The 115,343-nt window shown below is 58.7% G+C and carries 94 protein-coding genes, 18 tRNA genes, 3 rRNA genes, 5 pseudogenes and 2 riboswitches (2 of these 122 only partly in view); of the genes and pseudogenes, 35 read left to right on the plus strand and 85 right to left on the minus strand.

The window, feature by feature from the left end; translation table 11 throughout:
• From AC06G8_RS18570 to gcvH, 7 genes and pseudogenes are all read right to left on the minus strand, one after another.
• Positions 1 to 1,647: the 5' portion of an ABC transporter ATP-binding protein gene (locus AC06G8_RS18570; protein ID WP_480283529.1), read on the minus strand. It extends 381 nt beyond the left edge of the window; the window shows 1,647 of its 2,028 coding nt (coding positions 1-1,647); it begins with the start codon at positions 1,645 to 1,647; its stop codon lies off the left edge, out of view.
• Between the two features lie 21 nt (positions 1,648 to 1,668).
• Complete coding sequence (locus AC06G8_RS18575) at positions 1,669 to 3,414, minus strand: ABC transporter ATP-binding protein (RefSeq protein WP_447665411.1); 1,746 nt, start codon at positions 3,412 to 3,414, stop codon at positions 1,669 to 1,671.
• A 731-nt stretch (positions 3,415 to 4,145) separates the two neighbouring features.
• A complete protein-coding gene (locus AC06G8_RS18580; protein ID WP_447665410.1) occupies positions 4,146 to 4,655 on the minus strand; it encodes a DUF4188 domain-containing protein in 510 nt (169 codons plus the stop codon).
• 144 nt (positions 4,656 to 4,799) lie between these two features.
• On the minus strand, positions 4,800 to 5,336 hold the full coding sequence (locus AC06G8_RS18585) for a TetR/AcrR family transcriptional regulator (RefSeq protein ID WP_447665409.1): 537 nt from the start codon (positions 5,334 to 5,336) through the stop codon (positions 4,800 to 4,802).
• Positions 5,337 to 5,511: 175 nt separating this feature from the next.
• Positions 5,512 to 6,982: pseudogene (locus AC06G8_RS18590) on the minus strand (DHA2 family efflux MFS transporter permease subunit).
• 58 nt (positions 6,983 to 7,040) lie between these two features.
• Positions 7,041 to 7,181 (minus strand): hypothetical protein, encoded by a 141-nt coding sequence (locus AC06G8_RS18595; protein WP_480283530.1) that lies wholly within the window; start codon positions 7,179 to 7,181, stop codon positions 7,041 to 7,043.
• A 128-nt stretch (positions 7,182 to 7,309) separates the two neighbouring features.
• Positions 7,310 to 7,699, minus strand: a complete 390-nt coding sequence (gcvH, locus tag AC06G8_RS18600; RefSeq protein WP_447665408.1) for a glycine cleavage system protein GcvH — start codon at positions 7,697 to 7,699, stop codon at positions 7,310 to 7,312.
• 167 nt (positions 7,700 to 7,866) lie between these two features.
• Positions 7,867 to 7,966: riboswitch (glycine riboswitch) on the plus strand.
• 3 nt (positions 7,967 to 7,969) lie between these two features.
• Positions 7,970 to 8,076, plus strand: a riboswitch (glycine riboswitch).
• Between the two features lie 211 nt (positions 8,077 to 8,287).
• Between gcvH and gcvT the strand changes: the two genes are divergently transcribed.
• From gcvT to AC06G8_RS18620, 4 genes are all read left to right on the plus strand, one after another.
• Positions 8,288 to 9,412: a glycine cleavage system aminomethyltransferase GcvT gene (gene gcvT, locus AC06G8_RS18605; RefSeq protein WP_480283531.1), complete on the plus strand. Its 1,125-nt coding sequence runs from the start codon at positions 8,288 to 8,290 to the stop codon at positions 9,410 to 9,412.
• Positions 9,413 to 9,422: 10 nt separating this feature from the next.
• Positions 9,423 to 10,802: an aminomethyl-transferring glycine dehydrogenase subunit GcvPA gene (gene gcvPA / locus AC06G8_RS18610; RefSeq protein ID WP_480283532.1), complete on the plus strand. Its 1,380-nt coding sequence runs from the start codon at positions 9,423 to 9,425 to the stop codon at positions 10,800 to 10,802.
• A gap of 38 nt (positions 10,803 to 10,840) precedes the next feature.
• Positions 10,841 to 12,298 carry an aminomethyl-transferring glycine dehydrogenase subunit GcvPB gene (gcvPB, locus tag AC06G8_RS18615; protein WP_447665414.1) on the plus strand — a complete coding sequence of 486 codons (1,458 nt, stop codon included), beginning with the start codon at positions 10,841 to 10,843 and terminating at the stop codon, positions 12,296 to 12,298.
• Between the two features lie 297 nt (positions 12,299 to 12,595).
• A complete protein-coding gene (locus tag AC06G8_RS18620) occupies positions 12,596 to 13,429 on the plus strand; it encodes a lipoate--protein ligase family protein (protein ID WP_447665405.1) in 834 nt (277 codons plus the stop codon).
• Between the two features lies 1 nt (position 13,430).
• On the opposite strand, the gene AC06G8_RS18625 is transcribed toward AC06G8_RS18620, so the two are convergent.
• Both AC06G8_RS18625 and AC06G8_RS18630 read right to left on the minus strand, forming a co-directional pair.
• Positions 13,431 to 13,889 (minus strand): hypothetical protein, encoded by a 459-nt coding sequence (locus AC06G8_RS18625; RefSeq protein ID WP_480283533.1) that lies wholly within the window; start codon positions 13,887 to 13,889, stop codon positions 13,431 to 13,433.
• Positions 13,890 to 14,018: 129 nt separating this feature from the next.
• Positions 14,019 to 14,144: a hypothetical protein gene (locus tag AC06G8_RS18630; RefSeq protein ID WP_447665403.1), complete on the minus strand. Its 126-nt coding sequence runs from the start codon at positions 14,142 to 14,144 to the stop codon at positions 14,019 to 14,021.
• Between the two features lie 282 nt (positions 14,145 to 14,426).
• Here AC06G8_RS18630 and AC06G8_RS18635 point away from each other — a divergent pair, with 282 nt between their 5' ends.
• Both AC06G8_RS18635 and AC06G8_RS18640 read left to right on the plus strand, forming a co-directional pair.
• On the plus strand, positions 14,427 to 15,782 hold the full coding sequence (locus AC06G8_RS18635) for a dipeptidase (protein WP_480283534.1): 1,356 nt from the start codon (positions 14,427 to 14,429) through the stop codon (positions 15,780 to 15,782).
• Positions 15,783 to 16,081: 299 nt separating this feature from the next.
• Positions 16,082 to 17,149, plus strand: a complete 1,068-nt coding sequence (locus AC06G8_RS18640) for a YheC/YheD family endospore coat-associated protein (protein ID WP_480283535.1) — start codon at positions 16,082 to 16,084, stop codon at positions 17,147 to 17,149.
• A gap of 2 nt (positions 17,150 to 17,151) precedes the next feature.
• Here AC06G8_RS18640 and AC06G8_RS18645 read toward each other — a convergent pair whose 3' ends face one another.
• The 22 genes from AC06G8_RS18645 to AC06G8_RS18750 all read right to left on the minus strand — a co-directional run bounded on the left by AC06G8_RS18645 (position 17,152) and on the right by AC06G8_RS18750 (position 24,970).
• A complete protein-coding gene (locus AC06G8_RS18645; RefSeq protein WP_480283536.1) occupies positions 17,152 to 17,922 on the minus strand; it encodes a YheC/YheD family protein in 771 nt (256 codons plus the stop codon).
• A 324-nt stretch (positions 17,923 to 18,246) separates the two neighbouring features.
• Positions 18,247 to 18,320, minus strand: a tRNA-Gly gene (locus tag AC06G8_RS18650).
• A 15-nt stretch (positions 18,321 to 18,335) separates the two neighbouring features.
• Positions 18,336 to 18,412 (minus strand) — tRNA-Pro (locus AC06G8_RS18655).
• Positions 18,413 to 18,421: 9 nt separating this feature from the next.
• Positions 18,422 to 18,498: transfer RNA gene (locus AC06G8_RS18660), tRNA-Arg, on the minus strand.
• Between the two features lie 7 nt (positions 18,499 to 18,505).
• Positions 18,506 to 18,580: transfer RNA gene (locus AC06G8_RS18665), tRNA-Gly, on the minus strand.
• A gap of 3 nt (positions 18,581 to 18,583) precedes the next feature.
• Positions 18,584 to 18,670, minus strand: a tRNA-Leu gene (locus tag AC06G8_RS18670).
• A 51-nt stretch (positions 18,671 to 18,721) separates the two neighbouring features.
• Positions 18,722 to 18,807 (minus strand) — tRNA-Leu (locus tag AC06G8_RS18675).
• Between the two features lie 20 nt (positions 18,808 to 18,827).
• Positions 18,828 to 18,900: transfer RNA gene (locus AC06G8_RS18680), tRNA-Lys, on the minus strand.
• Positions 18,901 to 18,904: 4 nt separating this feature from the next.
• Positions 18,905 to 18,979: transfer RNA gene (locus tag AC06G8_RS18685), tRNA-Gln, on the minus strand.
• Between the two features lie 11 nt (positions 18,980 to 18,990).
• A tRNA-His gene (locus tag AC06G8_RS18690) sits at positions 18,991 to 19,066 on the minus strand.
• 18 nt (positions 19,067 to 19,084) lie between these two features.
• Positions 19,085 to 19,157: transfer RNA gene (locus AC06G8_RS18695), tRNA-Thr, on the minus strand.
• A 14-nt stretch (positions 19,158 to 19,171) separates the two neighbouring features.
• Positions 19,172 to 19,248: transfer RNA gene (locus AC06G8_RS18700), tRNA-Asp, on the minus strand.
• Between the two features lie 4 nt (positions 19,249 to 19,252).
• Positions 19,253 to 19,329 (minus strand) — tRNA-Met (locus AC06G8_RS18705).
• A gap of 9 nt (positions 19,330 to 19,338) precedes the next feature.
• Positions 19,339 to 19,414 (minus strand) — tRNA-Val (locus AC06G8_RS18710).
• A gap of 4 nt (positions 19,415 to 19,418) precedes the next feature.
• Positions 19,419 to 19,493, minus strand: a tRNA-Glu gene (locus tag AC06G8_RS18715).
• A gap of 14 nt (positions 19,494 to 19,507) precedes the next feature.
• Positions 19,508 to 19,595 (minus strand) — tRNA-Ser (locus AC06G8_RS18720).
• A gap of 18 nt (positions 19,596 to 19,613) precedes the next feature.
• Positions 19,614 to 19,701 (minus strand) — tRNA-Ser (locus AC06G8_RS18725).
• A gap of 3 nt (positions 19,702 to 19,704) precedes the next feature.
• Positions 19,705 to 19,780, minus strand: a tRNA-Asn gene (locus tag AC06G8_RS18730).
• Between the two features lie 7 nt (positions 19,781 to 19,787).
• Positions 19,788 to 19,863: transfer RNA gene (locus AC06G8_RS18735), tRNA-Ala, on the minus strand.
• A 201-nt stretch (positions 19,864 to 20,064) separates the two neighbouring features.
• A 23S ribosomal RNA gene (locus AC06G8_RS18740) occupies positions 20,065 to 22,992 on the minus strand.
• Positions 22,993 to 23,136: 144 nt separating this feature from the next.
• Positions 23,137 to 23,253: ribosomal RNA gene (gene rrf, locus AC06G8_RS18745) — 5S ribosomal RNA — on the minus strand.
• Positions 23,254 to 23,424: 171 nt separating this feature from the next.
• Positions 23,425 to 24,970: ribosomal RNA gene (locus AC06G8_RS18750) — 16S ribosomal RNA — on the minus strand.
• The 16S, 23S and 5S rRNA genes sit together here with 18 tRNA genes alongside, the layout of an rRNA operon.
• 614 nt (positions 24,971 to 25,584) lie before the next feature.
• Between AC06G8_RS18750 and AC06G8_RS18755 the strand changes: the two genes are divergently transcribed.
• The 4 genes from AC06G8_RS18755 (at position 25,585) to AC06G8_RS18770 (ending at position 28,630) form a co-directional block, all read left to right on the plus strand.
• The gene (locus AC06G8_RS18755; protein ID WP_447664405.1) at positions 25,585 to 26,865 is read left to right on the plus strand and encodes an MFS transporter; all 1,281 of its coding nucleotides are present in this window, start codon (positions 25,585 to 25,587) and stop codon (positions 26,863 to 26,865) included.
• Positions 26,866 to 26,902: 37 nt separating this feature from the next.
• On the plus strand, positions 26,903 to 27,481 hold the full coding sequence (locus AC06G8_RS18760; protein WP_480283537.1) for a helix-turn-helix domain-containing protein: 579 nt from the start codon (positions 26,903 to 26,905) through the stop codon (positions 27,479 to 27,481).
• A gap of 93 nt (positions 27,482 to 27,574) precedes the next feature.
• Positions 27,575 to 27,748 carry a hypothetical protein gene (locus tag AC06G8_RS18765; RefSeq protein ID WP_480283538.1) on the plus strand — a complete coding sequence of 58 codons (174 nt, stop codon included), beginning with the start codon at positions 27,575 to 27,577 and terminating at the stop codon, positions 27,746 to 27,748.
• A gap of 366 nt (positions 27,749 to 28,114) precedes the next feature.
• Positions 28,115 to 28,630, plus strand: coding sequence for a metallophosphoesterase (locus tag AC06G8_RS18770; RefSeq protein WP_447664402.1), 516 nt, complete (start codon positions 28,115 to 28,117; stop codon positions 28,628 to 28,630).
• Between the two features lie 129 nt (positions 28,631 to 28,759).
• Here AC06G8_RS18770 and AC06G8_RS18775 read toward each other — a convergent pair whose 3' ends face one another.
• On the minus strand, positions 28,760 to 35,809 hold the full coding sequence (locus AC06G8_RS18775; protein ID WP_480283539.1) for a glycoside hydrolase family 3 N-terminal domain-containing protein: 7,050 nt from the start codon (positions 35,807 to 35,809) through the stop codon (positions 28,760 to 28,762).
• A 583-nt stretch (positions 35,810 to 36,392) separates the two neighbouring features.
• On the minus strand, positions 36,393 to 37,535 hold the full coding sequence (locus AC06G8_RS18780) for a hypothetical protein (RefSeq protein WP_480283540.1): 1,143 nt from the start codon (positions 37,533 to 37,535) through the stop codon (positions 36,393 to 36,395).
• Between the two features lie 206 nt (positions 37,536 to 37,741).
• Between AC06G8_RS18780 and AC06G8_RS18785 the strand changes: the two genes are divergently transcribed.
• Positions 37,742 to 38,734, plus strand: coding sequence for a phosphotransferase family protein (locus AC06G8_RS18785; RefSeq protein WP_480283541.1), 993 nt, complete (start codon positions 37,742 to 37,744; stop codon positions 38,732 to 38,734).
• 107 nt (positions 38,735 to 38,841) lie between these two features.
• On the opposite strand, the pseudogene AC06G8_RS18790 reads toward AC06G8_RS18785, so the two are convergent.
• Positions 38,842 to 38,970, minus strand: a pseudogene (locus AC06G8_RS18790) (aldo/keto reductase); the annotation flags it as partial.
• 4 nt (positions 38,971 to 38,974) lie between these two features.
• Positions 38,975 to 40,198 carry an MFS transporter gene (locus tag AC06G8_RS18795; RefSeq protein ID WP_480283542.1) on the minus strand — a complete coding sequence of 408 codons (1,224 nt, stop codon included), beginning with the start codon at positions 40,196 to 40,198 and terminating at the stop codon, positions 38,975 to 38,977.
• Positions 40,199 to 40,339: 141 nt separating this feature from the next.
• Between AC06G8_RS18795 and AC06G8_RS18800 the strand changes: the two genes are divergently transcribed.
• Positions 40,340 to 40,699 (plus strand): winged helix-turn-helix transcriptional regulator, encoded by a 360-nt coding sequence (locus AC06G8_RS18800; protein ID WP_447664397.1) that lies wholly within the window; start codon positions 40,340 to 40,342, stop codon positions 40,697 to 40,699.
• A 94-nt stretch (positions 40,700 to 40,793) separates the two neighbouring features.
• Here the strand turns inward: AC06G8_RS18800 and AC06G8_RS18805 are convergent, their stop codons facing one another.
• From AC06G8_RS18805 to AC06G8_RS18820, 4 genes are read right to left on the minus strand one after another with little or no spacing between them, the layout of a single operon-like run.
• Positions 40,794 to 41,345, minus strand: a complete 552-nt coding sequence (locus tag AC06G8_RS18805) for an SLOG family protein (protein WP_480285467.1) — start codon at positions 41,343 to 41,345, stop codon at positions 40,794 to 40,796.
• Positions 41,346 to 41,361: 16 nt separating this feature from the next.
• Complete coding sequence (locus tag AC06G8_RS18810) at positions 41,362 to 42,669, minus strand: DNA recombination protein RmuC (RefSeq protein ID WP_480283543.1); 1,308 nt, start codon at positions 42,667 to 42,669, stop codon at positions 41,362 to 41,364.
• A gap of 17 nt (positions 42,670 to 42,686) precedes the next feature.
• Entirely contained in the window at positions 42,687 to 43,820 is a 1,134-nt protein-coding gene (locus AC06G8_RS18815) for an N-acetylmuramoyl-L-alanine amidase (protein ID WP_480283544.1), read from the minus strand.
• A 28-nt stretch (positions 43,821 to 43,848) separates the two neighbouring features.
• Entirely contained in the window at positions 43,849 to 44,136 is a 288-nt protein-coding gene (locus AC06G8_RS18820) for a HesB/YadR/YfhF family protein (RefSeq protein WP_447664394.1), read from the minus strand.
• 269 nt (positions 44,137 to 44,405) lie between these two features.
• Between AC06G8_RS18820 and AC06G8_RS18825 the strand changes: the two genes are divergently transcribed.
• Complete coding sequence (locus AC06G8_RS18825) at positions 44,406 to 44,972, plus strand: sigma-70 family RNA polymerase sigma factor (RefSeq protein ID WP_480283545.1); 567 nt, start codon at positions 44,406 to 44,408, stop codon at positions 44,970 to 44,972.
• A complete protein-coding gene (locus AC06G8_RS18830) occupies positions 44,962 to 46,488 on the plus strand; it encodes a DUF4179 domain-containing protein (RefSeq protein WP_480283546.1) in 1,527 nt (508 codons plus the stop codon). Before AC06G8_RS18825 ends, AC06G8_RS18830 begins: the two co-directional genes overlap by 11 nt.
• Before the next feature lie 107 nt (positions 46,489 to 46,595).
• Here AC06G8_RS18830 and AC06G8_RS18835 read toward each other — a convergent pair whose 3' ends face one another.
• The 14 genes from AC06G8_RS18835 to AC06G8_RS18900 all read right to left on the minus strand — a co-directional run bounded on the left by AC06G8_RS18835 (position 46,596) and on the right by AC06G8_RS18900 (position 62,845).
• Complete coding sequence (locus AC06G8_RS18835; protein ID WP_447664393.1) at positions 46,596 to 47,609, minus strand: C40 family peptidase; 1,014 nt, start codon at positions 47,607 to 47,609, stop codon at positions 46,596 to 46,598.
• On the minus strand, positions 47,606 to 48,712 hold the full coding sequence (locus AC06G8_RS18840) for a dipeptide epimerase (RefSeq protein WP_447664392.1): 1,107 nt from the start codon (positions 48,710 to 48,712) through the stop codon (positions 47,606 to 47,608). Before AC06G8_RS18840 ends, AC06G8_RS18835 begins: the two co-directional genes overlap by 4 nt.
• Positions 48,713 to 48,747: 35 nt before the next feature.
• Complete coding sequence (locus AC06G8_RS18845; RefSeq protein ID WP_480283547.1) at positions 48,748 to 49,731, minus strand: S66 peptidase family protein; 984 nt, start codon at positions 49,729 to 49,731, stop codon at positions 48,748 to 48,750.
• A complete protein-coding gene (locus AC06G8_RS18850; RefSeq protein WP_447664413.1) occupies positions 49,728 to 51,341 on the minus strand; it encodes a peptide ABC transporter substrate-binding protein in 1,614 nt (537 codons plus the stop codon). The genes AC06G8_RS18845 and AC06G8_RS18850 overlap by 4 nt, the downstream gene beginning before the upstream one ends.
• Positions 51,342 to 51,645: 304 nt before the next feature.
• The gene (locus AC06G8_RS18855) at positions 51,646 to 52,662 is read right to left on the minus strand and encodes an ABC transporter ATP-binding protein (protein ID WP_480285468.1); all 1,017 of its coding nucleotides are present in this window, start codon (positions 52,660 to 52,662) and stop codon (positions 51,646 to 51,648) included.
• Between the two features lie 203 nt (positions 52,663 to 52,865).
• Positions 52,866 to 53,786 (minus strand): ABC transporter permease, encoded by a 921-nt coding sequence (locus AC06G8_RS18860; protein ID WP_480283548.1) that lies wholly within the window; start codon positions 53,784 to 53,786, stop codon positions 52,866 to 52,868.
• A 2-nt stretch (positions 53,787 to 53,788) separates the two neighbouring features.
• The gene (locus AC06G8_RS18865; RefSeq protein ID WP_076359292.1) at positions 53,789 to 54,721 is read right to left on the minus strand and encodes an ABC transporter permease; all 933 of its coding nucleotides are present in this window, start codon (positions 54,719 to 54,721) and stop codon (positions 53,789 to 53,791) included.
• A 37-nt stretch (positions 54,722 to 54,758) separates the two neighbouring features.
• A complete protein-coding gene (locus tag AC06G8_RS18870) occupies positions 54,759 to 55,583 on the minus strand; it encodes a M55 family metallopeptidase (RefSeq protein ID WP_447664389.1) in 825 nt (274 codons plus the stop codon).
• A 195-nt stretch (positions 55,584 to 55,778) separates the two neighbouring features.
• A complete protein-coding gene (locus tag AC06G8_RS18875; RefSeq protein ID WP_447664388.1) occupies positions 55,779 to 56,099 on the minus strand; it encodes a DUF3870 domain-containing protein in 321 nt (106 codons plus the stop codon).
• Positions 56,100 to 56,363: 264 nt separating this feature from the next.
• Positions 56,364 to 57,536, minus strand: a complete 1,173-nt coding sequence (locus tag AC06G8_RS18880; RefSeq protein WP_480283549.1) for a serine hydrolase domain-containing protein — start codon at positions 57,534 to 57,536, stop codon at positions 56,364 to 56,366.
• Between the two features lie 158 nt (positions 57,537 to 57,694).
• The gene (locus AC06G8_RS18885; protein WP_447664386.1) at positions 57,695 to 58,918 is read right to left on the minus strand and encodes a bifunctional diguanylate cyclase/phosphohydrolase; all 1,224 of its coding nucleotides are present in this window, start codon (positions 58,916 to 58,918) and stop codon (positions 57,695 to 57,697) included.
• A gap of 865 nt (positions 58,919 to 59,783) precedes the next feature.
• Positions 59,784 to 60,371, minus strand: a complete 588-nt coding sequence (locus tag AC06G8_RS18890) for a DUF5317 domain-containing protein (RefSeq protein WP_480283550.1) — start codon at positions 60,369 to 60,371, stop codon at positions 59,784 to 59,786.
• Positions 60,372 to 60,991: 620 nt separating this feature from the next.
• Positions 60,992 to 62,197: an MGDG synthase family glycosyltransferase gene (locus AC06G8_RS18895; protein WP_480283551.1), complete on the minus strand. Its 1,206-nt coding sequence runs from the start codon at positions 62,195 to 62,197 to the stop codon at positions 60,992 to 60,994.
• 183 nt (positions 62,198 to 62,380) lie between these two features.
• Positions 62,381 to 62,845, minus strand: coding sequence for an acyl-CoA thioesterase (locus tag AC06G8_RS18900; RefSeq protein ID WP_447664383.1), 465 nt, complete (start codon positions 62,843 to 62,845; stop codon positions 62,381 to 62,383).
• Between the two features lie 202 nt (positions 62,846 to 63,047).
• Here AC06G8_RS18900 and AC06G8_RS18905 point away from each other — a divergent pair, with 202 nt between their 5' ends.
• The 3 genes from AC06G8_RS18905 to AC06G8_RS18915 all read left to right on the plus strand — a co-directional run bounded on the left by AC06G8_RS18905 (position 63,048) and on the right by AC06G8_RS18915 (position 65,343).
• Complete coding sequence (locus AC06G8_RS18905; protein WP_480283552.1) at positions 63,048 to 63,641, plus strand: DUF1989 domain-containing protein; 594 nt, start codon at positions 63,048 to 63,050, stop codon at positions 63,639 to 63,641.
• A 242-nt stretch (positions 63,642 to 63,883) separates the two neighbouring features.
• On the plus strand, positions 63,884 to 64,507 hold the full coding sequence (locus tag AC06G8_RS18910) for a LysE family transporter (RefSeq protein WP_447664381.1): 624 nt from the start codon (positions 63,884 to 63,886) through the stop codon (positions 64,505 to 64,507).
• Between the two features lie 77 nt (positions 64,508 to 64,584).
• Positions 64,585 to 65,343 (plus strand): YqcI/YcgG family protein, encoded by a 759-nt coding sequence (locus AC06G8_RS18915; protein ID WP_480283553.1) that lies wholly within the window; start codon positions 64,585 to 64,587, stop codon positions 65,341 to 65,343.
• Between the two features lie 21 nt (positions 65,344 to 65,364).
• Here the strand turns inward: AC06G8_RS18915 and AC06G8_RS18920 are convergent, their stop codons facing one another.
• From AC06G8_RS18920 to AC06G8_RS18950, 7 genes are all read right to left on the minus strand, one after another.
• Complete coding sequence (locus AC06G8_RS18920) at positions 65,365 to 66,780, minus strand: amino acid permease (protein WP_480283554.1); 1,416 nt, start codon at positions 66,778 to 66,780, stop codon at positions 65,365 to 65,367.
• A 218-nt stretch (positions 66,781 to 66,998) separates the two neighbouring features.
• Positions 66,999 to 67,802 (minus strand): AAC(3) family N-acetyltransferase, encoded by an 804-nt coding sequence (locus AC06G8_RS18925; protein ID WP_447664378.1) that lies wholly within the window; start codon positions 67,800 to 67,802, stop codon positions 66,999 to 67,001.
• Between the two features lie 301 nt (positions 67,803 to 68,103).
• Positions 68,104 to 69,165 (minus strand): BtaManbiosPhlase, encoded by a 1,062-nt coding sequence (locus tag AC06G8_RS18930; protein ID WP_447664377.1) that lies wholly within the window; start codon positions 69,163 to 69,165, stop codon positions 68,104 to 68,106.
• Between the two features lie 44 nt (positions 69,166 to 69,209).
• Positions 69,210 to 70,148: an MTP-1 family protein gene (locus tag AC06G8_RS18935; RefSeq protein WP_447664376.1), complete on the minus strand. Its 939-nt coding sequence runs from the start codon at positions 70,146 to 70,148 to the stop codon at positions 69,210 to 69,212.
• A 27-nt stretch (positions 70,149 to 70,175) separates the two neighbouring features.
• Positions 70,176 to 71,015 (minus strand): carbohydrate ABC transporter permease, encoded by an 840-nt coding sequence (locus AC06G8_RS18940; RefSeq protein WP_447664375.1) that lies wholly within the window; start codon positions 71,013 to 71,015, stop codon positions 70,176 to 70,178.
• On the minus strand, positions 71,002 to 71,877 hold the full coding sequence (locus tag AC06G8_RS18945) for a carbohydrate ABC transporter permease (protein WP_447664374.1): 876 nt from the start codon (positions 71,875 to 71,877) through the stop codon (positions 71,002 to 71,004). The genes AC06G8_RS18940 and AC06G8_RS18945 overlap by 14 nt, the downstream gene beginning before the upstream one ends.
• A 16-nt stretch (positions 71,878 to 71,893) precedes the next feature.
• Positions 71,894 to 73,222 carry an ABC transporter substrate-binding protein gene (locus tag AC06G8_RS18950; protein ID WP_447664373.1) on the minus strand — a complete coding sequence of 443 codons (1,329 nt, stop codon included), beginning with the start codon at positions 73,220 to 73,222 and terminating at the stop codon, positions 71,894 to 71,896.
• Positions 73,223 to 73,562: 340 nt separating this feature from the next.
• On the opposite strand from AC06G8_RS18950, the gene AC06G8_RS18955 reads away from it, so the two are divergent.
• Positions 73,563 to 74,588 carry a LacI family DNA-binding transcriptional regulator gene (locus tag AC06G8_RS18955; protein ID WP_447664372.1) on the plus strand — a complete coding sequence of 342 codons (1,026 nt, stop codon included), beginning with the start codon at positions 73,563 to 73,565 and terminating at the stop codon, positions 74,586 to 74,588.
• Positions 74,589 to 74,667: 79 nt separating this feature from the next.
• Here AC06G8_RS18955 and AC06G8_RS18960 read toward each other — a convergent pair whose 3' ends face one another.
• The 8 genes from AC06G8_RS18960 to AC06G8_RS18995 form a co-directional block, all read right to left on the minus strand.
• The gene (locus tag AC06G8_RS18960) at positions 74,668 to 75,261 is read right to left on the minus strand and encodes a spore coat protein (RefSeq protein WP_447664411.1); all 594 of its coding nucleotides are present in this window, start codon (positions 75,259 to 75,261) and stop codon (positions 74,668 to 74,670) included.
• A 346-nt stretch (positions 75,262 to 75,607) separates the two neighbouring features.
• Positions 75,608 to 75,811: a CLC_0170 family protein gene (locus tag AC06G8_RS18965; RefSeq protein ID WP_447664371.1), complete on the minus strand. Its 204-nt coding sequence runs from the start codon at positions 75,809 to 75,811 to the stop codon at positions 75,608 to 75,610.
• Positions 75,812 to 75,836: 25 nt separating this feature from the next.
• Positions 75,837 to 77,057, minus strand: a complete 1,221-nt coding sequence (locus AC06G8_RS18970) for a Ger(x)C family spore germination protein (RefSeq protein WP_447664370.1) — start codon at positions 77,055 to 77,057, stop codon at positions 75,837 to 75,839.
• Positions 77,050 to 78,141, minus strand: coding sequence for a GerAB/ArcD/ProY family transporter (locus AC06G8_RS18975; RefSeq protein WP_447664369.1), 1,092 nt, complete (start codon positions 78,139 to 78,141; stop codon positions 77,050 to 77,052). The genes AC06G8_RS18970 and AC06G8_RS18975 overlap by 8 nt, the downstream gene beginning before the upstream one ends.
• Positions 78,138 to 79,763, minus strand: a complete 1,626-nt coding sequence (locus tag AC06G8_RS18980; protein ID WP_447664368.1) for a spore germination protein — start codon at positions 79,761 to 79,763, stop codon at positions 78,138 to 78,140. Before AC06G8_RS18980 ends, AC06G8_RS18975 begins: the two co-directional genes overlap by 4 nt.
• 154 nt (positions 79,764 to 79,917) lie before the next feature.
• A complete protein-coding gene (locus AC06G8_RS18985; protein ID WP_447664367.1) occupies positions 79,918 to 80,526 on the minus strand; it encodes a DUF2087 domain-containing protein in 609 nt (202 codons plus the stop codon).
• A 170-nt stretch (positions 80,527 to 80,696) separates the two neighbouring features.
• Complete coding sequence (locus AC06G8_RS18990) at positions 80,697 to 82,304, minus strand: phospholipase D-like domain-containing protein (RefSeq protein WP_447664366.1); 1,608 nt, start codon at positions 82,302 to 82,304, stop codon at positions 80,697 to 80,699.
• Positions 82,305 to 82,474: 170 nt separating this feature from the next.
• Positions 82,475 to 84,487, minus strand: a complete 2,013-nt coding sequence (locus AC06G8_RS18995; RefSeq protein WP_447664365.1) for a YhgE/Pip family protein — start codon at positions 84,485 to 84,487, stop codon at positions 82,475 to 82,477.
• A 136-nt stretch (positions 84,488 to 84,623) separates the two neighbouring features.
• On the opposite strand from AC06G8_RS18995, the gene AC06G8_RS19000 reads away from it, so the two are divergent.
• The 3 genes and pseudogenes from AC06G8_RS19000 to AC06G8_RS19010 all read left to right on the plus strand — a co-directional run.
• Complete coding sequence (locus AC06G8_RS19000; RefSeq protein ID WP_447664364.1) at positions 84,624 to 85,529, plus strand: LysR family transcriptional regulator; 906 nt, start codon at positions 84,624 to 84,626, stop codon at positions 85,527 to 85,529.
• 292 nt (positions 85,530 to 85,821) lie between these two features.
• Positions 85,822 to 86,076 (plus strand): TIR domain-containing protein, encoded by a 255-nt coding sequence (locus AC06G8_RS19005; protein ID WP_480285469.1) that lies wholly within the window; start codon positions 85,822 to 85,824, stop codon positions 86,074 to 86,076.
• A pseudogene (locus AC06G8_RS19010) lies at positions 86,072 to 86,337 on the plus strand (transposase); the annotation flags it as partial. The gene AC06G8_RS19005 and the pseudogene AC06G8_RS19010, both read left to right, overlap by 5 nt.
• Positions 86,338 to 86,746: 409 nt before the next feature.
• Here AC06G8_RS19010 and AC06G8_RS19015 read toward each other — a convergent pair.
• The gene (locus tag AC06G8_RS19015) at positions 86,747 to 86,983 is read right to left on the minus strand and encodes a hypothetical protein (RefSeq protein WP_447664362.1); all 237 of its coding nucleotides are present in this window, start codon (positions 86,981 to 86,983) and stop codon (positions 86,747 to 86,749) included.
• Positions 86,984 to 87,159: 176 nt separating this feature from the next.
• Positions 87,160 to 87,222, minus strand: coding sequence for a YjcZ family sporulation protein (locus AC06G8_RS19020; protein WP_447664410.1), 63 nt, complete (start codon positions 87,220 to 87,222; stop codon positions 87,160 to 87,162).
• A gap of 51 nt (positions 87,223 to 87,273) precedes the next feature.
• Between AC06G8_RS19020 and AC06G8_RS19025 the strand changes: the two are divergent.
• Positions 87,274 to 87,436 (plus strand): annotated as a pseudogene (locus AC06G8_RS19025) (IS256 family transposase); the annotation flags it as partial.
• Between the two features lie 176 nt (positions 87,437 to 87,612).
• On the opposite strand, the gene AC06G8_RS19030 reads toward AC06G8_RS19025, so the two are convergent.
• Positions 87,613 to 87,951, minus strand: a complete 339-nt coding sequence (locus AC06G8_RS19030) for a hypothetical protein (protein WP_447664360.1) — start codon at positions 87,949 to 87,951, stop codon at positions 87,613 to 87,615.
• 87 nt (positions 87,952 to 88,038) lie between these two features.
• The gene (locus AC06G8_RS19035; RefSeq protein ID WP_480283555.1) at positions 88,039 to 88,161 is read right to left on the minus strand and encodes a hypothetical protein; all 123 of its coding nucleotides are present in this window, start codon (positions 88,159 to 88,161) and stop codon (positions 88,039 to 88,041) included.
• Between the two features lie 325 nt (positions 88,162 to 88,486).
• Here AC06G8_RS19035 and nikA point away from each other — a divergent pair, with 325 nt between their 5' ends.
• From nikA to AC06G8_RS19070, 7 genes are all read left to right on the plus strand, one after another.
• Entirely contained in the window at positions 88,487 to 90,025 is a 1,539-nt protein-coding gene (gene nikA, locus AC06G8_RS19040) for a nickel ABC transporter substrate-binding protein (protein ID WP_480283556.1), read from the plus strand.
• 1 nt (position 90,026) lies between these two features.
• Positions 90,027 to 90,971 carry a nickel ABC transporter permease gene (nikB, locus tag AC06G8_RS19045; RefSeq protein WP_480283557.1) on the plus strand — a complete coding sequence of 315 codons (945 nt, stop codon included), beginning with the start codon at positions 90,027 to 90,029 and terminating at the stop codon, positions 90,969 to 90,971.
• Positions 90,968 to 91,783, plus strand: coding sequence for a nickel transporter permease (gene nikC / locus AC06G8_RS19050; RefSeq protein ID WP_447664357.1), 816 nt, complete (start codon positions 90,968 to 90,970; stop codon positions 91,781 to 91,783). The genes nikB and nikC overlap by 4 nt, the downstream gene beginning before the upstream one ends.
• Positions 91,783 to 92,613 carry an ATP-binding cassette domain-containing protein gene (locus tag AC06G8_RS19055; protein ID WP_480283558.1) on the plus strand — a complete coding sequence of 277 codons (831 nt, stop codon included), beginning with the start codon at positions 91,783 to 91,785 and terminating at the stop codon, positions 92,611 to 92,613. The genes nikC and AC06G8_RS19055 overlap by 1 nt, the downstream gene beginning before the upstream one ends.
• Positions 92,597 to 93,379, plus strand: a complete 783-nt coding sequence (locus AC06G8_RS19060; RefSeq protein WP_480283559.1) for an ABC transporter ATP-binding protein — start codon at positions 92,597 to 92,599, stop codon at positions 93,377 to 93,379. The genes AC06G8_RS19055 and AC06G8_RS19060 overlap by 17 nt, the downstream gene beginning before the upstream one ends.
• Positions 93,376 to 94,698, plus strand: a complete 1,323-nt coding sequence (locus AC06G8_RS19065; protein ID WP_480283560.1) for an MATE family efflux transporter — start codon at positions 93,376 to 93,378, stop codon at positions 94,696 to 94,698. The genes AC06G8_RS19060 and AC06G8_RS19065 overlap by 4 nt, the downstream gene beginning before the upstream one ends.
• A gap of 136 nt (positions 94,699 to 94,834) precedes the next feature.
• Positions 94,835 to 95,293, plus strand: coding sequence for a hypothetical protein (locus tag AC06G8_RS19070; protein WP_480283561.1), 459 nt, complete (start codon positions 94,835 to 94,837; stop codon positions 95,291 to 95,293).
• Between the two features lie 265 nt (positions 95,294 to 95,558).
• Here the strand turns inward: AC06G8_RS19070 and AC06G8_RS19075 are convergent, their stop codons facing one another.
• From AC06G8_RS19075 to AC06G8_RS19090, 4 genes are all read right to left on the minus strand, one after another.
• A complete protein-coding gene (locus tag AC06G8_RS19075; RefSeq protein WP_480283562.1) occupies positions 95,559 to 96,185 on the minus strand; it encodes a LysE family translocator in 627 nt (208 codons plus the stop codon).
• A 531-nt stretch (positions 96,186 to 96,716) separates the two neighbouring features.
• Positions 96,717 to 98,216 (minus strand): ABC transporter substrate-binding protein, encoded by a 1,500-nt coding sequence (locus AC06G8_RS19080; RefSeq protein ID WP_480283563.1) that lies wholly within the window; start codon positions 98,214 to 98,216, stop codon positions 96,717 to 96,719.
• 876 nt (positions 98,217 to 99,092) lie between these two features.
• Entirely contained in the window at positions 99,093 to 100,055 is a 963-nt protein-coding gene (locus tag AC06G8_RS19085) for a carbohydrate ABC transporter permease (protein WP_480283564.1), read from the minus strand.
• Positions 100,055 to 100,996 carry an ABC transporter permease gene (locus AC06G8_RS19090; RefSeq protein ID WP_048746705.1) on the minus strand — a complete coding sequence of 314 codons (942 nt, stop codon included), beginning with the start codon at positions 100,994 to 100,996 and terminating at the stop codon, positions 100,055 to 100,057. Before AC06G8_RS19090 ends, AC06G8_RS19085 begins: the two co-directional genes overlap by 1 nt.
• Positions 100,997 to 101,212: 216 nt before the next feature.
• Here AC06G8_RS19090 and AC06G8_RS19095 point away from each other — a divergent pair, with 216 nt between their 5' ends.
• From AC06G8_RS19095 to AC06G8_RS19120, 6 genes are all read left to right on the plus strand, one after another.
• The gene (locus AC06G8_RS19095; protein WP_480283565.1) at positions 101,213 to 103,132 is read left to right on the plus strand and encodes a sensor histidine kinase; all 1,920 of its coding nucleotides are present in this window, start codon (positions 101,213 to 101,215) and stop codon (positions 103,130 to 103,132) included.
• A complete protein-coding gene (locus tag AC06G8_RS19100) occupies positions 103,104 to 104,810 on the plus strand; it encodes a response regulator transcription factor (RefSeq protein WP_480283566.1) in 1,707 nt (568 codons plus the stop codon). The genes AC06G8_RS19095 and AC06G8_RS19100 overlap by 29 nt, the downstream gene beginning before the upstream one ends.
• Before the next feature lie 335 nt (positions 104,811 to 105,145).
• A complete protein-coding gene (locus tag AC06G8_RS19105; RefSeq protein WP_480283567.1) occupies positions 105,146 to 105,691 on the plus strand; it encodes a GNAT family N-acetyltransferase in 546 nt (181 codons plus the stop codon).
• Positions 105,688 to 105,894, plus strand: coding sequence for a hypothetical protein (locus AC06G8_RS19110; protein WP_480283568.1), 207 nt, complete (start codon positions 105,688 to 105,690; stop codon positions 105,892 to 105,894). Before AC06G8_RS19105 ends, AC06G8_RS19110 begins: the two co-directional genes overlap by 4 nt.
• A gap of 77 nt (positions 105,895 to 105,971) precedes the next feature.
• Positions 105,972 to 106,304, plus strand: a complete 333-nt coding sequence (csaA, locus tag AC06G8_RS19115; protein ID WP_480283569.1) for a chaperone CsaA — start codon at positions 105,972 to 105,974, stop codon at positions 106,302 to 106,304.
• A gap of 221 nt (positions 106,305 to 106,525) precedes the next feature.
• On the plus strand, positions 106,526 to 107,167 hold the full coding sequence (locus AC06G8_RS19120) for an HAD family hydrolase (protein ID WP_480283570.1): 642 nt from the start codon (positions 106,526 to 106,528) through the stop codon (positions 107,165 to 107,167).
• Positions 107,168 to 107,565: 398 nt separating this feature from the next.
• Here AC06G8_RS19120 and AC06G8_RS19125 read toward each other — a convergent pair whose 3' ends face one another.
• The 9 genes and pseudogenes from AC06G8_RS19125 to AC06G8_RS19165 all read right to left on the minus strand — a co-directional run.
• Complete coding sequence (locus tag AC06G8_RS19125) at positions 107,566 to 108,372, minus strand: arylamine N-acetyltransferase family protein (protein ID WP_480283571.1); 807 nt, start codon at positions 108,370 to 108,372, stop codon at positions 107,566 to 107,568.
• Between the two features lie 82 nt (positions 108,373 to 108,454).
• Positions 108,455 to 109,522, minus strand: a pseudogene (locus tag AC06G8_RS19130) (acyltransferase family protein); the annotation flags it as partial.
• A gap of 606 nt (positions 109,523 to 110,128) precedes the next feature.
• A complete protein-coding gene (locus AC06G8_RS19135; protein ID WP_447664339.1) occupies positions 110,129 to 110,863 on the minus strand; it encodes a bactofilin in 735 nt (244 codons plus the stop codon).
• Between the two features lie 21 nt (positions 110,864 to 110,884).
• The gene (locus AC06G8_RS19140; RefSeq protein WP_447664338.1) at positions 110,885 to 111,556 is read right to left on the minus strand and encodes a polymer-forming cytoskeletal protein; all 672 of its coding nucleotides are present in this window, start codon (positions 111,554 to 111,556) and stop codon (positions 110,885 to 110,887) included.
• Entirely contained in the window at positions 111,540 to 112,205 is a 666-nt protein-coding gene (locus AC06G8_RS19145) for a YhbD family protein (RefSeq protein ID WP_447664337.1), read from the minus strand. Before AC06G8_RS19145 ends, AC06G8_RS19140 begins: the two co-directional genes overlap by 17 nt.
• A gap of 272 nt (positions 112,206 to 112,477) precedes the next feature.
• Positions 112,478 to 113,362 (minus strand): TolB family protein, encoded by an 885-nt coding sequence (locus AC06G8_RS19150; RefSeq protein ID WP_447664336.1) that lies wholly within the window; start codon positions 113,360 to 113,362, stop codon positions 112,478 to 112,480.
• Between the two features lie 31 nt (positions 113,363 to 113,393).
• On the minus strand, positions 113,394 to 114,092 hold the full coding sequence (locus AC06G8_RS19155; RefSeq protein WP_480283572.1) for an SDR family NAD(P)-dependent oxidoreductase: 699 nt from the start codon (positions 114,090 to 114,092) through the stop codon (positions 113,394 to 113,396).
• 133 nt (positions 114,093 to 114,225) lie between these two features.
• The gene (locus AC06G8_RS19160; protein WP_447664333.1) at positions 114,226 to 114,675 is read right to left on the minus strand and encodes a VOC family protein; all 450 of its coding nucleotides are present in this window, start codon (positions 114,673 to 114,675) and stop codon (positions 114,226 to 114,228) included.
• A 69-nt stretch (positions 114,676 to 114,744) separates the two neighbouring features.
• A protein-coding gene (locus AC06G8_RS19165) for a LacI family DNA-binding transcriptional regulator (protein ID WP_447664332.1) crosses the window boundary here: on the minus strand, positions 114,745 to 115,343 show its 3' portion. The gene runs 472 nt beyond the window's last position; 599 of the gene's 1,071 nt are visible here — the last part of the coding sequence; the start codon falls outside the window, past its right edge — the gene reads right to left on this strand; its stop codon occupies positions 114,745 to 114,747.

Here is a 115,343-nt window from a genome sequence, read left to right on the forward strand (position 1 = left end):
GAACATCTCGTACGCGCCTACGTCGCGCAGCGCCTGCACGACCTGCTCCCGCGTAATATCCGGGTTGCCCAGGCTGACATTGGATGCGATCGTACCCGTGAAGAGGAACGGATCCTGCAGCACGATGCCCATATGCTGGCGCAGCTGCTGCTTCGGAACGTCGCGGACGTCCATTCCGTCGATCGTAATCCGGCCATGCTCGATGTCATAGAACCGGAACAGCAGGTTGAGGATGGAGCTTTTGCCGGAGCCGGTATGCCCGACGAGGGCGACCGTCTGTCCCTGCGCGGCGGCAAAGGAAATGTTGCGCAGAACGTTCTCTTCTTTCTTGTAAGCGAAGGTCACGTTCTCGAAAGCGACTTCTCCTCGATAGCGAGGCATCGTGCCGGAGGAAACCTCCGTTCCCGGTTCGTCCATCAGCTCGAACACCCGTCCGGCCGATATCCTTGCCGTCTCCAGGTTGGTGAGCTGGTTCACGATGCCCACGATCGGCTGGAACATGCGGTTCATGTAATCGATGAAGGCGTACATGATGCCCACGGTTACGGCCGCTCCGAGATCCCCTCCCCAGAACATCCAGATGACGGCCAGGAAGATCAGGTTCCGCACGACGTTCACAAGGTTGTGGGAAGTCCACGAATTGAGCTTGAGCAGCTTGATCTGGAAGGAGTAGAACTCATCGTTCATTTCCTTGAACTCCTGCGCCGTGCTGCGCTCGCGGCGGAAGACTCGGATGATGCTCATCCCCTGGATCGATTCGTTGATCATGGCGTTGATATCGCTGAGCTTCGCGCGGATGACGCTGTTGTAGCGGCCGGCCAGGCGGCGATAGAAGACGATCCAGACGAAGAGGATCGGAAATACGGGTATGGCGAACCAGGCTACCGTAGGGCTGAGAATGAACAGGGCGCCCAGAATCGCCGCCATATATACGATGCCCGAGAAGAAGTTGGCCAGCACGGCGACGAACAGCTCCCGGATCGATTCCGTATCGTTCGTAATCCGCGATACGACCTTGCCCGCGGGCAGATTGTCGAAATACTGGACCGGAAGACGCTGCGTATGGGCGAATACATCCTCGCGCATGCGCTGCACGATGCGGTTCGCAGTCGTCTGCAGCAGCAGCTTTTGGCCGTAGGTGAAGATGGCTGCGATGACCAGCAGGCCGAAGTATGCGGCAGCAAGCACGAGGAGCGGATTCAGCTCCGGCTTGTAGAACGCATAGACTTCATCGCGGGACATGCTGGCGGCGGGATAAGCCTGCTTGCTGCCGTCTGCCGAAGTCAGCAGGAGCTCGCCGTTTTGAACCTTGCGCTTACCTTCCGGCAGCGTACCTTCGATCGCGTAGAACTTGCTGCCTTCCTGCACGATATTCAGCTGCGGGCCGCTGCTCTTCAGGCTATCCGTACGGTCGGAGCGGACGTACAGGTTCCCGTTGTAGGGGACGCTCCCGTCTGCCGCCGAATCCACGGAAATCCAAGGCTTCTCGATGCCGAGGATATTGTTGTCGATCATCCGCTTCGCGAGCAGCGGACCGACCATTTCGGCGCAGACCGCGAAGGTGAGCAGAATAAGGGCTAACACGATCTGTTTTTTAAATAGGAGAGCGTACTGCAGCAGCCGCTTGCCTGTTTTCGGTTGATTCACTTGTTTTCACCTTCTTTGCGATTAAGATTGAACGAATGCTTCGAGCTGCTGCCGGTCGTATTGCTCCCGGTACCAGCCGCCTTGCTGCAGAAGCTGCTCATGGGTGCCTTCCTCCACGATCCTGCCGTCCTCCATGACGAGAATCAGATCGGCGTGCTGGACAGCCGACAGCCTGTGCGTCGTAATGATTGTCGTTTTGCCTGCCCGCTCCGTGCGGATGCCCTCGATGATTTCGGCCTCCGTCTTCGCATCGACGGCCGACAAGGCGTCGTCAAGCAGCAGAATCTCCGGATCGGCGATGAGCGCCCGCGCAATGCTGACGCGCTGCTTCTGCCCTCCGGAGAGAGCGACGCCCTTCTCGCCGACGAGCGTTTCCAGGCCATCGGGAAGGAACAGCACATCCTTGGCAAAGGAAGCTCGGACGAGCGCGCGCTCCAAATCCTCCTCCGTCGCCCCATGGGCACCGAATAGGATATTCTCGCGGATCGTTCGGGAGAACAGGATCGGCTGCTGCGGCACATAGCCGAACCAGCCCAGAAGGCGGTCGAGCGGTATTCGATCGATGGAAACTCCGCTCACGGCAACGTCTCCTCTGCCTGCCGGATATTCCCGGATGAGCTGCTTCAGTATCGTCGTTTTGCCGCTTCCCGTGCGCCCGACGATGCCCAGCGTCCCGCCGCGAGGCAGCCGGAAGCTGACATTCGAGAGGTTATCCTCCTTGGAGGAAGGATAGCGGAATGTGACGTCGGAAAACATGATTTCGCCCGGCTGCTCCACTTGTACGAGCTCGCCTTTGTCCTCGACGTCCGCAGGCGTGTGCAGCGTTTCCTCCACGCGGTCGAGCGAGGCGCTGCCGCGCTGCATGACGTTGATCAGCTCGCCGATGGCGAACATCGGCCAGATCAGCATGCCGAGGAAGATATTGAAGGAAATGAGATCGCCAAGCGTGATTTCACCCTGGAATACGAGTACTCCGCCATAAACCAGGCCGATAATGTAGCTCAGTCCGACCAGGATCTTGTTCACCGGCTCGAACAGCGCGTCGACGCGAGCGACCGCGATGTTGCGGCGGAGCACTTCGTTCGTCTTGGCATGGAACCGGTCCCGGTCCGCTTCCTCCTGCACATAGGCGCGGACGACGCGTACGCCGGATACGGATTCAAGCACTTCGTCATTGAGCTCCCCGAAGGCGTCCTGCGCCTTGATGAAGCGGTCATGGATCATGCGGCCGAAGACAGCCATCAGCAGCGCGATGATCGGCAGCGGCAGCAGAGCTGCCAGCGTCAGCTTCCAGCTGATCAGGAATATCATCATGCCGAGCAGCGTCAGCATCCACACCGTGGAATCCACCAGCGTCAGAATGCCGAAGCCGGCCGTCATCGAGATCGCCCACAGATCGTTCGTCGAGCGGGCCATGAGGTCTCCCGTCCGGTTGCGCTCGTAGAAAGTCGGGGTCATTCTCATGAACTGGCCCATCAGCTTGCCCCGAAGCAGCCGCTCCAGCACGTTGGCTCCGCCGAACAGGCGGGACATCCAGCCGTACGTGATGAGATAGCTGGATACCGTGATGGCCAGCCAGCCTGCCACGATCCAGTAAAAAGTAGAATCCGCAAGCCTTCCCTGGCTGATTCCATCAATGGTGTAACCGAGCAGACGCGGAGGAATCACCTCCAGAAAGCCGACGAAGATCAACAAGCCGACAGCCAGAGAGTAGCGCCGCCACTCCATCTTGAAATACCAGCCCAGCTTGCCTATTACACTAAACATTGGACACCTCCCCAATCCTTTGAGCCGTTACGGCTGCTTGAGGTTCGAGCCGCTATGCGCTCTTTCCCGCGCTGCCTGAACAGCTCTGTCATTTTCTCTCTCCAGCGTGATGCAAAGTGCCCGATGCCCATTAAGAAAGGCGCGCCGCCTGTAAGCGGTGCGCCCTGCATTTCGCCGACGGATGCCCGCAGGCAAGGAGGTAAGGAATCCTTGCCGCGGCGGCCATTCCGGTCGCGGAACGTATAGAGGCGCACGATTACAGGAACGTAACCGTGCGCCTGATGATTAACGGATCATCAGCGAGGCATCGGATTACGCTTGGTGCGAGCATCGTCAGGTTTGATCATTGCTAGTGCCATGCTTCGCATCCGTAATCCTCCTCGAAGGGCGTTCAGCCCCATCCTTTTGCTCCGGTCCATACCCGAACCGAAGAGCACTTTGCCAATGTATCATCGCCCCGCCAAAAAAGTCAATGGACTGGAGCCGGTTAGTTTGACTATAGGCGATTTCAACCTGCGCTCACATCGCCGGCGTACAGATCGCCGGAAGGACTGCGCTCATTGTTGGATGCGTTTGCCTGCGTCCGTCGAGCCTTCCTCCGCTGGGGTCGGCCTTCTTCCTCAATCATCATCCTTCCTCTTGCGGGATGACTATATCTTTGAAAATAGCGGTCGGCCGGGCAAGCGCTGGGCCCATTCCAGCACCGGCCGCAGAAATTTCCCCCTGCCCCTTCAGGCATGAGGGTTGGGCGGGGACGGCACGGCTGGAGCAGAATCCCCGCCCATTCTGCGGCGCGACGTCTCCTTGCGGCCGGTTGCGGGGACATGCCTGCCCGCTTTGGCGAGTCCCATGACCGGCATGTTTCCGTAGACCGCCTCATGGTTTCCGGGCTGGATCACATACGTTTCATGGAAGATGCCGACCGACCCGTCCGTTCCAACGGAACGGTTGAACTTCTTCCATGCCTCCAGATGAATGCCGCCCCGCGCATATCGCTCCAGCTGTTCGTAGGATCTCCAGTACTGCAGCAGCACAGGGCCGCGCGCGCCCAAGTACATCTCATGGCTGATGAAGCCCGTATCCGCATTGGCGTACAGCTCCCGCAACATCGGCCCCATCGAGCGGACTACCGGCAGCCACTTGCGCACGGCCAGCAGCTTGTTGATCCTCATCCCGATGACGAACACAACGAACGGGCCATCCATTTCCGCAGTAAACCTTCCTGATATCGCTTTAGCCATTCCTTTCACTCTCCTTTTATTTATCAGTCAATAAATTATCAGGGATAAAAAGAACCGCTGGTTAAGCGGCGCTCCTCATTCCCGGAAACAACTCGTTGAACTCTTCTTCCATGCTCAACCAGCTTCGAAGGCAGCGGCCAAGCTTCAGCAATCCAAGCTCTCCTCCCAAGGCAGCAGCTGTTTCAGTCCTGTCAGCTCGGACAGGGCGATGGCTAGCCCGAGACCGATGAACTGGGTCGCGCGGAAGCCCGGGAACTCCAGGCCTGCCCGTTCGAAACGGACCTTCAAGCTGGCATGAATGACGGCAAACTCTTCCCGTACATATTGGCGGATGCCCGGCTCCGGTATGGAGTGGGCCGTCATGCAGAGCAGCACTTCGCTGCGGAAGCCTCCCTCCAGCAGCTCCTGGAACGCATGGCCCATCGCCTGCTCGAGCTCGCCGGGAGGCGCCTGAACCGCCTCGAACGCTCCGCGGATCTGCTGCGCCGCCCTCTGCAGGACGGACATGTAGAGAGCTTCCTTCGTCCGGAAAAAATGAAAGACGTACGGCTGGGTAACGCCGACCGCGGAAGCCACATCCGCCGTCGTTGTTTTGTAATACCCTTTCTCGGCAAACAGCGCGGCGGCAGCGCTCAAAATCTGCTCCTTGCGTCCTGCCGCCTGTTCCTCTCTCGGTGTCATGAGTTACTTTACCTTCCCTGTTCTGTACAATTTATTGATCAATAAATAAGATATCCTCTTCCTGCAAATCTGTCAATCCATCCAGCCAAAAAAAAATCCTCCGCTCCAAGGAACGCAGGATAACACTCGCGCGTCTCCGCGCGAGGTGCATGGCATGCCGGGCGTGTCGGTGGGCTCAATGTCCGGCGTGATGGACTTGCTCCTGCTTCTCGACTTTCACCCGCTTGATGAACAAGGAACAAACGAAACCTAACACGGCAAAGATCATGACGAACAGAAAAGCATTTTGAACTCCCTGGGTCATGGCCGCAGGAACGGTCGACAGATCGGCAGGCGAATGCTTGCCGTCTGCATAATAAGCCTTGCTGCCCGCCGTCATGATGCTGATGGCGAGCGCCGTGCCGATCGCACCCGCAACCTGCTGCAAGGTGTTCATGATCGCTGTTCCGTCCGGATAGAGCTCCCGCGGCAGCTGGTTCAGCCCGTTGGTCTGGGCCGGCATCATGATCATGGATATGCCGATCATCAGAAGGCTGTGCAGGAGGATGATCTCGCCCTTGGACGTGCCCGTATTGATGCCCGTCAGCAGCCAAAGCACGACGAACACAAGCACCAAGCCCGGCAATACGAGCCAGCGCGGACCGTATTTATCGAACAACCTGCCCATGACCGGAGACATGATGCCGTTGATCAGTCCGCCGGGAAGCAGCAGCAGTCCCGCCGCGAGCGGCAGCAGGCCGATGCCGGCCTGCAAATACAAAGGCAGCAGAATGACGGTGGAAAGAATGATCATCATCCCGATGAAGATCATCAGCGTGCCGAGCGTGAACATCGGGAAGCGGAATGCCCGCAGATTCATCATCGGCTGCTTCATCCGCAGCTGGCGGACGGTGAACAGGATCAAGGCGACGATGCCGACGGCGATGCCGATAATGACTTTCGGGCTGCTCCAGCCATGGTCGCCTTCTCCTGCGCTGCTGAAGCCGTAGACTATGCCTCCGAAGCCGAGGCTGGAGAGCAGGATCGAGAAGATGTCAATGCGCGGACGGGCAAGCTCGGAGACGTTTTTCATGAACATCAGGCCGAACAGAAGCGCGACGACCAGAAGCGGCAGCGCCGTCCAGAAAATCGTTCTCCAGCTGGCATAAACGAGGAACAGGCCGGCTATAAGCAGGCCCGACCGCTGGCGCGAACATGATGACAAGCCCCATCATGCCCATTGCCGCTCCCCGCTTGTGCGGCGGGAATATAACCAGTACCGTATTGAACATCAGCGGAATGAGCAGGCCGGTGCCGACCGCCTGGACAAGCCTTGCAATGAACAGGAAAGCGAAGCTCGGCGCGCTCGCCGCGATCAGCGTGCCGGCAATCGAGAATACGAGCGATGCGGTGAACAGCTGGCGCGTCGTGAACCATTGGAGCAGCAGACCCGAGATCGGTACGAGAATCGCGAGCACAAGCAGAAATCCGGTCGTAAGCCACTGAATCGTGGCAGGCTCGACCTTGAACGTGCTCATCAGCTCATTCAGCGCGATATTGAGTGCCGTTTCGCTGAACATGCCGATGAATCCGGCAAGCAGCAGAGCGGTCATGATCGGAACAACCTTGAAGGAATTTCCTTCTTGAGGAGCAGCGGCTGCTCCCATTGTTTTTTCCATTCTGATTTCCCTCCTGAGACAGGTTCTCCCCGTCATTTATCTCTTTTTAGTTTCCGACCCCTCCATCGGTTCCATTCACAAGCACAGGCATGAATTCCTCCACGAGCCGGAACGGCCGGATGTCCTTGTTCGTCATCGCGAGAATGACGGCTCCGAATGAGAACGATCGGTCTAGTCTTGAAACCACAAAAAAGGCATCCGGTCAACGGACCGGATGCCTGTAGTCAATATTACCGAGCCGCGCATGGGAAAATGGACATCCGCAAGCGGCAAAAGGAGAGCGCGGCAACGCGCCCTCCTCCGCTGCATGGGAGCCTAGTCCGCCAGCTTGGCGTAAGCTTCCGCGTCAAGCAGCGCCGCTACCGCCGCTTTGGCGTCGGCGCCCGTGTCGATCTCGATCATCCAGCCGCCGGCAAAAGGATCGGTGTTGACGAGCTCCGGCGAGTCGCCCAGCTCTTCGTTGACGCGGACGACCGTTCCACTGACGGGGGAGTACAGGTCGGACACCGTTTTGACGGACTCGATGGTCCCGAGGGGCTGTCCCGCTTCAACGCTGTCTCCAGCCTGCGGCAGCTCGACGAACACGATGTCACCGAGCTGATGCTGGGCATGGTCCGTAATGCCGATCCGAACAATCGTCTCTCCTGCCGCTTCCGCCCACTCATGCTCCTCCGTATAGCCCAATCCTGCGCGAATCTCACTCACTGGACGCTCATCCTTTCCCATCATGGCCTGGTTTGGCAATCTATGCGCAAAGCGTAAACGATGACGGGCGCTGTGTCAACATAACTCACTCGGCATGTCTTTTAAGCTGAAATTCTGTTGACACAGGGTCGTCCCATCTGTAAAACTGGTTGTAACTGAATATGCGGATGAACGCAACGGGAGAGATCGCCGGTACATGAAGCGGCGCCGAAGGAGTAACCCTGCCCGGCAGGGGAATCTCTCAGGCAGAAGGACCTTTGCGGGACGCGCCTCTGGAGAGAACGGAAGCTTGCGGCCCCGCCGCTTCGCCGACGTCACCCAAGGGGAAACCTGCGGAGACGAATGCGCAGGGTAACTCTCAGGTACCAAGGACAGAGCATGGATGACACGTTAAGCATGGCTGCGAATTTTTTTGCAACCGGCGCAAGCGTTGTTTTTCCTGCGCTGTCCTTTTTGCTTTTCTCCCTTTCATTAGTGCGCCAAGGAGGGCTTCTCCTTCAGTCGGGCGTTGAATGCTTGCAAGGGGAAGATGAACAATCAGCGAACAGGCTTTACTTTCGAGTACGAGCATACAAAGGGAGGACTACCATGGCCAATCTGCGCACGACCCCGCTCCATTCCCTCTACAAGGAATACGGCGAAGCCCGCTGCATCGACTTCGGCGGCTGGGATCTGCCGGTTCAGTTCACCGGCATTCTGAAAGAGCATGAGGCTGTCCGCCAGCGTGCCGGGCTGTTCGATGTGTCCCATATGGGCGAGTTCCTCGTCACCGGCCAGTTCGCCGGCGATTTCCTGCAGCGCGTGACGACGAACGACGTGTCCAAGCTGAAAGACGGCTCCGCCCAATACACGCTCATGTGCTATCCGGACGGAGGCGTCGTCGACGATCTGCTCGTCTACCGGATCAGCGAGGACCAGTACATGCTCGTCGTCAACGCTTCCAACATCGGCAAGGATCTCGATTGGCTGCGGGAGCATCTGATCGGGGACGTGACGGTGGAGGACCGCTCCGACGATACGGCGCTGATCGCTCTGCAGGGTCCCCTTGCAGGAGAAATACTGGACCGCTGCACAGATGCCGGCTGGGGCGGGCTGAAGCCGTTCGAGTTCCTGCCGAAGGCGGCCGTATGCGGCGTCGAGCTGCTGCTCTCCCGCACCGGCTACACCGGAGAGGACGGCTTCGAGCTGTACGCGCCGGCCGCCGACGCCGCCAAGCTGTGGCGCGCGCTGATGGAAGCCGGCGCTCCGCTCGGCCTCGAGGCCGCCGGTCTCGGCGCGCGCGATACGCTGCGCTTCGAGGCGAGGCTGCCGCTGTACGGCCAGGAGCTGTCTGCGGATATATCCCCTCTGGAAGCCGGACTCGGATTTTTCGTGAAGCTGGATGCAGGCGACTTCATCGGCCGCGACGCGCTCGCTGCGCAGAAGGAAGCCGGCGTGCCCCGCAAGCTTGTCGGCATCGAGCTGCTGGAGCGAGGCATCCCGCGCTCCCATTACCAGGTCTACGCCGGAGAGCAGCTGATCGGCGAGGTGACATCGGGCACCCAGTCGCCGACGCTGAAGCGCAATCTCGGACTCGCGCTGCTCCAGGCCGAGTATGCCGCGGTCGGCACCGAGGTGGAGGTCGACATCCGCGGCAAGCGGTTGAAGGCAGCTGTCGTCAAAACCCCTTTCTACAAACGAAACGCGGCATCGCCCGCATCAGCCAAGGAGTGACAAACCCTTAATGACGACCCAGCATCGCTACATCCCCATGACCGAGCAGGACCAGCAGGAAATGCTGCAGACGATCGGCGCGGCCACCCTGGAAGACCTGTTCCGCGATATTCCGCAATCAATCCGCTACAAGGGCACGCTGCCGATGTCGGGCGCGCTCGACGAATGGGCTCTCCTCCGCCATCTGAAGGAGCTGGCCGGCCGCAACGCCGATCATGAAACGACGACGAGCTTCCTTGGCGCCGGTCTCTACGACCACCATATTCCCGTCGTCATCAACCATATGATCTCCCGCTCGGAATTCTATACCGCTTATACTCCTTATCAGCCGGAAATCAGCCAAGGCGAGCTGCAGGCGATCTTCGAGTTCCAGTCCTACATCTGCGAGCTGACCGGCATGGCTGTCGCCAACGCCAGCATGTACGACGGCGCCACCGCCTTGTCCGAGGCGGCGGCTCTTGCCTCCGCCCATACCCGCCGCAAGCGCATCGTCGTCTCCAGCGCCGTGCATCCAGAGGCGCGCGAGATTTTGCGCACAAGCGCCCACGGCCTCGGGCTTGAGCTCGTTGAAGTCGGGTTCCAAGGCGGCGTCACCGACCTGGAAGCACTCCGCTCCGCCGTCGCTGGCGGCGAGACTGCTGCGGTGCTCGTGCAGTCGCCGAACTTCTTCGGCTGCATCGAGGATCTCGCGGCGATCGAGCCGATCATCCACGAAGCCAAAGGGCTGCTCGTCGTGAGCAGCAATCCGCTCTCGCTCGGCTTGCTGGAATCCCCCGGCGCGCTAGGCGCCGACATCGTCGTCGGCGATGCCCAGCCGCTCGGCATCCCTTCCTCCCTCGGCGGACCGACCTGCGGGTTTTTCTCTGTGGCCGAGCCGCTCATGCGCCGCATGCCGGGACGCATCGTCGGCCAGACCAAGGATCTCGACGGCAAGCGCGGCTTCGTGCTGACGCTGCAAGCCCGCGAGCAGCATATCCGCCGCGAGAAGGCGACATCCAACATCTGCTCGAACCAGGCGCTGCTCGCCCTGTGCGCTTCCATCTATCTCAGCGTGATGGGCAAGCAGGGCATCCGCGAAGCCGCCGAGCTCAATATCCGCAAATCGCATTACGCCTCCAAGACGCTTGGTTCGGTGGAAGGAATCGGCCTGCCGTTCGGCTCCGCTCCTTTCTTCAATGAATTCGTGGTCTCTCTGCCGGAAGGCGTATCGGCCAAGGAGCTGAACAGCAAGCTGCTCGCCGAGGGCTTCCTCGGCGGCTTCGATCTCGGCTCCGCTTACCCGGAGCTGGAGGGCCACATGCTCGTCGCCGTAACCGAGAAGCGCACGAAGGAAGAGATCGACGCATTCGCCGCCGCGCTTGGCGGCCTGACGAAGGAGGCGCGCGCATGAGCAGCCATGAACAACTGAAGAGCGCCGGAATCATCGATGTGAAACCGGAGAAAGCGCTCATTTTCGAGATGAGCCGTGAAGGCCGCAAAGCCTATTCCCTTCCTGTCTGCGACGTGCCGGATGAGGAAGGACTCGAGGATCTGATCCCTTCCTCCCTGCTCCGCAAGCAGCCGGCTTCCCTGCCGGAAGTGTACGAGGTGGACGTCATCCGCCATTATACCGAGCTGTCCCGCCGCAACTTCGGCGTCGACAACGGCTTCTACCCGCTCGGTTCCTGCACGATGAAATACAATCCGAAAATCAACGAGGATGCGGCGCGGCTGAACGGCTTCGCCCGCATCCATCCTTACCAGCCGGAAGAGAGCATCCAAGGCGCACTGGAGCTGTTGTACGTGCTGCAAAACGATCTTGCCGCGCTTACCGGCATGGATGCCGTCACGCTGCAGCCTGCTGCCGGAGCCCACGGCGAGTGGACCGGCCTCATGATGATCCGCGCCTATCACGAGAGTCGCGGCGAGAAGCGCACGAAGGTCATCGTGCCGGACTCCTCGCACGGCACCAACCCGGCCAGCGCCACGACGGCCGGCCTGGATACGATCACGATCAAGTCCAATGAGCGCGGACTTGTCGATCTCGACGCGCTGCGAGCTGCAGTCGGCCCTGATACAGCCGCCCTCATGCTCACGAACCCGAGCACGCTCGGCCTGTTCGAGGAGCAGATCGTCGAGATCGCCGCCATCGTGCATGAAGCCGGCGGCCTGCTCTACTACGACGGAGCGAACTCCAACGCCATCATGGGCATTACTCGCCCGGGCGACATGGGCTTCGACGTCGTGCATCTCAACCTGCACAAAACCATGAGCACGCCGCATGGCGGCGGCGGTCCCGGAGCTGGTCCTGTCGGCGTAAAAGCCCATCTGACTCCGTTCCTTCCGAAGCCGGTCGTCGGCAAGCGCGATGACGGCAGCTACTTCTTCGACTTCGACCGTCCCGCTTCCATCGGCCGCGTCAAATCGTACTACGGCAACTTCGGCATATTGGTCCGCGCTTACACGTATATCCGCACTTACGGTCCGGAAGGGCTGCGACGCGTCTCGGAATGCGCCGTACTGAACGCCAACTACATGATGGCGCGCCTCTCGGAAGCCTATGAGATTCCGTACCCTGGCGTCTGCAAGCATGAGTTCGTCATGTCCGGCCGCGGACTCAAGGAATACGGCGTGCGCACGCTCGACGTCGCCAAGCGGCTGCTCGACTTCGGCTATCACCCGCCGACTATCTACTTCCCGCTCAACGTCGAGGAATGCATCATGATCGAGCCGACGGAGACCGAGAGCAAGGAAACTCTCGACGCCTTCATCGACACGATGATCCGCATCGCCCGCGAAGCGAAGGAGACGCCGGAGCTCGTGCAGAACGCTCCTTATACGACCGTCGTGCGGCGGCTGGACGAAACCCAGGCTGCCCGCAAGCCGGTGCTGAACTGCTCCTGCTAGAAGGCCTGGATACAAAAAAAGCTTTTCCCGGCACTGCCCGGGAAAAGCTTTTTTACATGGCTGCGCATGTCTGGCTCTACCTGCTTGAACCTGTGATGTCCAGCATCTCGATAAGAACGGACGGCCAATCATCCGGGTGGAACTCATGTCCGGCTCCTTCAACATAGTTGATCAGGTGCTGTTCCCGCCTTCAGATTCGTCGCCAGACATAACGGGCAACTCTTCATGAAGGAGATAGGACGAATATGTTAAAGTGTATAGAAACGATCCGGTTGTTAAGGAAGGAAAAAGATTGCCATGATACAAAAAATTTATCCCGGCCTGCTTTTGCTTGACCGCATGGATGATTGGGCGGAGCCGGACGTGCTCCACTCCTTTGCATTGGACGAGCTGCTCTGCCGCCAGACCGGTCTCGACGGCGTCCCCGTTCTTCATCTTTGGCGCCACCCTTCGGGCTTCGTCATGGGACCGCGCGACAGCCGGCTGCCGGAGGCCGCGCTTGCCTCCAAGGAACTTGAGCGCCTCGGGCTTTCCGTCGCTGTCCGCAACTCCGGCGGGGCAGCCGTGCCTCTTGATCCCGGAGTCGTGAATATTTCCCTTATCCTGCCTCTTCAAGGCAGCGCCTCGGTCCGGTTCAACGATGATTTCCAGCTGATGTACGAGCTGATTGCCGCCGCGCTGGATGGCTTCGGGGCCCGTGTCGACAAAGGTGAAATCTCGGGAGCCTACTGTCCCGGAGACTACGATCTCAGCATTGATGGCCTCAAGTTCTGCGGCATCGCGCAGCGCAGGCTCGCCCGCTCCTACATCATACAAGCTTTCGTCAATGCCGGAGGCTCGGGAGCCGAGCGCGGCCGCCTCGTACGTCAGTTCTACGATACTGCCGCCGGCAGCTCGGACACCAATCTCAGTTATCCGCTTGTGGAGGCCGGCACGATGGCAAGCTTGGAGGAGCTGGTCGACGGCCTTTGGCCGGATCCGGCCCGCCTGTTCGCCGAAGCCGCCGCAGATGCTGCCTTTGGCAGCGGCAGCCATGCCATCTTCCCTTCCGTCCGCATGCCGGCGAACTCCACCATCCGCGAGCTGGCGCATTCGCTGCGCAGCCGTTATCCGATCGGCCGTCGGCCGTAACTCAGAGGCTTTTCCCGCCACGAATGACATAAAGGGCGGGAGAAGCCTTTTCACGATTCGGCATAACCGAATCGTATAAGCCGGAATTGACAACTGCATAGTGCCGATCAGGAGAATCGCCATCTTTATGCGGCCATTTCTTGTCAAAGCTCTTCAGTTGCTCGCCTATTTGAGCACGCAGGTGAGCATTGGCAGCAGGTAAGGCAGCCGGGTGGTCCGACGTCTTTCGATTGCTCTCGTACTCATGGTCCGACGTCTTTCGATTGCTCTCGTACTCATGGTCCGACGCCTTTCGATTGCTCTCGTATTCATGGCCGGACGCTTTTCGATCGCTTTTAGTTTCGTTGCTCCATGCCTTTCTATGGCTTTCCGATTCGTGGCTCCACTCCTTTCGATCCCTTTCCGATTCTTGACCCCATTCCATGGTTGGGGCGGCATAATAATTCCAATCGTTTATCATAAGTCACCTGATTTCCTGATTTGATTTTGCTAATTAAGCGCACAAAAAAAGCCACGGACTCCGAGTCCGTGACTTCATCAATGGGCCGTGCGGGCAGCTCCGTCCTACAAGCCATGCCGCCGCATCGTCCTACTCATGGTCCGTGGAGACCTCCGGGAATGACGCTTCCCGGTACGTGACATATTCAGTTGGTGCATCGTTCCTGCCCGCAGCATTGCTAGCTGCCGTCATCGCCATTCCGTTCATGACCGTCATCTCCATCAGCCTCCCTTCAATTTGCTTTCTGTGGTCATTGTATGGCGCTCAAGCCTGTCCCGTCAATCCATATGGACGGTAGAAAATGCTTTAGGCTTTTTTAGCCTGCTTTTTTAGCCTGCTTTTTTAACTTAACGGGGAACGGCCGTACTCCCCGAACATTAGCTGCGGCAATGATCATACGGAGGTTTATTCCCTGCACCTGCTCAGGTTATAATAGAATCACACGGCTTTCATGCCGATGCTGTCCGTGACGCTACGGATTCCAGGAGGTACATATCGATGTCCTATTCCGAATATTTCGCTTCACGCCGGGAAGAACAGCTGGAGGAATTGAAGCAGTGGCTTCGCATTCCGAGCATCTCGGCTCTATCCGAGCATAAGCAAGACATCCAGTCCGCCGCCGCTTGGCTGGCCGACACGCTCAAGCGCGCAGGACTCGAAAATATCGAGATCATGCCGACGGCGGGCAATCCCGTCGTCTATGCCGATTACCTGCATGCCCCAGGCAAACCGACCATTCTGGTCTACGGCCATTACGACGTCCAGCCGGTCGATCCGCTGAACCTGTGGACGACGCCCCCATTCGAGCCGGAGATTTGCGGAGACAAGCTGTACGGCCGCGGCACGACCGACGACAAAGGCCAGACGTTCATCCATATCAAAGCGATCGAAGCGATCCTCAAGCAGGAAGGCACGCTTCCCGTCAACGTCAAGCTTTGCATTGAAGGCGAAGAAGAGATCGGAAGCATCAACCTGCCTCCATTCCTCGAGACCCACAAGGAAAAGCTCGCATGCGACGCCGTTCTCGTATCCGATACCTCCCTGCTGGAGCGGGGACGCCCTGCCATCTGTACCGGCCTTCGCGGCCTTGCCGGCATGGAGCTGACCGTATCGACGGCCAACACGGATCTTCATTCCGGCTCCTACGGCGGCGCGGTACCGAATGCCCTGCACGCGCTCGTCTCGCTGCTGGACTCCCTGCATGACGAGAAAGGCAAGGTCGCCGTGGAAGGCTTCTACGAAGGCGTTCCGGAGCTGTCCGCTCTCATGCGGGAAGAATTCGCCAAGCAAGGCCTGGACGAGAACAAGGTTCGTGAAGGACTCGGCCTGGACGCTCTGTACGGCGAAGAAGGCTATTCGTTCGTGGAACGTGTCGGCGCCCGTCCTACGCTGGAACTTAACGGCGTGTACGGCGGCTTCCAGGGCGAAGGCAGCAAAACGGTCATCCCCAAAGTCGCCCATGCGAAGATTACTTGCCGCCTTGTAGGCAAGCAGGATCCGCAGCTGACGATGGACCGCATCGAGAAGCACCTGAACGCGCATATCCAACCAGGCGCGCGCTTCGAGCTCAAGCGCAGCGAGGGTGCCTTCGCCTTCAACATCGATCCTTCCCATCCGATTCTGCAGACGGCTGCGGACGCTTACGGAGCGGTGTACGGAACCCGTGCCCTGTTCACCAAGGACGGCGGCTCCATTCCGATCATGGCAGCCTTCTCCCGCGTTCTCGAATCCCCGGTCGTACTGATGGGCTTCGGACTGGACGACGAGAACCTCCATGCTCCGAACGAGCATTTCAACCTGGAAAACTTCGACAAAGGCCTGCTGACGGTCGTCGAATTCCTGAAAACCGTATAAAATGACAACAAGCCTGCCCATCGTCAAGATGGACAGGCTCTTTTTAATTTTGGACAGGATATAGACTTTCTCCACCATCCCATCTATAGGCTTTTCTCGTTGCGGAGTTCATGTCGTATAAGTAAAAGCATGTTCCCGCGCTTCAAAGAAGGCAAATGGCAGGCTTATCCTTTTTTTATCCAACAATCCCTTTGAGCACCAATTGTCCATAGCGTAAGCACCTGCGCATGAATAAGCTAAAACAATTCAATATCTGCTTATCCAAAACCCGGGAGGCCCTTATGCTTAATATAGGAGTTATGGCAAGAAGGAAAGGGAAATCCTTTTTTGAATCCGGCTATTTCCGACATTTGCATAAAGAAGGAGAGAAGCTCGGTTTAAACGTCTACTTTTTCGGACATGAGGATGTTCATGTAACCAAACGTCTCGTAGACGGGTATGTACCGGAAAGAAATGGAGGATGGGTAAAAAAGCCGTTTCCATGGCCGGATATCGTCATCGACCGTTACCGCAGCGGATGGACGCCATCCTTCAAGAAGCTCCGTAACAGCGGACTGCTTCGCATCGCCAATCCAAAATTTACGACCAAGAACAGGGCAACGAAGCTCTTTTTGGATACGAAAAGCATGAGGAAATGGATTCCGGAAACGAGACCTTACCATGCATCTACGTTTAAAGAGATGATTAAAACTCACCCTATACTCTATTTGAAACCTGCAAATGGAACCGGCGGGGCTGGTGTCGTCCAAATAAGAAAGAGGGATTACGGCATCTCCGCCCAGTTCCGTACTCGGGCTATGAAAATTGGGAAGAACAGGTTCCCGACGATTGAGAAAGCCGCAGCCGCCATGAACCGTTGGGTAAAGAAGGAGAATATCCGTGGAGGAACATTTCTGCTGCAGCAAGGGCTTGATCTGGAGCTGGCTCAAGGCCGGTGGGCGGACATTCGGCTATTTATTCAAAAAAACGGTTCCGGCAATTGGGAAGTGACAGGAATCGGGGTACGTCAAGCGGCGGAGGGAAGTCCAAATACCAATTTGATCGCCAAGGGAAATAAAGGTTATCCGTTCCAATCCTTTATGGCAAAGCATTTCGGGGAAGAAAAAACGCGCCAAATCCGGCTTGAATGCGAAGAGCTCGCTCACGAAACAGTACGGGTTATCGAAAACCGCTTCGGAAGCATGATGGAATTCGGGATGGACATCGGAATCGATCGAAGCGGGAACGTGTGGCTGCTCGAAGTCAACCCGAAGCCCTGCAAAGATATCATGTGGAAAATCGGCGAGTACCAAAATTACCTCAAAGCGGTGCGCCGGCCCCTTCAATATGCCAAATACCTGGCAGACAATACGAGCGGCACACCGTAGGCTTAGTCATTCGCTTTCTTGATTCTCCTTTTGCTTCGGGCTAAGCGATACTCGGAAACGGTTTGTTTGATCAGCTTGAAATAAGTTCTGTCCTTCAGCCTGCTGAATAAAGCATGGGACGGGTAATCGAAATTCACTTCGATAAGCCATAGCCTCCCAGAGCGATCGGCTGCAAAATCGATCCCGATCTGATAGGAATATTTATATCTGTCAAATCGCCGGCAAATTCGCTGACTGCTGAGCACAAGCTGATCCTTGAACCGTTTCCTCTCTTCCTCATTCCAATTGAAGGCCTGTTTCAGCACATCATCCATAGCTCTTACACGGCCTCCCCGGCTCATGTTTGTTACGACGCTCCCGTCAGGGGCTACTTTTGCGAGCATTCCGCAATAACGCCACTGGTCCGATGCGTCCCGAATCATCATGACCCGAATGTCGAATGGCCTCCCGCCTATCCTCGCCAAGGGGATCGTCTTCTGCAAAACATGCTGTTTCTCTCCCGTATGGCTTCGTATGGCGTTATACAACGCTCCCGCATTCCCGTACCGCCGGATTCCGCCTTTCACAACCACGAATGAATAGACACTTCCATTTTTCCATGCCTTTATGATTCCTTTTCCCTTATGCTCCATGTTGGGTTTGATATAGACGCTGCCGTACTGTTCGAGAAACCGTTCAAATGTAGTCCGGTTGAACAGCACGGTGGGAGGCAGCAGCTTTTTGATTTGCTGATCCTTGGCGTAGAATTGATGCAGGCCCCATTTTCCCGGCATTTGAAATCTTCTCCCCTCATCAACGATTGCATTGCAGTTTATGCATGCGCTAATGCAAGTGGAAGGTTGTTTTCAAGGCAAGTAGGGAAATTGACATCTGGAAATAATGAACAGCTTTCGTCCTGAATTCAGCCTCATTGCTGCAGCACTTTGGAGAATTCACGGCTAAATTCGGATAGTTATGGCAAGAGTTGTCGGATGTGCCCCAAATATCTGAATGGCAATGAACCGACTGTACAGGACAGCCAGCAATTCGGCTTCGCAAATCTAGCTGAAAATGCAAAAAATCCCCGCCTTTCGGCAGGGATGTCTCGATCATATGTATGGAGCGGGTGATGGGAATCGAACCCACGCTATCAGCTTGGAAGGCTGAAGTTCTACCATTGAACTACACCCGCGGAGAAGATAAAAAATGGTCGGGATGACACGATTTGAACATGCGACCCCCTGGTCCCAAACCAGGTGCTCTACCAAGCTGAGCTACATCCCGATATTTAAATGGCGTGCCCGGAGAGATTCGAACTCCCGACCTTTTGATTCGTAGTCAAATGCTCTATCCAGCTGAGCTACGGGCACATAATTATGGAGCGGAAGACGGGAATCGAACCCGCGACCCTCGCCTTGGCAAGGCGATGCTCTACCGCTGAGCCACTTCCGCAGATGGTGCGGTCAAGAGGACTTGAACCTCCACGTCATTGCTGACACTAGAACCTGAATCTAGCGCGTCTGCCAATTCCGCCATGACCGCATGTTAAGAAAATATTGCTGAGTGTTTCATTCACCTGGCAGGGTGAATAATTGGTGCGGTTGAGAGGACTCGAACCTCCACGGGCTTGCGCCCACTACCCCCTCAAGATAGCGTGTCTGCCATTCCACCACAACCGCATATAAAGTTAGGAAAAAAGTGAGCCATGAAGGACTCGAACCTTCGACACCCTGATTAAAAGTCAGGTGCTCTACCAACTGAGCTAATGGCTCTTAATGGCTGGGGATTCAGGGATCGAACCTGAGAATGACGGAGTCAAAGTCCGTTGCCTTACCGCTTGGCTAATCCCCACCAAGAAGCAATGGGGCGATCGAGGGGAATTGAACCCCCGAATGCCGGAACCACAATCCGGTGCGTTAACCACTTCGCCACGATCGCCATGTAAATTTGGTCAAATGCCGCCGAGAGGACTTGAACCCCCAACCTACTGATTACAAGTCAGTTGCTCTACCAGTTGAGCTACAGCGGCAAAGTGATCAAAAATGGCGGAGCTGACGGGATTCGAACCCGCGGTCTCCTGCGTGACAGGCAGGCATGTTAGGCCTCTACACCACAGCTCCATATTGGTTGCGGGGACAGGATTTGAACCTGTGACCTTCGGGTTATGAGCCCGACGAGCTACCGGACTGCTCCACCCCGCGGTAGTTGAATGGTGGAAGCTGAGGGGATCGAACCCCCGACCCTCTGCTTGTAAGGCAGATGCTCTCCCAGCTGAGCTAAGCTTCCATGATGGTGACCCGTAGGGGATTCGAACCCCTGTTACCTCCGTGAAAGGGAGGTGTCTTAACCCCTTGACCAACGGGCCTTGATTGAAAAGAACGGAGAGAGAGGGATTCGAACCCTCGCACCACTTACGCAGTCTAACCCCTTAGCAGAGGGTCCCCTTGAGCCACTTGGGTATCTCTCCAAACGAAAAGTCTTGCTACGGAGAAGGAGGGATTCGAACCCTCGATACGCGATTAACGTATACACGATTTCCAATCGTGCTCCTTCGACCACTCGGACACTTCTCCATATGGCTCCCCGAACAGGACTCGAACCTGTGACAACTCGATTAACAGTCGAGTGCTCTACCAACTGAGCTATCAGGGAAAATACTTGGTGGAGCCAAGGAGGATCGAACTCCTGACCTCCTGCTTGCAAGGCAGGCGCTCTCCCAGCTGAGCTATGGCCCCATGTTCTATGTATTGAATCATCGAACACCAGGTATAAACAGGCTTTCAAGCTTGCGCCTTGAAAACTGGATCGAACGAATAGGATGGATGCTGAGTCCATTTGCTTTTCTTACATGGCTAGCGAATCGTATTCCGATTCATTCTCGCCATGTCTCGCTCACGGTCATCGTCTTACGACAATCTCCCGTGATGCTTGATCCATAGGATAAGCCCTCGACCGATTAGTATTCGTCAGCTGCACGCATTGCTGCGCTTCCACCTCGAACCTATCAACCTGGTCGTCTACCAGGGGTCTTACATACTGGGAAATCTCATCTTGAGGGGGGCTTCGCGCTTAGATGCTTTCAGCGCTTATCCCGTCCGTACGTAGCTACCCAGCGGTGCTCCTGGCGGAACAACTGGTACACCAGCGGTACGTCCATCCCGGTCCTCTCGTACTAAGGACAGCTCCTCTCAAATTTCCTGCGCCCACGACAGATAGGGACCGAACTGTCTCACGACGTTCTGAACCCAGCTCGCGTACCGCTTTAATGGGCGAACAGCCCAACCCTTGGGACCTACTTCAGCCCCAGGATGCGATGAGCCGACATCGAGGTGCCAAACCTCCCCGTCGATGTGGACTCTTGGGGGAGATAAGCCTGTTATCCCCAGGGTAGCTTTTATCCGTTGAGCGATGGCCCTTCCATTCGGTACCACCGGATCACTAAGCCCGACTTTCGTCCCTGCTCGACTTGTAGGTCTCGCAGTCAAGCTCCCTTATGCCTTTGCACGCTGCGAATGATTTCCAACCATTCTGAGGGAACCTTTGGGCGCCTCCGTTACATTTTAGGAGGCGACCGCCCCAGTCAAACTGCCCGCCTGACACGGTCCCTGTACCGGTTTCACGGTACCAGGTTAGAACTCCGATACGATCAGGGTGGTATCCCAACGGTGCCTCCACCGAAGCTGGCGCTCCGGCTTCCTAGGCTCCCACCTATCCTGTACAGATCGTACCAAAGTCCAATATCAAGCTGCAGTAAAGCTCCATGGGGTCTTTCCGTCTTGTCGCGGGTAACCTGCATCTTCACAGGTATTAAAATTTCACCGGATCTCTCGTTGAGACAGCGCCCAAGTCGTTACGCCATTCGTGCGGGTCAGAATTTACCTGACAAGGAATTTCGCTACCTTAGGACCGTTATAGTTACGGCCGCCGTTTACTGGGGCTTCGGTTCACAGCTTCGGGTTGCCCCTAACCGCTCCCCTTAACCTTCCAGCACCGGGCAGGCGTCAGCCCGTATACTTCGCCTTACGGCTTCGCACAGACCTGTGTTTTTGCTAAACAGTCGCTTGGGCCTTTTCACTGCGGCCCCCTCGGGCTATTCACCCTACCGAGGCACCCCTTCTCCCGAAGTTACGGGGTCATGTTGCCGAGTTCCTTAACGAGAGTTACTCCGCGCGCCTTAGCATGCTCTGCTCGCCTACCTGTGTCGGTTTGCGGTACGGGCACCTTCGCCTGGCTAGAAGCTTTTCTTGGCAGCTGGAGATCATGACCTTCGGTACTAAAATTTCCCTCCCCATCACAGCCCAGCCTTACGGTTTGCGGATTTGCCAACAAACCAGCCTCACTGCTTGGACGGACACATCCATCGGTCCGCGTCACTACCCTTCTGCGTCACTCCATTGCTCATAACGGCTTACGGTGGTACAGGAATATCAACCTGTTGTCCTTCGACTACGCCTTTCGGCCTCGCCTTAGGTCCCGACTTACCCTGAGCGGACGAACCTTCCTCAGGAACCCTTAGGCTTACGGCGGATCAGATTCTCACTGATCTTTTCGTTACTCATACCGGCATTCTCACTTGTGTACTGTCCACCAGTCCTTACGGTCTGACTTCAACCTATACACAACGCTCCCCTACCCAAGTACCATAGGTACATGCCATAGCTTCGGTGGTGTGTTTAGCCCCGTTACATTTTCGGCGCAGAGTCACTCGACCAGTGAGCTATTACGCACTCTTTAAATGGTGGCTGCTTCTAAGCCAACATCCTGGTTGTCTGGGCAACTCCACATCCTTTCCCACTTAACACACACTTGGGGACCTTAGCTGATGATCTGGGCTGTTTCCCTCTTGACGATGGATCTTAGCACTCACCGTCTGACTCCCGGTTATACATGACTGGCATTCGGAGTTTGACTGGACTTGGTAACCCTTGGCGGGCCCCGCACCCAATCAGTGCTCTACCTCCAGCATGCTCAACACCGAGGCTAGCCCTAAAGCTATTTCGGGGAGAACCAGCTATTTCCGAGTTCGATTGGAATTTCTCCGCTACCCCCACCTCATCCCCGAATTTTTCAACATTCGTGGGTTCGGGCCTCCAGTGCGTGTTACCGCACCTTCACCCTGGACAGGGGTAGATCACACGGTTTCGGGTCTACACCCACGTACTATGGCGCCCTATTCAGACTCGCTTTCGCTGCGGCTCCGTCTTCCCGACTTAACCTTGCACGTGAACGTAACTCGCCGGTTCATTCTACAAAAGGCACGCCATCACCCATATAGAGGGCTCTGACTTCTTGTAAGCGCACGGTTTCAGGTTCTATTTCACTCCGCTCCCGCGGTGCTTTTCACCTTTCCCTCACGGTACTGCTTCACTATCGGTCGCCAGAGAGTATTTAGCCTTGGCAGATGGTCCTGCCGGATTCCCACGAGGTTTCACGTGTCTCGCGGTACTCGGGATCCGTCTCGGAGGGAATGAACTTTTGGGTACAGGGCTTTTACCTCTTGTAGCGGGCCTTTCCAGACCTCTTCGCCTAACCCATTCCTTTGTAACTCCATGTGAGACGTCCCACAACCCCAGGAGGCAAGCCTCCTGGTTTGGGCTAATCCGCGTTCGCTCGCCGCTACTGACGGAATCACTATTGTTTTCTCTTCCTCAGGGTACTTAGATGTTTCAGTTCCCCTGGTATGCCTCACGCAGAGCTATGTATTCACTCTGCAGTAACTGGACATTACTCCAGCTGGGTTTCCCCATTCGGAAATCCCCGGATCAACGCTTGCTTACAGCTCCCCGAGGCCTATCGTGGTTCGCCACGTCCTTCGTCGGCTTCTGGCGCCTAGGCATCCTCCGTGCGCTCTTAGTAGCTTAACCTAAGGCTGTATAGCCTGGTTAAGAAACAGCTAAGGATGTTTCAGCATTTCATATTCGTTCGTATCCAGTTTTCAAGGAACAAGTGTCGCTGCAACCATGTCCAAGGACATAACCGCAACTATTTTTTCGGCGCAAGAATGCACCGCTTGGCGACGTCCTACTCTCCCAGGACCCTGCGGTCCAAGTACCATCGGCGCTGGAAGGCTTAACGGTCGTGTTCGGGATGGGTACGCGTGGTTCCCTTCCGCCATCGCCACCAAACGATGAAGAAATCTTGCTTGAAAGAGACTTGCTCTTTCAAAACTGACAACGAGTGAGGGACAAGCCGGTTGGAATCTTGCGATTCCGATTTGAAACCCGAGGGTTTCTCGTGAGGCATCTGGCGATGCCTCGGTTTTGAATGCTTCCGTTGCAGGAAGCGATTCTCCATAGAAAGGAGGTGATCCAGCCGCACCTTCCGATACGGCTACCTTGTTACGACTTCACCCCAATCATCTACCCCACCTTCGGCGGCTGGCTCCCTTGCGGGTTACCCCACCGACTTCGGGTGTTGTAAACTCTCGTGGTGTGACGGGCGGTGTGTACAAGACCCGGGAACGTATTCACCGCGGCATGCTGATCCGCGATTACTAGCAATTCCGACTTCATGCAGGCGAGTTGCAGCCTGCAATCCGAACTGAGACCGGCTTTTAAGGATTGGCTCCGCCTCGCGGCTTCGCGGCCCGTTGTACCGGCCATTGTAGTACGTGTGTAGCCCAGGTCATAAGGGGCATGATGATTTGACGTCATCCCCGCCTTCCTCCGGTTTGTCACCGGCAGTCATTCTAGAGTGCCCACCCGAGGTGCTGGCAACTAAAATCAAGGGTTGCGCTCGTTGCGGGACTTAACCCAACATCTCACGACACGAGCTGACGACAACCATGCACCACCTGTCTCCCCTGTCCCGAAGGCCGCACCTATCTCTAGGTGATTCAGGGGGATGTCAAGACCTGGTAAGGTTCTTCGCGTTGCTTCGAATTAAACCACATACTCCACTGCTTGTGCGGGTCCCCGTCAATTCCTTTGAGTTTCACTCTTGCGAGCGTACTCCCCAGGCGGAATGCTTATTGTGTTAACTTCGGCACCAAGGGTATCGAAACCCCTAACACCTAGCATTCATCGTTTACGGCGTGGACTACCAGGGTATCTAATCCTGTTTGCTCCCCACGCTTTCGCGCCTCAGCGTCAGTTACAGCCCAGAAAGTCGCCTTCGCCACTGGTGTTCCTCCACATCTCTACGCATTTCACCGCTACACGTGGAATTCCACTTTCCTCTTCTGCACTCAAGCCTTGCAGTTTCCCGTGCGACTTGGGGTTGAGCCCCAAGATTAAACACCGGACTTACAAAGCCGCCTGCGCGCGCTTTACGCCCAATAATTCCGGACAACGCTTGCCCCCTACGTATTACCGCGGCTGCTGGCACGTAGTTAGCCGGGGCTTTCTTCTCAGGTACCGTCATGGCGGAAGCAGTTACTCTTCCACCCGTTCTTCCCTGGCAACAGAGCTTTACGACCCGAAGGCCTTCCTCACTCACGCGGCGTTGCTCCGTCAGACTTGCGTCCATTGCGGAAGATTCCCTACTGCTGCCTCCCGTAGGAGTCTGGGCCGTGTCTCAGTCCCAGTGTGGCCGATCACCCTCTCAGGTCGGCTACGCATCGTCGCCTTGGTGAGCCGTTACCTCACCAACTAGCTAATGCGCCGCAGGCCCATCCTCAAGTGACAGATTGCTCCGTCTTTCCCGATCTCTCCAGGAGGAGAGATCGCATATCCGGTATTAGCATCCGTTTCCGGAGGTTATCCCAGTCTTGAGGGCAGGTTGCCTACGTGTTACTCACCCGTCCGCCGCTAACCTTGTCCCGAAGGACAAGATCCGCTCGACTTGCATGTATTAGGCACGCCGCCAGCGTTCGTCCTGAGCCAGGATCAAACTCTCCATAAAGGTGTTTGACTTGCTCATTTATAACGTTGACTTGCTTCACTCGTTGTTCAGTTTTCAAAGAACAAATTCAGTTGCGATCGCCGGTACTGCTTGTCCGTTTTTCGCGTCCGTACCGTGTATCTCTCGGCCGGAATTAGAATATACCATGCTTACGTTGATTTGCGCAACCCTTTTTCTAAAAAAAATCAAAAAAAGATGATATGACCTATATAAACCCGAACGGTCTGAAATTCCCCTTCTACTATATGCGTTCATTTATAGCTGTTTATTGTCCTTTCTGTTCCTCCTCTCCCTTTTGTTTCTTCAATCTTTGATCCCGTCGCCCGCGATTAATGCGCATCCCCGTGCGCCTCCCCTTCTTTTAGAATCCGCTCCTGCACCCGATCCTTTTACGTCAAAGCCCCGCACTTTCTTCCCATATTGAATATTGCTCTACTGCCTCATCCATTCTTCTCCACCACCTCTGACTTCACGAACGGCTTCCTGCAGCAGCTGTTGGTTGCATAAAAGACAAGCCTTCAAAAAAGGGTTTGCAAATTCGAGGCCTTAACATTAAAATAAATTTAACGTTAATTATTACTACATGTTCATAAAAGTTGAATGGAGTGATGACGATGAGCATCCCCGCCGTTGCAGCTGCAGCCCCAGCTCAAGGTATCAGAGGTTTAAGAAAGCATAAGCCCTTTTTATTTCTGCTGGCGGCCCGAGTCATTTCGCGTTTCGGAGACTCTCTCGACTCCATCGCCTACAGCTGGATGGTCTATATGCTGACCGGCTCCAAGCTCCTCATGGGTACCATCTTCGCCATCAATTTCATTCCAGGCATCGTCTTCAGCCTGTTCACGGGAGTCCTCGTCGACCGCTGGTCCAAAAAAACGGTCATCATCACCTCCTATGCTGCACGCGGGGCAATCGTAGCCTTGACCGCTCTTCTCTACTGGAAAGGCTGGCTTCAGCCTTGGCATTTGTTCATCTTCACCTTCATGAACTCCTCCTTCGAATGCTTTTCCAGCCCTGCTGAAATGTCGGTGGTTCCCCGGCTTCTGCCCAAAGAGCTGCTGCTGAGCGGCAACTCCCTAAGCGCTTCGTCCTCGCGGACTGCCGAGCTTGCAGGCGTAGCGGCGGCAGGCGCCCTGATTGCCGCCTTCGGCTTGTCAGGAGCCATCCTGATCGATGCCGGCACCTTTTTCACGGCTGCCGCGGTACTGGCATTCATGAGGATCTCTCCGATTGAAGATCGTCCTCCTGCAATTTCTTCCTCGGCGGCCGCATCCTCCGAAGCAACCTATTGGAGCCAGTTCAAGGAAGGCATGTCATTCGTGAGGTCCCATCGCCTGATCATGCTGACGATGCTCACCGCCGCCGTGCTCAATGTATGCCTCACCCCCCATAACGTCATGGAGACGGTATATGTCAAAGAAGTTCTGCATTCCGGTCCATCGGGCCAAAGCATCATGGGAATCGGATTCATGGGCGGCATGATCGTCAGCGGCTTGCTGATCAGCGCCTACGGCGCGCGTTTTCGCAAAAGCTCTCTCATCGTCTTCGGCTGTTTGCTGCTTGGCGCCAGCCAGGCGCTGTATATAATCCCATCTTTGATCCAATGGCAGCCGCTGGCCGTTGTCACCGTCTTTTCCATCATGGGCGGATTCGCGGTTCCCATGATCGGAACGCCCGTGTCCACCTATATGATGGAGGTGACTCCAAAAAACATGCTTGGCCGAATCGGCGCTCTTTCCGGGATGATCGGCTCCTCGCTCATTCCGCTCGGTTCCGTGGTAACCGGCTTTGCCGGCCAGCATCTGCCCATTCAGACCCTCTATCTCCTTGCGGGCCTGATCATGATCATCCCTGGGCTGCTGCTTTTAACCGAAAAGAATTTCATGAAAATATAGTATAATAAGGAGAGCATGTACGAAGCAGCAGACAGGAGTGGCCCTTATCGAAACGAAGGTACTCAAGACGATCGAGGAGATCCGGATTTTTTCCGATCCATACCGGATGAAAATCATGAATTTCTTTCATAAATCCGACCATCCGGCAACGATCAAGGAAATTGCGGACCGAATGGGCGAAGTTCCGGCCAAAGTGTATTATCATGCCCGCAAGCTCGAAAGGATCGGCCTGCTGGAGCTGGTCGAGACGAAGCAAATCAACGGAATTACGGCAAAATTCTATAAAGCTTACGAAGGAACCGTCAATATCAGCCGGGATGAGGGGGATGACCAGTCCATTCAGGAAATCTTCCGTTCCGAATCCCAGAAGCTGGCTTCCAATATGTTCGACTCCGCGAAGGAGAAATATCTTGCGAGTTCTGAAAAGGGACGGAAAAGAACCGGCACTCTATCCAACTCGGACGTCTATCTGACCAAGGAAGAAGCCGAGGAATTCCTGAAGCTTGCCATCGATTTCGCGCAGGCCCACTCCAAGCGGACCCGAAACGAGCAAGCGGAGTACCATCTTTTCCTTTCCCTATCTGCGATGAGCGAAGAAGGACCGGAGAGGAGCTAAAGCCCTAGCTGAAAGCCATGGACTACCGCATAGGCGGCAGGCTTCCTTCGTGAATAGACTGTATGAACCGCTTTACGCGAAGGATGAGGTAATGTGAAAATAGACCTGGGCTGCGGGACGATCAAGCATCCAGGATGCCACGGGATCGACAAGCTGTCCTATGATGGCGTCGATCTCATCCATGATTTCGATTCCCAGCTTCCGTTCGAGGATGGAACCGTCGGCTCATATCGCGCGAACCGCCGGTATCGTCAACTGCTCAATTAGCATGCCCCCGGTACTGGACGCGCCATCCGGTCTGTTACGTCGATCCGGACGGATACAAGCTTTCCGGCAGCCGGAATTGGTCCCTGATGGAAGAAGCCGTCGTCTTGCCGATAGAAGAAGAGGATGCCGAGCAGGAAAATGCCGACTGCCCGGAATTAGCCCATCCGCAGCAAGCGTGCCGGAAACCAGAAGCACCGTAAATGAAATGAAAGCCGTCAGGATCGATTCCTGCGGCTTTTTCCGCCTTTCATACAGGGGACGACAGCATGATGCGCATCATGGACGTTCCTTGCCGGCCTTATACATCTATGCGACGATGGAAACAATCGCTTCATGAGCATGCAGATTGATAGGGGAGGAACAGCCGTGCAGGATATATTTGTCACATCGGACCATCATTTTGGACACAGGGAAATCATCGATTATGAATCCCGGCCGTTCGCCGATGCCGGGGAAATGGATGCCGTCATGATCCAACGCTGGAATGAGGCCGTCTCCGCAGGAGATACCGTCTACCATCTGGGCGACTTCTCCTTTGGCGGCTTGAGCAGAACCCGGGAAGTCGTCGGCGCCCTGAACGGGTACAAGCATCTGATCCTCGGCAACCACGACCGTGACCGGAGCCGCCAGTGGTGGCTTGAAGCCGGCTTCGACGAGGTGCACGAGCAGCCGATCGTATACCGCGGCTTCTATTTCCTCAGCCACGAGCCCATGTACATGAACCGCAGCATGCCTTATCTGAACGTGCACGGACATATCCATGGACAGAAATACGCCGGGCGGAGTTATTTCAACGTCTCGGTCGAGCATTGGGAATATCGTCCTGTTTCCTTCGCACAGGTGCTGGAATTCGTTTCTTCCGGAGAAGAGCAGCCCACATGAATGCGGACCTGCCTGATCGTTGCATCGGCAGCCCGGACAGCTTGACTCGCCTCATCCCATTTTCGCCTTTAATGTAATAAAAAAGCTTCCCGGCCGCAATGGCCGGGAAGCTTTTTCTCCTTGGACGGGTCAGTCCATCCAAGCGTACAGACGATAGATCAGCACGGCTGCCTCGGCGCGTGTCGTCAGGCCTGCCGGATTCAGACTGCTGCCATCTCCCCTCAGCAATCCGGCCTTGACGAGCGCCGCAGCGGCCTCAGCCGCATACGCCGCCAACAAGGAGCGGTCCGCATAACCGTCCAGCTCGGCCGCTGCCGCCGCCGGCACCGGCTTGCCTGCCAGCTTCAGGGCTCTGAATGCGAGCGACATCATTTCCTGCCTCGTAATCGGAGCCATGGGATCGAAGCTTCCATCCTCCCTGCCTGCCGCGATTCCAAGCGATTTGGCGACAGCTGCCTCCTCCTCATAGTATGAGCCCGCGGGGACATCCGCGAAGGATTCGACTGCTTCGCCGCTGAGACCGAGCGCCCTCACGAGCATGACGACGAAGTCGGCACGGCGCACATTCGTGGATGGCGTGAACACTTCCGCTCCGGTTCCCGTGATGACGCCCTTGGCGGCCAGAGCGTCTATAGCTTCGGCGGCCCATGTCAGATGGGCCGTATCCTTGAATTTCTTGACCACATATTCAATCTGGAACTCCCCAAGCAGGGAAGTCTGGAACTCGACACTGCCTGAGCCCGCTCTGTAGCGGGCGGTCGGCACGGCTGCGGCGATTCCTCTTTCGTCCACCATCCGCACCGTTATGCGCTGCGGATGCGTGGACTCTTCCTCGCTTGCCGAGTACGGCAGCTTGACCCTTACCGCTTGCAGCTTGCCGCGCCACATGAGAGATTTGCCGGCAGCCGAAAGGGTGATGCGTGCCCCGGCTTGGCTTGATGCGCCTTGAATCCGGGCCATTTCGAGCTGCACAGTTCCGGACGTGAGATCGCCATACCCTTTCAGCATTTTCGCCGGAAGCGTCACGATCCCGGCAGCCGTCCGAATCTCAAGCGCGGCTTTGCCGTCTGTAAGAGCGGCTGCCGGTATGGAGATTCGATACCCTTTCGCTCCCGACAAGGCGGGAACTTGAATCGAGATGACCGCCGCTCCCTGACTTGCAGCACGCTGCAGCTCATCGGCGTCAATGGAGGCAACAGCGATTCCCGATGCGGAATCGAGCACTGGAACGGCGGTTGTGATATCTGCGCCCGAAGGTGCCGCCGATGCAGATGGCGATGGCGACGGTGTCGGCCAGTATGGCAGCCAAGGCGTCTCGCTTGGCGTTGTCGACGGCGTCGCGCTTGGCGTCGCCGACGGCGTCGCGCTTGGCGTCGCCGACGGCGTCGTACTTGGCGTCGCCGACGGCGTCGTGCTTGGCGTCGCCGACGGCGTCGTGCTTGGCGTGGCCGATGGCGACTCGCTTGGCTGCGATTTGCCGGTCACATACGTGAATGCGGCCGTGAAGCTGCCGGGCAAGCCATCCTTGAACGCGGCTGCACGGATGACAGCAATTCCGGATACGGCGATCGGACCGGCTGCCGCGATGCCGTTGTCAGGCGAAGGCAGCGAGCCGTCCAGCGTGTAGTACACCGTCGCGCCATCGGTCGAGCTCGCAAGCAGCAGCTCCTGCGGCGAGTCATACTTGCCGGCTTTCAGGGAAGCGGACGGAACCGCTGCCCGGCTGACCGCCGGCTGGTTCTCTTCGGTCGTCGGCTCCAGCCGGATCCAGTCGATGTTGAAGCCGTCTCCTTGATCCAGCACGCCGATTTCCTGCACGCCCCCGTTCAGGGAGACGATATGGGAGACGGTCTTGTACGCGCCCCAATCGCCTGTGGAAGGCAGGGCCGCGGTGCCTTTCAGCTCGCCGTCCGCGAACAGGGCTGCGGATACTCCTCCTTGCTTCGTCGCGTAGCGGTAGGTCGCCTTGTAGTTGCCGTCCTGCGGGACGTCCACCCGATAACGCAGCAGATTGCCCGCATTCGTGTAGCCCACGTTGGCCGTTCCGGCTGCTTTATTCGTCTCGATGGCATTGCGTCCGGAATCGAAGTAGCTCTCCGCTTCGATGGTCAGAATGCCGCCAGTGTCCGCAGCGAAGGTCCGGATCGGCTCAATGGCCAGAGCTCCGATCTCGAAGCCCTCCACGTTCGCGGCAAGGCGCAGCGTGACTTCACCTTTCGGCAACGCGGCCGTCTTGCGGCTCTTGACCCAATTGCCGTAAATCTGCGGGACGTCGTACGACGCCAGGACAGCATCTCCGACCTTGAGATCGAACGCGCCCATGCCACCGGCTTGAGAACTCATTTCAAGCGTGAAGGTGTAGCTTCCCGATTCCGGGACATTCAGCTTGTAGTCGATCCAGTCGCCGGCCTTGATGCCGGTCAGCTTATGGCCGTCCGCCGCTCCGCCCGCGCCTTCGGAAGGGCCGCTCATGGCGGCGTAATCAAGCGCGGTTGCGGTGCCCGGAACCGGGATAAGCGGCGGGTTGTCCTTGCGGACGATGCGCGGCCCGATCTCGATCCAGTCCAGCGATACATCCGTTCCGCCAACGGTCAGGCGGAGCGAGTGCGCCCCTTTGGACAACGGAATGGCCGAGGTCATTGTCGTCCATTCATCGGACGCGGCAAGCGAATCCTGTTGGACAGTTCCTCCTCCGTCCAGCTTCCAGGAAGCTTCGGCGGCCGAGTCTCCTCCACCGGTCCGATAACGGTAGGTCAGCAGATAAGCGCCGTCCTCCGGCACGCTGACCCGGTAGTCCAGCCAGCTGCCCGGAACGGTGCCGGCCGCTCCATCCTCGATGAGGACGCCGGAGGACTCGTCCGCCTGCTCGGCTTGAATCCGCTTCGGCAGGGCGGCGGCGCTATCGCTGGCCGTCGTCAATCGAATGTCGCGCAAGCTGTATCCGGTTCCCTCCGCCGTCACGCTCAGAGCGTGCTCGCCGGCCGGCAGCGCCAGCTTCACCCGCGCATAGCCGAACGGATTCGGCCCTGCGTAAGTATCGCGCGTCACCGTCAGGTTCCCGACGTCTGAGCCGTCGATCGCGATCGCCGCTGAAGCGCCGGAAGGCTGCCCGGCATAACCGAGATCCAGGAAGTAACTGCCGGCCTTCTTGACCGTCAGGCCGTACGTGAAGGAAGCCGGCTCGGAAGCCCCGCCTTCATTGAGGCCATATACGGCGCCTGTAACCGTATCGGTCTGGTAGACACCTCGTGCGCTGTCAAAGTCCGCCGCGCGGAAGCTGCCCGGGGCCGTCCGGCCCAGCTCGGGACGAATCCACGAGAACGTGGTCACCGCCTTGGCCGGAACGACCGCAGAAATTTGCGTGCCGTCGCTCATGAGCTTGATCGGCTGGTCCTTGTCGGTCTGGTTGATGGCGACGGTTACGACCTTCCGTCCGTCCGGACTGACAAAGGCCACATTCGTCACGGTGTCGGAAGAGCCGTAATCGCTCTCGATCCGCTTGTAGCCCGGGAGCACGAATTTGGAGAATTGGCCCATCAGGTACGTCTCCGGCGCGATCCAGTAGTTGTCACGGTCCGAGGAATCCTGGATGACCGGAGTCGGATCCGGCGTGCCGACCCATTGATGGGACTTGATGTCGCTGTCGAGCATGACGACCCAGGAATTGTAGCTGCGCGCCCAATTGCGGAAGTACTGGGCGATGCGGTCGGCTCCCTTCGTGCCCCAGACCGCGCGTTCGGTCAAGTAGACATTTTTGTCCGGGAACAGGTCATGCAGCTTGGTCATCTCGCTCAGCTCTCCGCCGTAATCGTGGAAAGCCGTTCCGTCCACAGCCGCGTATGCGGCCTTGTCGCGCAGAAGCTGGGCCGGGTAAGCCATCGTGTCGCCCGGATTATGGTCGAACGTGAGCAATCCGACCTGTCCGAAGCCCGCCGCATCCAGCTTCTGGCGAAGCAGCACCATCAGCCTGGCCTGCTGCTGCCAAGGCATTTTCGTACTCGGATAATCGATCTCCAGCAGAGGCTCGTTCTGCACGGTCAGCATTTCCATCGGAATGCCTTCCGCTTGGTAGGCCTGCACGAACTTCACGAGATAGTCCGCATAGACCGGCAGATACTCCTCCTTGATTTCTCCGCGGATCATGCTGTCCGTCGTTTTCATCCAGCCCGGCGCGCTCCATGGGGAAGCGAAGAATTTCACGTCCGGGTTGATCGCCTGGATTTCCTTCAGCGTGGAAATGATGTGCAGGTCGCGGTCCTTCTGAATCGAGAAATGCTCCAGACCCGGATCGGTCTGTCCTGCCGGCATGTCATCATACGTGTAGAACGGCTGCCCGGTGAAATCGGCCGTGCCGATCGTCACGCGGACAAGGCTCATGCCCGCCCCTTCCGCCGGATCGAACAGCTTGCCCAGCAGCTCCTTGCGCTTGTCCGCCGACATCTTGGCGAGATTGCCGACCGTCGATTCCTCCATCGACGAGCCGATGCCGACCATGGATTGGTACGTCACATCCGGATCGAGCGAAATAACCGTTCCAACGGCTTCGTTCGGCCGGACAATATCGAGAGGCTGCTGCTGCTGCAGCTTTTTGTCCTCCGGCTTGGAACGGTCCGCGTAATACCACTGGATATTGCCGGGATCGCGTTCGCTGGTCGTCCAGCTCTGCACCGCGTCCGCCTGAACCACCTCCGGTACCGTACCGTCTCCCGGATCCCCGGTGCCGGGCTGGCCCTCATCAGCGGGAGCGTCTCCCGTGCGTATGAACTTCAGCCAGTTGAGATTCATGCTCCCTCCGGTGAACAGGACGCGCAGGCTCTGCCTGCCTTCGGCGGATATCGGAACGCCATGCATGACGGCCGTCCCCCAATCCTGGTAGCTGTTGATTTTCGGCAGCTTCACGGAGCCTAGCTCCTTGGCGGTTCCGTCCAGAATCTTGACGCCCGATGAATCTCCCCAAGAGGCGTAGCGCACCTCGACGTCGTACAGGCCGCTTTGCGCGTGGACGTCGTATTGGAGCCAGGCGCCGGCATCGATATAACCGACGTTCTTGCCTCCGCCTTCATCCTGGGTATTCTGCGTCTGCACCGCTCCCGGCGCGCTCATCGCGCTGTAATCCTCCGCCTGCACGATGCCCGGAACCGGAATGCTCGTGTCCGGCTGGGCCGGGGGCTGGGGCAGATCATCCGGAGTCTGCTGCGACTTGTTCAAGCCGTAACCCGTCTTGAACAGGAACTGCCCGGGATCGTCGACATGATCGTAGGCGCTCAGGCTGAAAGGCCATTTCAGCGGCAGCTTGCCCGTAAAGTCCTTGTCCCCGAGAAGAACGTCCGCGACTCCATCGCCCTCCGTGCCAGGGAGCCAGGCGGCTATAAGCCCCTGGATGTCCTTCAGCTGGTCACCGATCGTCATCGGACGGCCCGACACGAGCACGAGCACGATCGGCAGCTCCGGATCGGCAGCCCGAACGTTGGCCAGCGTGGCCAGATCCTCCGTATTCAGGTTCAGGTTGGACGTATCCCCGTCCGATTCGGCATACGGCATCTCGCCGACAACGACGATGGCCGCGTCATGGCCTTTGGCGCCGCGGCCATGCTCGTTATAGGTCACCTTCTTGCCGCTGGACTCGGCCGCCTTCTGCAAGCCTTTCAGAATCGTCGTGCCTTTGGTGATCGTTCCGGCGCTGCCCTGCCATGTGATCGACCAGCCGCCTGCCTGCCTGCCGATATCGCTCGCCGCCTTGCCGGCAACGAAAATATCCTTCATTCCGGACAGCTGGGACAAGATCGGCGACTCGGAGCCGTCCTCGCTTGGGACGGCATCGTTCTTGAGCAGCACCAGCGACTGCGCTGCCGCTTCGCGGGCCACCGCCCGGCTCTGAGCCGAGCCGAATGCGGCCTGTTGATCCGGGTCGGACTTCGGATGCTCGAAGACGCCGGAATCGAACTTCACCGTCAGGATCCGCGACACGGCGTCATCGATCCGAGCCTGTGAGATTCCGCCTTCCTCGGCCAGCTGCTTGAGGTCGGTCACGACCTCCTTCCATTTGTCCGGCTCCATGATCATGTCGACGCCCGCGTTGACGGCCGTCTTGACCTGGGCCTTCAAGCCGCTCACGGCGTTGCCCTGCCAGTCCTTCGTAATCTGGTCGATCGCGTTGTAGTCGGAGACGACGAAGCCCTTGAACCCGAGCTCTCCCTTGAGCTTATCCTGCAGAAGCCGCTGGTTGGCGTGCATCTTGAGGCCCTGAATGCTGTGGTACGAAGCCATCACCGTGCCGACGCCCGCTTGGACGGCAGCTTCGTACACCTGCTTTTCGAGCTCCCAGATCTGTTCCTCCGTGTACCCCGTCACATTGCCCTGGTTGGAGCCGTTGTCGGTATAGCCCTCTCCGATAAAATGCTTCGCCGTGGCGACGACCTTGTCCGGCCGCTTCAAGTCCTCGGGCTTCCCGCCCTGCAGCCCCTTGATGTAAGCCGCTCCAAGCTCGGCCGCAACGGCTGGATCGTCGCCGAAGCCTTCGTAGGTTCGGCCCCAGCGGATATTTTGGACGTCGGCGAGCGTCGGCGCGAACGTCCAGTTGATGCCGGTGGCGCGGATTTCCGCCGCAGCCGCAGCGCCAACCTGTTCCGCCAGCTCGGCGTTATGCGTTGCCGCCAGGCCGATATTATGTGGAAACAGAGTGGCGTCCTTGACGTTGTTGTGGCCATGCACGCCGTCGACACCGTACAGGATCGGAATGCCCAGACGCGTCGACAGAGCGCCGTCCTGGTAGCCGTTGTACAGCTTGGTCCACTGCTCGAGCGTGCTGTCGGCCAGCTTGCCGTTCGGGAACGAGCCGCCGCCGCTGAGCACCGAGCCGAGCCCGTAGGCCAGTACATCCTCCGGAGTGACGGATGCCCGTTCCGCCTGGACCATCTGGCCGACCTTCTCGTCCAGCGTCATCCGGCCGAGCAGATCCGCGACCCGCTCCGATGTCTCTTTGGAAGGATTGAAATAAGCCGGCAGCGACGCCGGATCTGCCGGCGCGGCGGCGGCATGAAGCGGCAGCAGGCCGAGCAGCAGCGATCCGGCTGTCGCTCCAGCCAGCCACCGTACCGCCGGGCGGCGGACGGACGGGAATCGGCGGCTGTACCGCCCGTTCCTGGAATCATCGGCCTGGATTCTTTTCATTGTTGACATGAATGGCTTGAACCTCCCTGTGAGCTGAATAAGGCCAAAATGTTATCGATTACATTTTGCGGAATGAATCCGATTTACTTTACCGCCTTGCTTCCCCTTCGCCATCCAAACAGCACCCAAATTACGTAAGCGTTTCCATTTCGAAGCAGCAAGCTTGTCTCTGCAGGACCAGCGCCATCCCATCAAACGAGGCGATAGCAGCCATGCGATAAAGACGGCTCAAGCGATCAGGGCTGTCCCGCGAAGAAGAGCAAAAGCAGCAAGTATCCCTTTCACTATAGAGTCGCGGCGAATAAGAAGGCAAGGGACCAAACTCCCGGAATGCAGACCATTCAACATTCGGCAGCGGCGTTTCATTTGCTATGTTTGGCAGGTCTTTTGCCTCTATCCGATATGAATTCGATTACGTCCAGTCGTGCCGATGTCCTGTCCTCTTGTCGAAAGGAAGAGCCTCGGAACTATGCGTACGCCTGTCGAACCTTCAGCCGGTGTCCGACGGAAGCCCTGCTCTTTGTCGAAATCCTCTTTACGGGCGGCAATGAAATCTCATAGGCAAGAAACACACCTATCGGCATGGCCATCCTCACCGAGGGCCGGACTTCGCCCTCTGTGCCATCCCTGTTATACTTGGTGCGAGCGATTGGAGCGGCATGCCCCCTGTCGGACAGGCAGCCCACGGTCCAAGCGGGGCGGCGCTGTACGCTTTGCCCGGTTGCAGGCTCCAGCCCGGAAGCAGGCGGAATTCGCCCGCCGCGCCGTCTCTGCTGCCCGGAACGTACGAAGCCCGCTTGGACGCTTCGCCATGGCAGGTGAGCAGCAGCATGCGTCCGGCGAATAGATCGCATCCAGGATCGGCGGCAAGCTCGACCCGGATCAGATCCGGCTCGATCAAGCGGATTCCTTTGATCTTGAGCGCTTGCCAGGTACTCCCCGCGAATTCGTCCCGGCCGATCCGGCCCCAATCCATATCCGCTGAATAGAGCTGTCCCGGAGTGAACGCATACCCTTCGGGCAGGCGGAACTGCGGAGCCTGCACGCCGTCTTGGAGCTGTGTCCTCTCCACATATCCGGCAAGGAGCGGCAAGCCTCCTTCGGGGCACACCCGCACCGTCTTTCCTTCCAAAGGCGGAACGATCTGATAGTGCCTGCTGCCGCTCACGTTGTCCGGATTCAGCTTCAGCTGCGGGACCGAGGAGTCTGTCCCGGCTTCTTCGGCGCAGACCATCCCGCAATCGGCGACGCCGTCGGCGAGCAGCGACACCACCTCGATCGTGTCGTACGAGATCTGCCGCACATACCGGAAGAACAGGCGGTCTACGCCCGCTTTGAAGCCAAGCTTGTCGCCGCCCCGATAGGAGAGCGTATAACGCTTGCCCGGCTGCTGCAGGGAAGTCGGGACAATGTAGCAGGCCTTCGTTCCCGCCTTCAGCCGGGGCGAACCGGACAGCTCCAGATCGCTTCCAAGCTTGAACGAGGCCCTCGCAGTCTCCGCCTCGAGCTCCTCGTCCACAAGCGGCCTGCTGAATATGACCTGGATCGAGATGGGACTCAGCGCATCAACCTGCAGCAGCTCCTTCGGAAGAAACTTGGCCAGCGGCTTCGGCATGGACTTGATCTTGCCTTCCGGCTCTCCCTTGCCCGCCTTCGGACCGGAGCTCCAGGACCTGCCGAAGAGGCCTCGGCAATCGAAGCCGGCAGGCAAGCCGAATGGAATAGCCGCCGTCAACGCCAAGCCGGCTCCTTGCTGCCGAAGCAGCCGGAAACGTTCAGGGAACGGTTCCACAGGGAAATGTTCGGACACGCCGTCAGCAGAAAACGGTTCATGCACAGGCTCTCACTCCATCTCGATATTTTGACATATGCCTACTTTATGCTTTTGCGGGATTGTTGGTGAGATGGCTTCACGATGGATTTGAAAGGGGACCTGATCATATGAAGGAGAATTGGGAACGAGGAGAAACGCCGCCGGAGCCCGAGCCGCACATCATCCGCGAGCTCGCTGCAGCCGCCTTGCCGGAGCTGCGGCATTGCACGCCTCAGCGCACCGGAGCCGGGCTCAGCAACCTCGTGTACAAACTGGATTCGGGAGGGCATTCCTACGCCCTGAGAATCTACAGGCAGGGTGAGGTTGTCGCGCGCAAGGAAGCGTCCATTTCCCGCTTGCTCGCCGGAAGCCTTCCGTTGCCCCGCCTCCTGGCATCCGACTGGAGCGGCTCGCTCTATCCTGCTCCCTGGGCGATCATGGAATGGATGCCTGGCGTGCTGCTCGCGGAAGAGCTCCGCTCCTGCAGCATCGAGGCCAAGACGGAATGGCATCGTGCAGCCGGCCATACGCTGGCGGCCATCCATGACATCCGGTTCAAGGAAGCCGGCTTCCTGGACGGGGAGCTTGCGGTCAGCGAGCCGCTCGCGTTGAGCGGAGAGGGCTGGCGAGGATTCATCGCGCATTGTCTGGAGACGGCAGCAGGAAATCTGCTGGGAACGGAAACGACGCGGAGGCTTGAGCATTTCGGCATCAGCTTCTCGCCTCTTCTCGACCGGCATGCCATGCAACCCGTACTCGTCCATTCCGACTACAACGCATTGAACGTGCTTGGCGTCCGGACAGGCGGCCGCCGCCAGCTGTCGGCCGTCCTGGACTGGGAATTCGCCTATGCAGGCAGCGCCATGGCGGACATCGGCAACTGGCTCCGCTACGAGCCTCGCGGCACCGCGGCCGAGGAAGCCTTCGCCGCCGGCTACCGGTCAGGCGGAGGCTTTCTGCCGGAGCGGTGGAGAGAGCTGGCGCTGCTGGAGGATATGGTGGCGCTATGCGACTTGCTGAGCCGCTCCGGGGAGCATGCTCCCACCCGCACGGCGGATCTGCGGCGGCTGATCGGCTTCACGATGGACCGGGCCGAAGAAGGGCGGCAGGTCATGATCTAGGCCGTCCGTTCGCCGGCATCCTGACAGTCGGCTCGCCCTTCCAAAAAAAAACGCTCCGCAGCGGAAGGAATCCTCCTTCTGTCTGCGGAGCGTTTTCGTTCTTAAAGCGGATGGAACTCGACCTGGTCGACAATCGGGCGCACCGCAGCGTCCTTCATCAAATCCTCCAGATGGCGGACATGGAAGTTGCCGACGCCGATCGCCTTCACCCGGCCGTCCTTGAACAGCGTCTCGAGAAGCTCAAGCCGTCTGCCTAGCGGCAGGCATCGCTTCAACCTTCGAGCTTTTCTTCTCCAAAAGCAGGCTCCATGCCGTCAAGACGACTGCGGCTGCCACCATGATGGCTCCCGTCCACGTTGTATGGATCAACCCCATATGGTCGGTCACCATGCCGCCAAGCCATGCTCCCAGCGCGATGCCGCCGTTGAATGCGGCGATGTTGACGGCCGAAGCGACATCGACCGCCTTGGGCGCGTAACGTTCCGCCAGCTGCACGACATGGAGCTGGAGTCCCGGCACGTTCATGAAGGCGAACAGCCCCATCGCGAACACCGCGATCAGTCCGGCTGTCTTATGCGGCAGCGCCGCCATCATGACCACAAGAATGACCGCCTGCACGGCGAACATGACGAGCAGGGCCGGCAGCGGCCTGCGGTTGGCCGCTTTTCCCCCGATGAGATTTCCGATTGCGATCGCGATTCCGTACAGAAGCAGGATCAGCGCCGCTGCGGATTCCTTGAATCCGGTTATCTCGTGGAGCAATGGGGATAAATAAGTGAAGACGACAAACGTTCCTCCATAACCGAGCGCCGTGATGAGGAAGGCCAGCACAAGCCTGCCGCTGGTCAATAGCTTGACCTGTTCCTTCAGCGGCGTCCTTTCTCCCTGACGCAAACCTTGACCGGGAACTAGCGCCCATGCCGCTGCGAGAGCGATAATCCCGATGATCACAATGCCGATGAAAGCGGAGCGCCATCCCAGCTGCTGCCCGATGAAGGTTCCGAGCGGAACTCCCGTCACCGTCGCAACAGTAAGACCCGTGAACATAGCCGCGATCGCGCTGGCACGCCTGTCCTCCGGAACCAGATCGGCGGCGATCGTCGAACCGATCGACATGAACACGCCATGCGCGAGCGCCGACAGAACCCGGGCCGCGAGCAGCATGCCGAAGCCGGTCGAGAAGGCGGCCAGGCTGTTGCCGGCGATGAAGACCAGCATGATGGCGATCAACAGCGTCTTGCGGGGAATGGACGAGGTCAGCGATGTCAGCACCGGGGCGCCGAACATGACCCCGAGCGCGTACAGCGTCACGGTCAGTCCAGCCATCGTGACCGGTATGTCCAAATCTCCGGAGATCAGCGGCAGCAGTCCTACGCTGATGAATTCCGTCGTTCCAATGGCAAAGGCGCTGATTGCAAGTGACAGCAGCGCCAGCGTATTTTTTCTCGAGCTTAATGATTGCACTTGAATTCAGCCCCTTTATGTTATCTCTTGCCGGTAGATGTTATTATGGAACTGTTACAACAAATTTAACAGAACGCACTTTCAAGTACCATAGCCACTTTTTAGTTCCTTTTGCGATGCAAGGAGAGTGAAACCGCAACCATGAAAAAATACAATATCGCTGTCGAAGCGACGCTTGACGTCATCGGGGGCAAATGGAAGACCGTGATCCTATGCCATCTGACGAATGGCAAGAAGCGGACCTGCGACTTCCGCCAGCTCATGCCGGACATTTCGCAGAAGATGCTGACCCAGCAGTTGCGCGAGCTCGAGCAGGATGGCATCGTGAACCGCATCAGCTACAACCAGGTGCCGCCGAAGGTGGAATACGAGCTGACCGACTATGGCGAATCCCTTCAATCCATTCTGACCTCGCTATGCGAATGGGGCGATCGGCATCTAGAGAAGACATACGGCAACCGGTTCGAGGCGCTGGAGGAAAACGTCCTGAATCCGCGATGAACCCGACAATGACCGTTCCGATAAGACATTTCATCTAAATAGAAAAAGGCCGGAGCCGCAGACCTTCTGCGTGCTCCAGCCTTTTTTCTGTTGTTCAATCCGCCAGCCGTTCTTCCTCCGCGATGCTCTGGATGCTCTCCGCCGTAATCGTGAACAGGGGATAGTCTTCGTCCTGCTGCTTCCGCAGCGCCCGTTCCTTGAAATACTTCGGACTGCCCTCTCCCATCTCCTCGTCGTAGAACAGCAGCATGGCGTCGGTCTTGCGCAGCAGCAGGCTGTCGCGGGCGGTCAGCTGCCATACGCCCTCATAGGGCTGCTTGCTGACGCTGACATGATGATCGACCTGCCGCAGAATGCCTTCATAATAGGCTTTGCGGTCTTCCTTCCACTTCTCGTCGGGATTGGCGTACGCCGTCATGATCGATATCTTGAGCTGCGGGTAGTCCCGCTTGAGACCGATCGCGGCCTCGCAGGCCCACAGATCGAAGCCATAGCCCCCCGGCGAGATGATCCATTCCAGTCCGTCCTCCAATAAAGGAACGAGACGGTTCTCAACCGCCTTGCGGATGAACGGAATCGCTTCGTGCTTTTGCGAGAAAATGTTCAGCTCATGCGCCCTGTACCCGGTCACGAGCAGATTGGCGATGCTCACGGCAGCCTCCTCATTCCGATGCGGCCTCCAGCAGCAGGTCCGGAGCCTCTCCGGCCGGCAGCTCCTGCACCTTGCGCAGCCTGCGCTCGATCGCGCGGGAACGGACCGCCGCCGCGTCGATGGAGTTGCTTGCCTCCTGCAGCTTCTTCTGCGTCTTGTCGAGCAGATCTCCGAACTTGCCGAACTCCGTCTTCACGGCGCCGAGCACCTGCCACACCTCGCTCGAGCGCTGCTGGATCGCCAGCGTCTGGAAGCCCATCTGAAGGCTGTTCAGCAGCGCGGTCAGAGTCGTGGGTCCTGCGATGACGACCCGGAACTCGCGCTGAACCTGCTCCCACAGGCCGGGGCGGCGCAGCACCTCTGCGAAGAGGCCCTCTACGGGCAGGAACATGATGCCGAAGTCGGTCGTATTCGGCGGATCAATATACTTGTCGCGGATCGACTTCGCCTCCTGCTTGATGCGCGCGTCCAGCTGCTTGGAGCATTCCGCCGCGGCCAGATGGTCGTCCGCGTCCAAGGCGTCCAGCAGGCGCTGATAATCCTCGATCGGGAACTTGGAGTCGATCGGCAGATGGATGAACTGATTGGAGTTATGCTTGTCGGGAATGCGGACGGCGAATTCCACCCGCTCGCTGCTGCCCCGACGCGTAGCGGCATTGCGGTCGTACTGCTCCACCGTCAGCGTCTGCTCCAGCAGGTTGCCGAGCTGGATCTCGCCGAGCGTGCCCCGCGTCTTGACGTTGGTCAGCACCTTGCGCAGATCCCCGACGCCGCTCGCCAGGCTCTTCATCTCGCCGAGTCCCTGATGCACGAGCTCCAGCCGGTCGCTGACCAGCTTGAACGATTCGCCCAGCCGCTGCTCCAGCGTCGCATGCAGCTTCTCGTCGACAGTGGCGCGCATCTGCTCCAGCTTGCGGTTGTTGTCCTCCTGCAGATGCCGGAGCTTCTCCTCCACCGTGCCGCGCATCATCTCCAGCTTCGTTTCGTTCACTCGCGTCAGTTCCGCCAGACGCTCAGAGAAGCTGTCCAGCAGATGCTTCTGCTGCAGCGCCATGTCGTTCATGTTGCCCATAAGCGTGCGGTTCATGGCGTTCATGGAAGCCGCCAGCTCCTCGCGGTTCTGGCGCGCGGCGGCGGCAGCCTCCTGCCGGCCTTGCGCCGCATGCTCCGCCGTGTAGCTGCGGACGTCGTCCCGGATCCGGTCCAGCTCCCGCAGCAGCGACGGGTCTGTCCCGGAGCGGCTCCTGGGACGTGTGATATAGAGCAGCGCGACGGCAGCCAGAATGACGGCCTGCAATCCCAGGATGACATAATTCATGGGCGTTTATCCTTCTCTCAGGTTGATTTGCGGGCGAAATAGGCTTCGAAGCCTTGCGCGATCGCGGCAGCGGCTTCCTTTTGGTACTTCTCCGTCCGCACCTCCGCCTCGTCCTTGGCGTTGCTGAGGAATCCAAGCTCGAGCAGCACCGACGGCAGGCTGTTCTCCCGCAGCACATGATAGTCTCCGAACGAAATGCCGTTCGTGCCGAGGCTCAGCCCTTCCAGAGGGCCTTCCACCGCTCTTGCAAGCGGGACATCCTTGTTCTTGGAGTAATAGAACACCAGCGTGCCGGAAGCCTTGGTAGGAGAGGAATTGTAATGAATGCTGACAAAGGCGTCCGCCGACGCCTGCTCCGCGATCCGGACCCGGTCCGGGAGCGACGGCTTCTCGCTGTCTTTCGTACGGGTCAGAACTACGCTCGCGCCTCTCGCCCGAAGCTCGTCGGCGAGCAGCTTGGATGTGCTGAGCGTAAGATCCTTCTCTTCGGTTTTGTGCGTGGTGCCGATCATGCCGGGATCGTTGCCTCCATGGCCGGGATCGATGACGATCCGCTTGCCCTTGAGGCTCCCCATCGCGCTGCCGGCGGCGGGGCCGCTGCCTCCGCCCATGCTCACCAAAGTCCCGCTGGAGCTTATGTATTGGCTGCTGACCCAGCCGGCCAGCCCGCCCGACGTCTTGACGCTGCTCCATTGCCCGGAGGTTTTGAGCAGGGTCACACGGTCGCCTGTCGTAACGCTCCCGATGACCGAATAGCCGGTGCCGGGGCCGCTGCGCACCCGCACTCCGCTTCCCGTGATGACACTCGACTTCTGGCCTGAAGCGCCGGATAGGGACACGCTAGATGCCGAGCCCGACGTTCCGGAGCCGGAGGCCGACTTGACCAGGTAGTGGCCCGCCGCCCATCCGGTGAGACCCTGTCCGCTCACCTTCATCCAGCCGAATTGCTCGTCCGTAACCTGAACCGTCGCTCCTTGGGTCAAATACCCTTTGACGGCTGCTTTCCGATCCGGTTCCTTGAGGACAGGCAGCGACTTGGTCGCGACCTTGTACGATACCGCTGCCGCAGCAACCGCGGCCGAGGGCGGTCCGGCAGGCACGCTTGCCGCCAATACCAGAGCGGCCAGCAGGACAACCAGCCATCTTCTCATTCCATGCGCTCCCTTCCGCTTGCAGAATTTAGTAGACATCCATGAAAGCTTCGTCCTGCGCGGAGTCATAGCGCAGATGAAGCTCCTTTCCGTCGAGATACCAGAGCTGGTCCTCTTCCATGAAGAAGACAAGCCCTTCCTCCTCCTGCCGCAAGCCGGGCCGGCGCGATTCGTCCTTCATGATTCCGAGCGACAGCCCCGGCTGCACGCTGCCGCAGCCTCCCAGACGCACGAAGACGCGCAGCTGGTCGCCTTCCTGCAGATTCAGCTCTTGCTTATACCAGCGGGCCGCTTCCGGATCGACCGTCAGCTTCATATGGGCGGCTCCCCTTTCTTTCCACTCTATCATTCAGTGTTTGCTAGATTTGCAATTAGTATAACAAAGGGAGCCCGATCGGGCCACCGGATGAAAAGTTTCTAACCCGGAGGAAATAAAATCCAGCATCGGGAAAACCGTTTCTCTTCCCATCAGGTCTAATAGATAGTGGATGAAATGAATGAGGACGCAGCGAATAGCCGCGCCGAATTGAGAACAGGCGCCTTGAGCACTAGCCGAAGCGTCTGACTGGAGGACGCAGATCCATCATGGATAGAACACGACTTGCGGCCGCGGCCGTAAAAGGAGACGAAACGGCATTTATCCAGCTGATGGACGCAGAGCGGCAGCGAATGTACCGGATCGCGGCGGCATACCTCCAGCGGGAAGCCGATATAGTAGAGGCCGTGCAGGAGACGGTATGCCGGGCCTGGCTGAAGCGGCGCCATCTGCGCCAGCCGGAGTTCATGACGACATGGCTCGTGCGAATTCTGATCCGGGTATGCTCTGACGAGCTAGCCCGCCGCAAGCGGATGGAGGCGACAGGCAGCATCCATGAGCAGCTGGAGCAGGACGGCGCCTCGCGATTGCCGGACGAAGCCTCCGAGGCGGACGGCAGGCTCGATATGGATGAAGCGGTGAGAAGGCTGGATCAGCCGTACCGCGACGTCATCGTCCTGAAGTACCGGGAGGATATGACGCTGACGGAAATCGCCGGCATTCTGGGAAAGCCTGACGGAACCATCAAAACTTGGCTTCACAAAGCTCTGAAGATGCTGCGTGCGGCGCTCGCCGCAGCGGAGAAAGGAAAGGAGGAAACGACAAATGGCTCATGAGCCGGGACGGAATGCAAAGCTGCCGGGGGAAGGTGATCGGTGGAAGGGTGCTGCAGGCGCAATGAAACCCGATTGCGGTGATGGCGCGAAAGGAATCCAAGCCGATAGCCTCGTGGAGCAGGAAGGTCAGATAGGTGATGCCGGCTCAATAGCGGACAGCTTGGAGAATGGACTGTCGAGACCGGGAGAATTCACAGTCCCGATACCAGGTTCCCCGGAGGACGACAGGCTCCGCGCCGCCATCCGCGAAGGACTCGATCGAGGCAAGAGCCGCTCGGTTCCCCGTCGGCGCAAGCGGTGGTCGCTCGGCGCCGCCTCGCTGCTGCTTGCTCTCGTGCTGGTTACGGCCGGCGCCGCCAAGGTATCCCCTGCTTTTGCCCGCGCCCTGCAGCAGATTCCCAGTCTCAGCGGCTTCCTCAAGCTGATCGGCGAGGACTCCGCCCTGCTCAGCGCAATTGACAAGGACCTTCTCCAGCCCGTCGGCAAGACGGTGGAGAATAAGGGAAAACGGCTCACGGTGGATGCCCTGATCGCCGATGACCGGCGTCTGGTCATTTTTTACACCACCAATATGACGGCGGGCTGGGAAAAGAGCGTCAAGATCAAAGTCCTGGACGAGAAGGGAAAAGAGCTTGCGGGAAGCATCCGAACGAATCACTCCGCTATGGGGAAAACGGCTTCCCAGCCGAGAGGGCCTCAGGACTACGTGGACGTCCTGCTGCAGCAGGGCGAGACGATGCCGGATCGGGTCACGCTCAAGGCCGAGCTGGATGGGACCATGCTGGAAACCGATCTCGACATCGACACCGGCCGGTTCGCAGGCATGGCGAAAACCTACGAGCTGAACAAGACACTTTCCATCGAAGGCCAGAAGCTCACGATCGTCCGGGCTCGGCAGACGCCGCTGCAGATGGAGATTACGCTGCGCAAGGATCCCGCCAATACCAAGGAGATCAAAGGCTTCCTCAACCTGCGGTTGATCGACGGAACCGGCAAGCAATGGATCGATAATACCGGATTCCTCGGAAATGAAATCATGTCCCTGGCGTTCCAGAACAGCTATTTCGACTCTCCCGGCAAACTCACTTTGCACGCAGATGGGTTTTATATGTTCCACAAAGGGCAGAAAGTGGTCGTCGATACGGAAAAGAAACAAGTGCTTCAAGCTCCGGATTCCAGGCTGAAAATAGACGGGAGCAGCAGCTCCATTCAAGATTACCGATCCGATTATCAAGTCATGGCTCTGGAATTGACCGCCTTGGATCCGAACGATCGCCACTACATCGGCTATAATATGCTGTCCAATACGTTTACCGATGGCCAAGGCGTCGTCCATAAGCTTGCTTACCCGGACCGATTCCAAGCAAGCGAATCGGAAACGAGCAAAGATGCCGTGACTCTGTTCTACCCGCTTCCAAATGAGAGCTATCCTCAGCCGCTCACCTTCGATGTCGAAGATTACCCCGGCTACGCAAAAATGCCCATCGAAGTGGAGCTGATGCCGAAACAAAAGTAAAGCGATGCATCCAGCGGCAATCCAAGAGCACCATGCCGCAGCAATAAATTCCGCAGATGAAAAAAGCCCGGCCGCCGCCGAAGGGCAGCAGGCCGGACCATCAAGTCCTATTGGTTCCAATAACGCCGCGAAGCGCAATGCTCGCGGTACAGCTCATAGTTCTCGTCGAACTTGACGAGCTCCACGCAGCGCCCCGTACGGGGCGAATGGATCATCCGCCCGCCGCCTGCGTAGATGCCGACATGGTGGACTCTCCCTTTGCCTTCTTCATAAGCGAAGAACAGCAGGTCGCCCGGAGTCAGGTCCTCCCGGTCGACCGCCTGCCCTTCCAGCGCCTGGTCGGAGGCGTCTCTCGGAATGGCGATGCCGGCCGCCCGGTGCATGCTGAACGCCAGGCCCGAGCAGTCGTAGCCGAGCGACGACATGCCGCCCCACAGGTAGGGAAGGCCGAGAAAACGGCGTGCCTGCTCCACGATGAAGCGGCCGGCATGATCGCCGCGGCCGCCGGCCGATTGACGGCTGACAGCCGCAACGTCGGCATCGCCGCGCTGGAGCCAGCCCTTGCCGCCTTCCGGCAGCAGCACCGTCAAGCCTTCGGCGTCATCCTCCGCGACCGGCAGCCGCGTGAGATAGCTCAGCTCCATGAGCCGCTTGGGCGCGCCGCCTCCAGCATCGTCCGGGTCGGAATCGAGCAGCCAGGCAGTGTCGGCGGTGACCACGGCGCAGCGGCCGGATGCCCGCTCCCCTTCCTGCCGCTCCTCGCTCTTTCGGCAGGCTCCGTCCGGAAACGCTCCCGGAGAAGGGAAAGCCAGCTGCGCCAGAGGCACCCAGCCGGGATAGCCGAGAGGCTCCTTGCAGGTGCTCTGCCCCGGAATGAATACACGAGCCCAGCCCTCCTTCTCCTCGGCCACGAGCACGCGCTCGCCATAGAGCAGCTGCGTCTGCACCCGATTTTTCTCGCAAAGGTCCAGGCGGTCGTCCACCGTCATGGAAGACAGCCAGCCGCGCAGTTCAGCCGGATTGGCCAGCGCCGGACCATCCAGCTCCCGCGGCGAGCCCGGTCCCGTCCATACGGTCGCGACAGGCACCGCCGCGCGCGCTTCCCTCAAAGCCGCGCTCATGATACCGCCGCCCCCGGGCTGGCCGCGACGCGCACATCCCGGATGCCCAGTCCCGGCGCATCCGGGAACGTCATGACGCGGCCGTCGTAGCGGACGCCTCCGTCGACGATGTCGCTCCTCAGCAGCAGAGGAGCGTCGAAATCAAAGCGGGTGATGTTCTTTTTGCTCGCCGCCAGATGGGCAGCCGCCGTCACCGCCACCCGCGATTCGATCATGCTGCCGACCATGCATTCCACGCCGTACTGCTCCGCCATGCCGTTGATGAGCTGGGCTTTGTAAATGCCGCCGGACTTCATCAGCTTGATGTTGATGAGATCGGCCGCCCGCATCTGGAGCACGCGCAGCGCCTCCGCCGGCGAAAAGACAGCCTCGTCCGCCATGATCGGAGTCTGGACCGAGTCGGTGACCGCCTTCAGCCCCTCAATGTCGTGGGCTTTGACCGGCTGCTCCACCAGCTCGATGTCGAGTCCGAGATCCTCCATGCGGCGGATCGCCCGGACGGCGTCCTTCACCTGCCAGCCCTGATTGGCGTCGAGGCGGATCTTCACCCCGCCGCCTACGCGGCTGCGGATTTCGCGGATGCGCTCGATGTCCTCCTGCACATCGTCCTTGCCGACCTTGATCTTGAGCACGTTGAAGCCTTCCCGGACGCAGCTCGCGGCATCCTCGCCCATCTCCTTGGGCGAGTTGACGCTGACCGTGAAGTCCGTCTCCAGGCGGTCCTTGTAGCCGCCGAGGAATTGGTACAACGGCAAGCCGCAATGCTGGGCGACCAAGTCATAGATCGCCATGTCCACAGCCGCCTTCGCGCTGCTGCTGCCGACCATCGCTCCGTGCACGCTCTGCAGCAGGCGCTCGTATCCGAGCAGGCTTTGCCCGACGAGCAGCGGGGCGAACGTCAGCCGGATCGCCGACTCGATGCTCTCGAGGCTGTCGCCGGTAATGACGATCGTGGACGGCGCCTCTCCCCAGCCGACGCGGCCGTCGCGGTCCCGGATCCGGACCAGGATGGATTCCTGGTCGTGCACGGTGCGCAGCGCGGTTTTGAACGGCTTGTGGAGAGGGGTCGACTGCCTCATCACCTGTATGCTTTCAATGTTCATGCTGTTGTCCTCCTCATGCGGCTGGGCGGGATGCTCTAAGCCGGCTCTGCGCCGTCCGAGAATCCGGATTCGTTGAAAACAAGGCTTCGGCCGCTCGTGTTCAGTACAGCTTCCACCCCAAGCGGAACGGCGATATTGGGCGAGCAGTGCCCGATTCGGAAGCCAGCCATAGCCGGCTTGCCGGCCGGCACGATGTAATCCGCCAGAACTTCGTCGAGACTCAGAGACTCCTTGCGCTTTGAAGGCTCGCAGTTATGGAAGTCGCCGACGACGATGCCGGCGGCATCATCCAGCTTGCCGGCCTGCTTCAGCTGGCACAGCATCCGGTCGACGCGGTAAGGCTCCTCGTCGATGTCTTCGATCAGCAGCAGCCTGCCCCTCGTGTCGATCTCGTACGGCGTTCCCAGCGTGCTGACGAGGAGCGACAGATTGCCGCCGGCAAGCGGGCCTCTCGCTTCGCCCGGAACCAGCACCCGAAGGGGAGCGATTTCTTCCGTATAGTGAAGATTATGCGGGGCGAGAAGACCGTTATACCCCTCCAGCGTAAGCGGATGGGGACGGGCATGGCCGGCTCCGTCCTCGCCATCCGGCAGCTCCTTCAAGTCGATCATCATCGGCCCGTGGAAGGTGACCAGGCCGCTGAGCCGCCCGATCGCCGAATGGAGAAACGTAATATCGCTGTACCCCCAGAAAATCTTGGGGTTGCGCCGGATCATGCCGTAGTCGAGCCGATCCGCAATGCGTGCCGTCCCGTATCCGCCGCGCGCGCAGATGATGGCGGCGATGTCCGGATCTGCGAACAGTCCGTTCAGCTCCTCCGCGCGCTCTTCGTCGCTTCCGGCCAGGTAGCCGCGGCGCAGCGAGAGCGTCCGGCCGAGCTTCACGTTCAGGCCGAGGCGCCGCAGATGGCCTGCGGCAGCCTCCGCCTGCTCCCGGTCGCCCGGACTAGCGGGGGCCGGAATTCCGACCGTGTCGCCGGGCTGCAGCTTGCGCGGGCGGATCAGGCCCGGACGGCTCACTTCAGCTCCGCCCATTTGAAGTCGATGAAGCCGAATGGATGGCGCACGACGCCGGACAGCTTGTCGCTCTCGAGATTGACCGTGTTGTAGAAGTACAGCGGCAGAATCGGAGCCTCGTCGATCAGGATGGCCTCGGCTTCATGCATCATCTCAAAGCGCTTCTTCTCGTCGCTCTGCTGGTAAGCGCCCTTGATCAGCTCGTCGTACTTGGCGTTCTTCCATCCCGTACGGCTGAACGGATTGTCCGACTGGAAGCCGTCCAGGAAGTTGATCGGATCCGCGAAGTCAGGCAGGAAGGAGGAGCGGGACAGCTGCAGCTGCAGCTTCTTCTGCTCGGCGACCATCACCTTGCTTTCCTTGCTCTCCAGCTTGACGTCGACGCCGAGATTGTCCTTGAACATCGCCTGCATCGCTTGGGCGACCTTTTGGTTGATGTCGTTCGTGCTGTAGGTCAGCGTAATGTCCGGAAGCTTGGAATAGCCGGCTTCCTGCATGCCCTTGGCGAGCAGCGCCTTGGCATCGGCCGCGTCGAACTTCAGCAGATCTCCGCCCTTCTCGCGGAAATCGCCTCCGGCCGCATCCTCGAGGCCCGGGGAAATGAAGGCGACGGCCGGCTTGTGCTTCTGGCGAAGCACGAGATCGACAAGCTGCTGGCGGTCGACCGCTTCGGCGAACGCCTTGCGGATGTTCATGTTGTTGAACGGCTCCATCGTGACGTTGAAGCGATAGAACGCCGTGCCCGCCGCCTCTTCGACCTTGACCTTGTTCTCTTCGAACAGCTTGTCGGCCATGTCGGACGGAATGCTGCCGGTCGTGTCGAGCTCGCCGGATTGGAAGAGCTGGTAGGCGGTATTCGTATCGTTGACCATTTTATAGGTGACGCCGCCCAGCTTCACGCTGGATGCATCCCAGTAATCCTTGTTCTTGACCATCTTCAGCTCGTCGTCATGCTTCCATTCCGTAATCGTGAACGGTCCGTTGCCGACGATCGTCGCCGCTTCGCCCGCCCACTTCGCATCCTTCTCGACAACGGCCTGGTTGACCGGGAAAAAGGCCGGGCTCGCCGTCATCTGGATCAGCCAGGCCGCCGGATGGGCCAGCGTGACTTCAAGCGTCTTGTCGTCCGTCGCCTTGATGCCGACAGCATCGGCGGAGCCTTTGCCGGAATTGTACTCCTCCGCGCCTACGATCGGATAAGCGAGGAAGGCCGCGTCGGAGGCCGTGTCGGGGTTCAGCAGCCGCTTCCAGGCGTATTCGAAGTCGGATGCCTTCACGGGATCGCCGTTGGACCATTTGATGCCGTCGCGCAGGGTGAAGGTGTACTTCAGGCCGTCGTCGGACACTTTCCATTCCTTCGCCATCGCCGCTTCCGGCTTCTGGTCCTTGCCGAGGCGGGTCAGCCCCTCGAAGGCGTTGTTCACCACGTCGTAGGAAATCTGGTCGAAGCCGATCGGCGGATCGAGGGAAGTCGGCTCCTTGCCGTTGTTGTAGCGGAGGATCTTGCCGGAGGCTTCTCCGGTGCCTCCTCCATCGTTGCCGTCTCCGCAGCCGGCCAGAATCGTTCCTGCCAGCAGCACGCAGCTGATCAACGTAACAGACATCTTTTTCATGGACATGGTCGTGGTTCTCCCCTTTTATTCGAATAGTGGGATATAAGTCGTTGCACGCCTCGCTTCACTCCGCCGGCGGATGATCCTTAAGATCGCTGTCGCTTCTACATCATCATTCCACCCGCTGCGTCCACTGAGGTCGCAAACGAAGTCATATCGCCGATGTCTCATCTGGTCAGACGGCCTGCCTCTAATCTGTCTGCCGCAGGCCTGGCGCGGCTCCCCTTGTCCCCCCTTCGCTCCGAATAAAAAGCGGCTAAAATGATGTGGAACAAACGGCTCCCGGCCGCAGCCCAGCGAAAGGCTAGCCGATCGCGGCCGACCGTCCGGCCGCGGAAGACGGCGGAGCCTGCTGCGCCCGAGGATCCTCCAGCCAGCAGGACACCGAATGGCTGCCTCCTACCTGCGTCGCTGCCGGATGATGCAGCCGGCACACTTCCATCGCAAGAGGGCATCGAGCCGCGAAGGCGCAGCCCGGCGGCGGCGCAAACAGATCCGGCGGCGTGCCCGGAATCGGCTCGAGCTGGCGAGAGCGGTCTCGGTCGAGCCGCGGCATCGAGGCCAGCAGCCCCCTCGTGTACGGATGCCGGGGTCTGCGGAACAGTTCCCGAACGGAGCCAGACTCCACAATCTCGCCGGCATACATGACGCAGACGCGGTCGGCCGTTTCGGCTACGACGCCCAGATCATGGGTAATCAGCACGATGGAGACGCCGGTCTTCTGCTGCAGCATCCGGAACAGCTCCAGAATCTGGGCTTGAATCGTCACATCGAGAGCTGTCGTCGGCTCGTCGGCGATGAGGAGCGACGGATTGCAGGAGGCGGCGATGGCGATCATGATGCGCTGCCTCATCCCGCCGCTGAACTCTCCCAGATATTGCTTCAGCCGTGTTTCCGGACTCGGAATGCCGACCAAGCGGAGCATTTCCACCGCGATCCTGCGCGCTTCCGATCTCGGCACCTTGCGGTGCAGGGCGATGCTCTCGATCAGCTGCTCTCCGACGGTGAGCGTCGGGTTGAGCGCCGTCATCGCATCCTGGAAGATCATCGAAATTTCCGCGCCGCGCAGCTTCCGCAGCTCCTTTTCCTTGAGCCGCGTCAGGTCCCGGCCCTTCCAAACGATGCGCGAGTCCTTGCCGAGCTTCGACGTCTGTTCCGGCAGCAGCCTCATCAGGCTGCGGGCGGTGACGCTTTTGCCGCAGCCCGATTCCCCGACGATGGCCAGCGTCTCGCCTTCGCGAAGCTGGAGATCGACTCCGCGCACCGCCTGCACCTCTCCGCCGTGGGTCCGGAAGCTGACTCGCAGATTTTCGACGGCCATCAGGGTTTTGCCGGGCGTCCTGTCTTCAGCTTCCTTCGGTTCACGGCTCGCCGGCTTTTCCCTAGCTGCCGTTTCGGACGGTACCGTCCGGCTTCCATAGGCTGCGGAAGGCTGCTCCGACGGGTCGTCCGCCTTTTCCCTGGCCGGGACTTCGGGAGCCGCGACTGGGGATATCGACGCTTTTTTGGACCGTCTCCACATGCTCATGACCTCCTCTGCCTAGGGTTGAAGATATCCTGCAGGCCGTCGCCGACCAGATTGAACGCCAGCATCGTCATGGAGATGAAGAATGCCGGGTAGAACAGCCTCCACCAATGGCCGGAGAGGATGACGCCGAGCGCGTCGCTCGCCATGACGCCCCAGCTCGCGAGCGGCGGCTGGATGCCGAGGCCGAGGAAGCTCAGGAACGCTTCCGCGAAGATGGCCGAAGGCACGGAGAACGTAATCTGCACCATGATGACGCCCATCGCGTTGGGCAGCAGATGCTTGCGGATGATATGCCAGCCGCTGGAGCCGATCGAACGGGAAGCCAGCACATATTCCGACGATTTCAGCGTCAGCACCTGGCCGCGGACGACGCGGGCCATTCCGATCCATCCCGTCGCGCTGAGCGCGACGATGATCGTCAGCAGGCCCGGCCCCATGATGACCATGAGCAGAATGACGATGAGCAGATAGGGAACGCCGTACAGCATATCCACGAAACGCATCATCAGATTGTCTGCGCGGCCGCCGACATACCCGGCGATGCCCCCGTACACGATGCCGATGATGAGGTCGATCAGGGTGGCCATCAGGCCGATGAACAGCGAGATGCGGGCTCCGTAGAGAATGCGGGCGAATACGTCCCGGCCCAGGTCATCCGTGCCGAACCAATGCTCGGCGGACGGGCTCATGTTCGCATCGGTGAGGACTTGCATAGAATAGCTCTGGTCCGTCAGCATCGGGCCGAATACAGCGAGAATGGCGAGCAGGATGATGATGACGGCTCCAGCGAACGCGAGCTTGTTGGCCAGCAGCCGGTTCCACGATTCCTTCCAGAAGCCGAGGCGGGGCCGAACGATCGCTTCCGCATCCACGGCGGAGCGGTTCATCGGGACAAACAGGGAATCCGGTACGCTCATGCTCAGCCCTCCTTCCGGTGCAGCTTGATGCGGGGATCAATGAGGCCGTAGGCGATATCGACGAGAAACATCATGAACAGCAGCAAAGCGCTGTAGAACACGGTCGTGCCCATGATGACCGAGTAATCGCGGTTGTTGATGCCGTCCACGAAATACTTGCCCATGCCGGGAATGGCGAAAATCTTCTCGATGACGAAGCTTCCCGTCAGGACGTTGGCGATCAGCGCCCCGAGCAGGGTGACGACCGGCAGCACCGCGTTGCGCAGCGCATGCTTCGTGACGATGACGAACGGATGCAGTCCTTTGGCGCGGGCCGTCTCGATATAATCGGAGGTGAGCACCTCCACCATGTTGGCCCGCGTCATGCGGGCAATGATGGCGATGGGACCGGTAGCCAGCGCCAGCCCCGGCAGCACGGCGTGGCGCCAGGTTCCCCACATGGCGACCGGCAGCAGATGCCATTCCACAGCCACGTATTTGATCAGCAGCGTCGCCACGACGAAGTTCGGCACCGCGATGCCGAGCACGGCGAGCACCATGGCCGCCTGGTCGATCAGCCGGTTCTTGTACAGGGCGGCGACCGTACCGAGCGCGATGCCCGCGACGATGGCGAACAGGATCGCGATCATGCCGAGCTGGAAGGAAACGGGGAAGCCGCGGCTGATCATCGAATTCACGCTGTCGGGGAAATGCCCGATCGACGGACCGAGATCCAGCTTGAGCAAAGACTTCAGATAGAGCACGTATTGAACGCCAATCGGCTCGTCCAGATGGTAATAAGCCATCATGTTCTGCACCGCAGTCGGGTTGCTGTTCTTGCCGTCCTTGTCGAACGGGGACCCCGGCACGGAATGCATGAGGAAAAAGGTCACCGTGATGATCAGCCACAGCGTAACCAGCATGGAGACAAGCCGCTTCAGGATGTAAGATGCCACCTTCTGTCACTCCCCTTAATCGGTCTGGCAAAACGTCTTAGCAGTAATTGGTTCTTGTCGCCAGCTCAATCATGACCAGCATGGCCCGGTACGCTTCGAGAATGTCCTTGGCCTGGAAGGAGACGACCGGGCTGTTGCCCTCGATCCGGGTTCCCGGCATCAGGTTCGCCCATTCGGCTTGTCCGTAGTTCGCGAATTCGATCGACAGATGCGGGTGCTCCGGCGAAGCCAGCGGCTTGACGCGGGAGCGGTTGTCGAGAGCCTCCTTCGTCTTCTCCCTCAGCAGCTGGCCAGTCTTGTCCGGAGTCAGGCACAGAGCCGCCGTTCGCGAAATCGCCTTCTTGACGACTGCCGTCGTCACCCCCGGGAGCAGCGCCTCCGCCTCCACCGCCGTCTCGTCGTCGCCTGCCACGAGCAGGACGGGGACGCCGTAATGGCCGGCTACCATGGCGTTGAAGCCGAGCTCGCCGATGGCGGTGTCACCTATGTACATCTTTGTCACGCCGAAAATCATCGAATGGCTGAGAACGCCGCGGGTGGCCGCCATCGTATGGTAGCCGAGAAAGGCGGCTCCGCCGAACGATGCATCGAGCCCCTGCACCATGGAGTACGGCTTGACGTCTCCGGTGATGAGCTGGGCGTCGGGATGCAGCCTTTCGATCAGCAGGTTGTTCATTTTGGAATGGCTGTCGTTGACGATCACTTCGGAGCAGCCTTCGTCGAATGCCGTGCCGATGACATGGTTCGCCTCGTCCGTCATGATGACCTGGCCGCGAGGGTAGCTGCGCTGGCTCGAATCGACGTGCGTGCTGTCCACAAGACCTGTTATGCCTTCCATGTCTACCGAAATATAGAGCTTCATTGGCCATCCTCCCGGAATATAAGAAATGATCGATCGAATAAAGAGTATGAAAAAAACCCAGACCAACAGCCGGGGACATGCTTGTCCCTGGGTCCGTTGGCTGGGTTTTATTTACGTGCATGCCGGAATGTCCCGCCATACGGATAAATAAAGCAGCGTACGCTGTACCGGAAGTAGGCGCCGAGGCCTGCTCTTCTAGTCATTGAGCGTGGATTTGAATTTTTTGGAGGCGTCCTTGAAGGCGACGATCAATGCCTTCTGCGAAGAGCCGTGGTACCTGCTCCGGATTTCCTCGGCCACCAGCTCCACGTCCAGGACGGAGTGGCCGATGAAGATCGAGCGGACAAACTCCGAAGTGAGCGGAATGGTGGAGGAGCAGCCGGCATCGATGATGATCCCGGATTCCTTCCCAACGACGAGCCCGATGAAAAAAGCGCTGTACTGCTGGGTGATCGGATTGTTCACGGATGACTGGGCATCGCCTATGAGATACAGCGTGTTCTTGTCGAAAGGCATCCGTCATTCTCCCTTGTCTGCTTCATGCGCCGTATTGATGTTAATTATTCTAACATCGACTCGAGCGGGTTGTAAATGAGAAATCCTGCTAATGGCCCATGCCGATTCGGCGATGACTGCGGCCGACCGGCAAGCACCGACATGTCATGCACTTCCAACGGCAATTCCCGGTTCCCGGTTCAGGCTTCGCTAAGGCGTCCTTGCAGGCTCCCGGTCCATGCTGTGCTAAAAAGGCGGCCTTGCAGGCTCCGGGCAAAGACACCGCTAACGCTCATTCTTTTTCCGCAGGAATATGTCGGCCATCGCAGCCGCCAGATCGGTCTCCGCGGCGGTGAACACATGGCCTTCCTTGGCGTCGTCCAGCCCGTTCATGGCGTAGATCATGCCGATCCCTGCTTCGGGATCGAAATACATTCCGCTGCGCAGCCCATAGGCGTCGCCGGCATGGCCGATCATCAGCCTGCCGGGCATGAGGTCATGCGTCCGCTGAAGCTGCAGGCCGCCTTCCCGATAGAAGCCTTCCTGCGGAACTCTCGACCACTGCCGGGCCTGCATCTGCTCCGCCGTCTCCTTGCGGAGAATCCGGACTCCGCTGCGCTCGCCCTTGCCGGCCAGCATCTCCAGCCAGCGGGAAAGATCCGCGATGGTCGTCCGGAGGCCGCCATGCGGCCCGAACAGCGATCCATTGACCCCAGGAACATAAACCCGCAAGTCCGTCAGCTCCGGCAGCCTGCCTCGGAATGCGTCTGCGGCCGGAGCATAATCTCCGGCATCGGCATCGTACTCATAGAGGACCGCGATCCGGTCGGGCTCCTCGAAATCCTGCAGGTTGAAGCTGGAATCCCGCATGCCGAGCGGCTCGAAGAGATGCTTGCGGCAATAGCGGTCGAAGCGCTCGCCGCTCTGCCGCTCGATGATCGTAGCCAGGATAATCGCGCCAAGGTTGGAGTATTCATAACCGGCCGGGTCCCCCGGCGGCTTATCCCCCCACAGCTTGGCTGGATGCCATTGTCCTCCAGGAACGATCAGCTCGGAGAGCGGAATCATCGGATCCTGGCGGGAAGCAGCCGCGAATCCGGCGTATTCGTCGCGCAGTCCCGATGTATGGGTCATCAGCTGCCGCAGCGTAACCGGCTGGTCGGGAAAGGCCGGATTGCGGAGCGGAAGGCCGACGAGCTTGCCTGCGTCGTCGTCCAAGCCGCATAACCCGCGGTCCACGAGCTGGAGCATCGCGGCCGCCGTGACCGTCTTGGATATGGAGGCGATGCGGAAGATCGTCTTGTCCGACACCGGCAAGCCTCTTTCCTTGTCCGCCAGTCCCAGACCTCCGCTCCAGACGAGCCGTCCGCGTATCAGAAACGCACAGGCCATGCCGACGATGCGGCGGCGATCCATCGTTTCCTGCAGCCTCAAAGCTACTTTGTCAGGTTTGCTCATGCGATGCGTTCAGCCTCCTTTTGAAGTTGCGTTTGTCGTCCAGGAGACCTGTATAGCGTTTACATTCTATTAAATTATGACTTTTCGTCCCCTAAAACGTCAATAGGCTAAAGGAAAATAATAAAGGCCGTTTGCCTCATCGGCAAACGGCCAGCGAATCAAGCGCCTTCTCTTTCCTGCTGTTCCCGGAGCTGCTGGATGATCTCCTCGGGGATATCGTCCTGCTCGATCCGGCGGTTGACGTAAGCGATGAACGGAACGGCAAGCTCCGGATCGAACTGCGACCCTGAGCAAGCCTGGATCTCCTCCACGGCCTCCGCGAACGTACGGGTCCGCTGGTAAGGACGCTCGGTCGTCATCGCGTCAAAGGAATCGATGATGCAAAGCAGCCGCGCCAGCTTCGGAATCTCCGTCCCCTTGAGCCCATGCGGATAGCCCGTCCCGTCATAACGTTCATGATGCAGCTCGACAAGCGGCACGAGATCCGAATAGGTTCCCGATGCGAGAAGGAACTCCTTGCCGAAGGTGACATGCTGCTTGACGAGCTCCCATTCTTCCTTGGACAGCTTCGCTCTCTTGGTCAGCACTTCCCTCGGAATCTCCAGCTTGCCGATGTCATGGATAAGCGCGCCGAGAATGAGCGTCCGCCGCTCCTCCTCGTTCAGGCCGAGCTTCTCCGCCATGTCCACCGCGTAGGAGAACACCCTCTTGGAATGCTTGAACGTGTAGACATCCTTGGAAAGGAATACCCGGATCTGCTGCTCCAGCTCGTTGATCTCATGCTCGAACTTCTGCGGCAGATAGGTTTGCTCCCCGTAGATCGTCACCGTGTTCTTGCCTTTGGACTTGGAAATGTACATCGCCCGGTCGGACAAGCCGACAAGCTGCGATTTCTCGTATGTATCGGCATTCATCTCCATGACGCCGGCCGAGAACGACACGCATCCATGCGGGAGAATTTCGACGCCTTCGAACGGAGAGTTGTTCACCGTCTTGCGCAGCTGGTTGATGAATTTGCGGGCTTCGTTTTTGCTATAGCCCGGCATGATGACCGCGAATTCCTCTCCGCCGTAGCGGGCGCAGACGAATTCATGAGGCTCGCATTCCGCCTTGATGATGGAGCCGACGAAGCTGAGCAGCTTGTCTCCTTGCGGATGTCCATAGAGATCGTTGTATTTCTTGAAGTCGTCGAGATCAAGCATCGCGAAGGAGAAGATCTTCCCATCCTCGCGGTAGGTTTTTATGAAGTCATCCAGCTTCTCTTCCAGGTAGCTGTGGTTGTACAGCCCCGTCCGCTGGTCCTTGTTGGCTTTGTCGTTGATTTCGTGGTACATGAGGAAAAGCTGTTTGAAGACGTGGGACAGCAGCGTAGCGATAATCAAGAACAGGAAAAGACCAAAAAGACGGGTATAAATGAGTAAGATAACCAGAATCATCGACAACAGTAAAATGCTGAGATAGGCAAAGAGAACTTCCTTGATAAACATTCGAAGGATTTCGACGAGCCTTCCTTTGTAGACCAAAAAATAATAGGTTCCAATCAAAAGGACGTTTATAGAGAAGTAGGCCGCAAGCGAAACAATGAACGCAGACAAGTAAGATGTCTTAAAGGTTCCTGTTGCTCCGCCAAGCTGTAAATAGACGTAATTGGCAACTACTATCATAATGGTATACATGGATAGGTTCAGGAAATGCTTCCACCACTTGGTATCCTTGTGATTGAAAACAATGATAAACGCACTTATCGTCAATGTGAGCAGGGCTGGCTCTACTCCGTATACAAATACGGTCGCCAAAAAAATAGTGGAGTCCATGGATTGACGGTGCCCTTCAGGCGGGAGTTGAAACATGAAGTAGTCAAGCAAGACGACTCCTGCAGTCATGGCGTAAATAGTGATCCATCTGTCGTTAGAAATGGTGATCCCGACAGGAAGAAAGTAAGAAAGCAATAATAGACCACCCATTAAAGATAGCAGAACTACATAGAGGTATGAGGGGGTTTTAAGTGCAACTGCAATAGCTTTCAACTGTTTCATCCTGGCTCTCCCTCTTAACGGGTAAATATTAAAAAGGAAACAGAACAATTATTCCGTTTCCTTTTTTTTGAAATATTAAAATACCTTAAGTCCCGAAGTCAGCGCAACTCCCAAGGAAGCAATGATGGCAAGATTAAAGAGAATGACTTTAACATTGACTTTTTTCATATTCGTCACCTCCTTTCAAGCTTCAAAGCCCCTTTTTTCAAGATCAAGCCGCTTCTGTGCGAGGCTGCTCTTCATGAGTTTTATGGGAAGACATTTGCGATGTAATATAGAAGAAGATACCTATATTCATGATTACATCTCCAATACTGATGGCCTGCCTTCTTGGATAAGGAGGACCCAAAGGTATGATGTCTCCCAGAAACGAGAGTCTAGTTGAACTATCGAGAAGAATATGCTTGTACAGTACATCTCCGTTCCTCAGCATTTCAATATAATGAGGATCAAGTACGGAGGCAGCCTCCAGCGACACCGGCATTCTTCCGCCGTTCACTAGCATGACCAGGAAATTCAGAAAGACGCCAATAAAAAGTAAATGAATTCCCTTGTAAGAGCGGTTTACGTAGAGGAGAGAAAGACCTGCAACATAAACGAGCATATAAAAATAGGAATTGAATCGAGCGAAAAAGGACACATAATCTTGCAGATAGAACAAACCGAACTGGACAATAAGCAGCAGCGGAAAAACCCAACCGCCCTTGATGCGGGTATTGCCGAGAGCGATCAAGCCGCTCTTCCAGCCTGCCCGGATAAACCCGATGACAAGGCCGATAAGGATGCCATCATAGACCATAGCGGTTACTCCTTCAGAATATTACGGCAATCGACGACAATATCAATATTGCAGTAAAGTTCTACAATTACCAACATTTGCATTTAGTCATTGCCATTATAGAATGCATAAAGACAACCCGTCAATATGAACTAAGTAGCATAACCTATTTTTTTTTGCACAGAGGTCCTATTGACTTCGCATTAAAAAACCGGTTCCCAACCAAACGGAGCCGGTTTTTATTGAATCTATAGACCTAATTTTATGAATATTTTAAACCATTAGGACTATATATAATTCATATTTATACATAAAATTCCATATTAAGGACGATTCTTCTTCAGCCTTTGACGGCACCCGCCGTCATGCCCTTCATGATCTGTTCCTGGAAGACCAGATAAGCGGCGATGTCTTCCGGCGGGTAACCAGCTTGCCGCCTGGCACTCGCACCGTAATATCAGTCTTCTTCAGTCCGCCTGAAGCCGACAGCCGAAAAAAGCGCAAAAAAAGAATTCGGCCCAATGGCCGAATTCCTTTAGTCATGCTTCCCGCAGCTTTGGAGCTTTGCACAAGTGCATGCTTCGCTACGAAGTCCTCGACTACTAAGCTGCCGCGCATTCTTCCTCCTGCCCGCTCAACTGTCATGCATGCGCAGCCGCCAAGCGTCCCGCCTGGAGAAGAGCCGCGGCGTCCGCCACTTCGGCCGATTGGCCCAGCATCCGGATGATCGCATGCACGGCCCGGTCCGCGCCATGCTCCGGCTTGTTCAGCGATGCGTTCTTGCGCAGGCGGGCGCGCAGCGCGTCCTCCGCGATGACCTGGCGCAGCCGCCGCATGAGATCCGACTTGGAGCGGGCTTCCACCGCCGCTCCCATACGCGTCAGATAAGCCGAGTTCTCCTGCTCCTGTCCCGGAATCGGCTTGAACAGAATCATCGGCAGCTCCTGGGACAGAGCCTCGGAGACGGTGAGGCCGCCCGGCTTCGTCACCATGACGTCGGCTGCCGCCATGAGCTCATGCACGTAGTCGATGAATCCCGTCACCAGGATCCGATGCGGTCCGCCCATGCCTTCCAGCCGTTTCTCCAGCTGGCGGCGCAGCTTCTCGTTGCGCCCGCAGACGAAGACGTACTGGGCGGGCGGCATGTCCTCGGCGGAATCCAGCAGCGTCAGCAGCCGGCGTCCGATCAAGCCGTCGCCCCCGCCCATGACGAGAACGACCGGCAGCGAGGGGCTGAGTCCATGCTTGCGCCGCAGCTCCTGACGGTCGTATGCCCGTCCGAAGGAGAAGCGGACGGGCATGCCGGTGACGGATACGGCTCCCGCCGGTATGCCAAGCTCCGTCAGGGAGCGCTGGATCGACTCGGAGCCGACGATGTACCGGTCCGTGCCGGGATGCAGCCAGTAGCTGTGCCGCGCGTAATCGGTCATCACCGTCGCCGTGGCGACCGAGGTCAGCCCGGCCGTCTTGAGACGGGACATCGCGGCTGCTGCGGGCGGGAAGGTGCTGACCACGACCGAGGGCCGGAATTCCTCCAGCAGCTCCATCATCCGCCCCGAGCGGAACGTGCGCATCTGCTTGAACATCCCGGACAGGCGGTTCTCGTCCCGGGTCGCGCGGTACAGGTATCCGTACAAGGACGGCAAGCCCTTGACGCCTTGCATGTAGAAGAATCTTCCTACGGAGTGCGTCCTCGGATGCGTCCATTGCATGAAATCCACGACCCGGACAACGGCGTCGGGATATTGCCGCGCCGCCGCTTCGGCAATGGCTCTGGCCGCCTGGTTGTGGCCGTCGCCCAGCGTCCCGGTCAAGACCAGGATCCTCTGCTGGCTTATAGGTACCAAAGGGGGTTCCTCCTTCAAGATCTTAGCCGGTGGCAGCTTCCGCTTATACATACGGCTCGTTCGGCCGAAATAGTCTTCTTCCGCTTGCCCTGCCCGCAAGATGTCGTCTGGAACCAGCTTACCGCGATCGGGCGCTTGAGGCATACCGTCTGTGGAATGTTCCTGTCCTGGACCGAAGTCCGGTTATCCGGTCATTCCCTCGCCCTCGAAGGAGCGGAGCGCCTCGCGCACATGATCCGGGATGGCGGTGCTGCGGCCGCTTGCCGTATCGATCAGCACGACCGTGCCGCGTCCCGCGGCTCTGAGCTCTTCCCCGACGGTAAGCGCGTAATGGATGTCCATGGACGAGCGTCCAAGCTTGGCTGTCTTCACATGCAGCCGCAGCTGGTCGCGGAGGTAAATTTGGCCCAGGTACTGGCATTCGAGATCCGCCACGACGGATACCGTCTTGTCGCTGAACAGCTCGTCGGTCAGCCCCAGGTTCTCGACGTACTCGATCCTGCCCTGCTCGAAATACATGAAGTAGCTGACGTTGTTGACATGCCCCAGCATGTCCGTCTCGCAATAACGGATTTTCAGCGGAATGGAGAACTGGAACGACTCCAGCCAGGCTTGCCTGTCTTCCCCCATGAATGCGCCCTTGCTCATAATGCGCAATACCCCTTTCAGCATGTTCCCGGTCCATGGCCTCGCCTCTGCCGGAAACGATATGTCTACCAAGCAGGATATCACGCCGCGAGCCGGACAGACAACTTTTCCGCCGTTCCCGATGGTCTTGCCCTCCAGATGCATGCCCCGATCGCCTTCCAGCCATACTGACAAGATGACCATAGGAAGGGAGCAACCGGGCATGCCGCAGAGCAATTGGCTGATTCCTGCCGGTGAAGGAATCGGCTTCAAGGTGAACAAAGGCCAGATCATCCGGGTGACGGATGTCGAAGGCGAGCAGGTAGCCGATTTCGTCGCTTACCGTGCCGACGACACGACCGAGAGGATCGATCCGAACGTGACGATGGACGCCCTCCACAAGATGAAGGTCAATCCGGGGGATATTCTTTACTCCAACAAATACCGTCCGATCTTGACCGTTGTAGCCGACGACGTCGGCATCCACGATTTCATCAACGCGTCGTGCCGTCCGGAGATGTACGAGTTCCTGTACGGCAAGAAAAACCACGCCAGCTGCCACGAAAACCTGACCCGGGCGCTGGAGCCGTACGGATTGCCGGAGCCGGACCAGCATTACGCGTTCAACGTGTTCATGAACACCGTCATCCATCCGGACGGCAGCATTTCCGTCGAGCGTCCGCTATCGAAGGCAGGCGACGCCGTGGAGCTGAGGGCGGAAATGGATCTGGTCGTCGCCGTCTCTGCCTGCCCCTGCTCGGAGAGTGCCTGCAACGGCTATGCCTGCACGCCGATCCTCGTCGAAGTTGTCGACTGATGATTGCGATGGATAATTTAGAGCGAAATTGCGACTGATGATTTAGAGCGATGATTGCGATGGATGAATGGGCCGGTTGATACATCGGAGTCGTTGGAGTCGTTGGAGTCGTTTAATCGGATTGTTTCCTGTAGGGACGCCGCTCCGGCGCCCCTATTTGTCCTTCTACAAAAATCCGCCTCCGAATAGGATGACTTGTACCCCATGCAGGCAAGCCTATTTCCTTCGGAGGTGGATTGCGAATGAACGCCTTTATGGCCTATGTGCTGCTGGGACTGTCCCTGTCGGCTCCGATCGGCCCCATCAACGCCGCCCAGCTGGACAAGGGAGCCCGCTTCGGCTTCATCCATGCATGGCTGGTCGGAATCGGCGCCATGGCGGCCGACTTGCTGTACATGCTGCTGATTTATTTCGGCGTGGCGAACTTCCTGGCGACCGGCTTCATGCGCACGCTGCTGTTCTCTTTCGGCTTCTTCGTGCTCATGTACACCGGTCTCGAAACGCTGAAGGCCGCCTCTCCTTCGCTGCCGGGTCCGCTCCATGAGGAAACGGCGCGAACCGCATCCTTCCGCTCCGGCTTCCTGATGGCGCTGCTCAATCCGCTCAATATCCTGTTCTGGCTCGGCATCTATGGCTCCCTGATCGCCGGCAGCTCCCATGAAGGCCTCTCCCTGCTGCTCTTGCACAGCACCGGAATTTTCGCGGGCATCCTGCTCTGGGACGTCGTCATGGCCGCACTCGCAAGCTCGCTGCGGCGGTTCGCCAGCAGCCGCATCCTGCAAGGCATCTCCTCCCTGGCAGGGCTGTCGCTGATCGGCTTCGGCCTTTACTTCGGCTGGCAGGCCTTCCTCCAGCTGACGGCCTAGAATGCCGGGACGTTCACCCCTCCCCCCCCTCCTTACATACGATGAAGCGACGTTTCAAAGGAGGATGGCAAGGACGGATGGCACAACTGCATGCGAAAAGCTGGCTTGATCATCACTCGATGTCACTGGAGAAATGGGAACGGGAAGCCTACCTGAGCTTTGCTTCCATGATCGCCGACGACAACAATTCCTATCCTTGCGTGCCGGGCAGGCAAGGGTTCTTGACCGATAACCTGCGGTTCGGGTTCGCTCCTGACCCCCGTACGGAAGCAGCGGCACGCGAAGTGGCCGATCTGCTTGCGCAGTACGGTCCTTTGTCCCGAGAAACGGGCAAATACGCCTCGCTGGTCATCTTCTTCAGCACTCCCGAAGATTTGCTGGAGAGCGCTTCCGTGGAAAACTACGAGGAGCTGTTCTGGTCTCTTCTCAGCGATGCTTCCAAGCTGGACGCGGCACCTTGGCCGGAATCGATTCCTCGAGATCCCGGGCATCACGAATGGGAATTCTGCTACGGCGGCGAGCCGTACTTCGCCTTTTGCGCCACTCCGGCCCATGTGGTCCGGCGCAGCCGCTCCTTTTCCGGTTTTCTCGTGGCTTTCCAGCCCCGCTGGGTTTTCCGGGAAATCAACGACTCCACGCCCTTCGGCCGCAACATGAAAAAAATCATCCGCCGGAAGCTGGCGGACTACGACGGCATCCCCGCCCATCCGTCGCTCAAATGGTACGGCCAGCAGGACAACCAGGAATGGCAGCAATACTATCTGCGGGACGACGACAGCGCCTTGTCGAAATGTCCCTTCCTGAGCGGCAAGATCAAGCTGCCTGACGGCGATTAAAATTCGAAATCCCGCGAGGAATCATCCTCGCGGGATTTTTGGCCCGCAAGCATCGCCCCCGGGGTGCTCCTCCCCCGCTGGCGGAGGCTGTTCACCCTTCCAGCGCCTCGACATGGCCAGCGTGACGACGGCAATCGCCAGACTCGCCCAGAAGCCGGGGCGTCCTGCAGGCTCCAGCAGCGAGCCGGAGACTGCCGCCGCCATGAAGACGAGCGCCGTCCCGCTTTTGATCCGGCCCGGAAGCCCCGGCTTCTGCAGCTTCAGATAAGTTGCGACGATGAACATCCATACATATAGAAGCACCAGGCCGCCGGCTGTCGCCAGATGCTCGAACAGCGTCGAGGGCAGAAGCAGCGCCAGCACGACGGAGACGGCCATGCCGCCCGCATTGACGAGCAGCGCCGCCCAAGGCAGGCGGCGGGCTCCCGCTCTCAGCGCCAGCCAATGCGGGGCGTCTCCATCCGATGCCAGCGATACCAGCATGGTGGAAACGCCGTACAGGGAGGCGACGAGGATCGAGAATCCGGCGACGATCAGCACCCCGTTCAGCGCATGGACAAGCACGGGCAGCCTCATGACCTCGAGCGCCTGGAGAAAAGGGCTTTCGGAGGCGTTCATCGCGGAGCGCGGCACGATCAGAACGGCAAGGCCGATCGACAGAAGATAGAGAATGCCGATGCCGAGCAGCATGATGCGTCCTGCCTTGGGGGCATCCGCAGGCCGCTTCAGTCCGGCAGCCATGAAACCCATCACCTCGATGCCGCTGAAGGCGTAGAAGGCGTACAGAAGCCCGCTCCAGGCGCCTCTCCAGCCCCCGGCCTCCAGCAGCCCCTTCCACTCGGCCGGCTTTGCCGCCAAGGATGCTTTTCCGCTCAGCAGCATGAAGGCGGCCACGACGATGAACATGCCGACGGCCGCGATTTTCACGACGGCGAACAGGTTCTCGGCCGTGTTGATTCCTTTGGACCCCAGCACGACGACGGCGAGTGCCAGCACGGCGTAGCCTGCAGCGAAAACCCACAGCGGAACAGACGGAAGCCAGTACCGCGTGAACAGCCCGAGAGCTGTCAGCGAACCGCCGAGAATGAGCAGCTCGGAAGACCAATAGATCCAGCCGGTGCTGAAGCCTGCCCATCTGCCATATGCTTTCTTGGCATACGCTTGGAACGAGCCCTTTTCCGGCTGCTCCGCCGTCATGGAAGCCAGCGCCTCATAGACGAAATAAGTGGCCGCGGCCGCAGCCAGAAAAATCGGCAGCACGAGAAAGCCGCTCCGACGGACGGCGATGCCGGTTGCGAGGAAAAAAGCCGTCCCGATCGTGCAGCCCGCCCCGAACAGCGACAGCTCCCACCAAGAGAGATCGCCTTTTGCGCCCCCTTCGGAGGAGCACGAATCTCCGGCGGCGGCAGCCGGAGGATGCTTCAGATGTTCGGACATGCTTCCCATCCTCCTCATGGAGGTAGGATTCTCCAGATCCGTCGGGACTATCCGGCAAGCGAGTGGCGGCAAACAGCCTATTCGGATACCCTTTAAAGCCATATGGCCCGTGACGGCCGGCCTCCATGAACAGCCGGCCGCAGTCAAGCGCCGATTGGCCTCCATCCAGGCCGTCCTCATGCAGCCGTGCCGGCTGGCCTCCATCCAGGCCGCATGTTTCAGTGACGGTTGGCCTCCATCCAGGCCGCCGCGTAGTCGATCAGCTCCCGCTGCGGCAGCAGCCGTACGAGCGCATCCCCGATCCGCCCTCTTGCGGCCAGCGGGCAATCCCTTTCAAAGGCGTCGCCCACGGTGTTGAAATCATCGTCGCGGTAGGCAAGATCCTCGAAGGTCACCCATTCCCGCTGGCCGTCCCTCAGCATGGGCGAGCCTTGGCTGAGCAGCTCCTTATTGGGGTAGGAAGCGCGATGCTCGGCCAGATGCAGCGTGGTGTTTCTCTCGTGGTCGACTCCCAGCAGCAGAGCCCGGCCGCCATGCCCGGCCATCCGCTCAAGAGGGGAACCTTCTCCGAGGGCAGGCGACAGCAGATGCGGCTCCAGAATCGTCCTCGCCAGCGGTCCTCGAGCGGCGAAGCTCACCTGCGGATGGGCGCTGCGCAGCGTGCCCTCCTGACGGCGGAAGCATTCCACGACGGCGCCCATCCCTCGGGTGGCCGTCAAGTCCGGACGATAGGCGGGCATTTCTTCGCGAATCAGCGGCCACCAAGATTCCGGAACCGGCGGACGCATCCAGTAGGAAGGCTCGGACAGATCCGACGATTGCGCGGGCATGACGATCGTGCCGCTATCCCCGACAGCTTCCTCGAGGGCAAGCACGACGGCTTCCGGCCCGCCGACAACCCAGCGGCCGAATGCCTTCATGGAGGAGTGGACCAGCAGCAGCATCCCTTCCTCGACTCCTATCTCTCTCAGTCCTTCCGTAATGTTTTTGCTTGTGAGGGGCATTTCGTTGGCATTGATCATGGTACAGCCTCCGTATCGCGGGATAAGCAAGCGGGGAACCGGATGCCTTGCCTTCCCGATCTCTTCTTTTCGCCAGTCTACCAGACTCCGCCCCGCTTCGCAGGTGAAGAACGGTTTAAACCGATTCGATGCCTCCCCATGATGATCGCAAAAAAGCCCCGGCATGCCGCCAGGGCTGGTGCTCTCCAGAAAGATTCCTCGCATCGGAACGGAAATGGCCGAGTCTTTTGATGCATGCTTTTGATGCTTTTGATGCTTTTGATGCTTTTGATGCTTTTGATGCTTTTGATGCTGCAGCGGATCAGACCGGCTCCAGGCTGTCCAAAATGCCGGCCAGGCTGAGCTCCGCGCAAGCCATGGACGTGTCGGCGGCGCCGTAATACATGCGGACGCGATTTCCGTCGACGAGAGCGCCGCAGGAGAAGACGACGCCTCCGAAGAAGCCGTCCCGCTCATAATCCGCTTCCGGCTCCAGGATCGGCTTGCCGGAGCGGGCAATCACCTTGGACGGATCGTCCAGGTCGAGCAGCACGGCTCCCATGCAGTACCGGTGATCCTTGGTCGCGCCGTGGTACAGCTCCAGCCAGCCTCGCTCCGTCCGGATCGGAACGGCTCCGCCGCCGATGCGGCCGCTGTCCCACATGCCCTCGCGCAGGCCGATGAGATGGCGGTGGTTGCCCCAGTACAGCAGGTTGTCCGATTCCGCGATCCACATCTCGGGGCGGCCGCAGCTTTTGGTCGTCGGGCGGTGAAGGGCGTAATACTTGCCTCCGATGCGCTCGGGGAAGATGATGACATCCTTGTTGTCCGGCCCGAAGATCATGCCGTGATGCGTGATGGTCTTGAAATCCTTGGTCGAGACGAGCGATTCCCCGATGCCGACGGGCGACACGGCCGAGAAATAGATATAGTAGGTATCCCCGATCTGCGTGATGCGGGGGTCTTCAATGCCGAAGATCTCCAGCGGCTGCGTCGGATAAATGAACGGCTCCTCGTCGACCGTGAAGCTCCTGCCGTCCCGGCTGCGCGCGATGCGCAGGTACGAGAGGGAAGTCAGGTATTCGAAAGCCGGCGCATGCTCCTTGCGCACGATGACGCGCGGATCGGACAAGTCGTAGCGCTCGTCATTCTTGGAGATCGGAATGAGGTCCAAACCGCCTTTCTCCGTGTTGTACACGGGGGCCAGCACCACCTCCGGATCCGCGCTGATCGGGCGTTCCGCCACGCGCAGCAGCAGGATGACTTCGCCGTCGTATTCAGCCACCCCTGCGTTGAAGGCGCCGATGACCTCGAAATCCTCGCGATGCGGCTTCACGTCCGCCGGGGTCACCAGCGGATTCTGTTCGTAACGGTAGCTATTCATGGCATGAACTCCTTTGTATCTTAACTATATAATGCGGACAAAGCTTACAAGCCGGCAAACGGGTCGTCGATGACCAGCCTTTGCGCGTCCGCGTCGCTGATGCCTGCGTACAGGACGGCCGTGCCGTCTGTCCTGCGAAGCAGTCCCCCGCTGAATACGACATCCTGCAGGTCCGCCCGCTTGGCCGGACCAGGCAGAAAGACGCTGCGCTCGGCGAGGATGCCCAGCTCCGAGCAGCTGGCGCTGACCGGGTCGAATACGAACGCCATCGGGTAATAATGCCGGTCTCCCGCTTCGTCGAAGCAGGCGACATGTCCGAGCACGCCGATCCGGCCGTCCTGCAGCAGATGGGCTTCATTGGCCCCTCCCCATTCGCCTTCCGCGAACTGTCCTTCCAGCAGAGGCGCGTTTTCGATCAGGTCGAGCGTCAATTGCTCCAGCGACGCCGCCTGCGCGAAGCCGATCTTGCCGCGGCCGCCTTTCTCGCCTTGGGGACGGGTGAAAACCCCGACCTCTCCATCGGCAAGCTCCACGAGGCGGATATCCTTCATTCCGTCCGGGCCTTTGAAAAACGGCTTCAAATCCTCCAGTCCGCTGCCGCGGTAAAAGACGGTCCTCCACATCAGCGCGCCTTCGTTGTCCGGATGGGGATAGATCTCCACGCCCCCGACGACCAGCTCGCCGCCGATGCGGCAGTGGAACGGGTCTTGGAGCTCCAGAACCGGAGCCCCTTCCAGCGGCAGCCAGCGTCCGCCCGCTTCCTCGAAGAAGACGACTGCGGAATGCTCGCTGTCACGGGATTCCACGCGGCCCGGGATGACCAGCCGGCCGCTCTCCACGATAGGCGCGGCGATATTGTACACATCCTTCTCCCCGACTTCCGCGAACGGAATCCGCTCCGGCGCCTCGGCACGTGCGCCGGATGCCCGGTATTCCGCCAGCAGCTTCCGGCACGAGGACGGCTCGAGCTTCTGAGTATTCATAGAAGGTTTCCTCCCTGCATGGGATGTTTACTTGAGGCTGAACTGCATGCCTTCCTGGAATTTCTTGCTGAAGATCAGGAACATGACGATGATCGGCAGCGTCAGGATGGTCGAAGCGGCGTACAGCGGTCCGGGATAGGAGCCGTACGGTCCGAACATCTGCGAGAGCAGCACGTTCAGCGTCAGCATCGAATCGCTCTTGACCGCGATCATGTCCCACAGCAGCTCGGTCCAGCGCTCCATGAGCAGGAACAGGAAGATGACGGTCGTGATCGACTTCGACATCGGCAGCATGATTCGGAACATGATTTTCAGATCGGATGCCCCGTCCAGCTTGGCCGCCTCGATGAACACTGTCGGCACGGCCTTGAAAAAGTTCGTGTACATGAAGATGGCCCACAGGCTGACCGCCTTCGGAATGATCAGGCCCAGATACGTGTCGTAGAGTCCGACCCGCTGGATGATCAGAAACGTCGGCACCAGCAGGATGATCGCGGGAAAGAACATATGGAACAGGACGAAGTTGTTCATTGCATTGCGGCCGAAGAAATTCAGCTTGGACAGCGCGTAGGCGACCATGATGCCGAACAGCATCATCAGCGCCGTTGAGGCGACCGAGACGATGATGCTGTTCATGAACGCGTTCAGCCAAGGACGGGTGATGCCCGTCTCGCCGCCGCTGAACAGCCACTCGTAGGATTTGAGCGTGAAGCTCGTCGGGAACAGCTTCTTGTCGATCTGCGTCCAGTCCGCGAACGAGCTGAGCACCATGTACAGATAGGGATAAACCATGATGAGCAGGAGCACGAGGGCGAGCGAGTAACGGATGGCCCGCCTGGCGCCGCTGCGTTTTTTAGACCCAACCATTCCGCTTCCCCCATATCTCCAGTATTTTGCGGATCACGAAGATCGAGGCGAACGTCGCCAGCGATGCCAGCAGCGCGACCGCGGAGGCGTAGCCGACCTGCATGTTCGAGAACGCCTGCTTGAAGATCTCCATCTGCCAGGTGTTCGTCGCATTGCCGGGACCGCCGCCGGTCAGCTGATACACCTCGGTGAAGATGCCGAACGTCACGCCGAACGCCAGAATCAGCGTCGTATAGAGCGACGGGTACAGCAGCGGCAGCGTGATCCGCCAGAACCGCTGGCTGTCCTTGACTCCGTCGATGGCGGCGGCCTCATACACTTCCTTGTCGATGCTCTCCAGGCCGGATGTGATGATGAGCGCATAATAGCCGGTGAACTTCCAGGCGAGGATCAGGCCGACAACGAAGAGCGCCGAGAAGGGCGAGCCGAGCCAGTTGATATCCATGCCGATTCCTCGGAGGAATTCATTGACGGGACTCGTGTAGGACAGCAGCCCCTTCACGATCAGCGCGGACACGACGCCCGAGCTGAGGTACGGCAGGAAAAATCCGATCAGGAACAGCCCCTTGAACCGGGGCAGTCCATGGACGACGACGGCGACGCCGATCGCCATCACGGTGACGAGCGGGACGAAGACCATCATGAATTTGTACGTATTCCAGAATGCCGCATGGACGGCCGGCGATTGCAGCGCGTCCAGGAAATTGCTGATCCCGACGAAATTGAACGTCGGGGCGATAAGGTCCCAGTTCGTAAACGACAGGAATAAAGACCATAAGAGCGGCACGAAGAAAAAGATCAGCGAGTAGATGAGGTAAGGGCTGGCGAACATCCAGCCCAGCTTGTTGTTGCGTTGGTCCATGACAGCGGAACCTCCCTTATTTCAGGGCTTTCTCCAGCGCAGCCTTCATCGCCGCCCAGCCCTCGGCAGGAGCGATTTCGCCTTTGACCACTTTGTTGAAAGCCTCCGTGCCGATGATCGTCTGCAGGTCGTTGTACTTGGCGTTGTCCATCGGCGGCACGGCATTCGGCACGTTCTCCGCATAAGGCTTCAGTTGCGGACTCTCGTCCAGGATCGCCTTGAACGATTCGTTGGTCGACAGGTCGTCGCGGGCCGGCGGCAGATTCGTCTGCTTGAACCAGACCGCATCGTTCTTGGCGTCGCTGTACACCCACTTCACGAAATCAAGCGCCGCCTGCTGCTGGGCCTTCGTCGCGGAAGCGTAGATGACAAGTCCCTTCGTATCCGCGAACGTCTTGCTTTGGGCCGGATCGACGCCGTCAGGCACCGGAGGCATCGTCAGCGCATAGGTTTCGTTGTACTTCAGGTTCGGGTATTTTTCCGCCCAGGTCGTAAAGGTCCACGGACCGACATCGGTGAACACGCCCGTGCCGTTCTCGAACGGATCCGTCACCTGACGCGCCAGCAGCCCTTTCTCCTTGCGCAGGCTGTCGACGAACGTCAGCACTTCGATGCCGGCTTTCTCGTCTCCCGTGAACGTGTCGCCTTCGATGAACATGTTGCCGTTCGACGCGGCGTCATACAGCATGTAGAAGTCGAACCAGCGCTTCCAGGCGGTAGGGTCGGCCAGATCCGGCTTCGCCCAAAGGTATTTCTTGTCGCCGTATTTGTCCTTGAGCTTCTTGGTCAGCTCCAGCACTTCGCCGTACGTCTTCGGCGGCTCGTTGTAGCCGAGCTCCTTCAGAGTATCGAGGCGCCAGCCGAACAGCATCGGATTGGAGTAGATCGGAAGCACGTATTGATGGCCGTCCGCGAACTTCCACGGCTCGATCGTCTTGCTCATGCTGCGTCCCTTGAGCAGGCCGTCGTATCCTTCCAGCGTATCCAGCGGGACAAGCGCCTTGCTGCTCGACAGCTGGGCCGCGAAGCCGCGGTTGATGTTCTCCGACATCGTCGGCGCGCTCTTGGCCGCAAGCGCGGCCTGGATGCTGGCTTCGGAGGTCGGCGATTCCTTGATCGCGCTGACGTTGATCTTGACCTTGCCGTTCTGGGCTTCATACGCCTTGGCCATCTCCTGCCAGTAAGCCTGCTGCGTCGGATTCGGCGCCGCCCAGAACTCGATCGTCGTCACGCCTTCCCCGGATGCCGAGCCGGATTCGTTCCGGCTTCCCTGGCCGGTGGAGCAAGCGGACAGCATGCCCGCGATCAAAGCAACGGATAAAACCATTGGGACTCTCTTTTTCATTCTGCATGTCCTCCCTGATTTGTCATGTTAAAAATCATTCTCTGTCATCCAGCTGTCAATGATCAAAAGTGAAATGAAAGCGCTTATGAGACCCATTATGGAGCTTAATCAAGGTCGTGTCAAGTTACAACCCGATAAATTCATTTTATTTATGGACGATTATCTTTACTATTTCTTTTAGTAACGTTACAATTGAAGAGCGGGATTGTGATCCATTCCGATATGTATTTTCCTCCCGTCGAAGCTTGACATTCCCGCCCCGCTGCGGAAACAATGATAGACGAATGGCTGCGCGTCGGGCTTCCGGTCCGAAGAGCGAGCATGACGGAGGCTGACTCTTTTGAAATCGAAAATTACGATGCAGGACATCGCCGACAGGCTTAATCTGTCCAAGAACTCGGTCTCCCAAGCTTTGACGGGCAAGCCCGGCGTAAGCGACGAGACCCGCCGACTCATCATGAAGACGGCCGATGAGATGGGCTACACCTATACCAGAAGGGGCAATACAGAGGAAGCCGGCCCGGCGGCGAAGCCGCGGACGATCGCGCTCATCGCTTCCGACTACGCCTTTTCCATGAAGAGCTTCTTCAGCGACATCTACCTGAGCATCGACCGGGAGCTCAAGAAAATCGGCTGCGAGCTGGTCATCCAATCCATCAGCCCGAACGATGCGGAGTCCTTGACTCTCCCGCCGTTCATCCAGCAGCGGGCCGTGGACGGCGTGCTCATCCTGTCCCATATTACGACCCCCTATATCCAGGCCGTGCTGGATACGGACATTCCCGCCGTCCTGATCGACCACCACCATCCCGATCTGCAGGCGGACTGCATCCTGACCAACAACCGGTTCAGCGCCTACGAAGCCATCCGGCATCTATACGGACTCGGACATCGTGACATCGGTTATGTCGGCAACATCTCTTTTGCTCCGAGCTATTACGAACGGCTGGAGGGGATGAGGCTCGCAGCCTTCGAACTCGGCTTGCAGCTGAAGGAGGCCTGGCTGCTGAGCGATGCGGCCGAGGACAGCAACGAAATCCGCACACGGCTGGAAGGGCTGAGCGGCGGGCCTACCGCCTGGTTCTGCGTCAACGACGGGTACGGCTTCATGGTAAGCTCCGCGCTGCAGCAGCTCGGGCGGCGCGTGCCCGAGGACGCCTCCGTCGTCAGCTTCGACAACGGCTATCTCTCCCGGCTGGCGACACCGCCCATCACGACGGTCGATGTCGATCTTCCGCTCTATGCCCGGTGTGCGGTCGAGCGGCTTCTGGCCAGACTGGAAGATCCGGGCATGCCTTACGCCGAGACGCTGCTGCATACGAAGCTTCTGATCCGGGAATCTACCGGAAATCCTCCCCGCCGCTGAGCGGACGCCCCGCCTCCGAACCAACGACAAGACGGCTCATGCGACATCGCATGAGCCGTCTTCATTTTCCGGGAATCAGCTACTGGTAGCGGCTGAAGGAATTCGGAGCCGGCATCTGGGGCTGGCCGGGAGCCGGAACGTAGGAGCCGAGCATCGACTGCATGTCGTTCTGCTTCAGCTGCGGCACCTGGTAATAGGCATGCTTGTTCTGGAAGAGGAAAATCTCGAATGCCATCTCCACATAGTTCTGGATCTGGGAAGCGACGACGCGGCGCACGACCGGATTCGTAATCTCCGGCGAAGCCATCGCCAGCAAGGACGCGGTTGATTTGATCAAGCCGAGCATATGGCCGCTGATGCCGGCATCCTTGACGTCCGCGAGCGACTGGTTCGGCTTTTTCGGCTGGGAAGGCTTGATGCCGAAGGTCACGTTGGTCGGCTGCTGCATCATGTACGTGCCGGTTTCCTGATGCGGCTTCTGACCCGTCGCGAAGCATTCGGCCGTCAGGTTGTATTGGGAGAGGATGAAGTTGTACTGGCGGTCCAAAATGCCGAGCAGCTCCTGATCCTTGACGAAGCCGCGGAAAATCATGAACTGGTCGAGGACGTTGATCATGCCGGACAGAATCTCATGCATGTCGAAAAACTCATGTCCGCCATGGTTCAGGTTCATCTGCTGCTGAGGGGCGGAAGGCGCAGCGCCCTGTGCCTGCTGCGGCTGATATGGCTGGGCCTGCTGATGCTGCTGCTGAAATCCTGGCTGCTGCGGCTGGTACGGCTGCGCGAACGAATGCTGCTGCAACGGCTGTCCAGGCTGGCTCATGGACTGGAACTGAGGCTGGTAAGGCTGATTGTTCAAGGCTAGTCCTCCTACATGTGAATTCAGGCTTGGTTAAGATGAGCCAAAAGTACAATCCCTATTCGAGATTCCCTCCGCTCACCTGCGATGCATTCGATTTATCCGGGAAGCCGAGCGGCATGCCGATTCTCTCCCCCGAATTCGGGCCGCGTCCCAGTGCTCACAACAGCAGGTGGAAGACCGCCAGGACGGCTGCTCCGACCGCGGAAAAGCCGATTTGAATCCAGGCCAGCCCTTTTGTCCAGCTGCCTTCCTTCTTTTTGCCGAGCCATTCGTACATCCGAAAATCCGCCGTCAGCATGAACAGGCCGCACAGCAGGCTCAGGATGACGAACACGACGAGGCTGTATGTATAATCGAGCATTCGGTCCAAGCCTCCTTGCACGAGATCAATTGAGCTTCAGCCCTTCCCTGCGGATCGCGACCTTGCATTCCAGCTCGAATTCCATGCCTGCGTACTCCCGCTCCCAATCCTGCTTGGATTTGATGCGGCTGTTCCAGTACGCAGGCTCCCGGGCGCGCAGCATTTCCCCGAAGCCGAACGGATCGCTCCGGTAGCGCTGGGTTTTGCGAATGAATTCCAGCAGTAAGTAGTAGACCTCCTTCTCCATATCTTTGCGGATCAGGTCGAAATCCTCCGCCGTATAGCGCTCGGATTCGCCGTCGATCTTCTCCTCGACGCTGGTGTCCAGATGGACGACGATATGCGCGTGAGGCTTGCCGTCCCGGATGGAAACCTTCGTCTCGGCTATGCGGCGGTTGCTTTTGAGCATGATCGCTCCTATGCCCGGCACGTCCCCCAGGACGGAATACCCTCCCGGATTGAGCCCCTTGATGGCCATATAACTGCCGATCTCGATCGGCTCCGAATGGCCGATCATTTTCCCCCCGTGGAACAGCGCCATTCCTTTGAGCAGAATCTTCTCCTTCTGGCGGATGGACACGTAAGGAAGGAACTCGTCCTGTCCGAGGCGGGATTCGGCGCTCCAGAAATTGCCGGCGAACTGGGGAGGGAACTTGCCCATCTCCACCGCCTTTTCAATCATGGACAGCAGATAGAGGGTAGGGACGCGCTCAAGCGGCGGCGCTACGTTCATCAGCTTGTTCGCCTCGATATCCGAAACCACGATCCAGGTGGAGCGCCTCACCTCCGAGTTGCGGCGGAAGTAGTCGTTGATGTCCTCCATCCCTCTGCGGGCGATCTTCTCGCTGACGACGATGATCCGCAGATGGATCAGGCTGCGCGGATCGGCGATTTCCTGCTGCAGGTTGCTGAGCGCATCGTCGATGGAATAACCCGTCACCTTCACGACCCATACCGGCAGCCCTCCCTGCTTGCCGCCCCCGCTCTCTCCCGGACCGAGCGGCACCCTGCCGGGAATGGCGATCTGGGCCGTCACCAGAATCCGGTGGTTCCGCAACGATTCCGGCACATTCAGATGAGTCGCATGCTCGTTGTCGCGGTCTGCTTCTTCATTCACCTCATCGATCGCCATGCCGAGAATAAGAGCGCGGTTCTCCAGCTCCTGCCGGTCCCAGCAGCCGCTCAACAAGGGCAATGCGATCGCCGCCGCCAGCGCCAAGGCCAGCATCCGCCTCCATCTAGGCATGGGCCTGCCCCCTTCCCGACCGGATGAACGACATGACCAGCAGCAGCAAGGGATACGCTGCCGTCAGCAAAAATCCGTACCGCCCGGACCAATCCCACAAGGAGTAGAGAACATGGATGTTGGACGGAATCATCGACACGGCATACACGGCCGGCATATAGAAGGAAGCGAACATGCGATGGTCTCCGAGGCGGAACAGATCGCGGCTGGCATGGACGGAGAAGTAGTAGGTCGCATAGATCGTCGTATAGATCGAGATGACCCAGATGATCAGGAACAGCGCATCCAGCCGCTGGCCGGCGCCCATAGACGCGCTGCGCGCCGTCTCCAGCGTCGGATAGGTCAGAATCTTCGTCTCCTCGGATCCGAACATGCCCACCGTCGTCAGGACGACCAGCAGATAAAGCGCGCCGCCGACCGCCGCGCCTATCGCGACGGATGAGGCCGCCCGCTTGGGAAATTTCATGAGCGGCACCAGCAGGCAGAACACGAAGGACATTTGCGATAAGGAAGCGATCTTCACCGATTCGTTCGGCCAGTCTCCGTGATGGTTTCCGATCAGCGGCAGCAGATTGTCCGGATCGATGCTGCGGGTCGCGATCAGCACGATGAACAGGCCCGGCAGCAGGATGAACGGCAGGTAGAAAGAGTGGACGAACGAAAACTTGATCAGGTCCCGCCGGGCCGACAAGGCCACGACCAGCAAAAGCATGCATTCGATGATCTGCATGGGCGACTTCTGGAGCAGGACAAGCACGACGACTTCCCCGAACTGCCGCAGCGATATGCCGGACACGAGCAGGAAATACAGGATCAGCAGCCCGTTCATGACTCGCGCGACCGGAGCGCCGACCAGCTTTTCGCTGAAATAGATCAGGTTCTCTCCCGGATGGCGGCTGCAGAGATAAGCAAGCAGCAGCAGAGATATGGCGCCGCAGACATTTCCTGCTACGGTCAGCAGCGGAGCTCCGCTTTCCGCCCCTACGGCGGCGAATCGCGGAAGGGTCAGGACGCCGATGCCCACATTGGCGCTCGTCACGACCGCGGCCATTCGAATGGAAGATATCGAAAGCGTATCACTCATGGGCCTTGGGTACCCTCCTCGCTGCCATACTGAAGCGTTCTCAGCATCGGCGCATCCGCAGCATCGGGCGGCAACCGGTTGGCATCCAGCGTGTGCAGATGCGAAGGGCGCTTTCTCATCCACCAGATGGGACCGCGAATAAGCAGATCCTTGAAGCTCTGCCAATTGCCCGGCACGAACGGAGCCATATAAGGCACGCCGAACGATTCCAAGGCAAGCAGATGGTTCGCGATGAGGAGCAGTCCGATCAGCACGCCGAACAAGCCGAACGAGCCGGCCAGGATAAGGAGCGGGAACCTCAGCATCCGCAAGGCGATGGCGGCGTTGTAGGCGGGAGTAGCAAACGAGCCGATCGTCGTAAAAGCGACGATGACGACAGTGATCGGGCTGGAGAAGCCGGCCGCGACGGCCGCCTGCCCGATGATGAGCACGCCGACGATGCTGAGCGCGCCGCCGATCAGCTGGGGAAGGCGGATGGTCGCTTCGCGGAGAATCTCCATCGAAATTTCGATCATGAGCACCTCAATCACCGTCGGGAAAGGGACGCCGGCTCTGCCTCCCGCCACCGCCACGGCGAAGTCGGTCGGAATCAGCTCCGGGTTGAAGGAGATCAACGATACATAAAGAGCAGGGAAAATAAGGGAGGTGACAAGCGCAACCAGCCGGATCAACCGGATCAGGCTGCCGATGAGGAACCGCTCCGTATAATCGTCCAGCGTCTGATAGAACTGGCTGAAGAAGCAAGGAACGATGAGCGCGAACGGAGAGCCGTTGCTCAGGATGGCGATCCGCCCCTCCAGCAGCGCCGCTGCGGTCTTGTCCGGCCTTTCCGTGTTCTGGATCTGCGGAAACGGGGAGAACGGCTGATCCTCGATGAACTGCTCGATATAACCGGCGTCCAGGATGGCGTCCGTATCGATTTTGGCCAGCCTGCCCAGCACCCGCTCGACGATAGCTGGATCCGCGATGCTCGACAAATAACAGACGGCGACATTCGTATACCCACGCCTGCCGATCGGGGCCATCTTCACCTTGAGGTCGGTCGTCGAGAGACGGGATCGCACGAGCGCGATGTTCGTATCGAGCGACTCGATGAAGCCTTCGCGCGGGCCGCGTATGACCTGCTCGGTCTGGGGCTGCTCGATCGCCCGTTTCTTGACGTCGCGGGTGTTGACGATCAGCGCCTTGTTGCTCCCGTCGATGCAGATCACCGTTTCGCCAGAGGTCACAGCGAGAAGCATCGGGATGATCATGATCTCCGCGCTCGCATCCGCGGCATGCAGATAGTCATGGAGCGCATAATCGGCGATCCGGCTCGCATGCAGCCCTTGCGCTTGCTCGTCCTTCATGGCCGTCATCAAAGGCTGCAGGATGTCCCGGTTGATCCGGTCCTGGTCGACCATCGGCTCGAGGAAGACGGCTGCGGCATTGAAGCTTCCGAAGATGCGGAACTGCCTGATCGCAATGTCGTCCGTTTCCCCGAAAACCTCTTTCAGCATGCGGAGCATTTCATCCAGTTTGGCGGACGCTTGCATGCCCTCATACTTTCGCAGCGTCAAGTCTTTGACGGGAACGGCACCGGTACGCTTGAACAGATTTGATTTGCCCCGCCAGCTCCCCATCGTCCTTCTCCCCCTCCCTGAATGTGCAAGTACCGGTATTATAACCAGCCTGTTCCAGGTTATGTGCCTCTTCCCAGCAAGGGACGAAAGAGGCGGAAAAAGGCTCCGGACGTTGTGTCCGAAGCCTTGAAAGAGGGATGGAATTCGACAAGGCTCAGGACAAGGCGTCCCACCGAGGCCACATCTCGACCGGATTCCGCTCGTAGATTTCCTTATCCCGGAACAAAAATTGATGCATGATGAACTCTCGCCGGATCGTGGCGAAGTCGTCGTGAACCTCCTTGATGAAAGCATTGATCTCCTTCTCCTCGTAGCTGCGCCCCGCCTCCAGCCGGCCTGCGAGATGCTCCAGCACGATCAGCTTCTTCTTCAGCTGGGCCGGGATGCTCTTCAGCCTGCCGTCCTTGTCGAAGAAATTGTTCAGCACCCCGCTGCGGAACTTCTCCATCCGTTCGTCCATCGTCGGGTTCTCCTCCCTGCTGTCCGCCGTCCGGCGGTAGATCAAGCTGGCGGCCCCTTGCGCTCCGCTGCGGATGAAATAATCGTTGAGCGTAAAATAAATCGTGTTCTTGTCGCGCCGCTCGTTGATCAAGCTTGCCTCACGCAGCTTGGCCGCATGATGGGTGATCGTCGCCGGCGTCAGCGAAAGCTTCTCTGCGAGCGCCTGTCCGTTCAGCTCGCCCTCGGCCAGCAGGATCAGCATCCGGATCCGCGTCGGATCGGCCAGAGCCTTGTGGTAAGCGACAACCTTCTCCAGCTGCATGAAGGCCAGCCTCCTTTTCGAGGATTTAATAACTATCTAATTAGATATTAATCGAATTCATCTCCTTCGTCAAGAGCCGACGGGGCGGCTTCGCAGGAAGACAGGGACGGTAAAAAGCCTCCCTCAGGATGTCGCCCGAAGCGGAGGCTTCAATACCGATGAATGCATCCTCAAGCAAACTTGCTCATGAGCTTGTTGAGATAGGTGCTGGGATGGAGCGCCGGATGCTTGAAAAACTCCCCGGCATCCTCGATCTTGCGGGATACGCCGAGATCGTAGCCGATCATTTCCCTGACCGTATCCGCGAAGGCTTCGCCTCTCACCAGGATGCCGAGCTCGAAGTCATGGCAGGCGCTGCGCTCGTTCAAGTTGTAGGAGCCGTGGAACACGGCATCCGCCCTGCGGTCGTAAGCCACTTTCCAATGGGAAAACCGTTCCGTCCCGCTGTAATCGTAGAAGGAAACGCCCTTCTCGAAAGGCGAGCGCATATGGCCTCGGACGGCGGCGAGATTGGTCGGGTGATCGTTGATTTGGAGAGGATTGCAAATGGATATATGGGCAGCCCTGTCCGCTTCCAGGCTCTGCAGAGTCTTCCAGAACTCGTCATCGATGAGATAAGGATTCACGATGACGGTCTCATCGGCGGCATGCTCCAGCAGGGCGAGATGATACGATTGGATCAAGTTCACCGGATTGCCGGCGAAGCTGGCGACCAGCGTGCATTCCTCGTCTCCATATCGTCTGTTCGCCGAGGAGGGGCAATAGAATTCATCCCCGGGATCGAACGATTCCCCGGCCACTACGCCCCATTGAGCGGCGAAAATCCGGTTCGCGGAATACGCCGCCCCTCCCCGGATCCGGAAGCAGCCGTCATGCCATTCCTTCGGGCTGCCCGGAATTCCCATCCGACGGCCGCCGGCAATGACATTCCCCTCCGCGATGATCGGCGTGTCGCCCAGGTACTGATCGCCTACGTTGAGGCTGCCGAGTATAAGCGTATGCCCGTCCAGCACGATGAATTTCCGGTGGTTGATGATGTTGAGCCCCGTCTCTGCTTGGGCTTGAGCGAAATCGTGGACATACAGGCTGCTGTCCGGCACGCCCTTCTCCGCCAGCTCCTTGCGCTTCGCCGGCCATGCCTCCTTGGGACAGCAGCTCTCGAACGTGTTGACGACTTCCGCGCCCGCCGCCTCCAGCCTTTCCTTGAGAAGCGCGAAACGGCCGTACTCCAGATCATGGTCGTAGCCTAAGGCGCTCAGCGTGGCATCGACCATGAGGCGCACCTGGACGCCGCGCTGCAAAGCCGCTTCCAGAGCGGCAGCCACCCGGTTGCCGGACTTGTCGTTGAAGAAGAGCATGACGGAGAAATGGATGTAGCGCTCGGCGCGTCCGATTTCTTCAAGAATGACCGCCAGGCTGTCCGGCCCGTTCACGAACGCCTCGGCGCGGTTGCCCTGTGTCGTATGGGGAGCAAGCAGGCTGAGATTCTCAAGCCGCATCCCGTTCACCCGAAAAGCGATTCTCTCCAATCCATCCTCCGTGGCCCCGGGCAGCAGGATCAGCTGGCTGCATTCGGTCAGAAAGCCGCCCAGCCGCTCCTGCCTGTACCTTGCCGCTGCTTCCGCATCCAACAGCTCCTGAGCCAGGGAAGCAGCTTCCTTCCCCTCCTCCATCACGCCGTTTCTGAATCCGCCCGAAAGCAAATAGTTGAAAAAATCGACCATTCCCCGGCGCAGCCTGCCGTCCCATTCCTTCGCTGCGATTCGTCTCTGTTCCACTGTCTATTCGCCTCCGATCTTGTCCGAGCCTGGATGCTGATAAGGAACATTAAACGAAAACCGGCGTTCTGTCCCAGCTTCGGGGAATCCAGCTGGCAGCTTGGACATTCATGGTTCGGTATCAGCACGGTGTCGAATCGCATCGGGGTCTGCGGGCGGCCGCCGGCTCTCTAAGCCGCCCCTGCCTCCCCTGCCAGCCGCGGATCCCGCCGGGCATGCGCGATGTTGAAGGCGAGACTGACGAGAGCGGCGGCTGCAAGCCATGCCGTCAGCGCCAGCGCATTCGCCGCCGTCCAGGAGCCGTCTCCGATCGAGATCGCGCTCTGGAAGCCGTGCAGCGAGAAGGTCATGGGCAGGTATCGGCCGACAGCCTGCAGAACCGGCGCGCTGAGCTCGCGCGGGAACGTGCCGCCGCAAGTAGCCAGCTGCACGACAAGGAGCGTGACGGACAGGAACTTGCCGATGAAGCCGAAGACCGTGACCAGCATGTAGATGATCGTCAGGAACGTCAGCGACGCCAGCAGGCTGAAGCCGATGAATGCCGGCGTGCTGGCCGGCTCGATTCGGAAGCCGAAGAGAGCGATGGCGACGACGATCGCAGTCTGCGCGATGCCGACTGTGTAGAACAGGCCCAGCTTGTTGATCCACTGGGCCGTGCCGCCGAGGGCCTGGTCCTGCCTCCGCCCGAGCGGCAGGATGTTGGCGCCCATGATGCCGCCGACGAACAGCGCGAGCGACAGGAAATAAGGCGCGATGCCGACGCCGTAGCTCGGAACCTCGTGCAGCTCCGATTCCACCAGCTGCACCGGCTCCGCGAGCATGGCGGAGACGCCGCTGCCCGTGCGCAGGCTGCCCGTGCGCTGCGCCGCATCCGCAAGCTTGGCCGACAGCTCGCCCGTGCCGGCGTCCAGCTTGCTCATGCCGCCGAGCAGCTTGGCGGTGCCGCTGTCCAACCCCGACGCGCCGCCTGCGAGGCCTTCCATGCCGCTGCGCAGCGACTGAAAGGCTGCGGCCCAGCCGTCCATGCCGGCGCTCAGCTTGGCGGTGCCGGCCTTCAAGCCGGAAGCTCCGGCGGCGGCATCGGCAAGCCCGCCGCCGAACTGCTTCAGCGAGCTCTGGAGCCTCTGCTCCCCGGCTGCGAGCTTATCGGCTCCGGCAGCCAGCTTACGCTGGCTTGCCGCCAACGCTTGCGAGGCCGCCCCGGCTTGAGCCAGCTGCTCCCGCAGCCGGCCCAGAGCGGAGTCGTCGCCCGCTCCTTCCTTATCCTTCGCATAGGCGGCAAGCTCATCCTGCAGCTTCGCCAGGTCGGCCGCCAGCTTGGCTTGATCGGCCGCGGCTTGGGAGCTTGAAGCTGCAAGTCCGTCCATGCCGGAGATGGCTGTGTCCGAACCGGTCTGAAGCCGCTTCTGCGCCGCTGCGAGCTTCGCCATGCCATCCGCAAGGCTGGAGCTGCCTGCAGCCGCGCTTGCGGCGCCTTGCTTCAGCTGCTGCGATGCCGCCGACAGCCTGGCTCCGCCGCCGCTGAGCTTGGCCGTTCCTGCAGCCAGCTCTACGGCCCCGTCCGCAACGCTTTTCAGCCCCGCATAGGCTGCTTCCGTGCCTTGATGCAGCGTGAGCGCGCCGCTGCCCGCGCTCCCGAGTCCATCCGCCATGCTCTTCATGGAGCTGAGCACGCCGTCTGCATAAGCCTTGGTCAGGCTGGCTTGAATGCCAGCCTTCATTTCCTTGACGGCGCTTGAGCCGACCTGCGAGGCGACGAAGTTGCGTCCCGCGTCGGTTTCGTACAGAAGCCGTGCCGGCTTCGGATCGGCGTCCATCAGGCTGGCCGCGGAGGAGGAGAAGTCCTCCGGAACGGTTACCGTCATGTAATACGTTCCATCCTTGAGGCCGTCATGCGCCTCCCGGGCCGTGACGAAGCGGAAATCCATCGTCCGCTTCCGCTGCAGCTCGCTTACGAAGTCAGCTCCGGCATGAATCGGCTTGCCGCCGAGCATGGCTCCCTCGTCTTCATTGACGACCGCGATCGGCAGCTTGTCGAGCTTGCCGTACGGATTCCAGTAGCCGGACAGGAACAGTCCCAAATAAATCAAGGGAACCAGAATCAGGAAGCCCAGCGCGATCCGTCCATGCGCATGATGCAGCAGCCGTTTCCAATCCCCGAATATATGCCGAAATCCTTCCACGCCATTCATTCCTCCTCCATAATCACGCTCCGAGCGGACCGTATCGGCTTCCCATTTTACTCGGTAGAATCGATTATGTATAATACATGAAAATGAATAATATCATACACTCAAAGCTATGAATGGAGAATGCGGAATGGAACTGCTCCAGCTGCAATATTTCCAGACGGTCGCCCGTCTGGAGCATATGACCCGGGCCGCGGAGGAGCTCAAGATCGCCCAGCCTTCGCTCAGCAAGACGATCTCCCGGCTGGAGGACGATCTAGGCGTGCCGCTGTTCGACCGCCAGGGCCGCCAGTTGCGGCTCAATTCGTTTGGACGCGCCTTTCTGGAGCGTGTGGACAAGGCGTTCGTGGAGCTTCAGGAGGGACGCCGTGAAATCCGGCAGCTTGCCGGCCTGCAGGAGGGCTCCGTGACGATCGCCGTCTCTCTCCCCCATCTGCTTCCGGGGCTTCTCGGCCCTTTCTTGACGCAATTCCCGCTGGTGCGGCTGCGGCAGCGCATCGGCTCCTCCGCCTCGATGAAGCGCCAGCTGGAGAGCGGCGAAGCCGACCTCGTCCTTTCCTCCGCCGTCGTAGAAGGGAAAGAAGTCGTCTGGGAGCCTCTTTATGAGGAAGAGATTTTCCTGCTGGCGCCCGCATCTCACCGCTTGTCCGGACAGGCCTCGGTCCAGCTTGAAGACCTGCGGGAAGAGCGCTTCATCAGCATGAATGCCGGACATGACTTCCGCGTGCTGACCGACCGGCTGTGCGGCGAGGCGGGCTTCAGCCCGTTCACCGCCTTCGAGGGCGACGAGCCCCAGGTGATCGGCAACCTCGTGCGGCGGGGGCTCGGCATCGCCTTCGTGCCGGAGCTGTCGGTCAACCGGCCTCTCTCCCCGGAGCTTCGCTTGCTGAAGCTGGCCGGTCCCTCCTGCAGGCGGACGATCGGAATGGCTTTCGGCAGCCGCCGTTATCTGTCCGAGGCGGCGCAGCAGTTCCGGGGGCATGTCCGGCAATATTTCAAAGCCGTCGGCTCGGATGCGGCAAAATCTCTCCCCTAGACGGGGCATCAAGCTTCGAGCGGAATGGACGCCATTTCGTTACTCTGACCGGTGTTATGTCTGTACCGCAGTGGATGTCCGGTGAGGATGCGCTTGGTTTCAACGTGCGAATGCTCGCTTCGTTGGAAAGGCGATATTCTGAGCTTCAGATGAATTTTGACATGCTTCCGCCAGGTTCTTCAGCCGTTATCGGTTAGATGGAGAATTTTTTCCTATATGGGTAGGAGTCTGTATACTTAAGATGTTCGCGGTCATGGTAATTCATACACTTTAAGAGATTATACAAATGACGATGAATAGAAAACCTAGAGCTTTTATTGGCAGCTCGAGAGAAGCGATCCCTTATGCTAGAGAGATTGCCGCGGCTCTTGAACGACAGATTGAGGTTAATTCCTGGTATGCCAGCACTTTTGGAGCTAACGATTATACAATGGAAGCACTAGATCGAGAGCTCAACGCGAATGATTTCGGCATATTTGTCTTCGCAGTTGGGGATGTTGCCACCACTCGGAATCAAACTTACTTTATTACTCGGCATAATGTGTAAGGGATGCCCTTTCAAAGAGGGATGCTGCAAAGAAGGAGCCAAGAGCAAACGTACTCGGTGAGCATAAAATCAGGAGAGCACACAGAGCAAATGGCTTTTCAGGAAACAGAGTTCTTTAAAGAAAAAGCGAAAGAACGCTATAAAATAGAAGCAAAAAACAGCGAGCTCAAGAATTGGCATCGTTACGACGTAGCCGATTCCTCGGGTCTGTTAGGCATGCAAATACAAGGGGCAATGGCAATATTCGCAGTGAATTTATAGCGAATCATGAGGATGGCAGACTAAGAAACAGCGAAAGAACCCATGAAAAATGCGACACCGTCCGAAAATCCGGATCGGGTGTCGCATTTTTCCGTCTACCTCCTGTACTCTCCGAAAAACCGCAAGTTCTTCAGCGGCCTCCAAAATGCAGGTGAGTCTATTTACCGATGCTTTCGGATTGTATAACGGCGTGTCCGTATATGTTGTATTTATACTTATGTTACACAATCATATTGTTATACAAAAAACCCTGCCAACAAACGCGCAGCAGGGTCGCTGGGGATAGTTGTTGAAACCGCTCGTGAAATCTGGAAGTAACGGTGGATTGATGCAACACGAAGCGCATTTTTGGCTACGCTTCGTGTTTTTTGATTCCAAAAAAATCTCCTCGTAGCGAGGGGCCGGCACATTAGATTAGAGCAATCGCGAGCAGTGTGAACAGGCTTAACGTCAATATGGAGGTGCGAGCCCTGAATCCATAGGGCAAGAAAGCGGAGGTCGTTACAGGTCCGTCTCTTCGATCTGTCTCCAAGTACACGTTACCACGATCCACTCTTACGATTCTTCCTTCGTGTACACGACCGTCTCTAGTCGTAATGCGGACTCTCTGGTTCATGTGTCGCATGCAGCAATAATAGGTTTCCATCTCATCATCCCTTTCTTTAATAAAGCATCATATGAACGTGTTGGAAAAGAGGTCGCGGCAGTTATACTCTCTACATGATAGATTCCGCTAGTTTACGAAATTTTGAGAAACGGACTTTAAGAGCACTTTTAAACCCTGTCAGTACAAAACTGGCAGGGTTCAAAAATGTTATTTGTTTAGAAACAGAAAGAACTAGTTATGATAACCAGCAATATGAAAAGAACTAAGGCAGCTGTCATTTTATTTCAGTCTGTAAAAGATGAAGATAGACGAAAGGTCGGGGAGAACACATAGGATTGTGGACGAAGGAGCAACTGCGGGCATTTATTAAGGAGAACAAGCTGGTCACGGCACAGGATGCTCAAAACGCGCTGAAAGACCTCTTTGCGGAGACGATTCAGGAAATGCTGGAGGCGGAGATGGACACGCATCTGGGCTACGAGGAGCACGAGACGAAAGCCAAGATGTCGCTAGCGATAGTAGTTCCGGAAGGAAGCAGCCGCGCCGATTCCGATCACTCGGAACGCGTTAGGACCGATGCCGCCAGCCAGCCTCTGCTGACGCTGCCTGCAAAAAAAAGAAGCTCCCTTTCGCCGAAGGGAGCTTCTTGCTGAGCTTAGCCGCGCCGCCTAGAAGCTGCTCGGCGGCGGCGGTACGGGAGGATGCGAGGGCGGATTCGGAGCGAATGTCCTGGACGCGCTGACGAACAGCGTAACGGCGGTGGCCAGATGCATGGCCATGCCGACAAACGGAATCCAGGCAATCAGCGAGGTGATGATGCCGAGGATGGAGCCGCTGCTGGATTCGCCATTGCTCTTGGACAAGGCAAAGGTAATGATATGCAGGATAAGCATGACGAATAAAGGCACATAACCGAAGCCGATCACGATCAAGGCTCCTGCCAGCGGGATGCCGAGGACCAGTTCCATAACCCCCGTCAGCCATTTCATAGTGCGGGATGCAGGCATGAAGGTATTCCCCCTATAGTCTGATAGAACGACTATATCAGGAGAATTTACAAAATGCTACCATCATCCGCCCGCTGTCATCCTCGTTCAGGCGTGCAATCCGAGCGAGCCGCTCCCCGCGGAGCCGCTGACGGCGCTGTTGATGGCGCCGGCATAATCCGCGGCAGAGCCGTACTGCGAGTATTTGAGAATATCGTCATAGAGCTGCATGAATCCGCCCGCAAGGCCGGGCATGAAGTCAGTCCGAGGGCGCAGCTCCAGGCAGAGGGGCTGTTGCCGGCTCCCCCGTCGTACCGCATCCGATCCTGATACCGCTTGCAGATGCTCGGAGCGCGGCGGATTGGCCTGCCCTTCCTCTTCTACCGGAACCGCCGATCTCCCGTGCTGCCAGCTGCCAAGTTAAATCTCCGATGTATAAAGGATAGTTGATGTCCCTAAAAAAAGGTTTACAGAGGGTGCCGCTCTCCCTATAATGAGAACAATCGCGATTGTTAATAGTAAAAAATACGATTATCTGCAAGGGGATGCCTGTATCATGTTCAAGAAGATGTTTCTCTTTCCGTCTCTTTTAATTTCCCTCCTGCTGCTTGCCGCCTGCTCCGATGCCAAGGAAGCCGGAACAGGCAATTCCGGGCAGGTACAAGCCGGCGAGAAGAACCTCCGCCTTCTCTTCAATATCCAGAGCCATGCGATCGACCCTCATACCGATACGACTTACATCGCCGTGAGAGCCGGCATCGCCGAAACGCTGGTCGTGATCAGCGACGAGCTCGGCCTGCAGCCCGGTCTGGCGGACGAATGGAGCAGCAAGGACGGCCAGCACTGGACGTTCCATATCCGGGAAGGAGCCGCCTTCCACGATGGACAACCGCTCGACGCGGAAGCGGTCAAGCTGTCCCTGGAACGAGCCCAGGAGCTGAACCCGGCTGTCCGGAACACGCTTGGCCTTCGCGAAATCCATGCCGACGGCCAGCAGCTGAGGCTGGTGACGGAAACTCCCAACCCGGAGCTTCCCTCCAGCTTTGTCCACCCCAACACCGCCATCGTCGCTGCCGCCTCCACGGACTCCGATCCGGTCGGCACCGGTCCCTTCAAGCTGGCTGCCTTCCGCTCCGGCAGCAGCCTCAAGGTCGACCGGAATACCGGCTACTGGGGCGGTCCGGTCAAGCTTGATCATGCCGAAATCCTCTTCAATTCGGACGCCAACGCGAGGCTGATGGCGATCAAGGCCGGGAGCGCCGATATCGTCTTCCGTCCGCCGCTGGAGAGCTTCGCCCAGCTCCAGAACGACCCGTCCCTCACGCTTGAATCCCGGTCCAGCCTGAGAACCCACCTCCTGATGTACAATATGCGCAACGGGCATCTCGCGCAGGAGCAAGTGCGCAGAGCCTTCGATCTCCTCATCGACCGCGAGACGATCACCAGGGACATCATGGCCGGCCAGGCTACGGCGGCGGCCGGCGCCTTCCCGGCCGAAGCGCCGTTCTCTCCCGCCTACAGGCCCAAGGCGTTCAGCCTCGACCAGGCTCGCGAAGCATTCCGCGAGGCGGGTTATACCGTCGAGGGGGGCAAGGTGAGCGACCAAGGCAAACCGCTCTCCTTCCGCCTTCTCACCTACTCCTCCCGAGCCGAGCTGCCGCTGATCGCCCAGCTTATCCAAGCCCATGCCGGCGAGCTCGGCATCAAGCTGGATATACGCCAGGCGGAGAACATCGATGAATATCTCGCCGCCAACGACGACTGGGACCTGGCTACCTACAGTCTGGTCACGGCGCCGCGGGGCGAGGCCTCCTACTTCCTGAACAGCGGGTATTTGCCGGAGGGAGCTCTGAATTACAGCCATATCGACCATCCCGGCCTGCAGGCAGCGATCGGCACCCTCAATGAGGCCGTCGACGCCGAGGAACGGCTCCGGCTGAGCCGCCAGGCGATGGCTATCGCGGACAGCGAGACGCTGAACTCGTTCATCGTCCATCCCAATAACGTTGTCGTCTACAGCGGCAACGTCCGCGGCTGGAAAACGACGATGAGCGAGTATTATCTGCTCACCAAAGACCTGGACGTCGCGAGCTGACATGGCTGCGGCTATCGCCAAAAAAGCCTTGCGCCTGCTTGTATTCCTGCTCGGCCTCACCTTCCTGAGCTTTTGCCTGCTGAAGCTTGTGCCGGGAGATCCAGTCCGGGGCATCCTGAGGGTGGATGAGATGGCCGCAACCCAGGACCAGATGGGCGGAATCCGCACGGAGCTCGGACTCGACCTGCCGCTGCACCGCCAGTACGGCATCTGGCTGTCCCAGCTTCTGAAGCTGGATTTAGGCTCCTCCTACTTGAGCGGTCGGCCGGTCGCGGCCGAATTCGCCGAGAAGCTTCCGCATACGCTGGCGCTCGCAGCCGGCTCGCTGCTCGTCATGCTGCTGGTCTCCCTGCCGCTCGGAGCGCTCGCCGCCAGGCATCGGAACCGATGGCCGGACCGGGTGAGCCGCTACTTGTCGGCAGCCGTTTCTTCCATGCCCAGCTTCTGGCTCGGACTGCTGCTGATCGATCTGTTCGCGGCTCGCCTTCAACTGCTTCCCCCTATGGGCAACGAGGGGATCGCCTCTCTCATCCTGCCGTCCGCAACGCTGGGCCTGTCCATGGCAGCCCTCTATGTCGGCTTGATCCGCTCCAGCCTGATCGAAAGCGGGAACCAGGAGTTCGTCCTGTCGGCGCGGGCGCGCGGCATCCATCCCTTCCGCATCTTTTTCCGGCATCAGCTCCGGCACAGCCTCGTCCCTCTGCTGACGCTGCTCGGCGAAAGCCTGGGCAGCCTGCTCGGAGGAACGGTCGTCATCGAAACCTTGTTCAATTACCCGGGAATCGGCAAATGGATCGTCGATGCGGTGTCTGCACGCGACTATCCCGTCATTATGGGCTATGTGCTGTTCGCCGCCCTGTTCATCGTTCTCGTCAACCGTTCGACGGAAGCGGCTTGCCGGCTTGCCAATCCCGAACTGGCACGAAAGGAGCTGCGCCATTCATGAACATAAGCATGCGAACCGCCGGCTTGCTGCTTGCTGCCGCAGCGGCTGTCGCACTCGTCACGATCCCATCGCCCACTCCTTGGAATCCGTATGAGATCTCCATGGGAGAACGCCTGCTGCCGCCGGGAACGGCGCACTGGCTCGGCACGGACCATCTGGGACGGGACCTGCTGGCGAGAATCATCGCCGGAGCCCGTCCCACCATCGGGATCGGCCTGGCCGTCCTGCTCGTCTCCATCGCCATAGGCGTGCCCCTCGGACTGCTGTCCGGCATGAAGGGCGGCCGCACGGACAGCATCTTCAAGCCGATCATCGACGGCTTCATGACGTTTCCCGACTACCTGTCCGCCATCATTCTGAGCGCGCTTCTGGGACCCGGGCTCATGTCCATGCTCATCGCCGTCATCGCCGTGAAATGGGTGCGCTATGCCCGTCTCGCCCGCAGCGTCGCGCTGGCGGAAAAGGAAAAGGACTACGCCGCGATGGCTCTGCTCAGCGGCCTCCGGCCGGTCCGCTTGGTCCTGAAGCATATCCTTCCGCATGCAATGGGCCATGTCGCCGCGCTCGCGGCCGCGGATCTCGGCAAGATCATCCTGCTGATGGCTTCCTTGTCCTACCTCGGCCTCGGCTCCCAGCCGCCGGCGCCGGAATGGGGCTCCATGCTGAGCGAAGGGCGCGCCTACTTCCATGCGGCGCCTCACCTCATGCTTGCGCCGGGCCTGGCCGTCATGGGCGCGGTGCTGCTCGCCGGCTTCGCCGGCAACCGGCTGCGCGACCGGTACGACGTCAAGCTCAAAGGGGGAGCGGAATAATGCTCGCGATATCGGAGCTGTCCATCCGCAGCGGCAGCCAAGAGCTCGTCCGCTCGCTGAGCCTGGAGCTGCAGGAAGGGGAATGGCTGGCGCTCGCCGGGGAAAGCGGCAGCGGCAAGTCGCTGACCGCAGCCGCCATCGGAGGCTTGCTGCCCCGGCAGCTGTCATGCAGCGGATCGATTCTCTGGCATGGCCTGGAACTGCTCGCCCTTGACGCCAAGTCGCGGCGCCGGCTGCTCGGCCGCGAGATCAGCTATGTGTTCCAGGATTACCGGAATACGTTCACCCCTTTCCTGACGATCGGCTCCCAGCTGACGGAGCTGCTCGGAGCCCATCTATCCCTTGCTGCCCGCGACCGCAAGCAGCGATGCCTGGAGGAGCTGGAGCAGGCGGGTCTGCCTGCCGAGCAGGTGTTCGGCAGCTATCCGTACGAGCTGAGCGGCGGCCAGCTCCAGCGCGCCGCCATCGCCGCCGCCCTGCTGCTGCGTCCCAAGCTGCTGATCGCAGACGAGCCTACAACAGCGCTGGACAGCGTCTCCTCGCGCAAAGTGCTGGGGCTGCTCGATGCCGCCAAATCCCGCTACGGCATCTCGATTGTCTGGATCACCCATGACTTGAGGCATGCCCGCCGGCATGCGGACCGGATCGCGGTCATGAGGACGGGAAGCATCGTGGAGACCGGGACCGCCCGGCAAATACTGGAGCATCCCGCCCATCCTTATTCCCGGCGGCTGATCGCTTCCATTCCCCCGCTGCGGCGCGAGATGCCGGAGCGGCTGGCTTCCTCCGCCGGCCTGGAAGGAGAAGATCTTCATGACCATCGGCGATAACACGCTATTGACCGTCCAGAACGTCCGCAAAAATTACGGAGACAAAGCGGTGCTGCATGACATCAGCTTCCAGCTGAAGAAAGGCGAATGCCTCGGCATCGTCGGCGAAAGCGGCAGCGGCAAAAGCACGCTGGCACGCTGCCTGCTCACCCTGAGCGGTTGGGATGAAGGCGAAATCATCTTTCGAGGCGAGCCGCTTGCCAAGGCCTCCAAAGCCAAGCTCAGGCAAGCTCGGCCGCACATGGGCGCCGTCTTCCAGAATCCCTCCGCCTCTCTCAATCCACGCCTGCGCATCATCGACTCCCTCCTGGAGCCGCTCGACCAGCGGAAAGGATTCCGACCTGCCATTCTGGACGGCGTACCGGCCGGAAGGGAGGCGGCCGCAGCCGCGCTTCTTGAGCTGGTGCGGCTGCCTGCCTCGGCCATGGGCAAATATCCCCATGAGCTGAGCGGCGGGCAGAAGCAGCGGATCGCCATCGCCAGAGCGATCAGCGCGGCTCCGGCCTTCCTCGTGCTGGACGAGCCGACGGCCAGCCTCGACATGACTACCCAGGCGGCCGTTCTGGATCTGATCAAGGACTTGCAGAAGGACCTGTCGCTGTCCTGCCTGTTCATCTCGCATGATCTGGCGGCCGTCCACTTCATGAGCGACGAGACGATGGTCATGCGAAACGGGCATATCGTCGACCGGTTCCGCAACAACGAGCTGTTCGACGATGCCCGCCACGACTACACGAAGCTGTTGCTGGAGGTCTTTCTGGAGTGAACGACAATCCTTCCCTTCCCGGACACCGCGCTTACTTGCGGCTCGTCCTCCCGCTCACGGCCGCAACGCTGTCCACGCCTCTTCTGGGCATGGTCGACACCGCGGTCGTCGGAAACCTCGGGGATCCCGCCGTGCTTGGCGGCACAGCCCTGGCGGTAGTCTTGTTCAACACCCTCTACTGGCTGTTCGGCTTCCTGAGAGTCAGCACCTCGGGGTTTGCGGCGCAAGCCCGAGGAAGTAGCGACCTGGAGCAGGCTTCCGCCCAGCTCATCCGTCCGCTGGCGGTGTCCCTGCTGCTCGGCCTGGCTTTCATCCTGCTGCAAAAGCCGATCTTCTCCGGCTTTATCGCCTTGTACAAGCCCGATCCCGACGTCGCCCGCTTCGCCTGGCAATACTACGGCATCCGCGTCTGGGGCGCTCCCGTGACGCTCGCCAACTACGCGCTTCTGGGCTGGCTGCTCGGAATGGCGCATATCCGCCAGACGCTATTCCTCCAAATCGGCGCCAACCTGCTCAATCTCGTGCTGGCGTTGCTGTTCGTGCAGGCGCTGTCCTGGGGAGCGGCCGGCGCGGCCTGGGCCGTCCTGATCGCGGAGAGCGGCGCCCTGCTGCTCGGCTTGGCCTATGTGCTGCGTTCTCCCCATTTCCGGCTGAGCCTGCCGGGCGCTGCGGCCGCCCTTGGAGCAGGCGGATGGGCCGGGATGTTCCGGGCCAACGCCGATCTGTTCATCCGCACCTTGTGCCTGCTCGGAATGATCAACGGCTTCACGGCAGCGAGCGCAGCTCTAGGCACGACGTTGCTGGCCGCGAACGTCATCCTGCTTCAGATCCATTATTTCATGGCTTATCTCTATGACGGAATCGGGAACGCCGGAAGCCTGTACGCCGGCCAAGCCAAAGGGGCCAAAAACGCCGCCCTGCTGCGCCGCGCGGTCCGGCTCACCTGGGTCTGGACAGCTGCTGCTGCGCTGCTGATGACGCTGCTTTACCTGGCGTTCAAGGACTCGCTGATTCCTCTATTCGCCAGCAGCCCGGAGGTGATCCGCAGCGCGCTCGCCTATAGTGGCTGGCTGATGCTGTTCCCCGCCGCAGCGGGCGCGGGAATTGCATTCTACGGCGTCTTTACCGGCCTGACCGCAACGGGACCGATCCGGAACTCCATGCTGCTATCTCTGGCGGCATTCGCAGCCAGCGCCCTTCTCTTCTTCCCTGCTTGGGGGAATGACGGCTTATGGGCCGCCTTCATCGTCTTCGCCGCCGGACGGTCGGTCTTTCTGCTCCTTTATCTGCCCGGATTGCAAAAGCGTCTTGCAGCATAATCCTCTCGTTTTTGAGAAAGCTGCAAAAGCGCCTTGCTGCAGAACCCTTTCGTTTTGAGAAAGCCAGGCGGTTTTTTTCCCCTCCCCAATCGTCAGTATTGACAGGGATATAAGGGAGAGAAAAGAGGGGATCGCCGTGCAGGGATTCGCTTCGGGCTTTTTGCGGCTCAACCTGATCAGCGCGCTTTATGCGCTGCCGTTCACGATCTATTTCGAGCTTGGCGCGAACTACTACCGGATCGGACGGCTCACCGGCTGGAGCCGATCGCAGATGCGCCTTGTCGTAGAGGGCTGTCCTGCGATCCTATGGCTTGCCGTGACCGTGCTGGCTTATGCCTGGACGAGGAGGAAATTCGGGAAAAAGCGCAGCCGCTATATATCCGCGCTATTGTGGCTTCCCTATTCGGCATTGTTTTTCTATGCGTTCGCCTCCTTCTTCCCGATTACGGATCCGGGAGACAAGCCCAACCCGGCCGTCGGGCTGATGCTTCTGGGGGCGTTGCTCGCATACCCCGTCTATGTGCTGATCGTCAACGCGCTGGCCCCCGTGAATTGGCGGAATCAGGTCAGAGGGACGGAGGAGCTCAAGGACTAAAAAAGACAGCCTCCGACTATTCGGAAGCTGTCTTTTTCGTTGTTTCCCAAAGGGCTCGGAGAAAATAAAACGTGGGCTTTTCACCTTTGAACAGGCTTGCGCCTGCGCCGATGGCCGGCGGCTCGGCAGGAAATGCAGCCATAATTGCACTCAACCGCTGCCGGCAAGATGGCCCGTGGAGTCAACTCCGTGCAGAGCCCTTATAGTATACGGGCATTCTTTTGCTGGCAGCCGACACAAGAATGCCCGCATCTGCACCAGGAAGTTACCGGCGCTCAAAAGCCATCCGGACGGCAAGAGCCGTCAGCACCGTTCCCATGAACCAACGCTGGAATTTCAGCCACGACGGCCGCTGTCCGAACCAAGAGGCGATCGTGCTGGCCGACAGGATGACGAGCAGGTTGACCGCGAAGCTGACCGTCATCTGCACCGCGCCCAGCGTGGCGCTCTGGACGAGAAGCGAGCCTGCGCCGGGATTTTGGAACTGCGGCAGCAGCGAGACATACAGCATGGCGCTTTTCGGATTGAGCAGGTTGGTCATGAAGCCCATCAGGAAAAGCTTCTTCGGCGGATCGATCGTCAGGGCGCGCAGCGCGAAGCCCTGCTTATTGCCGGTGCGGAACGCATTCCAAGCCAGCCACAGCAGGTAGGCGGCCCCGGCTGTCTTCACGATGACGAACATCGCCGGCACGGCGGTGAACAGAGCGGACAGCCCCAGCATCGTCGCCGTGATGTAGACGATAAAGGCCAGCATGACCCCCAGAAGGGAAATAACTCCCGCCCTGCGGCCCTGCGTGACCGACCGTGAAATGAGATAAATCATGTTCGGTCCAGGCGCGCAGACCATGCCCAGCGATACAAGGCCAAATGCCAGCAAAGCTCCAGCGCTCATTTTTCCAGCCCCTTCCTGCTTAATTGGAGGCGGAGGAAATGATAATCTCGGCCCCCGCCAACTCTCATAGTCGGCTCCTATACCTGGAGCTTTACCTTCTGATGATTAGCCTTTTCTCCTTAACTTCGCTTGCTGCCGCTTGATCTGTTCAATGTAAATTATGTTTGCTGCTGCATCTGTTCATCGTAAACTTTCGCCTGCTGCTGCACAGCATTTTATCTTGAACCTCGCTTGGTGCTTCATCTGTTCATCGTAAGCTTCGTCTGTTGCTTATCTGTTCATCGTAAACTTTCGCTTGCTGCTGCTCAGCCTGCTCCTCGCACCCCGGCTCCACGGCCGCTCGAATTCTCTAGTAATATCCTATATTACCTTCCGCCGCGAATGTTGGGAAGACAAAAAACAGGCGTTCCTGAGCCGGCTTGGCTTCAGGACGCCTGTTTGATTATGGCGCAAGCTTACTTGGACGCATTCCCGACATTCCCGAACCGGCCGCCTATTGGCTTCAGGACCCTGCTCGGTCATAACGGGGACTTACTTGGACGCTTTCCAGGCGTCGATCTGCTTCTGAACCTCGGCCATCACTTTATCGAGACCGTTGTCCTTCAGCTTCTGGTTGATCTGGGCGATATTCTTCTCCGGATCAAGCGTCCCCGAGAACAGGCCGTTGTAGACGGCTTCCTTCGTATTCTTCAGGTTCGCGAGCTCGGTCGTAATGCTGCTCGTATCAAGCTGGAAGCCGAGCAGCGGAGCGTTCGTCGCGGATTCGTTGAATTCCTTGAACTTTTCCCATTTGTCGGCAGGATCGGTCGGATTCAGGTAGGTCAGCATCATGTTGCCGACGGAGAAAGCCGGGAAGCCGTAACCGCTGTCCGGAATCGTCTCCTTCACCTCGTCGCCCGTTTTCTTGTAGTGCTTGCCTTCGATGCCGAAGTCGACGAGGTTGATGAGATTCGCATCCGTATACAGCAGGTTCAGGAACTCCATCGCTTTCTCGGGATGCTTGGACTTGGCATTGATAGCTTGCAGGGAGCCGGCCACGGACCAGTTGAACGTAATCGGGTCCTGCATCGGCTTGGAGACGACTTCGTAGCCGGCGTCGGCGGACCACAGGTTGTCGGCGTATGGCTGGGCGTCGGCGACGTCCACGAGCCATTTGCCCGTCTTGAAGTAATCGCCTGCATCCTTCTGCGTCGCTACGTCTCGCGGCAGATAGCCGGCTTCATAGTATTTGTGCATCGTTTTGAGGTAGCTCATCGCTTCCGGGGTATCCCAGACGTTGATCAGCTTGTAATCCGTCGTGTTCAGCGGCACTCCGATGAACGGCAGATCGTTGACGGGAAGGTCGAACGGCAGGAATTCCGCGATTTTGGCCGGGATCGGCGCGATGCCCGGCTCTTTTTCCTTGAACGTTTTGAGCAGCGGCTCCAGGTCGTCGATCGTACGCACGTTGCTGATATCCAGTCCCAGCTCGTCGACATACGTCTTGTTGAAGCGGAATACGCGCTGCTGCGGCAGCTCCTTGTTCGTCGGCACGCCGTAGTTGTGGCCGTTCACCTTGGTGCCTTCGAGGAAGGCGGGATTCAGAGCCTGCTTGATGCCTGAGCCCTGCTTGTCGAGCAGGCCGTCCAGCTCGTAGAAGGCGCCTTTCTTGGCGTTGGCGAAATAATCGTTGGCCCACGAGCTGGTGAAAGCGATGTCATAATTTTCACCGGAGTTGATCGTAATCTGCATCTTTTGGGAATAATCGCCCCAGTCCAGCATCTTCATCTCGACGGTGGCGTTGATCTTGTCCTTGATATACTTGTTGATCTCATCGTTGACGGCGGCCAGATCCTTCGGCGGCGTGCCGATCGTGTACCAGACCAGATTGACCGGCTTCTCGTCCGCCTTCGGCGTTCCGGCGTTGGCCGCCGCTCCGGCATTGCCCGCTGCGGCATTGTCGCCGCCATTATTGTTATTGCCGCCGCCCGAGCAGCCGGCTACAGCTCCCGCCAGCAGGAGCAGGGCCATGATTCCTATCCGTTTCTTCATGTTCTCATCCCCCGTAAGTATAAGATTATCTATTCAGGGACGCCCGGTACAGAGGGCGGCCGTAAATATTCGTTGGATCGGTTGCTCCCCTGAATCCTGATCGCTCTTCCACCAATCGGCGCCGGTCCAATCGGACATACGTTCCGCTATTTTGATGTTTTGGAGCGATTTCCGGAATTATCGGACATACGTTCCGCTATTTCCCTCTTTCAGCCCCTAAATCACCCTTTTTCGGGCAAATAACGGATCTCATGTCCGATAAAAGTCCATTTCCGACCGAATCGGCCAAATAACGGATCGTATGTCCGATAGCGGCCCGGAACCGGCTTGGCGAAGGCAGCCAGCCGGTCGGCGGAGCGAGCTGCGGCTTTTGATTGCCGGAGCGTAGCAAGGGCAGTTATTGCTCCACTTCTTGCGAAGCTGATCTGGCTGCGGCACGAGTCCGTGAAGCCGACGCTTGGTTGCGAGGCAACGGCTGCACGGCACGAGTCCGTGAAGCCGACGCTTGGCTGCGAGGCAACGGCTGCGCGGCGAGAGCCGTGAAGCCGGAGCGTGGCTGCTCGGCGACGGCGCTGTCTACTAGGCTGAGCCGGATGCCCGGAGCAGGCGGAATGGCCGTGGAGAAGCGTCAGCGTTCGCCTTTGAAGGCCGGATTTCCACCTTGACCTCAACTAATCGAGAAAGTCCGGACTTCAACAGCGATCGGAATGGCCATCCGCCTGCGGAGCGGCATCATCCGGTGTTCAGCCTGCCGCGAAGCGGCGTCACGCGGTGTTCAGCCTTGGCCCGCGGAGCGGCCCCACCGGTCTTTTAGCCTTACAGCAGCTTCAGCCTGCCGCAAAGCGGCACCCGATCAGCCATCAGCCATCGAGCCGGTCAGTCCTTCACCGCCCCGATCGTCAGCCCCTGGATGAAATACCGCTGGAAGAACGGATACGCCAGCACGATCGGGCCGGTGGCCAGCACGACCATCGCCATCCGCGACGTCTCCTGCGGCAGCGAGCGGATCATCTCCTTGCTCTGGCCGCTGCTCAGCAGCGACGAGTTCTGGATGATGAACTGCATGCTGTTCTGGATCCGCATCAGCAGCGCCTGCAGCGGAACGAGATTGTTGGAGTCGATGTAGAGCAGCGCGTTGAACCAGTCGTTCCAGTAGCCCAGCGTGCTGAACAGGGCGATCGTCGCGAGTCCGGGCAGCGAGATCGGCAATACGAGGCTGAACAGCGCGCGGAACTCCCCCGCTCCGTCGATCTTGCCGGACTCGATGATGGGATCAGGAACCATCGTCTGGAAGAACGTGCGCAGCACGAGAATGTTGAAGGCGTTCATCGCCATCGGCAGGATGAGCGCCCACAGCGTATCCTTGAGATGCAGGAACTGCGTCACGACGATGTACGTCGGCACGAGACCGCCGCTGAACAGCATCGTGAAGAAGGCCAGAAACGAGAAGAAGCCGCGATATTTGAAGCTTTTTCGGGACAATGCGTAGGCATACAGGGTCGTCATCACGACCGTAAGCAACGTTCCCAGCACCGTGATGGCGATCGTGACGAGATAGGATTGCAGCAGCTGGTCACCCGTTTGGAAAATATAGCGGTAAGCGCTGAAGCTCAGGGCATCCGGAATGATCCGGTAGCCCACCTCCAGCAGCGACTGCTCCCTCGTCAGAGAGATGATGACAACAAAGATGAACGGGAACACGCAGGCCAGGGCGAAGCCCCCGGACACGAGATGGAAAACGGTGTTCCAGAACGGCGAGAGGCGGTGGAAGTCGCGGCTGCGGCGGCTTGTTCCGGCCGGCACAGCGGCGGCGTCTGCAGTTTTCGGGATCATGCTCATCAGAACAACGCCTGCTCTTCATTGATTTTTTTGACAATCTTGTTCGTGGTCAGCACGAGGATCAGGCCGACAACGGACTGATACAGGCCGGCCGCGGTGCTCATGCCGAAGTCTCCCAGCACCTTGAGCGAGCGGTAGACGTACGTATCGATGACGTTGGTGACCGGGAACAGCGCTCCGGAATCGCGCGGAATCTGGAAGAACAAGCCGAAGTCCGCCCGGAAGATGCCGCCGACCGCCAGAATCGTGAGAATGATCATCATCGGCCGGATGAGCGGCAGCGTGATGCGCAAGGTCTGCTGCCATTTGCTCGCCCCATCAATCATCGCCGCCTCGTAATAGGTTTTGTCTATGCCCGCGATGGCAGCCAGATAGATGACGCTGGAGTAGCCGACTCCCTTCCACAGGTTCATGAACACGAGGATGTACGGCCAATACTTGGGATCGGAATACCAGTCGATCGGCTGGACCCCGAGCGTGCCGAGCAGCTGGTTGACGACGCCCTTGTCCACGCTCAGGAAGCTGAACGTGAAGTAGCTGACGATGACCCAAGAGAGGAAATAAGGCATGAACATCGCCGTCTGGTACAGCTTGGCGAGCCGCTTCTGCGTCAGCTGGAAGAGCAGCAGCGCCATCGCGACCGAGCAGACGAGGCCAAGGACGATGAACACGAGATTGTAGAGAACTGTGTTTCTCGTAATGATATAAGCGTCATGGGCTTTGAACAGGAATTCGAAGTTTTTGAATCCGACCCATTCCGAGCGGAAGATCGCTCCGAAAAATCCACCGCCAAGATCGACGCGGAACTCCTTGAAAGCGAAGATCGCCCCCGGCATCGGCAGATAGCAGAACAGGATGAACCAGGCGGCGCCCGGCAGCACCATCAGGAGGAACGCGCCGTTCCGCCGAAGGTCCCGGAATGCGGTTGCAAGCCTATTCATGAGTTGTCCCCCTTCCGAAGTTTGCCTCGGTATTACCGGCCCTTCAACTGTAGCACGGCGGATTTGCGCCCTAGTAGAGACGATACTTTAGCTTTGATGTACAGATTAAAGGTAATCCCTCCAAACAGCTTCCTGACGCCTCCGATTCCATTGCCCGCCTATTCCCTTCATGCTATGGTAAGGCTGGCTGCATACTGACGCTGGAGGGAACCGGACTTGGCCAAACTGACCGAAATCTACCATATCTATTTCCGTTCCAAACTGTTCAACGGCATCATCCTCGTTTTTTCCCTCGTCACGATCGTCACCTTCTGCTCGCTCGGAGCGCTTGTGTACAGCTATTCGCGGGACTCCGTGCTGGGCAAGGAGCGCGGGCTGCAGGCCGAGACGGCGGGCAGCGTAAGCCGATACCTGGACCAGAGGCTCGACCAGGCGCAGGACATCATGCTGACTCTCTATCAGAACCAGCCGGTGCTGAGCGATCTGCTCTACTGCCTCCGCTACGACTTTCCTTCCTATATCCAAAACCGGCTGAACCAATATATCGCCTCCGGCGGCTCGGAGGACCGGAACATCGAGACGTATGTCCGGGCCCAGATGAAGAAGAAGGACGACATCCGCCAGATCGCCTTGTACAGCCGCAGCCAGCGTTTCTTCTTCGTGTTCAACAGCAGCAACACGCAAGGAATCAGCTGGATCAGCCGCGACGGCGACGAGGTTCAGCGCGCCATCGACGCCATGAGGGGGAGCCGGACGGCAAGCTCCCGAACGGCCGGGCTGAATGCGGTGCTCGGTCTTGGCAGCGGCGATTATACGTTCACTTTCGATATCAACGATCCCGATACGCTGCAAAATGAAGGCGCCCTGCTCGTCACCTACAGCTCCGAGGGCATTCGAAACCTGCTGCGCAGCGATCCCGGAACCGCCATGGGCTCCCAGCTCGTCCTCTATCCGAACGGGCAGGTGCTGTTCGACTCCTCCGGCAAGTGGCAAGGCAGCTATCCGCACATGCAGCCGCTGCTGGCTTCCCAAGGGTACGCCAAGCTCGACCGGGCCTCCTATACGTCCGCGCTTTGGACGCCTCGAAGCAATCTGTTCGTCGGAGCGATCGTGCCGGAAGCCGAGATGGAGCTGCAGTACAAGGGGCTCAAGCTCAAGCTGCTTACGCTGACCGCTCTCGGCATCCTCATCATGATCGGTCTCGCTTACGGAGCCGTGTACCGGCACGCGCGCCGCACAAGGATTCTCATCCGGGCGATGAAGCAGGCCAAGCAGGGCAATCTCTCGATTCGGGTGCCGGTGGGGAGCCAGGACGAGCTCGGCGAGATTTCCTCGACCTTCAACGGGATGCTGGAGGAGCTGCGCGCCTATATCGATCAGGTCTATGTGTCGGATGCCAGGCAGAAGCAGGCAGAGCTGACGGCTCTGCAGGCGCAGATCAATCCGCATTTTCTCTACAACACGCTGGAAGCGATCCGGATGCGCGCCATGATCCAGGGAGCTGACGACGTCGGCGAAATGACGTTTGTGCTCGCCTCCCTCTTCCGCTATTCCGTGCGGCCCGAGACGATCGTCAAGCTGGAGGACGAGATGGCTTACTGCCGCCAATACCTGGAGCTGCACCGCATCCGCCATCGGGACAAGCTCCACTATTCCATCGAGATCGAGGAAGGACTCCGCGAAGCTCCGCTGCTGAAGCTCTGCCTGCAGCCGCTGGCGGAGAACGCCGTCGTGCACGGGTTCAACCCGAAGTCGCCGGATAACCGGATCGACATCTCCGCCCGGAAGGAAACGGCGAACGGCGAGCCATGCCTGATCATCGAGGTGGAGGACAACGGCAAAGGCATGGAGATCGACCGGCTGCTCGCCATCCAGAAGCTGCTGGAGAGACGAGGTGGCGCCGCGGATTCCTCGCCTGCCGAGGGGGCTTCAACAGCCTCGGCGCCCGCAGGCAGCGGCCCGTCTGCCGGCTCTTCCATCGGTCTGCGCAACGTGAACGAGCGCATCCGGCTTCAATTCGGCGACGCCTACGGCCTCAGCCTGGCCAGCCAAAAGGGCAGAGGCACGCGGATCACGCTCCGCCTGCCCCTTCATGCAAAGGAGGAAGATGATGTACAACGTCTGGATCGTAGATGACGAGCCGTTCATCCTTGAAGGTCTCGCCCGCCTCGTCGACTGGCCTTCCCTGCAGCTGCGGCTGGCCGGCGAATCCGAGGACGGACTTCTGGCGCTCAAGGACATGGAAGCTTCCGAGGCGGCAGTCGATATTCTGATTACGGATATCTCCATGCCGGAGATGAACGGGCTCGAGCTCATCCGTGCCTGCCGCATCCGGAATCCGGCCCTGAAATGCATCATTCTGAGCGGCTACAGCGAATTCGACTATGTCCGGGAAGGCATGCGCCTGGGCATCGAAAACTATCTGCTCAAGCCGATCGACATGGCGGAGCTGGCTGAAACGCTGCGCGCCACGGTGGAGAAGCTGAACCGCGCCCGGATCGAAGCGCTGACCGGCGAGCAGGTGGAGCTTGTCCGCGACAACATCATGTACCGCTGGATGAACGGCCGCATCAGCGCCGAGCAATGGGAGGCGCGGGCGGAGTTCCTGGGACTCAAGCTGGACAGTCCGTACATCATGGCGGCGATTGCGGAATGGGACGCTGCTGCCGGGGATGCATCGGCCGCAGGGGATGAAGGCATGATGACAGCCGGCGCTGCCACGGAGAATACGGAAAGAGACGCTCTTGACGGTGCTGCCGCTGGAAATCCGGAGAAAGGTTCTAGCGGAGCTGCCGGCGGCTCGATGCCGGAAGGCTCGTCCGCAGAGATGATCCGCTTCGCCGCATCTGCCTGGTTGAGCCAGACAGGCGCGCCGCATCTGTTGTTTCTCGACGACAACGACCGCCTCGTCGTACTGCTCGGACTGCCGGATGCAGATGCCGGAGCGTTGGAGCAAGCCCACTCGCTGCTGCTGGCGCTCAGGATTGAATTGGAATCGCCGATCGGCTGCCCGCTGCGAATCGGTGCAGGTACGGCGGAGCACGGTTTTGATCAAGCCCCGAATTCCTACCGCAAGGCTCTGACCTCCCTCGAGTACGCTCTGCTTCACCCGGAGAAGATGCTTCTGGCGTATGATGAGGTTGCAGCAGCTTCGGAGGAGTCGGCTTCAGTGCCGGCTCGCCCTTCCATACCGACCGAAACTTATGGCAAGCTGCTGCTGGCGCTTGACGAGGAAGCTTTAATGGAAAAAATCAGCCGGGATCTGGACGATCTCGCCGGCAGCTCCAGCGTCCGGCCCGAGGATGTCCGGCTCGCCGCAACGGAGATGGTGCTGGAAATAAAGCGCCAGGTCGGAGACGCGCTTCAGCAGGGGGATCTCCCTCCCTTTCAGGGGGCCGCCGCCGACCTGTACCGTTGCGCCTCCCTCGACGAGCTCAAGGAGCAGGTGCGGCGAATCGCCCGGACCGCCTTGCAGGCGCTAGGGGCCAGGCAGGAGCAGAGTCCGGTCGTACGCCAGATTCTGGCTGAGATCCGGACGTCATATATGCACGATTATTCGCTCAAGACGCTTGGCGCCGCCTACCATGTCAATCCTGTCTACCTCGGTCAGCTCATCCACAAAGAGACCGGCCACAGCTTCTCCGACTGCCTGCACCGGGTACGGATCGACAAGGCGATGGAGCTGCTCCGCGGCACGGGGATGAAAAACCATGATATCGCCAAAGCTGTCGGCTACTGGGATACGGCGCATTTTTACAAGCATTTCAAAAAGCTCGTCGGCGTTTCTCCTTCTCAATTCCGCCGGCTCGTGTAGGATTTCGGCTGCATGGCGGCGAAAAGGCAGTCGTGGCTGGTTGCAATCGAGGGCTGGTTGCAATCGATGGCTCGTTGCTGTCGAGAGCTGGTTGCTGTCGAGAGCTGGTTGCTGTCGATAGCTCGTTGCTGTCGATAGCTCGTTGCTGTCGATAGCTCGTTGCTGTCGATAGCTCGTTGCTGTCGATAGCTGGAAGCTATTGAAGGCTGGATGCAACTCCGGTCCGCTGCATCCCGTCTAGGGAGGAGTATCGGCTGCTTGCTCTAGCAGAGAGAACCAAACTAGATGCCGAATTCAAATACAATTGAACAGATGCGGGGGATGGCGGTTTGGTCATGCATTCGGATGTCATTTTGCGAAAAATAGAAGACAGGGATCTGTTGCGCATCTGGGAGCTTGCTTACAAGGACGAGGCGCCGGAATGGAAACAATGGGATGCGCCCTACTACGAACATAAGCCGATTCCCTATGAAGAGTTCCTGAGCGGGAAGGAAGCCTTCGCGCAAAACCGGTGGGTCATCGAAACGGCGGGAACCGTCATCGGCACGGCCGGCTTCTACTGGGAGCATGAGCCTTCTCTATGGTCGGAAATGGGAATCGTCATCTACGAGCCTGCATATTGGAGCGGAGGCTACGGCACCGAGGCCGTCCGCCTGCTCATGAGGGAAATGTTCTCGACGATGCCGCTCGTACGCGTCGGGTATACGACCTGGTCCGGCAACATGCGGATGATCCGGGTCGGCGAAAAGCTCGGCATGACGATGGAAGCCAGGCTGCGAAAATGCCGGTACTGGAACGGGGAGTATTACGACTCCATCCGGATGGGCATCCTGCGGGAAGAGTGGGAAGTCATTGAAGCCGCTGCGGGAGAGCGGACTTGATCGGCATGCACCAGGAGCCGCTGATTCCCAAAAGCTCGGCCTGTCCGGCGCTGAACGGAGGGCAGATCGAAGAACGGACCGAACTCGCCTTTCATCCGCTGCAGCCGGTTCGCCAGCGCTACGGCGCCCTTGGCAACCTGCGGGAGATCGGGCAGCCGATCGCAGGCTTGGAGCCTGTTCCGGCGGATGTCGGCAATGAATGAAGGATCAGAATTATTGCAGGCCCGCGCGGCAAATACGCTGGGTTCATCGTTCAAGAGATTCGAAGGAGGCTGAAGGAATGGAATCTAGTCTGGAAGATTTTTTGAAGCTGGACATCCGCATCGGCACGATCCGGACGGCGGAGCCTTTTCCCGAGGCGCGCAAGCCGGCGATCAAGCTGACCATTGATTTCGGGGAGCTCGGCCTCAAGCAGTCCTCGGCTCAGATCACGAAGCGTTACGCTCCGGAGGAGCTGATCGGGCGGCAAATTGCCGCTGTCGTGAACTTCCCGCCGCGGCGCATCGCCGGCTTCCGCTCCGAGGTGCTCGTGCTTGGCGGCTGTCCGGAAGAAGGCGACGTCGTGCTGCTTCGTCCCGACAGCGATGTGCCTTGCGGCACTCCGATTGCTTAAAGGCCAGTTATATGAAGCTATTGAAGCGATCATTTTCCGGTTATAGGAAGCTATTAAAGCGATTATTCAAATGAAGCGATCATTCTAATGAAGCGATCACGAAAGCTTCACCAAAGCGACGGCAAAATGAGAATCATAGAAGCTGCCTAATGGCTGGCGAAGCCTGACTCAGCATCCAATACACCACCAATAAATATAACCCTATTCGGAGGCATATCCGCATGATCAAAGCCTTTTTGTTCGACATGGACGGAGTCATCATCGACAGCGAGCCGCTTCATTTTGACGTGGACATCAGGGTGATGGCCTATCTTGGAGCGGAAATTACGCAGACGGAACTCGAACCCTACGTGGGCATGACCAATCCCGCCATGTGGGCGGCAATCAAGGAACAATACGGCTTCACTCATACGACCGAGGAGATCATCGCCTACCAGCTCAAGAACAAGCTTCAGGAGCTGGATAAGCTGGAGATCGAACCCATCGAAGGCATCCGCGACCTGCTGGATGAGCTCAAGTCCCGCGGCATCGCAATCGGCTTGGCTTCTTCCTCCCCGCGCATTTTCATTGAAGCGGTTCTGGGCAAATTCGGCCTCGCCGATTATTTCGGCTGCATCGTCAGCGGCGAGGAAGTCCCGCAGGGCAAGCCGGCTCCCGACGTCTACCTGGAAGCGGCAGCCGTGCTCGGCGTCCAGCCTGCCGACTGCGTCGTCCTGGAAGACTCGCGCAACGGCGTGAGAGCTGCCAAGGCTGCCGGCATGCGGGCAATCGGGTTCATCAATCCGAACTCGGGCAATCAGGATCTGTCGGAGGCGGATTTCACGGTCGATCGGATCAGCGGCATCAAGCACTCGGAGCTTTAATGGAATCTGACATTTATCGGACATTGGTTCCGCTATTTTAGTCAAAATGGCTTGAAAACAGATTTATCGGACATTGGTTCCGCTATTCATCTGATTTAGCCCTGAATTGCGGATGAAACAGGCAAATAACGGATCGTATGTCCGATAAATCGAAAAAACCTGTCCGAGAGACCATTTAACGGATCGTATGTCCGAAAACAGTAGAAATAGGATGTCCCAAGCTGTTGCCAGCAGACGGGACATCATTTTTTTTGATCTCAAGCGGCTCTCGCTCCAAAACGAGCAAGGCGCAGAAATTTGGCTCTTTTGCATAAACCTCTCCAAGCGGGGAAGCAGGCGAAAGAATTGGCCTCAACTCACAAAAATACAGGCTTCCGGCATCGCGCCGCCGCTATCCCCTATTCACGGCGGATCCCAAAGCAGCGCTCCAGAGCCTCCGCGTACTGCTCCTCATCAGCAGGCGTCTCTATCCGCACCGAATCGAGCTCGAAAATGCGGAATTCGCCTCCGAGCAGCGTGTTGCGGCCATGGGGAGTCCGAATCGAAGCCTTGTTCTCCTGACGGAAGGGAGAGTCGGGGGCATGCTGGCACCAGAACGACGATGCGGCGAAATCCATCGGCAAATGCGGGTCCTCCGCGAAGCTGTACACCCAGCTCCACTCGCCCCGCTTCCGCTCCCAGAGCATCCAGCCGTAGACCTCGTCCCGTGTGAAGCGGTAGGCTTCCGCGTCCTGCTCCTGCACGGTTCCTTCCTCGATGGTCAAGGGGTAGACCGGCGACCCGGCGCCGGCGCCGACATCGCACATGTACCGCCGCCCGTCCAACGCGACCTGCAGAATATGGTGGCGGCGTTTCGGAGGCAGCGGGCTCTCGTCCCGCCAGAACCGGCCGAAGTAATTCGTCACCCGGAAGCCCAGCGCCTGCAGCAGAGCTCCGAACAGCGCGTTCTGCTCAAAGCAGTAGCCGCCCCGCCGGCGCTGGACGATTTTGTCGTACAGATCTTGGATCGACAGAGAGATCGGGATGCCGCCCACGACATCCAGCGTCTCGTAGGGAACCGTGTGGACATGGCATTTCTGAAGGGCAAAGAGCGTCTCGGCGGACGCCTCTCGCGCGCCCTCGTAACCGATCCGCTCCAGATAGGCATCGATCATCGGCTCGGACAGGAATTCGGCATCCGGCAAAGGCAATGGCTGCAGGTTCATCGTCGGCACCTCGCTTCGGCGTTTTCCTAGTTGTACCACACCTGGCGAGCTGGAGGAACCCCTCCATGCAAAGCTCTATAATCTATCCAAAAAACGCAGAGTTGTCGGTTTTGGCTTTGCGTTTATCGTTCGATGCGGCCATCTTCCTTTCAACTAGGCGAGCCAGCTTCAAAGCGCCTTGATCGATATATTTCATATAATAATGCGACAACACAAATAAGGGCGCCATGGAAGCCATGAACGTAATTGCATAGGCAAGATTGTAGCTGAAATGATGAATCGCTTTGCTGAACAAAAACGCGGAGAATGTAGTGAGGAAAGTGAAATGAATGAGATAGAGGGAAAATGAAACCTTCCCTAAATAAGCAAACACTCTCCATCCGAACAAATGCTGCAGCGCTTTTAAACGAAGAAGGGCGAACAAGATCAGGACAGAACCCAGCGTTCGCGCAAGAAGCCGTGGATCGAGATTGAATTGAATCCATTCATTGATATGTTGTGTCCACACTTGTATGGGCTCGTACATCGTGCCCATCAATGGAGTATAAGGCGCCGAGCCTAAGTAACTTCCCATGATAAGCGCAAGTGCCGGAGGTATTTTGCTTTGGACCCATTTGTGCTTGAGCAGATCGGCAAGCAGCATTCCCCACAAAAAAGCGACAAAATAGGTTTGAATAAAAGCAAGGGACAGGACCGCATACACAATCCATCTTTTTTTCACTCGTCCAAATAAAGCAAGAAATCCGAAAATCAAAAAAGAACCTGCCAGCTCATAGCTCATGGTCCAAAGGACTGGATTGTAAGCATGCGCCTTGAACCGGAAAAACGGATCGAAAATAGCGGCCTTGATGACGGTATATAGATTGGGATCTAAAGCGTAATAATCCTTTTTCATGTCCGTCCATGTTGTTCCCCATATTTCGTGGAGATGGAAGGCATTCATGACAAGGGCCAGATACACAAGCAATACCGATACCGCTGCCGGCACAGCAAGCCGAATGTACCTGCGTATGGCGCTGGATTGCAGCATCTTTAGAAAGGTCTCGCTATCGATTTCTTCAACCATTTTGACACTGAGCACATACCCGCTGAGCACAAAAAACAGGCAAACGGCAAATTGTCCGTTAAAAAATAAATTGATGGGAGAATGTCCGTACCAGACATCCCATTCAAAATGAGCCTACTGCGGCTTTCCATTTAACGCAGCCGGATAAAAGATTTGGATGTAATGCGAAACAACGACGGCAAATGCCACCAGTCCCCTGATGCCGTCTAAATACAATCGTTTTGTATCGAATGTCTCTTTACTCATTTTCCCTCCTTCTTTTCATGAATGGAATGATTGACTTTGACGTTTTGCGGCGCAAAACAAAAATGTCGATTCAACTCGCATTGTATCGACATTGCAAGATCATCGTCTCTGCCATACGAAGTGTCTTTGCTTTATAGCCTGGGTGAATGCCAAGGGTGCTTATCTTTTCATGCATAAGGCTTCATGACACTCTTTGGGACAGGCTCACCATAATCCTAAACAAAACTATATAAACCATTAAATAGAAAACAAATCATACTTGTTTTCCACAAATCACCATCACTTTCTGAATCAAGGAACGCAAAAAAAAGAACATACGGGAGATCGTATGTTCTTTGCGTCTCCTATTCATGTGGAGCGGCCTTGCCTTTTCCTTCGACCAGGCCTCATTCCTAGAGCATCCGCCCGATTGACGCGCCTGCCGCTTGGCTCCCGCTCGAAAGGTCAGACCTTCCGCTGCTCCCCCACCGTGGCGCCGCGCTTCACATCGAGCCGCTCCTTATATTCCACCTGGCCGATCTCGCAGCCCTCTCCGATCGTAATCCGGATGCCCCGCACGATTCCTGCGCGAGTATGCTCAAGATGAATATCGTCGCCTTCGATGACGGAAACCTCAAGGACCGCATCCGACGAGGGACGGAATACGAGGCTGAGCGGACTGATGACGCTTCCGCGAGCGACCTCGATCCTGCCGCCTCCGATTTCCTTGGCGGAAGAGTTCTGATACAGCTTGATGTCGATGTCCCCGGCGTTCAGCAGACCGCCGATCGCGAACATCCCTTTAGGCCGGAACCGCTCCGCTCCGCAATCTCCTGCGACTCTCAAGCTGCCGCGCAGGCTGATGTCTCCGGCCTTGAGAACGCCGCCCACCTCGATATCCCCCGCTCCCGCCAGCTCGCCGATCTCGGCATCCCGTCCGACGATCGCCTTCCCGGTCAGCTTCACCGTTCCGGCGCGCAGAGCTTCCGAGACCCCGTCGCCTACGAGCCGGATGCTCCCCGCTTCGAGACTGCCCTTGATGTCGTAAGTGCCGATGCATCTCATCCCGCTGCATGCGATGCCGCCGCTCACGACGGCATCCCCGACGATCCGGACCTTATCGTAGCTGCCTCCCATCGTGGAGGAAGTCCCCGTCAGCTTCAGATTTCCCTGGTGCGGGCTTGCAGAATCCGTATTCACAGCCAATCCCTCCTTCCGGCGCTACAGCCGGGCATTGCTTCTCACAACGGAGCCGTCCGACAGCTCGAAGCTCTCCTTGTATTCCACCAGGCCGATCTCGCAGCCCGGTCCGATGCGGACGACTGCGCCGCGCACCACTCCGGCCGCCGTGTTCTCCAGGTAGATGACATCGCCTTCGATGACTTGCGCGGTGAGACTGTTCTCCAAGGACACCGGCAGCAGCTTCAGCCACCTTGAGGACGATTTCTCCAGCTCGATGACCTCGATCGTGCCGCCTCCGATCTCGCGGATGTTGCTGCTTCCTTGCAGCATAAGCTTGATCTCGTCCGCATTGAGCGAGTCCATCTGCAGCTTGCCGTTCGAGGCCAGCCTCTCCGCCTCGACGCTCCCGTGGACGGTAACGCTGCCGTTGATCTGGATCGATTCCGCCGCCAGGTTGCCCTCCATCTTGAGCTTGCCTTCAACCGTGCATCCTTCCGTCCGAAGCGGCCCTTCAATCGTCACCATTCCATTGATGACGGTCTTCCGCGCCTCCACGCCGCCCTTCACGGTCGCCTTGCCGTTCACGACGAATTCTTCTTCGCAGGACAGAGCTCCGTTTATCGTGCCCACGCCGTCGATCTGAACCGCTCCGACGTCTCCGCCGGAAGATACGCCGATTCCGGTGATGATCAAATCATTCCTCGTTCCCATTTGAATCCTCCATTCGCCCTTCCTGGGCCGATAGTTTCAGCTTCAGCTCTTCGGTCTTCTTCGCGATCGGAATGCGCAGCACGATCTTGGCATCCTTCTCGGCATAGAATTCCCGGTCCCCGGACAGAAGCAGGACAAGGGACATGCCCATCTTGCGCAGCAGCACCAGCTCGCCCTCATACTCCTCCAGCCGGCCAAGATCATCCAGCAGCACGGCCAGCATGGCCTTGCCCTCTTCCAAATGAATCTGTCCCGTCTGCAGGCTGCAATCGAACACGTACAAAATCAGCAGCTGCTGGAAGCTGTACGTATGCGGCGTCCCCAGATAGGGCTCGCTGTACTCCAGCGCCGTTCGCGAAACAATGTTGCGCGAAAGCAGATCTCCGCGGCTCAGATCCACCTCTGCCGGAGCCGGCGAGAACAGATCCGCCAACTCGTCCAGCGACAGCCCTTCCTTCATGTTCATGATCTGACGGATGCGTCCCAGCACTTGCTGGCGGGGGAAAAAGGTTTCCTGCCCCGTGAACGCGGATCTGCGTATGAACCAATCCTCCGGCAGCAGCTGCTTGCGCTTCCACCGGTACAGCTGGCCATAGGAGATACCGGTCATCTCCAGCAGTTCTTTCTTGGAAATCAAATCTTCCTCCATGAAGCAGCCTCCCTTGTTGCCAATAACGTAACATAACATTGTTACGTTGTAAATCGGTTTCTTGCCGGAGCGGATCTCCTCCTATAGAAGGAGGCAGAGAGGTGTCGACGGAACAGCAAAAAGGCTCCGCTGATCTCTCGGGCGGAGAGATCGGCGGAGCCAGGCTTGAGTTCGTTCAGATCGAACGGCTGATTCCGACTGGAATAGGATTCGTCTTTAAACATGTGGATACTACCCTCCAGACCGATATCAATCAGCTGGAGCGAACCGATTCAGCGCGGCCGATAGCTCACGAAAGCCAGCTGCCGGCTGTCCGGCGACCAGGAGTTGACGTTCATCGTCCCCTGTCCGCCGAACAGCTCGGCCAGCACCCGGGAAGGACCGCCTGCGATCGGCATGAGACGAAGCTCCACCTGCTTGTTCGGAGGATGATCGGCCGGGGCGACATCTCCCTTGCGGTAGGCGATATAGGCAACGGAGCGGCCGTCCGGCGAGACATGGGGAAACCAGTTGTTGCTTTCCTCGTCCGTCATTCTGATCTGCTCCCCGCCGTCCGCGTCCATCCGCCAGATCTGCATCAGGCCGCTGCGGGTGGAGTTGAACCAGATATGCCTGCCGTCCGGCGAATACTCCGGCCCGTCGTCCAGTCCAGGCGCGTCCGTCAGCCTTCTCTCCACCCCGCCATGGACGGGTATCGTGTAGATGTCGTACGCATCGTCCCGCTCGGCGCAGTAGGCCAGCATGCGGCCGTCCGGCGACCAGCCGTGCAGGTAGCTCGGCGCCATCGGCGTCACGAGCACCGGCTGTCCGCCCGCCAGCGGAAGGACGTATATCCGGGATTGCCCGTCCTCCTCGGCATGATGGCTGACGGCGACCTGCGAATTGTCCGGAGAAAGCACATGGTCGTTGTTGCACCAATCGGCGAAGCCGGAGTCGATCTGTGTGCTCGTCCGGCCTGCCAGATCGAACGAATGCAGCAGACCGCCGCTGTTGTAGATCAGCCTTTTGCCGTCGGCCGTCCAGTTCGGCGCTTCGATGAGCTCCTCGAATTCGGCCAGCACGGTACGCTCGCCCGTCCCGATATCCAGCGTCTCGAGGATGCTGACGACGCCGCGGTCTTCCTTCAGGCGGGCTCCCTGCCCTCTTCTTGTTTTCATGGCTTTGCCTCCGCTCTGCAGAGATGATGGATCAGATCGGCATTTCCTTGCCTTCGTAATCGACGAAATGGAACTTCGGCTGCAATTCCGCCTTGCGCTCGATCAAGTCCAGAATGCCCGCCGCGCTGCGGCGAGGATCCGTCGGCGCGCTCTCCCCGCCCATATCCGTCCGCATCCAGCCCGGATGCACGCTGAGCACCTGCACGCCGCCCGCGCCCAGCAGGCTGCGCAGCTGCTCGGTAAACATGTTCAGCGCCGCCTTCGTGATGCCGTACGGGTAGTCGCCGGGATGAGCGTGGGTCAAGCTGCCGGCCTCGGAGGAAATATTGACGATGGAAGCCCGAGGCTGGAGCAGCAGCGGCAGCATATGCTTCACGACGCGCATCGGCCCGTACAGATTGATGTCGAAGGAATGCTCGACATCCTTCATGTCGAGCTCCTCGATAGCCGTGTCGCGAGCCTTCAGCACCGCTGCGTTGTTGACGATGGCGCCGAGATTCACGCCCTTCCGCTTGAGCGAGGCGGCCAGCTCCGCGATTCCCGCTTCGTCTCTCACGTCAAGACGCACGCTTGCCAGCTTGCCGGGAAAATCCGCCTCGAGAGCTTGCATAGCCGCGCTCTTGTCCTGCGGCTCGCGCATGCCTGCGAGGACGTAATGGCCGCGCTCCAGAGCTTCGGCAGCCAGCTCGAAGCCGAGTCCCCTTCCGGCTCCCGTAATGAGAATGTTCATGTCCGTGTTACCTCCTTGGATCGGGCTGGGCTCCTGTCCATCCTTTTGGGCGAGTCCAGATGCTGTCCCGTTAGGCTGAATTCCGCCTGTCCATGCTCCGCTCCGGACGCGGGCAAGTCCATGCTGCCTTGCTCTAGTCGTTCTCCAGCAGCTCCACGAGCACCTTCAGCTGTGGAATCGTGTCGATGTAGGAGTACCGGCCTCCGGTATACTCACCCTTCTGCTGCAGCGGGAATCCCTTGCCCTCCAGCAGCATGATCTTCTCCTTCATCCCTTCGATGACAAAAGCGATATGATGGGGGCCTTCCCCATGCTCATCGAGGTAGTTCCTCCATGTGCTGGGATGCTCGTCCGGCTCGATCAGCTCCAGCTGCAGCGAGCCCATGTCGATGAACGCCAGCTTGGCGCGGGCGGGACTGGGCGCTCCCATGAATTCGGTCTGCGCGGCGTCGGCCGCATCGGTCAGCATCGCCTCCGGCTTCGGAATGCCGAAGAAATCCGCGTAAGCCTGGCTGACCTTGTCGATATCGTGGACGAGAATTCCGATCTGCGTCATGACGTTGTTTCCAAGCAATCCTGCCATAGGGAGCAGCTTCCTTTCCGGTTTGGGAGTGTTGTCTCTCATGAAAATGCCCTTGTCGATGCCTTGCGGTCAAATCCTCCGGCAGGAATCCCGGATGACGAGGCTGCAGTCCTGCCTGATCGAACGGACGAGGACGGCGGCAGGATCATCCTCGTCTCCATCGGACTGTCCTTGCTCGATCTCTCCGATGAGCGCCGAGGTCAGCCTCTGCAGCATCTCCCCCATATCGAAGCGGATCGTCGTGAGCGCAGGGTGATGCCGGCTGCTGAGCGGATGGTCGTCGAAGCCGATGACGGACATCTCCTCCGGCACGGCCAGCCCATGCTCCCGCAGTGCCCGGATAGCGCCGAAGGCTGCGCTGTCATTGGCTGCGATCAGGGCGGTAGGCAGCGGTCCGCCTGCCTGGAGCAGATGCTGCGCGGCCGCATAACCGCCGCTTTCGCTGAAGCTTCCGGGCAGCACCCACTCGGGAGCGACGGTCAGGCCGTTCTTCCGCATGGCGTCCACATAGCCTTCGTATTTCTGCGGACCGGACAGCCGGTTCATATCGCCGTTGATGAGAGCGATATTCCGGTGGCCGAGCTTATGCAAATACGATACCGCCTGCTCCATGCCGAGCGCATTGTTGAACTCCGCCGTCAGCCGGCCCGGCCGCATCAAGCCGTCCT

This window comes from Paenibacillus sp. SJS-P3, assembly GCF_056711585.1.

Coding starts and splice junctions, on each gene's coding strand:
- AC06G8_RS18575 (WP_447665411.1), bottom strand. CDS start 3,414: ATGTTTAGTGTAATAGGCAAGCTGGGCTGGTATTTCAAGATGGAGTGG.
- AC06G8_RS18580 (WP_447665410.1), bottom strand. CDS start 4,655: ATGGCTAAAGCGATATCAGGAAGGTTTACTGCGGAAATGGATGGCCCG.
- AC06G8_RS18585 (WP_447665409.1), bottom strand. CDS start 5,336: ATGACACCGAGAGAGGAACAGGCGGCAGGACGCAAGGAGCAGATTTTG.
- gcvT (WP_480283531.1), top strand. CDS start 8,288: ATGGCCAATCTGCGCACGACCCCGCTCCATTCCCTCTACAAGGAATAC.
- gcvPA (WP_480283532.1), top strand. CDS start 9,423: ATGACGACCCAGCATCGCTACATCCCCATGACCGAGCAGGACCAGCAG.
- AC06G8_RS18620 (WP_447665405.1), top strand. CDS start 12,596: ATGATACAAAAAATTTATCCCGGCCTGCTTTTGCTTGACCGCATGGAT.
- AC06G8_RS18625 (WP_480283533.1), bottom strand. CDS start 13,889: ATGATAAACGATTGGAATTATTATGCCGCCCCAACCATGGAATGGGGT.
- AC06G8_RS18630 (WP_447665403.1), bottom strand. CDS start 14,144: ATGACGGTCATGAACGGAATGGCGATGACGGCAGCTAGCAATGCTGCG.
- AC06G8_RS18635 (WP_480283534.1), top strand. CDS start 14,427: ATGTCCTATTCCGAATATTTCGCTTCACGCCGGGAAGAACAGCTGGAG.
- AC06G8_RS18640 (WP_480283535.1), top strand. CDS start 16,082: ATGGCAAGAAGGAAAGGGAAATCCTTTTTTGAATCCGGCTATTTCCGA.
- AC06G8_RS18645 (WP_480283536.1), bottom strand. CDS start 17,922: ATGCCGGGAAAATGGGGCCTGCATCAATTCTACGCCAAGGATCAGCAA.
- AC06G8_RS18755 (WP_447664405.1), top strand. CDS start 25,585: ATGAGCATCCCCGCCGTTGCAGCTGCAGCCCCAGCTCAAGGTATCAGA.
- AC06G8_RS18775 (WP_480283539.1), bottom strand. CDS start 35,809: ATGTCAACAATGAAAAGAATCCAGGCCGATGATTCCAGGAACGGGCGG.
- AC06G8_RS18785 (WP_480283541.1), top strand. CDS start 37,742: ATGAAGGAGAATTGGGAACGAGGAGAAACGCCGCCGGAGCCCGAGCCG.
- AC06G8_RS18800 (WP_447664397.1), top strand. CDS start 40,340: ATGAAAAAATACAATATCGCTGTCGAAGCGACGCTTGACGTCATCGGG.
- AC06G8_RS18810 (WP_480283543.1), bottom strand. CDS start 42,669: ATGAATTATGTCATCCTGGGATTGCAGGCCGTCATTCTGGCTGCCGTC.
- AC06G8_RS18815 (WP_480283544.1), bottom strand. CDS start 43,820: ATGAGAAGATGGCTGGTTGTCCTGCTGGCCGCTCTGGTATTGGCGGCA.
- AC06G8_RS18820 (WP_447664394.1), bottom strand. CDS start 44,136: ATGAAGCTGACGGTCGATCCGGAAGCGGCCCGCTGGTATAAGCAAGAG.
- AC06G8_RS18825 (WP_480283545.1), top strand. CDS start 44,406: ATGGATAGAACACGACTTGCGGCCGCGGCCGTAAAAGGAGACGAAACG.
- AC06G8_RS18830 (WP_480283546.1), top strand. CDS start 44,962: ATGGCTCATGAGCCGGGACGGAATGCAAAGCTGCCGGGGGAAGGTGAT.
- AC06G8_RS18835 (WP_447664393.1), bottom strand. CDS start 47,609: ATGAGCGCGGCTTTGAGGGAAGCGCGCGCGGCGGTGCCTGTCGCGACC.
- AC06G8_RS18840 (WP_447664392.1), bottom strand. CDS start 48,712: ATGAACATTGAAAGCATACAGGTGATGAGGCAGTCGACCCCTCTCCAC.
- AC06G8_RS18850 (WP_447664413.1), bottom strand. CDS start 51,341: ATGAAAAAGATGTCTGTTACGTTGATCAGCTGCGTGCTGCTGGCAGGA.
- AC06G8_RS18855 (WP_480285468.1), bottom strand. CDS start 52,662: ATGGCCGTCGAAAATCTGCGAGTCAGCTTCCGGACCCACGGCGGAGAG.
- AC06G8_RS18860 (WP_480283548.1), bottom strand. CDS start 53,786: ATGAGCGTACCGGATTCCCTGTTTGTCCCGATGAACCGCTCCGCCGTG.
- AC06G8_RS18870 (WP_447664389.1), bottom strand. CDS start 55,583: ATGAAGCTCTATATTTCGGTAGACATGGAAGGCATAACAGGTCTTGTG.
- AC06G8_RS18875 (WP_447664388.1), bottom strand. CDS start 56,099: ATGCCTTTCGACAAGAACACGCTGTATCTCATAGGCGATGCCCAGTCA.
- AC06G8_RS18880 (WP_480283549.1), bottom strand. CDS start 57,536: ATGAGCAAACCTGACAAAGTAGCTTTGAGGCTGCAGGAAACGATGGAT.
- AC06G8_RS18890 (WP_480283550.1), bottom strand. CDS start 60,371: ATGGTCTATGATGGCATCCTTATCGGCCTTGTCATCGGGTTTATCCGG.
- AC06G8_RS18900 (WP_447664383.1), bottom strand. CDS start 62,845: ATGAGCAAGGGCGCATTCATGGGGGAAGACAGGCAAGCCTGGCTGGAG.
- AC06G8_RS18905 (WP_480283552.1), top strand. CDS start 63,048: ATGCCGCAGAGCAATTGGCTGATTCCTGCCGGTGAAGGAATCGGCTTC.
- AC06G8_RS18910 (WP_447664381.1), top strand. CDS start 63,884: ATGAACGCCTTTATGGCCTATGTGCTGCTGGGACTGTCCCTGTCGGCT.
- AC06G8_RS18915 (WP_480283553.1), top strand. CDS start 64,585: ATGGCACAACTGCATGCGAAAAGCTGGCTTGATCATCACTCGATGTCA.
- AC06G8_RS18920 (WP_480283554.1), bottom strand. CDS start 66,780: ATGTCCGAACATCTGAAGCATCCTCCGGCTGCCGCCGCCGGAGATTCG.
- AC06G8_RS18925 (WP_447664378.1), bottom strand. CDS start 67,802: ATGATCAATGCCAACGAAATGCCCCTCACAAGCAAAAACATTACGGAA.
- AC06G8_RS18930 (WP_447664377.1), bottom strand. CDS start 69,165: ATGAATAGCTACCGTTACGAACAGAATCCGCTGGTGACCCCGGCGGAC.
- AC06G8_RS18935 (WP_447664376.1), bottom strand. CDS start 70,148: ATGAATACTCAGAAGCTCGAGCCGTCCTCGTGCCGGAAGCTGCTGGCG.
- AC06G8_RS18940 (WP_447664375.1), bottom strand. CDS start 71,015: ATGGTTGGGTCTAAAAAACGCAGCGGCGCCAGGCGGGCCATCCGTTAC.
- AC06G8_RS18945 (WP_447664374.1), bottom strand. CDS start 71,877: ATGGACCAACGCAACAACAAGCTGGGCTGGATGTTCGCCAGCCCTTAC.
- AC06G8_RS18950 (WP_447664373.1), bottom strand. CDS start 73,222: ATGAAAAAGAGAGTCCCAATGGTTTTATCCGTTGCTTTGATCGCGGGC.
- AC06G8_RS18960 (WP_447664411.1), bottom strand. CDS start 75,261: ATGAACCTGAACCATGGCGGACATGAGTTTTTCGACATGCATGAGATT.
- AC06G8_RS18965 (WP_447664371.1), bottom strand. CDS start 75,811: ATGCTCGATTATACATACAGCCTCGTCGTGTTCGTCATCCTGAGCCTG.
- AC06G8_RS18970 (WP_447664370.1), bottom strand. CDS start 77,057: ATGCCTAGATGGAGGCGGATGCTGGCCTTGGCGCTGGCGGCGGCGATC.
- AC06G8_RS18975 (WP_447664369.1), bottom strand. CDS start 78,141: ATGAGTGATACGCTTTCGATATCTTCCATTCGAATGGCCGCGGTCGTG.
- AC06G8_RS18980 (WP_447664368.1), bottom strand. CDS start 79,763: ATGGGGAGCTGGCGGGGCAAATCAAATCTGTTCAAGCGTACCGGTGCC.
- AC06G8_RS18985 (WP_447664367.1), bottom strand. CDS start 80,526: ATGCAGCTGGAGAAGGTTGTCGCTTACCACAAGGCTCTGGCCGATCCG.
- AC06G8_RS19000 (WP_447664364.1), top strand. CDS start 84,624: ATGGAACTGCTCCAGCTGCAATATTTCCAGACGGTCGCCCGTCTGGAG.
- AC06G8_RS19005 (WP_480285469.1), top strand. CDS start 85,822: ATGAATAGAAAACCTAGAGCTTTTATTGGCAGCTCGAGAGAAGCGATC.
- AC06G8_RS19015 (WP_447664362.1), bottom strand. CDS start 86,983: ATGGAAACCTATTATTGCTGCATGCGACACATGAACCAGAGAGTCCGC.
- AC06G8_RS19030 (WP_447664360.1), bottom strand. CDS start 87,951: ATGCCTGCATCCCGCACTATGAAATGGCTGACGGGGGTTATGGAACTG.
- AC06G8_RS19035 (WP_480283555.1), bottom strand. CDS start 88,161: ATGCAGCTCTATGACGATATTCTCAAATACTCGCAGTACGGCTCTGCC.
- nikA (WP_480283556.1), top strand. CDS start 88,487: ATGTTCAAGAAGATGTTTCTCTTTCCGTCTCTTTTAATTTCCCTCCTG.
- nikB (WP_480283557.1), top strand. CDS start 90,027: ATGGCTGCGGCTATCGCCAAAAAAGCCTTGCGCCTGCTTGTATTCCTG.
- nikC (WP_447664357.1), top strand. CDS start 90,968: ATGAACATAAGCATGCGAACCGCCGGCTTGCTGCTTGCTGCCGCAGCG.
- AC06G8_RS19055 (WP_480283558.1), top strand. CDS start 91,783: ATGCTCGCGATATCGGAGCTGTCCATCCGCAGCGGCAGCCAAGAGCTC.
- AC06G8_RS19060 (WP_480283559.1), top strand. CDS start 92,597: ATGACCATCGGCGATAACACGCTATTGACCGTCCAGAACGTCCGCAAA.
- AC06G8_RS19075 (WP_480283562.1), bottom strand. CDS start 96,185: ATGAGCGCTGGAGCTTTGCTGGCATTTGGCCTTGTATCGCTGGGCATG.
- AC06G8_RS19080 (WP_480283563.1), bottom strand. CDS start 98,216: ATGAAGAAACGGATAGGAATCATGGCCCTGCTCCTGCTGGCGGGAGCT.
- AC06G8_RS19085 (WP_480283564.1), bottom strand. CDS start 100,055: ATGAGCATGATCCCGAAAACTGCAGACGCCGCCGCTGTGCCGGCCGGA.
- AC06G8_RS19090 (WP_048746705.1), bottom strand. CDS start 100,996: ATGAATAGGCTTGCAACCGCATTCCGGGACCTTCGGCGGAACGGCGCG.
- AC06G8_RS19100 (WP_480283566.1), top strand. CDS start 103,104: ATGATGTACAACGTCTGGATCGTAGATGACGAGCCGTTCATCCTTGAA.
- AC06G8_RS19105 (WP_480283567.1), top strand. CDS start 105,146: ATGCATTCGGATGTCATTTTGCGAAAAATAGAAGACAGGGATCTGTTG.
- csaA (WP_480283569.1), top strand. CDS start 105,972: ATGGAATCTAGTCTGGAAGATTTTTTGAAGCTGGACATCCGCATCGGC.
- AC06G8_RS19120 (WP_480283570.1), top strand. CDS start 106,526: ATGATCAAAGCCTTTTTGTTCGACATGGACGGAGTCATCATCGACAGC.
- AC06G8_RS19125 (WP_480283571.1), bottom strand. CDS start 108,372: ATGAACCTGCAGCCATTGCCTTTGCCGGATGCCGAATTCCTGTCCGAG.
- AC06G8_RS19140 (WP_447664338.1), bottom strand. CDS start 111,556: ATGGGAACGAGGAATGATTTGATCATCACCGGAATCGGCGTATCTTCC.
- AC06G8_RS19145 (WP_447664337.1), bottom strand. CDS start 112,205: ATGGAGGAAGATTTGATTTCCAAGAAAGAACTGCTGGAGATGACCGGT.
- AC06G8_RS19150 (WP_447664336.1), bottom strand. CDS start 113,362: ATGAAAACAAGAAGAGGGCAGGGAGCCCGCCTGAAGGAAGACCGCGGC.
- AC06G8_RS19155 (WP_480283572.1), bottom strand. CDS start 114,092: ATGAACATTCTCATTACGGGAGCCGGAAGGGGACTCGGCTTCGAGCTG.
- AC06G8_RS19160 (WP_447664333.1), bottom strand. CDS start 114,675: ATGGCAGGATTGCTTGGAAACAACGTCATGACGCAGATCGGAATTCTC.